The organism is Bacillus sp. ISO11 (assembly GCF_003458115.1).
GTDB lineage: Bacteria > Bacillota > Bacilli > Bacillales > Bacillaceae_G > Bacillus_A > Bacillus_A cereus.
This window is the reverse complement of record NZ_QXCO01000004.1, coordinates 57672-173014: the sequence shown is the minus strand read 5'-3', so window position 1 is coordinate 173014 and position 115343 is coordinate 57672. Positions and strand designations below refer to the sequence as shown.

The window sequence follows — 115343 nt, the reverse complement described above, 5'->3', positions numbered from 1 at the left end:
AATAAAAGAAGATATTGCAAATAAAATCAATAATATTAAGGAAGACCAAACAATATTAGTCTACTACGCTTTATTGAATGCACGGTATAAACTGCTAATTCGGGATATGGATAGTACAAAAGATATTCTGGACAAAATCGAGCCTTTACCAGAGTCTACAGAAACATTTTTAGAGTACTATCATCATTTATTTAAAGCAATTTACGCTATTAATAAAGCAAACCATAGTGAAGCAAGAATGCAATTTGAAAAAGCTGAAACGTTTTTAGAGTACATGCATGATGAAATTGAAAAAGCTGAATTTAATTATTGGCTTGCAGTCCATTACTATCACGTATTAAAACCAATCCTAGCAGTTCAATTTGCTACAAAGGCGAATGAAGTATTTTCAATTAGTCCAGGGTATGAATTAAAAACTGCAGCATGCTTAAATACTTTAGGAATGGCACACATTCGACTAAATGAATTCGAAAGTGCAGAGGAATATTTACTTTCAGCACTAGGTACCTTCCAAAAATCTAATGATGAACTTCTTATTAAACGAGTTAAGCATAATTTAGGACTTTTATACGCAAGTCAAAACATGCCAGAGTTAGCAATTAAACACTTAGAGGATTCATTAGAAAATAACGCTAAAACTATGTTTCTTTTAGCAAGAGAACATTTTAAGTTAGGTTATAGTCATATCGCTAATGAATATATTGAGAATGGCTATAAGATTAGCGACTTATGTTATCGTCATCATTTCCGAATTTTAAAAGCAGTACATAACTATGTACCGCAAGAAGAATTAGAAAATGTGGTTATAGAAGGTATTTCGTATTTTGAAAAAGAAGAATTATATGATTGGGTAAAAGAATATGCTTCTCTTTTAGGTGAAAGATTCTATGGTTCAGAAAATCACAGAAAAGCAAGCAAGTATTTGCACATCGCTTTAGATGCAGACAAAAAGAGCATAGAAAGAAGGGCGCTAAAATGAAAAAAGCAATCTTATTAATGATGATGTTATCCGCTGTTTTTACTTTTGGTCTTACTAATGTAAAAGACATACCACAAAACGAAGCAATTGAAGTGTTTATGGATCACGGAGAACATATTTAAAACCTAAGGAAGAGGGCGCTTATAGTGTCCTCTTTTTAATATCTATTATTTATATGATGAGGTTGCAGGTACGTCTTTTGGTTATTGTTTGATAAACGTAAGATGTTTCTAAAAATGTGTATACAAAGGTGTAATTTTGTACTGTATATGTTCACGTACTATATAAAAAAGTATGAAAATCTATAAAAATAATTATTTCAATAAAATTTGTTTTAGATATTAAAAAGTGCCAAAACCCTTGTGGTATAAGGGGGTTGGCACTTTTGTGTTTTTATATTTTATCAAATAAACAACCCTAAAACTGCTCATTCTTCTCCCAAGATTCAACGATATAATGTGCAATCGTCGGATTGAAGCCTTTACCAACTAAAAACATAATCGCAGCAACTTCTGTTAATGCGTGTTCATGTGATGTATGTTTTGCTTCATTTAAACCGTAATCTACCCATGGTTTTACGAAATCTAGTACGGGTTTCTTGAAAGGTAAAAACTGTGTACCGACAACTTGTTGAATTTGTTGTTGTGTTGGTTCAGTAATTGGTCCAGGTGGTAAGATTTGTGGTTGTGTAATGTCTAGTGTTGGTCCAGGTGGTAAGATTTGTGGTTGAGTTGGATCTATTGTTGGTGGTTTAGGTGGTGAGACACGTGCGTCGTAGTTTGGTTGATACATTTGTTGTTGGTATTGCGGTTGTTGTGGTTGAGTTGTGTATGGATTTTGAGGATATTGTTGTTCTTGGTTTTGTGGTGCTACATATGGATTTTGAGGATATTGTTGTTCTTGGTTTTGTGGTGCTGCATATGGATTTTGTTGATATTGTTGTTCTTGGTTTTGTGGTATTACATATGGATTTTGAGGATATCGCTGTTCTTGATTTTGTAGTGCTGCATATGGATTTTGAGGATATTCATAATTTGGACGTGTGTCATATGGATTTTGTTGAAATTCAGTTTCTTGGTTTTGCGTTGTTGCATATGGGTTTTCTTCATATTGTGGCTCTTGCTGTTGTAACTCTTGTTCTTCGTATTGTTCTGTGTATCTCTGTTCTTGTTGTTGAGGATACAATGGTTGCCTTGGATAAGGCGGTTGATTATTATAGAACATGTTTATTCCTCCTTCATGATGATGCCTACCACCTAGTGTATGGGCGGACAAGAAAATATGTGATGAAAAAATGCGGGCGTGTTACAATAAGTAACTGGGTGAAGATAAAATGACAAAACAAGAAAAAATTCAAAAAACAATTACTTTTGTAAAACATATTTTAGAAAAAGATGCGAGTGGGCATGATTGGTATCATATTGAACGTGTACATAAAATGGCGATTTCTTTATCTGAGCAAGAAGGTGGAAATCGTTTTATAATTGAAATGGCAGCATTACTTCACGATGTGGCAGATGAAAAGCTAAATGAAAGTGAAGAAGCAGGAATGAAAAAAGTTTCTGATTGGTTAGAAGAGCTACGGGTTGAAGAAGAGGAAAGTAAACATATTCTTCATATCATCGCCAATATGTCTTATAAAGGTGGCCATGGCGGCACAGTAGAGTCACTTGAAGGGAAAATTGTTCAAGATGCGGATCGTTTAGATGCTCTTGGTGCAATAGGAATTGCTCGTACATTTGCATATGGTGGGGCGAAAGGGAGATTAATGTATGACCCAACTATTCCGCCGCGTGAAGAAATGACGAAAGAAGAATATAGAAAAAATAATGATCCATCTTTAAATCATTTTTATGAAAAACTTTTGAAATTAAAAGATTTAATGAATACGAATGCAGCAAAACAAGAGGCTGAAATTCGTCATCGTTATATGGAACAGTTTATTGAACAATTTATGAAAGAGTGGAATGCACAAATATGAAAATGTTAACTGTGGAGAACTTATCAAAATCATATGGGGAAAAGCCGTTATTTGATGGATTATCATGTAGTATTACAGAAGGACAACGTGTCGGAATTATTGGTGTAAACGGAACTGGTAAATCGACATTATTAAAAATTATTGCAGGATTAGAAACTCCTGATACAGGTGATATGACGCATTCACGTGGGTATACAATTAGTTATTTATCACAGCAACCAGAGTTTGATGAAAAACTGACAGTATTAGAGCAAGTGTTCCATGGTGATACACCTTTAATTCGTCTTCTTCGTGATTATGAAAAAGCACTATTAAATATTGAAAAAGATCCAAGTAATGAAAAAGTACAGGAACAATTATTTGCAGTGCAGCAACGTATGGATGCAATGAGTGCATGGGAAGCAAATGCAAATGCGAAATCTCTTTTAACGAAATTAGGAATTACGGACTTCACTGCAATTGTTGGGAACTTATCTGGTGGACAGAAAAAACGTATCGCAATGGCACAATGTTTTATTGAAACACCTGATTTATTAATTTTAGACGAGCCTACGAACCATCTTGACCATGAGACAGTTGAATGGTTAGAAGAATATTTAGCGAGATATACAGGTTCGGTATTACTTGTAACCCATGATCGTTATTTCTTAGATCGTGTGACGAATCGTATTTTTGAATTAGATAATGGTAAATTATATAGCTACGAAGGAAACTATAGTACATTTTTAGAAGCGAAAGCACTTCGTGAAGAGCAAGAATTGGCACAAGAATCGAAACGCCAAAATTTATATCGTCGTGAACTTGCTTGGATTCGTCGTGGTGCAAAAGCCCGTTCTACGAAACAAAAGGCGCGTATTCAGCGTTTTGATGAGCTAAAGGCACAAGAAGGACCAGCTGCAAAACAGTCAGTTGATATTGCACTAAGCGGAAGTCGTCTAGGAAAGAAAGTACTTGAGTTAAAAGATGTAACGAAAAAATTTGGCGATAAGACGGTATTACATAATTTTAATCATATTGTGAAACCGGGTGATCGTATCGGAATTATTGGGGCGAATGGAAGCGGGAAATCTTCCCTATTAAATATGCTTGCAGGTAAGTTATCTCCTGATAGTGGTGAAGTGGAAGTAGGACAAACTGTAAAAGTTGCTTATTATACGCAAGAAAATGAAGAGATGAATTTAAATCAGCGTATGATTGAATACATTAAAGAGATTGCAGAAGTTATTCATACGACAGATGGAAAAGTAATTGGTGCATCTCAAATGTTAGAACGTTTCTTATTCCCGACGCATTCACATGGTACACCACTTGGTAAACTATCTGGTGGTGAAAGAAGACGTTTATATTTATTACGTATTTTAATGGGAGAACCAAACGTACTTTTACTTGATGAACCTACGAATGATCTAGATACACAAACATTAACAGTACTAGAAGATTATTTAGAGGATTTCCCAGGTGTCGTTTTAACTGTATCGCATGACCGTTACTTCTTAGATAAAGTAGTAGATGAACTGTTCATCTTTACTGGCGGAGGCGAAGTGCGTGAGTTTCTAGGTAGTTATACAGATTATTTAGAAATGGAAAAAACGAGAGAACTTATGGAGAAAGCGGAAGTTCAAAAAGAGAAAAAAGTAGTAGAAGAAGCTCCAAAACAACAACGTAAACGTAAACTTTCATACAATGAGCAGCGTGAATGGGAAACGATTGAAGATACAATTGCCGAACTTGAAGAAAAAATTGAGTCAATTGGAGAAGAACTTGCGAAAGTTGGATCTGACTTCACAAAGGCACAAGAATTATCTGAAGCACAGCAGAAAACAGAAGAAGAGCTAGAAAAAAAGATGGAAAGATGGAGTGAACTATCAGACATCGTTGAAGGATTAAAATAAAAACAAGCTGCATATATTGAAAAGTAAAGAGAAAAACTTTACACTATTGGTAGAACCTATTTTAGGAGGGAAAAAATGAGAACATCTAATCCAATGTTGAAAAAAGAGGCATTCCGTAAAGAGGGAGCAAGCGCTTCTGCGATGACGATTGGCGGAACAGTAGGCAAAACGTTTATTATGCTTATCTTGCTACTTGCAACGTCTGTCTATTCATACATACAGATGATGCAGGGGACGATGAAGATGCCAGTATTAATTGGTGCTTTAATCGTTGCGGCAATCATCGCATTCGCGTCTATGTTCTTCCCGCGTATTTCACCTTTTGGTGCACCAATCTATGCAGCGGTAGAAGGGGTTGTGTTAGGAAGTATTTCAGCAGTTTATACAATGAAATTTGGCGATTCTATCGTTTTAAATGCTGTATTACTAACAATCTCAATTCTATTTGCAATGTTAGTGTTATATGCAACACGCGTAGTAAAAGTAACGGATAAATTCCGTACAGGCGTTATGGCAGCAACACTTGGAATTATGGTTATGTATTTAGTCGTATTCCTACTAAATATGTTTGGTGTAACTGTTCCATACATTCACCAAGGTGGTACAATCGGTATTATTATTAGTGCAGTTGTTATTGTAGTTGCTGCATTAAACTTATTACTAGATTTCGATTTAATCGAAAATGGTGTACGTAGTCAAGCTCCGAAATATATGGAGTGGTACACTGCGATGGGACTAATGCTTACATTAGTATGGTTATACTTAGAAATTCTTCGTTTCGTTTCTTACTTTACGAAAAATGACTAATAAAAAAATCCTGCATGAGAAATGCAGGATTTTTTTATTTTTAAAGATAAATTGATTTTATGGTATAATATGGATATTTGTAACTTGAGTTAAGGGGGGATGGAATATGATGAAAGAGAAGAAAGTGATTATGAAAAAGCTATTTTCTAAAAGTTTTTTCATAGAACTAGATGATGCTTTAACGTATCCATCATCAAAAGTCATTACTTCAGCAATAGAGAGATATGCGGCTGAATGCAATGAAAGACTAAAATTTGAGAGTAAAGTTAAACCGATTACTTTCTACTTAGAAAATGTAATGTACCGTGCTGAAATAAAGATGGCTCGCGGAGGATATTACATATCTTGTACTGAAGTGTAATAAATTTTGAAACTATACATGTTTGAACTATGTATGGTTTCTTTTTTTGTTTTGTAAGGTCCAAAATAATACTTTCTACTTACGGATATATCATTTTGTGCTTTTTACCATTCAAATATTTCTCCTTACAATGAAGAAAAACATGTGAGGTGGTATAACTTATGATGAATCGAGTTGTATTAATCGGTAGATTGACAAAGGAGCCAGAATTATACTACACAAAACAAGGCGTCGCTTATGCACGAATATGTGTTGCGGTGAATAGAGGATTTCGAAATAGTTTAGGTGAACAACAAGTCGATTTTATTAATTGTGTCGTTTGGCGCAAATCGGCTGAGAATGTAGCTGAATATTGTAAGAAGGGGTCGCTCGTTGGGATTACAGGGCGTATTCAGACTAGTAATTACGATGATGAACAAGGCAAGAGAATATATAGAACTGAAGTTGTGATTGAGAGTATTACCTTTTTGGAGAGAAGGCGGGAGGGGGCATCGTAATAAAAGGTGATTTTAAGTAATAGCTTCGGAAAAAATTGTGGAAAGTATTTTAATAAACTTAAAGAGGGGATACCGCCAGCTTTTTTGAAAAAACAAGTAAAGAGTATACAAAATTTTAGAACGTTTTTTGGCTAATCCAGTAACAAACGAGAATCGTAAAACCCATCACAGGATAGGAATGTATAAAAAGATGAATCGAGTGATAGAAAATAAAAAAAGGGATTCCTTCTGAGCGTAAGGAATCCTCCTTTTTGTTGCTACCGATAATAGGACGTTATGTTAACTTTACATGAATATGTTATACAATAGATAAAAAAGAGATGGGGAGAACAATGAGTATAAACTATCCATTTAAACCAAAATCAAATCGTTATTTAGTACCAGGACAATTTTGGACTATTCCTTTAGATAACAGTAAATTTGCATGTGGTAGAGTAATTGAAACAGATCCAAATAGTAGAAGGTGATTTTTAGCAGGTTTGATGGACTGGATCGGAGATAGCCCACCTATGGCTGAGAATTTAAAAGGTTGTAAAACGTTAATACAAATAGATGTTCATATTAAAACCATTCATGAAACAGCATTGGATGGTTTTATAAGTGGCTATCGTTCATTAGAATTAGATGGAATTGAAACAGAGTATTTCACTTCACAAATGGTTCATGATGAGAATTGTATGTTAATGAAAGGATATTCAGTACTTAGACAGGCGACCAAAGAAGAAGCAGATACGTATGATCAGTTCGGTTACGCAGGTTACATGATGATTAAATGTTACGCAGAAGATTTATTAGCAAATAAATAACTTCCAATAACGAAAATTATGTAAATAAGCTATCCATATGGATAGCTTATTATATTTTTTTGCTTAGCGTGTTTTTTTCAAAAATAATGGCGATGCCTCAAGAAATGGATAAAAAATAAAAATCATCGGAAACGAAAGCTTTTAAAATCCCGTTCCTAATTTAAAATGTAAAAAGAATGAAATAGTATGGTAGCGGGAAGAAAGTAGTAAAATTAAGCATCCGAGTAGGAGTATAGAGTGATAACATGTTACAATACAGCTAAGAACATGCAATAAAGGAGAGTTTTTTACGTGAAGATTAAAGCAATTGAACCGACGCCAAGTCCAAACACAATGAAAGTTATTTTGAATGAAGTATTACCATCAGGAGCACGTAATAATTATACTAATGAAAATAAAGAACAAGCACCAATGCAAGTGCAAGAAATTTTGAAAATTGAAGGCATTAAAGGTGTGTATCATGTAGCCGACTTTTTAGCAGTGGAGCGAAATGCGAAGTATGACTGGAAAGTTTTATTACAACAAGTTCGTGCTGTTTTCGGCGAAGAAGTATTGGAAGAAAGTGAAGAACAACAACTTGCTCATTTTGGAGAAGTGAAAGTGTTTGTTCAAATGTTCTTTACAATTCCAATGCAAGTAAAGTTAACAGATGGAACGACGGAAGAACGTGTTGGTTTACCAGATCGTTTTAAAGAATCAATTATGAAAGTGCAAATGTCTGCACCAAACGTTGTAAAAGAGCGTAAATGGGTAGAACAAAGTACACGTTACGGTAATTTTGAAGAAATTGGGAAAGAAGTAGTGGAAGAGATTGTTGCTGCTTATTCAGAAGAACGTGTAAATGAAACGGTTAAAGAATTATTAAATCAAGCAGGTGCTGTTGAAGTAACGATTCAAAAGCGTGAGCCATATAAAGTAACAGAAGAGATGATGAAAGATTCTGACTGGAAAAACCGTTTTGCAGCATTAGAACAAATGGATCCTACTGAAGAAGATATTCCAGTGTTGAAGATGGCGTTAGATGATGAAAAAGTTTCAATACGCCGCTTAGCAACAGCGTATTTAGGTATGGTAAAAGGTGATGAAGTATTACCGTTATTATATAAAGCGTTGTTAGATCGCTCTGTAAGTGTTCGCCGTACTGCAGGAGATTGTTTATCAGATGTAGGTGATCCGGCAGCGATGTTCGTTATGATTAAATCTCTGAAAGACCCAAGTAAATTAGTACGCTGGCGTGCAGCGATGTTCTTATTTGAACTTGGAGATGAAAGTGCGATTCCAGCATTAAAAGCAGCGCAAGATGATCCAGAGTTTGAAGTAGCGATGCAAGCACGTCTAGCATTAGAGCGTATTGAAGGCGGAGAAGAAGCAAAAGGTTCTGTATGGAAACAAATGACGGAGTCACGTAAAGGGGAATAATGCATGATTGTTTTCTATGATAGTTGGTGTCCGATGTGTACGGCCGTTGCAGAACGTACGAAAAAATTAGATAAAAAGGGTAAGATGAAATTTGTTTCATTTCGAAATGAAGATGTAGTTGAGAAGTATGAGCTTTCTCAAGAACTACAAAGTAAGATGGAACAAAGACTGTATATTTTAAAAAATAATAAGTGGTATGACGGTATTCAGAGCATAGATGTATTAGCAAAGGCCGTTCCATCTTATTGGTTTGCAGTTCCTTTTATAAAGTTATCTATCGTACTTGGTTTTGGAAGTAAAGTATACGATTATATCGCTAATAATAGAAAACTTGTTCCAGTGGGACATTGCCGCGGTGGGGTTTGTGAAATCCCTACAAAAAAATGAAATCATCGTTATCTTTCTTTTGCACCTATTAATAGAGCGTGATATGATGAATTTGGAATGAAAGTTGAAGGAGAGATTACAAGATGTCAAATGCTTATGAAGAATACATGCGCCAAATGGTAATCCCAATGCGCCAAGAGTTAGTGCGTTCTGGGTTTGAAGAGTTAACTACAGAAGAAGCTGTAACAGAATTTATGGAAAATACATCAGGTACAACTTTAGTAGTTGTAAACTCTGTTTGTGGTTGTGCAGCTGGTTTAGCACGTCCATCAGCAGGTCAAGCGGTTGTTCGTGCTGAAAAACAACCTGATCATCTTGTAACTGTATTCGCAGGTCAAGATAAAGATGCTACTGCAAAAATGCGTGAATACTTCGGAGAAATTCCTCCATCTTCACCATCTATGGCATTATTAAAAGGAAAAGAAGTTGTTCACTTCATTCACCGTCATGAAATTGAAGGTGCAACTATGGACGAAATTATTACGAACTTAGAACAAGCTTTCGAAAAGAATTGCTAAAGAAGGGGGAGAGTAAATCTCCCTCTTTTCTTTATATAGAGGTGAAACAATGATCGTAACAACAGCAGGAAGAACGAATAAAGAAATGACAGATTATGCAAAGCTGGTAGCCGCAGAATTAAATGCTTCTTTCGTTAAACGTAATGACATACCAGTACATAAGCTGCATGAGCAGTATGAACAAGATGTGCTTGTCGTAGGGAAGAACCGATTAGCTATTTATCCGAAAGGTACGGAAGAATCGTTTTTCTTTCATCCGAACTCAGCGATGTTTCGTGTGAAAAGGTTAATGCGTGGAGAACACGATCCGTTTGTACAAGCCACGCAATTAGAGAGAGGAATGACAGTGTTAGATTGTACGCTCGGGATGGCATCAGATAGTATTGTAGCTAGTTATGTTGTTGGTGAAAGCGGAAAAGTAACAGGACTTGAAGGCAATGAGTATATGGCTTATATTATGGAAAATGGTTTGAAAACATGGTCTTCATCCGTTTCTGAAATTGATGAAGCAATGCAAAGAATTCAAGTAAAGAAAACGGAGCATTTTTCATTTTTAGCGCAATGTGAAGACAATAGTTACGATGTCGTTTACCTTGATCCGATGTTTGAAGAAACTGTCATAGAATCCGACGGAATTAAAGGATTAAAACACTTCGCTTTGTATCATGATATTACTGATGAAACAATTGCGGAGGCAAAACGAGTGGCGAGAAAACGTGTCGTTTTAAAAGATCATTTTCGTAGTTCTAGATTTGAAAAACACAATTTTTATGTATACAAAAGAAAAAGTGCTAAGTTTCACTTTGGTGTAATTGACCCTTGCTAATTGTTTGAAAAGATGTATAATAAGCAATAATTAATTAAATATACTGTCTGTGATGAAGAGAGTAGTCTTTTTTAGAAGGAAAGCGAGCTAGGGATGGTGTGAGCCTAGTACGGAAGAAAAAGATGAAGCGCACTTCGGAGATGCTTCTTGAACGAATAGTAGAGAAAGCCGAGGCCCCCTGTCCTCGTTATAAACGGGAAAGTGGTTCGTAACGAACAACAAGGGTGGTACCACGGGTTAAAACTCGTCTCTTTTTTAGAGACGAGTTTTTTGTGTTTTAAAAAATAAGGAGGTTGTATCATGGATTATAAAATGCAGTTTGTGGAAAGTTTATCTAATATTTTCACGAATGAATTAACGCAAAAACAAATTTTAGATTTAATTGAAACACCGAAACAAGATGAATTTGGAGATGCAGCGTTCCCATGCTTTTCATTAGCGAAGCAATATAAAAAAGCACCAGCTCTTATTGCAAAGGAAGTTGCTGAGAAATTCAATGATCCGTTTTTTACGAAAGTAGAAGCCGTTGGTCCTTATGTAAATGTATTTTTCAATCGTGAAACTGTAAGTGATGCAGTATTAAAAACAGTTTTAGCGGAGAAAGAAGAGTTCGGTCAAAACCACTTTGGCTGTGAAAAAACAGTAGTAATTGATTATTCCTCTCCTAATATCGCGAAACCTTTTTCGATGGGACATTTACGTTCTACAATGATAGGAAATTCGCTGAAACATATCGCTGAAAAATGTGGCTATGAAGTTGTAGGGATTAATTATATAGGAGATTGGGGAACACAGTTTGGAAAGTTAATTACGGCTTATAAAAAATGGGGAAATGAAGCAGTAGTTAAAGAAGATCCAATACGTGAGCTATTTAAGTTATATGTCCAATTCCATGAAGAGGTAAAAGACGACGAAGAACTAGAAGAAGAAGGACGTGCTTGGTTTAAGAAATTAGAAGAAGGTGATGAAGAAGCGGTAGAGCTTTGGAATTGGTTCCGTCATGAGTCCCTTAAAGAATTTGCTCGCATTTATGAACTTCTCGGCGTAGAATTTACTAATTTTCAGGGAGAAGCATTTTATAATAATTTAATGGAAGATTTTATTGGGATTTTAGAAGAACATGAGTTGCTTGAAGAATCAGAAGGTGCATTAGTCGTTAATTTAGAAGAAGAAGGAATGCCGCCTTGTTTAATTAGAAAATCAGATGGTGCGACGATTTATGCAACGCGTGACTTAACGGCAGCTTTATATCGTCAAAACACTTATGGGTTTGATAAAGCGCTATATGTTGTTGGTCCAGAACAAAGCTTACATTTCAATCAATTTTTCACCGTATTAAAAAAACTTGGCTATACTTGGGTTGATGGTATGGAACACGTACCATTTGGCTTCATTTTAAAAGATGGTAAGAAAATGTCGACACGTAAAGGAAGAGTTATTTTACTTGAAGAAGTACTCGAAGAAGCAATCGAACTTGCAAAACAAAATATTGAAGAGAAAAATCCAAACTTAAAACAAAAAGAAGTAGTAGCAAAGCAAGTCGGTGTTGGTGCAGTCATCTTCCACGATTTAAAAAATGAGCGTATGCATAATATCGAATTCTCATTAGAAAATATGCTGAAATTTGAAGGAGAAACAGGACCTTACGTACAGTACACACATGCACGTGCTTGTTCTATTTTAAGAAAAGAAAGTGTAGAATTTGAAACATGTACATTTGCTTTAAAAGACGATCATAGCTGGAGTGTCGTAAAATTACTTAATAAATTCCCTCAAGTAATTGAAGCGGCTTTCAATAAAAATGAGCCATCTATTATTTCGAAATATATATTAGATGTAGCACAATCATTCAATAAATATTACGGTAATGTTCGTATATTAGAAGAGAGCAAAGAAAAAGACAGCAGACTCGCATTGGTTTATGCTGTGACGGTTGTATTAAAAGAAGGATTACGTTTACTTGGGGTGGAGGCACCTGAGGAAATGTAACATAGTAGTAAACTGACAAACTGGGTCTAGTATAAACCTGGTTTGTTTTTTTATTGGATATATATTTTTTTTGCAAAATCAATTAAAATCTTTTTAGAGAGGGTGATTCATATTGATTCGAACTTTTATTTTACAAATTCCTTGTCATAGAAGATTAGATAGGAGTTTTTTTAAACTACAAAAGTACATACCTTTATGTGCGCGTTGTACAGGCATGCTTATTGGTATTTTAATGTTTCCAATTTATTTTTATATGACACCTTCATTTCTTTTGGCAATCATACTATCATTTTTCGCTCAAATTCCGTTACTTATCGATGGGTTCACCCAAAAGTGGAAATGGAGAAGTAGCTCAAATTTGCTAAGAATAACTACTGGTGTATTAAGCGGTAATGGTATGGGATTATTCATTTCCTCTAGTGTTATATGGATATTATCTTAAGATATATAGTAATGGAGGTATTTACATAGATGTTCTGGATTTATTTAATTCTAATTTTTATTTCAGGCGGAAGTGGAATTGGTTTTATGACTCAAAATAAGTATACAGAAGCAATAATAGCTTTTGTTATTTGTATACTATTGTTTGGGCTACTGTATTATTATCTTAAAAGAAACAAAAGAAAGAGAAAAGCAGATTGTGACGATTTAGACTGTACGGATTGTTTTGATTGTGATTGTACTTGTTAAATTTTTCTTCCAAATAAAAAGCTAGTGTATTTTTAATAATACACTAGCTTTTTGCTTTGAAATTTTAAGAAAAGTGTAGGAATACGGCTATTATATAGAGAACTTTAGTTTTGTATATAAAAGGAGGCGGGAAAATAATCTGTTTTGAACCACATTGGATTTCTAATATGGCTTCTTATTTACTAGATGGGGAGAAACAATCGGAATTTATTCAGCTAGGTGTTTTGCAGAAATTATTTGAAAGTGATACGCAAAGAAATGGTAAAGATGGCAATATAGGCATGAAAATACCGATATATTTAAGTGAATTAGGTGTGAAAAATATTGAATGTAGAGTAAGCGATAAAGTGAACTTTTTAGATTCAAATATGCATCACAATGATAAAAACGATTTGTATCAATCATTAAAAGAAGAGGGGATTGCAGGTGATCCGGGTGATAAGCAACAATTTGTAGAACGTTTAATAGCCAGAGGATTAACATATGATAATGCGCTAGCTCAATATGAAGCTGAACTACGATTTTTTAAAATATTTCATGTGTATTCTTCTTTTGTATACGCTCCCAATATGAAAATTACATTTGGTGACATAGTTTGTTAAAAGGTATGATGTATAAGGATTGTCGTTTAATGTCGATAAGTCGATATTCGACATATAATCGCTGATAAATGTTAAGAATCGGTCGATATAATTTGAAAATCGCCGATAAAATGAAAGAATCGCTGATATATTTGAATTATCGCCGATATAATTTTATGTACTAATTTCAGCTTCTACAAGATTAAAACCGCATGTTACGTTATTCCATATAATTAAACAAAATACGGAGAAAAACAATCATTTTTACTATATTTTGTTATAAATTTGAATAATATTAATTAATACCATCCACTATAAGAGATTTTAGTTGAATACATACTATATGGTGTGTAAAATCTAAGCAAGTAGCAGTTTAAATATAAATTCGAGGTGAATGCATGCTAGATTTTAAGCAGTTAGAAACTTGTTTAAAAGACAAGAGATTTGTAGATGGATTACAGGAAATAAATAATGAAATTGCATATATAAAAGAAACGAATACTTTATCCTATGTGAAGAATTGGCTTGCCAATATTCCTTCGCATAAGGAGTTCGATATATTAATTCGCCTTACTGATGAAGGGCTTATGCACCAATACAGTTCATTCCTCATTCGTTACGCTTATAAAAAATTCCCAAATATGAGAACGCTCTCTTTATATTGTGATGAGTTAATTGATGAGCGGAAAATTCTTGAAGCAGAGCAGTTGTTAAAATCTTCTTTAGAAGAGTTAAGTAAAGAAGAAATAGATGCAGATTTTTTAGCGAAAACATATTTTACGTTAGTACGATGTCTTTTAGAAATGAAACGAAACGAAGAAGCGTTAATGTATATGCAAAAAGCAGAGGAGTACAGTGCGCGCGCAGTGTTTGATAAATGGGGCTACGTTTATATGCATACAGGTGAATGGGAGAAAGCGGAAAAACAATTTATTGCTGGCATGCAGCATGAAGATTGTGAAGAGTTATCTACCTATTTATTATCACAATTGTATGCGAATAAAGGAGAACAAAAACGCGCGATACAGTTAATCGATGATGCGATTGTAAAATTCCCACAAGTACCATATTTTCATTTTGAGAAGATAAAGTATTTATTAGATTTAGAGCAATATGAAGAGATGTTAGCGGTAATAGATAATATAAATACTCAGCTGCCATATCATGCCTATAATACTTACTTTGTACATTTACGTGCAGAAGCGCTGTACAAAATGAATAAATTTGCAGATTTACAAAAACTATTAAAAGAAGAAAAGAGTTTAAAAGAATCTTTATATCATAATTTAGAAAAAAATCCGGATGGAAAAAAGGTTCACTTGCCGATAGTTCCTATTGTACAAAAGGATAATTATTGTGTTCCGACAAGCTTAGAGATGATGTTGCGTATATGGGGAGAGAAACGTACACAAGATGAAATAGCAGAGTTTATTTTTGATATGACAGGATCGAAGTTTTCAGATACTGTTTCTTATTTAGAAGAATTAGGTTATGAATATCGTTATTTTAAAGGAAATGAAGAGAATTATAAGAGACTGATTGACGAAGGAATTCCTGTTTTATTAAGTATAGATATTGAGCATGCTTCACACGTACAAGTTCTATCTGGATATGATGATACATTGCAAGCTTTCTATGTTCAAGATCCAAACTTTATAGAGCCAGTTCTTGTGGAATATAGTAAAGTACAAGAAAAATATCGTTATACAGGCTGTTTAGCAATCACGTTTGTTCCGAAAGAAAAGAAGGAGCAACTAGCGTTTCTAAGTGAAGAAGAAAATCGTTACTTTAAATCTATTTTTTCTCTTACGGATCATTTAGATGAACATGACAAAGAGGGAATTAGTAACTTAGTACAATTTTTAAAAGAAACGAGTGATAATCCAAATACGTGGTTATATACGATAAAGCACTTAGATGTTGAAGTAGATAAAGAATTTATTTTATATTGTATCGATAAGTTAATGGAAAAGTTTCCGAACTCGGACTTTGTTAAATTGCATGGTGCACAGTGTTTTATTCGTCTTCAAGAAGTAGAGAAAGCGGAGCAAATGCTGACAAGCGTTGAGAAGAAAAATAATCGTGCTTTATATCATTTAATAAACGGAAGATATGCGTTTGAACAGGAAAGTTATCTAGAAGCGATTTCAAGCTTTCGTTCATCGTTACAATTAGACGCAGATCAGCCTATTGCTTGGAGTTTTCTCGCTTTATCCTATATGTATATTGATCAATCTGAAAAAGCATTGCAATACTCTCAAGTTGCGTTAGAGCGTAGTCCTGAAAGGTTCACTTTAACAAATCACGGTTTAATATTAATAGATTTAGAAAGATATGAAGAAGCATATGAAATCTTTAATGACTTGTTAAAAGAGTATAAATATGAAGCGCATGTATGGTATGAACGAGCGAGATGTGCACATCAACTAGGGAAATTATATTTAGCAATAAAAGGGCTTAAAGTAGCGATTCATTTGGATAGTAATGCACCTTACATTTATACGAAACTTTCGGAAATATACGAATCTGATTTGAAGGATGAGGAAAGTGCGAAAGAAATTTTATTAAACGGTATTGAGAATTGTGATGATAAAGCACCTCTTTACGTAAAATTAGGTGACTATCATTTTCAAAATGATAGCTTGGAAGAAGCAGAAGTATTGTATAAGCGTGCTTTAGAAGAAAATGATGAGGATGTTTATTCTCACTTCGGACTTACACAAGTTTATATGGCAAGAGAACAATATAAGGAAGCAAAAGAATATATTCTTGGTCTTGAGAAGCAAATTGAAAAGAGCCAAGATTTCCTCATGAATGCAGGAATGGTTTTATGGGATGCTGAAATAGAACTTGGTGGAAATGAAGAAGGATTTAAAGTAGCGCTATCTAAGTTAGAAAATGGTATAAAGAAAAGTGATTATAATGTAGCAAGTGCGTTAGATGAATATGTGAATCGAATTAAAGGAACGGAATTTGTACAACGAGGTATAGCATTTTTAAGAACGTTACACAAAGAAAGAAATGAAGTAAGTGAGTACGGTTGTTATGCAGGTATTTTATATGAATCTATTGGACAGTACGGCCAAGCGATGAAAAGATATAATAAGGCGATAGAACAAATGGAAACGGCATTACCGTATTACCGAATTGGCGAAACACTTATGGCATTAGGGCAATTGACGGAAGCAAAGCAGGCGTATGAAACATGTTTAGAGTTTAATGGGAATTTCGTAGGTGTACATTTACAGCTTGCGGAAATATACGAAAAAGAAGAAAACCGTTCTAAAGAACAAAGTCATATGGTTCAGGCGATGAAAGAAGAGCCGTTGCATATTAATATGGAATATTTGGCACAGCTTTCAGTAGAAATGAACCTTCAGGAAGAATTGCTGATTGAACTAGAACAATTAGTGGACGAAGTACCTGAAATATGGCGTTTAGATGCGATTGCATATGTGTACGGAGCGATGAATGAAACAGATAAAGAACAAGCACAGATTGAATACGCGCTACAATTAGATGGTGAGCATATAGAAGTACTATATCATTATGCAAAAGTATTAGTGAAAAAAAGAAATGTAAAAGCAATTGAAGTTGCAATGAAAGTAATACAAAAAGATTTTGATAATGAACGTATATTTGATGTTTATGTAAAAGCAGTAGAGCAACATAAAAAATTGTCTAACATACGAGATTTTCTTCATACATTAAAGGTGAAAAAAGCAGAAAGAAGTACAGCATTCATGTATGCTGCAGCTGCGGTTACGGAAATATGGATTGAACGCCAGCTGCATGAACAGCCGAAACGATCTATCATTACGAGAGCTTTTTATCGTATGAAAAATCGTGCGAAAGAAATTTCAATGGTTACTATGATAATTGATTTATATGAAATCTCTTTAAAGTTAAATCCGAAAAATAGTATGGCAGCACAGCGATTTGCGCTATTTTATGAGAATGTAGAGATGAATAAAGAAGCAATAGAGATTCTGCACACGTCACTAGAAAATAAATGGGATTATGACGTAGCGAAGCAACTTGTAAATCTTTTCGTTGAGTGCGAGGAAGAAGATATGTTAAGAGATGCTTTGGAATTAACGAAACAAATGGTTCGAGAACTACCAGATGATTATGATACTCTTCTTCTGCAAGCACAAGTATTCTTTAAAGCAGGGGAAGAAAGAAAAGCAGAAAAGATTATCTTACAATTAACAGAGCAAACACCGTTTGTAAGTAGAGCATTTCTTGCTTTAGGAGAAATATATCAAAGTCAAGAAAGGTTTGAAGAGGCAATTCATGTATTAGAAAATGCTTCTGTACATCATCCAAATGAAACAGCAATTCTTCTTTCTTTAGCATCTTCATATCATGGTGTCGGCCAAACGATAAAGGCAGAAAAAATAACAAATGAAGTATTAATAATTGACGCGAGTGATTTGTTAGCAAGATATGATCGTGCTTGTTATTTAGCGCAGTTAAATAGAAATGAAGAGGCGAAGGAAGAGCTTGAATTTGTCCTTCGTGAGGATGAATCGGGATTTTTTGCTGAACTTATTGAGGATGATGAAAATTTAGCAGCATTGCGAGAATTTGAAAAGTAATTGTATAAGAATAGGGGAAAAAGATAAGGGTATATTTTGAATTAGTTGACAATTAGTTGCTAAATGGCATAAAATAACTTTTAACAAAGTATACAAATCTGAAGACGAGAAAGAGTAAAATAGTGAGCTGTTCTCCAGAGAGCCGGTATATTGCTGAAAGCCGGTGTGCAGACATTATTTGAAAATCATCTCCGAGGAGCCGAGGCTGAAAGTAAGTAAGCCCGGACGGATGTCTACCGTTACAAAGAACACGTATGATAGTACGTTGCTAAGTGCTATTAGTGAAAAAGCTAATAGAATTAGGGTGGTATCGCGGGTAAACCCGTCCCTACTTTATAGGGACGGGTTTTTTGTGTGCTTTAAAATATTCAAAGGAGTGATTGTATATGGAAAAAGTAGATATAAAAGAATCAGCTGTAGGAAGAGAAATGCGAATTCGCAAACAGTGGAACGAACAAAATATTTTCGAACAATCAATTCAGAATCGAGAAGGCGCACAGTCTTTCGTATTTTATGAAGGACCACCAACGGCGAACGGACTACCGCATGTAGGTCATGCACTTGGACGAACAATTAAAGACTTAGTAGCAAGATATAAAACGATGGCTGGTTATAAAGTGTTAAGAAAAGCGGGATGGGATACACATGGTTTACCTGTAGAATTAGGCGTTGAGAAGCAACTTGGTATTTCTGGTAAACATGAGATCGAAGAATATGGCATTGAACCATTTATTCAAAAGTGTAAAGAGAGTGTTTTCACATATGAGAAGCAGTGGCGTGAATTCACTGAAAGTATTGGTTATTGGGTAAATATGGATGATCCATATGTAACTTTAAAGAATCCATATATCGAAAGTGTATGGCATATTTTGGGGACAATCCATGAAAAAGGATTGTTATATAAAGGACATAGAGTTTCACCATACTGCCCAAGCTGCCAAACCTCATTGAGCTCACATGAGGTTGCACAAGGGTATAAAACAGTAAAAGATTTAAGTGCAACTGTGAAGTTTAAAGTGAAAGATAGTGAAAATGAGTATTTCTTAGGTTGGACCACAACACCTTGGACACTTCCAGCAAACGTTGCGCTTGCTGTCCATCCAAATATGGAATACGTTAAAGCAAAACAAGAAAGTCATGTATACATTGTTGCGAAAGAACGTGTACAAGAAGTATTAAAAGAGAACTATGAAGTATTATCTGTTCATAAAGGCGAAGAATTATTAAACACATCTTATACAGCGCCATTTCCGATGAAAGAAGTTACAAATGGTTACCGCGTTATTGCAGCAGATTTTGTAACGGGAGATAGTGGTACAGGACTTGTTCATATTGCTCCAGCATATGGAGAGGACGATTATAGAGTCGTTCAAAGTGAAGGATTGTCATTTTTGCACGTTGTAGATGAAAAAGGTGAGTATACAGAAGCAGTACCATTTTTGAAAGGGAAATTTGTAAAAGATTGTGACGTGGATATCGTTCGTTATTTAGCGAAGGAAGGTTTACTGTATCATAAAGAAAAATATGAACATAGCTATCCGCATTGCTGGCGTTGTGATTCACCACTACTTTATTATGCAGGAGAAAGTTGGTTAATCCGAACAACTGCAATTAAAGATACATTTTTACAAAATAATGATTCTGTTACTTGGTATCCGGATCATATGAAACATGGACGTTTTGGTAAGTTTTTAGAAAATATGGTGGACTGGAATATTAGCCGAAATAGATATTGGGGAACACCATTAAACGTGTGGGAATGTGAAAGTTGTAATCATCAGTTCGCACCGAAGAGCATTGCCGAATTAAGAAAGCATAGTACGAAAGAAACACCGGAAGATTTGGAATTGCATAAGCCGTATGTAGATGAAGTGCAAGTCTGCTGCGAGAAATGCGGAGGAACAATGAATCGTACACCAGAAGTAATTGATGTTTGGTTTGATAGTGGTTCTATGCCATTTGCACAATATCATTACCCATTTGAAAATAAAGAGTTATTTGAAGAGCAGTTTCCAGCGGATGTTATTGCAGAAGGAATTGATCAAACACGCGGCTGGTTTTATAGTTTATTAGCAGTCTCAGCACTATATACAGGAAAAGTACCGTATAAACGAGTGTTATCATTAGGGCATGTCTTAGATGAAGAAGGCCAGAAAATGTCTAAAAGTAAAGGGAATGCACTAGACCCAGTTGATTTAGTAGATAAGTTTGGTGCAGATGCGCTAAGATGGGCTTTACTTGTTGATAGTGCCCCGTGGAATGCGAAGCGTTTTTCTGAAAGAACAGTACTGGAAGCGAAATCTAAATTTGTAGATACATTAGTCAATGTGTATAGCTTCTACGTTTTATATGCAAATTTAGATGAGTATAATCCGAAAGAAAAGTATGATGTAAAGCTTACAAAATTAGACGAATGGGTATTATCAAGGTTGCATAGTACAACGAAAAAAGTGAGAACTGGACTTGATGATTATCAATTTACGAATGCAGCTCGTGAAATTGCAGCACTTGTAGATGAAGTGAGTAACTGGTATGTAAGACGCTCACGTAATCGTTTCTGGGAATCCGGTATGAACGCTGAGAAAGCAGCTGCGTATGAGACACTTCATGAAGTGCTTGTAACAATTAGTAAATTAATTGCACCATTTACACCGTTTGTCGCGGAAGACATTCATCTAAATTTAGAAGGAAGCAGCGTTCATTTAGCCGATTATCCAGTTGTAAATGAATCACTACTTCAACCGAAATTAGAAGCGGAAATGGATGCTGTTTTACAAGTTGTTGAACTTGGAAGAAGTAACCGTAATCAGCATTCTTTAAAAGTAAAACAGCCGCTAGCAGAACTTGTATTACTTGAGCATAACGAGAATGATATGGATTGGGAATCTTATCGTGATATCGTTATGGATGAGTTAAATGTAAAAGCGTTCCATGTTGAACTCGATGAAACAAAATACACATCATATCAATTGAAGCTTAATTTTAAAACAGCGGGGCCGAAGTTCGGTAAAAATGTGAATGCAGTGAATGGTTGGCTAAAACAATTATCACAAGAAGAAGTGCAAAACTTTGTATCAACAGGAAGAGCAGTTTACGAAGCAATACCAGGAGAAGAAGTAGTTGTAACTGCTGAAGATGTGTTAGTTGAGAAAGTTGCAAAATCAGGATTCTCTAATACGACTAACGGACAATATACAGTTATGTTAGATACGAATGTAACGGAAGAATTGTTACAAGAAGGAGTAGCGCGTGAATTCATTCGTGCGGTTCAAGAATATCGTAAACAGTTGAATTTACCAGTTAATTTACGAGTCGATATTATTCTTGATACAGAAGAAGAACTACAGCGAACGTTAACGAACCATAAAGATTTATTGGAAGAAAACTTACTCGTTAAACAATTTACATTTGGTCACTTAACGAACGAAGACGATGAACTTTCTTTAGGTGAAACAAAACTTAGAATTAAATTAAGTGCAGCTAATTAAAGAAAAAAGGAAGTTGGAATGATTCCAACTTCCTTTTTTGTATGATTAGAATTTATTTGACTATACATTCAGTAGGACCACTAGCAATTGTCTTTTTTCATAGCGTACCGAACACAATACTGTAGAAATATATTTCTACAGTATTGTGTTCGGTTTATACATAAATATTGAGAAAATTTCACTTACCCTAAATGAAAAGGTAATAGAAGTGTTCATAGAGAATTACTCGTAGATTCAATTTTTATCCATCCGTTTTGCGGGGAATGATTGCCTAGTGGTAATGGGATAAGGTTGAGCTACTTTATTAGGGGGAGTGGTTCTATGTTTAATAAAAAAATGGTGGCAATGGCAATGACTGTGCCGTTAGTAATGGGGACAATTACTACGGTTTCGGCATTGGAAAAACAACAGCAAGTAAAGTTAGAAGCTTATTCGCCACAGAAAAAAGCAACTGAATATTTAAAAGAAAATGCTGCGCAGTATGGATTGAAAACAGATCTTTCAGACTTGCAATATATTTCTACAACAGAAACGTCAGTAGCTTCATATGTTAGGTTCCAACAAGTTGTTAATGGTGCACCTGTATTTTCAAAACAAATAACAGTTACGCTTAACGGAGAGGGAAAGGGAGTACTCGCTGTTTCTGATTATCAGCCTGTTACAGGTGTGAAGGAAGTAACGACAAAAATTAGTGAAAAAGATGCAATACAAAAATCAATGGCGTATGTTGGAGAAGCAAGTGAGCAAAATTTATGGGCTCCTACAGATAAAGAGTTCGGATATATTGTTGAAGAAGGAATTGCTCGTCCAGTATATAAAGTTGTAGTCCATTCTAATAATCCATTTGGTGCATGGGAAACATTTATTGATGCAGAAAATGGAAAGTTAATTAAAAAGGTTGATATAAACCGAAAAGCTGAAGGGTCAGGAAAAGTATTTTTACCTAACCCAGTCGTATCTAGCGGTAGTAAAGTAGGCTTAAAAGATAATAACGATGCAGATTCAACAGCTCTAACGAACCAACTGAAAACTGTTACGTTAAAAGGTTTAGATGGAACAGGATTTTTAATTGGAGAATATGTAACGATTTCTTCAAAAGCGAAAACAAAATCTACAAACTTACAATTCAACTATACACGTGCAAATGATAGCTTTGAAGATGTTATGTCGTACTATCATATCGACACATTGCAACGTTACATTCAAAGTCTAGGGTTTAAAAATATTAATAATCGTTCGATTAAAGTGAATGTGAATGGAACAACTGATGATAACTCATTCTATTCTCCATCAACAAAAGCTTTAACTTTCGGTACTGGCGGTGTTGATGATGCAGAAGATGCTGGTATTATCGCACATGAATATGGGCATTCGATTCAAGATAACCAAGTTCCTGGCTTTGGTAGTTCAGCAGAAGGTGGAGCGATGGGAGAAGGATTTGGCGACTTCTTAGGTGCTACGTATGAAGATGCAGTATCGACGACAGGGTACGGAAAAGCATGTGTTGGAGAATGGGATGCGACTGCTTATTCTAGTTCAGATCCGACGTGCTTACGCCGATTAGATACGAATAAAGTGTATCCGAAAGATATAACGAATGAAGTGCATGATGATGGTGAAATTTGGGCTCAAGGTCAATACGAAATGGCACAAGCTTTTGGCCGTGATGTAGCAACGAAAATTATTTTACAATCGCACTGGTCATTAACACCAAACTCTAAATTCAGTGATGGAGCGAAAGCGATTAAGCAAGCGGATGCTCTTTTATATGGCGGACAACATGCTGCTGATATCGATCGCATTTGGGCAGCGAGAGGCATTAGTACGAATTAATATAAAAAGTCGTGGCATTTATAAGCCACGACTTTTTAATTTGCTTACGAACTGGTACTAGTAAATAAAGCTATATCAATGATAGTGTGAATATATCCGTATCCCATTTACTTTTTAGCTTCTTTAAAAACAAAATGCTCTTTAAATTTTCTAGATTCAACTTTTTGACCATTTCGCATCGATCGGAATGGGTGTTCTTGCCATGTAATAATAACATCAACTTCATCTGCTTTTGTAGCAACGGGTAAATTAGCGTGTTCAAATCCAGTTTTTCCACTTGCCAAACGACTTTCCTTTAGGGAAAAGAGTTCATATTTCGTTTTCTTATTTGGTTCGTTGCGGAATACTTCGACGTTTACATTATATACTTCACTATTCCCGACATTCTTTACTGAAAAATGATATGTTTGAAATTCATCTTTTTTAGCTTGAAGCATATTCTTGTTTGTTTTTTTCGGTTTATCAATATTCACTTGCCATTGATCAGAGTTTTGAGAGATTGGTAAAGATTTTGGTGAATAGGCATACGTTTCGTTTACTACAATTAAGCAAAACAAAAGGAGAAAGAAACTAATTGCTTTTTGCATATACACACCTCGCTTTAAAATTTTTATTAATATGCGTAAATGAATTAGTTTTTATGTAAAAATTGGAAAATATTAAAGGTGTAATTTTGGATGTAATACATAAGAATATGTATTACAAAATTAACTTTTCACACTTTAGAAGAAGTTAGGAGTTATAAAACCAGAATGTTTCAAAAAAAGCTTGCGTTTTATAAGGTGAGGAGTTAGAATACTCTGTAAATATAAAAAGTGATGATCAGGAAAAGTACATGGTGCAAAGGTCTACAGAGAGCAGCCAGTTGCTGGGAAGGTTGCGATACCGCATGATGGAAAGACACCTGTGAGTGTTGCTTTGAACGTGATTATTAGTAAAAGCAAACGGTACCTACCGTTATCAGGGCTAAGATGGTCAGTATGACAATTTGGGTGGTACCGCGGAAAAAATCCGTCCCTATTTATAGGGGCGGATTTTTGTATTCTTTGAAAGGGGGTGAGTGACCGTGGATGATGACGATGACAACAATAACGTAAATAAATATAAAATTACTGGAGGGAAAAATAATGGATTCAATAATGAAGCGTTCACTCACAAAAGAATGTACAAAGCAAAGTGGAAAGGTTGTATTACTTCAAGGATGGGTAAAAAAGATTCGACATCTTGGAAATGTTAGTTTTTTATTATTACGAGACAGAACAGGAGTAATTCAATGTGTATTAGAAAATGAATTGGCTGGATATAAAGTTGATGTAGAAAGTGTCGTCCACGTAATTGGTGAAATAGTCGAGACATCGAAAACAGAATTGGGTGTTGAAGTACTTGCTCATGAAGTGAAAGTAATAAACGGTGCAGAGCCACTTCCATTTGAAATAAATAAAAAGAAGTTACAAGTTGGCTTAGATCAACTACTTAATGAGCGAGTAATATCATTAAGGCATGAGCGAAACGCAGCAATTTTTAAAGTGAAATCTACACTCGTTCAAAGCTTTAGTGAATTTCTTATAGAGAACGATTTCACACGAATATTTACGCCGAAAATTGTTTCGCAAGGGGCAGAAGGAGGAGCAAATGTTTTTAAGCTTCCATACTTCCAAAAAGAAGCTTATTTAGCACAATCACCACAGTTCTATAAGCAAATGATGGTGGCAGGTGGGTTAGAACGAGTTTTTGAAATTGCACCTGTATATAGAGCGGAACATCATAATTCTTCCCGTCATTTGAATGAATATATATCGTTAGACGTAGAGCTTGGTTTTATTCATGATTTTTATGAAGTGATGCAACTAGAAACGGATGTTTTACGATATATGTTTCAACAAGTAGCGAAAAAATGTGAAATAGAACTACAACTATTACAAATAGAAGTACCTGTTATTACTGAAATACCTAAAATTACATTGTTAGAAGCACAAGAAATTTTGAAAAGTAAGTATCGTAAAGAATCTCCTGTAGGGGATTTAGATACAGAAGGTGAAAAGTTACTAGGGAAATATGTGAAGGAAATATATAATAGTGAATTTGTTTTTATTACGCATTATCCGAAAAAAGCGAGACCGATGTATACGATGCTGAATAAAGAGAATCCATCTATTACTGATTCATTCGACTTATTATATAAAGGATTAGAAATAACGTCAGGGGCACAGCGAATTCATAATTATGAAATGTTACTCGCTTCGTTTAAAGAAAAAGGATTACACCCAGATAAATTTCAATCTTATTTAAATACATTTCGATATGGTTGTCCACCACATGGAGGTTTCGGAATTGGGTTAGAAAGGGTTGTATATAAACTTTTAGAATTAACAAATGTACGAGAGGCGAGTGCTTTTCCGAGAGATTGTACTCGTCTCATACCGTAAAAAGAATCTTCGCGATTATCGCGAAGATTCTTTTTTTATAGTTCGTTTAAAAAGGTGAAAATATAGACTCTTTCTTTTTCTAATAAGCTTAGTAAAAGTCAGTTGAAATATGAACCATTTCGACAAAAAAATCAATATACCCTTGACAGTTACAAATATAACAGATATACTTCATATTAATTTCAAAAGAAAATATATTCTAAATATTAAAATGTGTTGAATAGGAGTAGTAAGGTCATGTATTTGTACAGAGAGCTATGGGTTGGTGTGACATAGTCAAATGACATCCTGAACTCGCCTAGGAGCAGTAAGGTGGAACGGAATTACATTCTTAGTAAATCTTAACGGTTAACCTTCGATATTAGGTTTGTAATCAAACGATTACTACTAAGGTGGATTCATAATGGAATCAATAAGGGTGGTACCGCGTTAAGTAAATGGCTTAGCGTCTCTTTATATAGAGATGCTAGGCCATTTTTCTATTATATGGAAGAAGAAATGGAGGGTTTATTTGAATAGGTTTATAAAATTTATTTATTTATATAAAAAGATTTAATTAGGAGGAAAATGAGATGAAACAGACGGAGCAATGGACTTCGAAATTAGGTTTTATAATGGCGGCAGCCGGATCAGCAATTGGACTTGGTGCGATATGGAAGTTCCCTTATATCGCTGGGAAGAGTGGGGGAGGAGCGTTCTTTTTAATATTTATATTATTTACTGTTTTAATTGGACTACCGCTACTTATAGCTGAATTTATGATTGGACGCAGTACGCAGAAACAAGCAGTTGGAGCATTTAAAAGCATCGCACCAAATACAGGATGGCATTGGATTGGACGCCTTGGTGTTGGAACTTGTTTTATACTACTTTCGTTTTATAGTGTTGTAGGTGGATGGGTACTAATTTATTTATTCAGAGGAATAACTGGACAACTGATTATTCCAGGACAAAATTACGGTACATTATTTACTGAAACAATTGGGAATCCTGCTTGGGCTATTATGGGACATTTCGCTTTTATGTTCATTACGATATGGGTTGTATCAAAGGGTGTACAAAACGGAATTGAAAAAGCAAGTAAATATATGTTGCCAGCATTGTTCGTTTTATTTGTCGCTCTTATTATTCGTTCGTTAACACTTGATGATGCAATGAAAGGTGTGAAGTTTTTCTTACAACCAGATTTCTCAAAGATTACTTCGGAAAGTATTTTGTTCGCAATGGGGCAATCATTCTTTGCAATTAGTATCGGGATTTCAATTATGGTTACGTATAGTTCCTATTTAAATAAAAAAGAAAGTTTACCAAAATCAGCAATAACAATTGTTGGATTAAATTTATTTGTTTCATTATTTGCAGGTCTTGCTATTTTTCCAGCTGTATTTTCATTAGGAATGGAGCCAACAGAAGGACCTGGATTACTGTTTATCGTATTACCATCTGTATTTAGTCAAATCCCATTCGGTGGATTTTTCTTAACAGTATTTCTTGCACTATTTACATTTGCGACATTAACATCGGCATTTTCTTTACTAGAGACTGTTGTTTCAGCATTAGCAAATGGTGAACAAGAAAGAAGAACGAAATTATCATGGATGATCGGCTTCTGCATTTTCTTAGTAGGTATACCATCTGCGTTATCATTTGGAGTATGGAGTGATATTACGATTTTTGGAAAGAATATTTTTGATGCAGTAGACTTTTTATCTAGTAATATATTAATGCCACTTGGAGCACTATTTATTAGTATTTTCGTTTCATTCAAAATGGAGAAGAAGGTACTAGAAGCAGAGTTTTTTGTAGGTGGAAATTATGGAAAGAAAGTATTTACTTGTTGGGTATTTTTACTTCGATTTGTAGCACCACTTGCAATAATTATCGTCTTCTTAAATGTGATAGGGATTATTTAATATTAAATGTTATAATATTCAGTAAAAAAAGGGGTGATGATCATAAAGAAAAATTTGATAGAAGCAGGGAAATATATGAATATTAGAGGGAAAAAGCTATACGTTGAAACACATGGAAATCCTAAAAATAAGCCAGTCTTATACTTGCATGGTGGACCAGGAGAAAGTTGTTATGATTTTTCATTTCATCAAGCGGAACGTTTAAAAGATTCTCTATATGTAATTATGATAGATCAAAGAGGTGTTTGTCGCTCAGAAGAAATTACTGAAGACGAAGCTTTTGGATTAAATGATTTGATTGAAGACTGTGAGGAATTAAAAAAAGTATTACAAATGGAGAAGTGGTCTATAATTGGACACTCTTTCGGTGGATATGTAGCATTGCTTTATGCGTCGATATATCCAAGTTCAATAGAGAAAATAATATTTGAAGGACCAACTTTTAATTTTGCATTAACAAGTAGGGCTTTGTTACAAAAGACAGGGCATTTATTAAAAAAGTATGGAAAAGAAGAAATAGCAAAAGAATGCTTTGCTTATTCATCTAGCGATGCTAGTTCAGAAGAGTTGTTAGAAGCTTATATAAGATTAAGCGCTGAATTAGAAGAAAAAAGAATGGAGATTTACAATAATAAGGAAGATAGGACAGATGAGAGTTTATACAGTGATGAAGAGTGGGAAATATTTTCAAATCGCTCCAAAATTCACTTTGATAGATTAAAATTAGAGGGAGCATGTCATACATCATTATTATCAAAAATAAAAGATGTACAAAATCTAATGTTATTAATAGTAGGAAAACATGATGTAGTAACGTGTGAAGAACAAATTAAAACATTTAATAAAGATGCCCGAAACGGCAAGTATATCGTATTTGAAGAGAGCGGTCATTCACCTCATTATGAGGAAGCAGATAGATTTGCAGAAACAGTCATACATTTTTTGAAATGAAGAAAAGGGTGCTTCTATAAATGAGAGGCACCCTTTCTAAATTTCTGGATATGTGATTGTGATGTTAGGCCACTTACTTTGCCAATTCTTTTTTATAACTCTGTTTTTGTACATATGTAATCGTTCTTTCGATTCAAGAAAATGAGCTGTTGGTTTCACTTGTAAGGAAAGGACATCTTCAATACCCCATGGGGCTGTTAAGATAACGTTGTTTAGTTCATCAAGTGTAACTCCTAAAGCCGTTGCTGTTTCAGGGAATTTAGAAATAGCATTAACAGAAGAAGAATATGGTGGCATATTATTCACTACATGCATACGAGCTTGATTTTTTACAGACCAAGGGATAGTAGCATCAATATTCATTAATTTCGTTTCTAATGATTGTTCGTATATCTCATCTTGATGTAGACTATCATAATAAATCACATCAACATCAGGCATAGCCGTTTTCGCTTCATAGTCATGTAAAGTATCCCAAATTTTAGAACGAACAAATCCGGCACAAATCCACCAATCAGGTAGCTCTAGTGATTTTGCCATTTGTAATACATTCATCATCCATTCGTCGTTTTCTATTAAGCGAATTATATCTTTCTCTGTTTTGATCTTCATTGATAAATTCACCTTTCTAGTAAATTAATGCATCAGTTCAATAATCCATAAAATCCAGTAAGCACCTGGTACAAATAGCAGTTGTGCTAATAATGTGCCGAGAAGTCTAGAAATCATTAGCCAACCATACATTTTACTCATAGATTCAGCACCGCTTTCTGATTGTAGAGCACGTTCTGTTAAAAGAGCAATGCGTGGATCGAGTAATACAGTTAATAAAATAGTGGCGAAACCATTTACAAGGCCAGAAGCTGTACTTGCATTTGTTGCATAATCTGGATTTAAAAAAGAAGCGTAAAGGGCTGAAAGTACCCCTGCTGTATAAATAGCAGTAGCAAACATGTTAATAAGCATAATACGCTTTGGAATACCACCGATACGCAGTCTATGAATCATTTCTAACTTTGGAAAACGGACATATTTTTTTGTGTACTTTAATTTTTGAATGTTATTCGTTTTCATCATTCGAATGAAAGAACCGTCTGTTTCAAAGTTTTGAATGACATATCCAAATAATTTTGTCAAAGTTGGATAAAGAATGATCGCGATTAATGTACCGATAGAAGCCGATAATAGTACGAGTCGTATAATATGCTCTAAATTAATAGAAGAATCAAGTTTTGCTTCATCGACAATACCACCGATTAAAAAGGCTTGTAGTAAGTTTGATGTTCTTGAAATAAGTAACACCATTCCTACAACAGACAAGGCAACCGCAATCTTCTTTAAACGTACTCCAGCTAATCGAATACTATAAGAGCTTGTTTCAACTGCGTGAATCACAATTGTGAAAGCCATTATAAAAATTAACGTAATTGACATTTGTTTCACCAGTTTCTATTAAAATAATTGTAACTTTTTTACTGTATCATATCTATCGTATTTTGTAACTGAAAGTATGTGACATATGGAAATTGATTTTTCGAAAAAATAGATAATAATAGTATAATAGGGAGAAGTGGAAGAGATGTTAGCACTTATTTATACAGCAAATTAAGTGGAGGAATGAAGCATGTATAAAACATTTCTATTTGATTTAGATGGAACTTTAACGGATCCGAAAGAAGGAATTGTAAACTCGGTTTTATATGCATTAAAAAAAGTAGGAATTGAAGAAGTACATATAAGTGAGTTAGATTCATTTATAGGTCCTCCTATTCAGCAATCATTCATAGAGAGATATAATATGAGTGAAGGAGAGGTTGAACGTGCTGTTTTTTACTTCCGTGAGTATTTAAAGCAGCGTGGATTGTTTGAAAATAATGTATACGAGGGGATTCTGAAGCTCTTGCAACAATTAAAAAGTTCAGGGAATCGCATATTCGTAGCAACTTCAAAGCCCACTGTATTTGCGAAACAAGTTATAGAGCATTTTCAATTAACGAATTATTTCGAAGACATCATTGGAAGTAATTTAGATGGTACGAGAATAAAAAAAGAAGAAATAATTGCTCATATTTTACAAACACATGAAGAACTAAATAAAGAAGAAATGATAATGATTGGTGATAGAAAGCACGATATAATAGGTGCGAATCAGAATGGAATTGCTTCAATTGGTGTTTTATATGGCTATGGCTGTGAAAAAGAACTGACTGAAGTTAGTGCGACCTACATAGTGAAAGATGTTGAAGAACTGTATCATTTTTGTGTAGAGAAAAATTTAATACAGCAGTAAATATAGATTCTAGCAATCCCTTTATAACGTATGACGATGAATTCGTTTCTGTTTAAAGGGATTTTTCATATGTAATCGAATAATTATAATTAGACATTTTTAGCATAAAAATTTGTATGAATAAGAGGAGGGATGTCAGAATTAAAAGTTTAGTAGAAATTTATCAATAAAATTTAGAATATTCTGTTTAACGGAGGGGTAAAATTGGAGTTAGTTATTATATTATTAGCACTAAGTTTACTTATGTTCGTAGCATACAGAGGTTTTTCTGTTATTTTATTCGCGCCGATATTTGCATTATTTGCAGTATTTTTGACAGAACCTAGTTATGTATTACCTTTCTTTTCTAATATCTTTATGGAGAAAATGGTTGGATTTATAAAATTATATTTTCCTGTGTTTTTATTAGGAGCAATATTTGGAAAAGTAGTGGAAATGTCAGGAATTGCAGATTCTATCGCAAAAACAATTATTGAGTTAGTTGGTGAAAAACGTACTATATTAGCGATTGTATTAATGGGGGCTATTTTAACGTATAGTGGTGTTAGTGTGTATGTAGTAGTGTTTGCTGTTTATCCGTTCGCAGCTAAGTTGTTTCGACAAGCTAATATTCCAAAGCGTTTAATCCCTGGAACGATTGTTCTTGGAGCAGTAACGTTTACAATGGATGCGCTACCTGGATCACCACAAATTCAAAATGTAATACCTACAACATTTTTTAAAACGGATATTTATGCTGCACCGATACTTGGGATTGTAGGAGCAATTTTTGTTCTTACATTAGGTTTACTATATTTAGAGAGTAGACGTAAGAAGGCAAAAGCAGCAGGTGAAGGATATTTTGGTTTTAATGATGGAAATACTGAAATGGCAGCATCTTTGCAAGTAGAACAAAAAAATATGCCATTAATTAATAACATTGAAATCACAAGAGCACAACAACTTATTGCATTTATACCACTTATTTTAGTAGGTGTAATGAATAAAGTGTTTACTATTATGATACCAAAGTGGTATCCAAGCGGTTTTGATTTTTCTGCAATTGGTATGAAAGCATTTGGAAAAGTAGAATTAAGTGCAGTGGTAGGAATTTGGTCTGTAGAATTGGCACTTATTATAGGGATCTTAACAACGTTATTATTATATTGGAAGCGAGTAGTAACAGGTTTCCAAGCTGGATTGAATACAAGTATTGGTGGAGCGCTACTTGCAACGATGAATACAGGAGCTGAGTTTGGATTCGGTGGTGTCATTGCAGCACTTCCAGGCTTCGCAATTATGAGAGATGGCATCTCTGCTACTTTCACAAATCCGTTAGTGAATGGTGCAGTAACGACGAATATTTTAGCTGGAATTACAGGCTCGGCATCAGGAGGAATGGGAATAGTATTAAGCGCAATGGGAGATAAATTTATTGCAGCGGCCAATCAATTTGATATTCCATTAGAAGTTATGCACCGTATCGTATCAATGGCATCAGGAGGAATGGATACACTACCACATAACGGGGCTATTATTACTATTCTTACAGTAACAGGATTAACACATAAACAGTCATATAAAGATATATTTGCTATTACAATTTTGAAAACGGTTGCTGTATTTTTAGTTATCGCATTCTATACTTTAACAGGACTCTATTAAAAAATTTGAATCGTAAAGATTCATCAAATCGATAATTTATATTATAAAATATTAATTAGGATAAGAAGGGGTGGGGGACTTGCAAGAGGTTTCTGAGTTTCGTATGCCAAAGTCGGTATTATATGGAAGAAATTCGCTTGAAAAACTGGGAGAACAATCAAAAAAGTTAGGGAAAAAAGCTTTTATAGTTACTGATACAATTATGGAGAAATTAGGATATGTTGAAAAGTGTATGCAACAACTAAATAAGAAAGGTATTACTGTTAGCACATATAATAAAGTGGATGCTGAGCCTACAAATATACACGTATTAGAAGCGTTATCTCTTTGTAAAGAGGAAAAGTGCGATTTTATTATCGGTATTGGTGGTGGAAGTTGTATTGATGCTGCGAAAGCGGTAGCGGTTTTATATACAAATGGTGGAGAAGTTGAGGATTATGTCCAAAAGGATATTGAAATAGAAAACAATCCACTACCACTTATTGCAATTCCAACAACTTCTGGTACTGGTTCGGAAGTTACAAGTGTAGCAGTAATTACGAATAAAAAAACAGATGTAAAAATGATGATGAAGCATCCTAGTTTTATACCGAAAGTAGCAATTATAGATCCAGTTTTGACAAGTTCGTTACCACCACAAATTACGGCAGCAACAGGAATAGATGCGTTATGTCATGCGATTGAAGCTTATATTTCTAAATTTTCACAACCACTTACAGATGTACTTGCTCTTTCAGCTATTGAAAGTATTATGAAATATTTACGTATAGCATATGAAGATGGACATAATATGGAGGCAAGAGAAGCGATGATGATTGCTTCCTTACAAGCTGGAATTGCATTTTCGAATGCATCAGTTACATTAGTTCATGGAATGTCAAGGCCAGTGGGAGCATTATTTCATGTACCGCATGGAATATCAAATGCCATACTATTACCTACAGTGTTAGAGTTTACAAAAACAAGTGCAGTGAAAAGGTTAGCAAAAATTGGACGTAACTTAAATAAGGATTTGTATTCGAATTCTGATGAGGAAGTAGCAGACTATACGATTGGGGAAATAAAAAAGCTTTGCTATGATCTTCGTATTCCAAATTTAAAAGAATACGGTATCGATGAAATTGAATTTGAAAATGCTATCTCTAAAATGGCATCAGATGCAATTGAAAGTGGTAGCCCAGCTAATAACCCACGTGTTCCATCATATGATGAAATCAAAGAGTTGTATCGAGAGTGTTTTAATTATAAGTATAAAGAATTTATAAAAATATCAGATTATTAATTTCAGAATATTCTATAAAAATTTCCTTGGAAATGAAAGTACAATTATTCTATATTATTACGTTAAAACAAGACTTTATATTCCAAACTTAAAGTCTTGTTTTATTGTGTATAATATACATAATAAAATGTTGTTATTAGTTTTATAAAAAAAGTTTAGGTAGGTGTTTGTTTATATGAAAACGATAGGTCTTATAGGTGGTATGAGTTGGGAATCAACTTCTGAATATTATCGAATTATTAATGAAGAAATAAAAGAGAGATTAGGAGGGCTACATTCAGCAAAATGTTTGATTAATAGTGTGGATTTTGAAGAGATTGAACGATGTCAGTCTAGCGGAGATTGGGATGGTGCTGGAGAAATTCTAGGGAATGCGGCATATTCATTACAAAAGGGAGGAGCAGACTTTATAATCATTTGTACAAATACAATGCATAAGGTAGTTGGAAAAATAAAGGCGAAAATTGATATTCCAGTCTTACATATTGCTGATGCAACTGCAAAAGAAATTAAAAGAAAAGACATTCAAAAGGTTGGTCTGCTTGGAACTAAATATACAATGGAGCAAGATTTCTATAAGTCACGTATAGAAGAAAATAATATAAAAGTAATAGTACCATCAGAAAAAAATAGAAAAGAAATAAATAAAGTAATATATACAGAATTATGTTTAGGAAAAATAGTATCTCAATCTAGAGAATATTATAAAAGAGTCATCGAAGAGTTAGTGCAAAAAGGAGCACAGGGAATCATATTAGGTTGTACAGAAATAGGGTTATTAATAAAGCAAGAAAACGTATCTGTCCCGATATTTGATACAACTCATATACATGCAATTGAAGCAGTCAAGGTAGCTCTAGATAGAGTATAATTATATTATGTAAACTTCATTCGTATATCTGGAAAACATTCAGAAAATATTTTATAATGTAAGTGGTTACATTTAAGGGGGAATGCGTATGTTTTCAGTTCAACCAATCGCATTTGTACATAATGAAAGAAAGGAAATAAAAGATGATGAGTGGGGAGAAGTAAGATCTCGTATAACTTTAACTGAAATGTATGCAGAAGAGAGTATACAAGGGGTTGAAGATTTTTCTCATATTGAAGTTGTTTTTTATTTTCATAAAGTAACTGACGAGCAAATTCAGTATTTTGCTAGACATCCTAGAAATAATAAGGATTATCCTGAAGTAGGTATTTTTGCACAGCGCGGGAAAAATCGCCCAAATCGCATAGCTGTAACAATTGTAAAGGTGATCAAAAGAGAAGGTAAATCAATTATTGTTGAGGGATTAGATGCTATTGATGGCACTCCTATATTGGATATAAAACCAATAATGAAAGAGTTTATGCCGACAGAAGAAATACACCAGCCTAAATGGGCAACGGATATAATGAGACAGTATTGGAAGGGGAATGGAGTAAAATGAGAATATATGAGGCAACAATTGCAGATTTAGATGGACTAGCATCAGTTTTTAATAACTATCGCATGTTTTATAGGCAAGATTCTGATTTAGAAGGGGCAAAAGTATTTTTACGAAATAGAATTGAGAAAAAAGAGTCTGTTATTTTCGTAGCAGTTGAAGACGGCGAATATATTGGGTTCACGCAACTATATCCATCATTTTCTTCTATTTCAATGAAAGAATTATGGATTTTAAATGATTTATTTGTACAAGCGGCGAAGCGTGGAGCCGGAACAGGTAAAAAATTATTAGAAGCTGCTAAAGAATACGCATTAGAAAATGGAGCAAAAGGTGTAAAGCTGCAAACGGAGATTGATAATTTATCAGCACAACGATTATACGCTGAAAATGGTTATTTGAGAGATAATCGTTATTTCCATTACGAATTAACGTTTTAAAAAATTAAGTTGAAAGAGACATTTTCAAGAAAAAGAATTTCTTTGTAATGAGAAATTCTTTTTTATTTTGCCTAAATTAAAAAACATGACAAAAATAAAACGATATTTATTTATTGTTAAACAATAAATGTTGTGATAAAATTATGTTGCCATTAAATAAGTGAGGTATTGTAAATGAATCTTAAACGAAGTTCAACAACGTTCTTAAAAGTAATTATTTTTCTTGCTGGAATTTCAGTACTTGCTTTATGCATATTTTTAGTGCCGGAAATGGCGAATTTCGCAGCAAATTTGTATCCTAATATTGCTCCGATGAAATATCTTGTTTTCATTGTGATGTATGGAGCAGCTGTGCCTTTTTACGTTGCTCTTTATCAGGCTTTCAATCTTTTACAGTACATTGATGAGAACACAGCGTTCTCGGAATTATCAGTAAAGGCGTTAAAGAATATAAAGCGCTGTGCAATTACAATCAGTGGTTTGTATGTATTAAGTTTGCCACTTTTTCATTTTATAGCGAAAAAAATGGACCCTCCTATTGGGCTAGTGGGACTCATTATCGTTTTTGCTTCGCTCGTTATCGCCGTTTTTGCTGCTATCCTCCAACGACTTCTACAAGAGGCAATTAACATAAAATCAGAAAATGATTTGACGGTCTGAGGTGGCGGATATGACAATCATTATTAATATTGACGTCATGTTAGCAAAACGAAAAATGAGTGTAACGGAGCTTTCGGAGAAGGTTGGAATTACGATGGCGAATCTTTCTATTTTGAAAAATGGGAAAGCAAAAGCGGTTCGTTTTTCAACATTAGAAGCGATATGTAAAGCTTTAGAGTGTCAGCCAGGGGATGTTTTGGAGTATAAAAACGATGAGAATACTCAATAAAAACAGATAACAAATGTAAATAATAGAAGTCAATAAAGAAGGGATAGCCACTAAGCTATTCCTTCTTTACGTTAATTGCTGTTACTAATAAAAAATATAATTTGAATTGCAATGTTTGCGTATCAAAAGGGAACTTGCTACCTTTTGAGGTGATCCGTTTTGTGGAAGACAATTATTTGCCAAAAAGGCTATTTAAACTATGTTTTAAATTATTTCGAGTGAATCAAAAACTTCATTTGTATTATAGTTGATTTAAAACCCAGTTCGTTGCATCTTCAAAGTTATCTGCAATGTAGTTTGGTTCAATATGTGCCCATTTGTCTCGGTACGTATGTAAAGCATCGTATCCAGCGCCTGTGCGCACCAATATCGTTATCGCATGTACTGTTGCTCCTGCAACGATATCGGTCCAGCGATCACCAATTACAGCGCATTTTGTTAAATCAAGCCCGTGTTTTTCAGCTGCTTGTAGCAGCATACCTGTACTTGGTTTACGACATTCACAACCATCACCGTGTTTGTGAGGACATACGTATATATCATCAAAGCCGAAACCTTTTAATTCTTGTGCGAAATCAGTAACAGTTGCTATCCCGTCTGCGATACCAGGTTGATTTGTGAAAGAGAAAATTTTTATATTTTGAGCTTTTAGTTTTTGCAAAGCTGCTTTTGTAAACGGAAATAATGTAAAAGATCCCGGATAATGTATTGTAGTGTCACCACCAATTGTACCGTCACGATCAATGAAAATTGCTTTAATGTTTGTCATAGTTATAGTCCCTTCACTTTATAAAGTAGTTTAAAAATATTTTACAAATCGGTAGCCATTTACTTCATAACCTAATTTTTTGTAAAAAGGATGAGCTGCTACTCTTTTTGTTCCACTAACTAGCCATGTGCCAATGCAATTATGTTTCTTTGCTAATTGCTCAGCATAATCCATCAACACTTGTCCAATGCCTTTCCGTCGTATGTTAGAATCAACGCTAATAATTGAAATCTCTCCATAACGTGTTACATCTTCTAAATTTTCACGTATACGAAATCCAAGTAATCCAAATATAGCTTCTTCTTCCTCGTAAACATATAAAAAATCAAACGGACTCATTTGTACGAATTGTAGGCGGTTGTTCATATCTTCATAGGAAATAGAGGAACCTTTTAATTCTTTCGTTAAAGAACAAAGTGCGTCTATATCATCTATCGTTGCTTCACGAATTTGAAAAGACATATTATCAACTCCAATAAAATGTAATCAAACATTTTATATTCTGTTAAAAAATGTTTTTTCCTGCTATGAAAATAAATATCTTATAATGATATATAGATAATTATATGTTATTCTTTTCCTTGATTGTAATAGTTATACTTTCTCGGTTTTATTTATTGCCAGCTGTGATTGGTGGCATTGTTTTTATTTTATTGATTGTATGGATTGTATTTCTACCATTAAAAAAGAGCCATTGATGGCTCTTTTTCTAGTCTGTAACACATTGATAAATAAAATATACTAAAACGAGTATGCTTGCGGCGGAATACATGACGTCTAAAGTCATTCAAGTGCCTCCTCAATATCGTGGTATTAATATTGTATGAAATCTTACAATTTCATATTCAAGTGAAAAATATGTGAACGTTAACAAAATTGTAAAGTGCAAAAATTATAATCATTTTGTATAATAGAATAAACCACCGTTATATAAAAAATAATGAGTGAAAGGGGAGGGAACATAAATGCCAAATTGGTTTAGAAAAACCTTAGTCGCATTAATTACCGTATTTACATTTGGTTTAGTGACGCCTCCTTCCATATTGCTTGATAATGCCAAAGCTGCGGACAAGCCTACGAGCACAGCTGGGCAACAAAGTTTGGAGAGTACGTCCTATACATATGAAGAAACGAATGACAGGTTAACCACCGATACTTTTATTACTTATGCGATGCAAGAAGCAGAGAAGCAGTCGATGCAAAAGTTTGGTACTAAAATTGGTCCAGTAATTGAAGATGAATTTAAAGATGTAATATTACCAAAGATTGAAGAGGCAATTGCTGAGCTTGCTAGTGATGTACCAGAAGATTCACTACAATCATTAGCGATTTCTCAAAAACCAGCTGGTGGGAATAATGAAAAGATTTTTCATGTCTACGATACGAAATCAGGAAATGATTTATTGCGTTTCCATGTAAGAAGAGATCATCCACCGCAAGATGGTTATTATTTTAATTTCCATTATCATCGTTTTGATGATGGATACTCAGGACATCATGAGTTAGGAAATATTTATTGGAATACGAATGTACCGCCGAAATGGCTTTCTTAAAAAGAACAAGAGAAAATCTTGTTCTTTTTTATTTTTATAGAAGGGACAGACAACCATGTTGTTGAATAACATAGGTTTAGAAAAAAGAAGCAAAGGGAGTATGGGAATGCAAAAATATATTGTTTTTGACTTTGATGGCACATTAGTAGATTCACAAAATATATTTGTACCAATTTATAATCAAATTGCTGAAAAGCACGGATATAAAACGGTAAGAGAAGAAGAAATTGAGTATTTACGCAAGTTAACGATGGCGGAGAGATGTAAACAACTCGATGTACCACTGTATAAACTACCGATATTAGCGCTGGAGTTTTATAAATTGTATCAACCTGCTATAAAAGATCTTATTTTGTTCCATGGGATGAAGGAAGTATTAGATGAACTACATAAAAAAGGCTACGGAATTGCAGTCATATCATCGAACTCAGAAGAGCATATTCGGGCGTTTTTACAAAAGAATGATATAGAAAATATACAAGAAGTGCATTGTTCTAAAAATTTGTTCGGTAAAGACAAGATGATAAAAAGATTTTTAAAATCGAAAAAGATAACAGAGAAAGATATGTTATATGTCGGTGATGAACAGCGAGACGTAGCAGCGTGTAAAAAGGCTGGAGTGAACGTAATTTGGGTATCTTGGGGATATGATGTTATTGAAACAGTGAAAAAAGATGCACCAGATTACATGGTTCATAAGCCGATGGAAATTGTGCAAGTAGTACAAGGAGCGTATTCTTAATATGAATACACTGCGAGCAGGCATTCATCATATTGAATTTTGGGTAGCAAATTTAGAGGAGTCCATTTCTTTTTATAATAAGTTGTTTTCCATAATTGGGTGGAGAAAGTTAAATGAAGTAGCATATAGCACAGGAGAAAATGAAATATATTTAAAGAGCCGCCCGAATCGATTTCAACACGATGATTTTCATTTAGAAAATATAATTGTACGGGATGGAAAATATGTAGGTGTTGTTGATTTTAATGGCTATGACTGGGGTGACCCAATTCATGATTTCGTAAAAATTGCACTGTTTGCAAGGGATATTAGTATTCCGTATTCAATCGGACAAATAGAAGGATACTTTAATAGGAAAATACCAGAGGAGTTCTGGAAATTATACACGGTGTATGTTGGCATGACAGTTTTCTCCTCAGTTGTCTGGACATTACGAGCAGCGCCGCATATGTTAGATGATATGTTAGAGCGTCTTACTATAGTTTTAGAGGATCATAATAACTTTGAGTTATCGAAGCCAATTTGGTTTCAACCAGATAAGATTGATATGAAATAGAAAAGGTAGGTGTGATTCGCACCTACCTTTATTTTTTACCATCAAGATACTTATTTAATTTTCTTAAATGTAAGCGGCTGAGTACTTAATGTAGCTGGTACATGTAACTGAAGGGATGGGAATTCACCACTTACATTCATTTCATAAGCGAATAATAAGCTCATTTTCATTTGGAATAAGTCAACTTTTGTGGAGAAGATGTCGTAATGATGATGCCCTAATTGAATATCCATTTCCATAAATTGTACATATAACGAATCATCTCGTTTGTATACTTGTAATGTTCCGTATGCAGGATGTTCAAAAGTACCAGTATAATCCTCTAACTTGTGCGAAGGTGTAGTCCCTTTAATTTGTTCAGGGAGGGATTCAGTTGCTTCTTTCATCATTTCCTTCATTTTTTTAGTATCTTCTACAGCACGTTTATGCCAATCAATGGATTCTAATTCAAGTAGTTCGTCATAAATTTGATTAGCGAGATAAGTAGGAAGTAATGTTCCTCCAGCATTCGTTAAAATGACAAGGCCTATGTTTTCTGTTGGTATGAATGAAACAAGCGCTGAAAATCCATCGATATTACCGCCATGATGAATCACTTTTTTACCACGATAAGCGCTAATAAACCAACCAAGACCGTAACTATTTAATGGAGATTCAGGGAGTGATAAAACCGGTTGGTCTGGAATTGAATTGTGTGGTGTATACATTTGTTGTAATAATTCAGAGGAGATTAATTCATGATCTCCAAATTTTCCTTCATTTAAGTGGAGAAGTACCCAATTTGCCATATCTTCAATTGTGGAATTAATACACCCAGCAGCGCCAACTGTATCGATGTTACGGAATGGAACTGCTTTTATTTCACCGTCATTTTCAATGTAAGGTAAAGCGTAATCATCTGTAGTTTGTGAATCGTTAACAGAGAAGTTTGTATGTCTCATATTTAAAGGTTCTAAAATATGTTCTGTAGTGTATTGCTCCCACGTTTGATTTGTAATGTTTTCAACAATGTAGCTAATTGTTGCATACATTAAGTTGTTATATAGAAATGCAGTCCGGAACGGTGCATCAAGTGGTAAATGTTTTATTTTTTCAACGAGATCTTTTCGAGATAAGGAAGAACTGTACCAAAGAGCCTCATGACGACTCACTCCAGTTCGATGAGAAGCTAAATCTCGTCCTGTAACTTGTGAGCTAGCAAGTAGTTCAGATAAAGTAAAGTTAGGTATATAAGACGGGACAGGAGCATCCCAATTAAACTTTTTTTGCTGTGCTAACAAGCTTAATGAAAGTGTACCAAATGCTTTCGTTGAGGAACCGATTGCGAATCGAGTATTCGGTGTAACAGCCTCTTTTGTTTCTATATTACGATAGCCGAAACCTTCTGAAAGAATAACTTCACCGTCTTTTATAACAGCGACAGCAACACCAGGAACATTTAAATCCTTCATCATTTTTTCAACCGTGGTTTGTAAAGAAGTCATAACAGGTGTTTCAATTTTAGACATATTTCTAACCTCCAAATATAAATTTTGATCTACCGCACTATACTTTCGGTAATAGAAAATGAAAACCTTTTAAAATATGGAAAGTTAATAATTTTGTAAGAATTAGCGCAAGAAATTTTATTAATTAAGATTATTAAATTTACCATTTTTCATGTTATGATAAATTCCATATACGATTGAAAGAAGGTTTTCCTACATATGAAACATGCTGAAAATGAATACTTAAATTTATGCCGCCATGTAATGGAACATGGTACGAAGAAAGAAGATCGTACAGGGACAGGAACGGTATCTGTATTTGGATATCAAATGCGTTTTGATTTGAGCAAAGGATTTCCTTTATTAACGACAAAAAGAGTACCATTTCGCCTTGTAGCAAGTGAACTACTTTGGTTTATGAAAGGTGATACAAATATTCGCTATTTATTGCAGCATAATAATAACATTTGGAATGAATGGGCTTTTAAGAGCTGGGTAGAAAGTGATGAGTATACTGGTCCTGACATGACTGATTTTGGTCTTCGCTCACAACAAGATGAAGAATTTAAAGTACAGTACGACGAGCAAATGGAATTGTTTAAAAAGAACGTTTTAGAAGATGATGAGTTCTCAAATAAATATGGTTATTTAGGAGACGTTTACGGTAAACAGTGGCGTGCTTGGAAAACGACCGCAGGTGAGACACTTGATCAATTAAAAGATGTAATTGAAATGATTAAAAAAACACCAGACTCACGTCGTTTAATCGTTTCTGCTTGGAATCCAGAAGATGTACCAAGTATGGCCTTACCGCCTTGTCATACGCTATTCCAGTTTTATGTAGCAGATGGAAAGCTCTCTTGTCAGTTATATCAAAGAAGTGGTGACATATTCCTTGGAATTCCATTTAACATTGCAAGTTACTCACTACTAACACATTTAATTGCACATGAATGCGGACTTGAAGTGGGAGAATTTGTTCATACAATTGGTGATGCACACATTTATACAAATCATTTTGAACAAGTAGAAAAGCAATTGGCACGTGAACCACGTCCATTCCCGAAACTTACATTAAATCCAGATGTGAAATCTGTTTTCGATTTTGAAATGGAAGATTTAACGATTGAAGGATACGATCCGCATCCAGCAATTAAAGCACCGGTTGCAGTATAATTGTAGAGGAGATGAAAAAATGATTGTTTCATTTATGGTCGCTATGGACGAAAATAGAGTAATTGGTAAAGATAATAATTTACCTTGGCGTTTACCGAGTGAATTACAATACGTGAAGAAAACAACGATGGGTCACCCGCTTATTATGGGAAGAAAGAACTATGAAGCGATTGGTAGACCACTGCCTGGAAGACGTAATATTATTGTAACTCGTAATGAAGGGTATCATGTTGAAGGTTGTGAAGTTGTTCATTCTGTAGAAGAAGTGTTTGAACTATGTAAAAATGAAGAAGAGATTTTTATTTTTGGCGGAGCGCAAATTTACGATCTCTTTTTACCTTATGTAGACAAGTTATATATAACAAAAATCCATTATGCATTTGAAGGAGATACATTCTTCCCAGAAATGGATATGACAAATTGGAAAGAGATTTTTGTAGAAAAAGGTTTAACGGATGAAAAAAACCCGTATACGTATTATTACCATGTATATGAGAAGCAACAATAATAAAAAAGATTGATGTGAGAATTCACATCAATCTTTTTATTTGTATTCACCAATATAAGTTTATAGATGAGATTCGATAGTGCTATAATGATAGGTAGCATGTCAAAATGCTGAAATTTTCAAAAGTACTAATATAGAAAGAGGAGGAGAATCGATTGAGAAAGATATGGGGGATTCTTTTTCTTTGCTTAACATTCATGTTAGTTGGATGTGGTAAAGAAGAAAAACCACAAGAAGCGTTTGATACATATGTAAAAGCGTGGAATAAACAAAAATTTGCAGATATGTATGATCAACTATCAAAAAATGCAAAAAAAGATATTTCAAAGAAAGAGTTTACTGAGAAATATGAAAAAATTTATTCTGGTATCGAAGTGAAAGACTTAAAGGTAGAAACAGGGGAAGTAAAAGAAGATAAAAAAGATGAAGGTCCTGTTCCTTTTAAAGTAAGCATGGATACAGTTGGTGGTAAAATCACATTTGGTCATGAAGCAAAAATGGTGAAAGAAAAAGATGGAGATAAAGAATCTTGGAAAATAGATTGGACTCCTGATTTTATTTTCCCTGGCATGACGAAAGATAGTAAAGTGCGTATGCAGACAACACAGCCAAAACGTGGTGAAATATACGATCGTAATGGAAAAGGTCTTGCAACGAATGGGAAAGCTTCTGAAATCGGATTGATTCCTGAAAAGTTAGGCGATACTGCTCCGCAAACGAAAGAAACAGTAGCGAAGTTATTAAATATGTCTGTAGAAGAAATTGATCAAAAATTAGCTGCTAAATGGGTAAAACCAGGGTATCTCGTACCAATTGGAATTTTGCCTGAAGGGGCAACACAAAATACGTACATTGATTTACCAGGTGTTTCAACAAAACCTGTAAATGTTCGTACATATCCGTTAGGGGAAGCGGCAGCTCATCTGACTGGTTATATTGGAAAGGTAAATGCTGAAGATTTAAAAACGCTACAAAAGAAAGGCTATCAAGCTGATGACCCAGTTGGTAAAGCTGGCTTAGAGCAAGTATTAGAGGAAAAGCTACGCGGTAAAAAAGGTGGCCGTGTCTTTGTAGAAGATGCGCAAGGAAAAGAAATTAAAAATTTAGCAAAAACAGATGCTGTTGATGGAGAAAATGTAACTTTAACTATTGATAGTGTTGTTCAAGAAAAAACGTATAATGAAATGAAGGGCGAAGCTGGTTCAAGTGCAGCAATTAATCCGAAAAGTGGAGAAACAATTGCACTAGTAAGTAGTCCAGCATATGATCCTAATATAATTGCACGAGGGACATCGAAGGCACAACGCGAAGCTTGGAATAATGATCCGAAAAAACCAATGACAAATCGCTTTACACAATTGTCGGTACCAGGTTCTGTATTTAAACCTATTACAGCTGCAATTGGTCTTGAAACGAAAACGATTGATCCAAAAGAAGAGTTGAAAATTGAAGGATTAAAATGGACAAAAGATTCTTCTTGGGGTAATTACTATGTAACGCGTGTGAAAGATGCAAATCCGATTGATTTTGATAAGGCGATGAAATACTCGGATAATATTTACTTCGCACAAGAAGCTTTAAAAATCGGAAAAGACAAGTTTATGAGTGGAGCGAAAAAATTCGGATTCGATGAGAAACTACCAATTGAATATGGATTCCCTGCTTCTAAAATTGCAAATGACGGCATTAAAAATGATATTCAAATGGCAGATACGGGATATGGACAAGGACAAGTATTAATGACTCCTCTTCATTTAGCTTTAACGTATGCGCCGATTGTAAATGATGGAACGATTCCGTCACCGTATATTATTAAAACAGATAAACAACCAAAAGCTTGGAAAGAAAATGTAATTTCTAAAGGAAATCAGGATATATTAAAAACTGCAATGACGAAAGTAATTAATGATCCAGATGGTACAGGGAAAATTGCTAAAATTGATGGCATGACTCTTGCTGGAAAAACAGGTACAGCGGAATTAAAAGTATCAAAAGAGGCCGAAGGAAAAGAACTAGGTTGGTTCGCTGCATTTGATTTAAATTCACCAGATATGGTCATTACAATGATGATTGAAGATGTAAAAGGTAGAGGCGGGAGTAATATTCCAGCTGAAAAAGTAAAACATGTATTTCAAAAATAATATGTAATAGAAGGCTATCTCTATAAGTTGTAGAGGTAGCCTTTTTATACGAAAGAATTCTTAATATCTGTATACTAAATTTTAAGGAAACAAAGTAAATCATTAACTTACGAAAAAAAAGTAGCTATTTTTTATTGACATTGATTAAAACTTTTTGTATTATACTTACATAAGGTAAGTTATTAACTTTTAAAAAACAAATCTTGAATTAAAGATAAAGAGAAAAAAGGGAGAGAATACAATGACAAAAGTACTATTTATCACAGCAAATCCAAATTCAGCAGAAGGTTCTTTCGGAATGGCAGTAGGGGAGGCTTTCATCGAAGCTTATAAAAACGAACATCCACAAGACGAAGTTGTAACAATTGATTTATTCAACACTACAGTACCAGCAATTGATGCAGATGTATTTGCTGCTTGGGGTAAATTTGCAGCAGGTGAAGGCTTTGAAGCTTTAACTGAAGTTCAACAACAAAAAGTAGCAGCAATGAACACAAACTTAGAAACATTTATGAATGCAGATCGTTATGTATTCGTAACTCCAATGTGGAACTTTAGCTATCCACCAGTAGTAAAAGCATACTTAGATAACGTAGCAATCGCAGGTAAAACATTCAAATATACTGAAAATGGTCCAGTCGGCTTATTAGAAGGTAAAAAAGCACTTCACATTCAAGCAACAGGTGGCGTATATTCTGAAGGAGCATACGCAGCTGTAGACTTCGGTCGCAATCACTTAAAGACTGTATTAGGATTTGTCGGTGTGAATGATACTGAATATATTGCAGTTGAAGGCATGAATGCAAACCCTGAAAAAGCACAAGAAATTAAAGAAGCAGCAATTGCTAATGCTCGTGAATTAGCAAAACGTTTCTAATATAGAATGCTTAAAAAGTCCGAACACTTGCTGTTTGGACTTTTTTTCTTCTTTTTCCTTCGTTTGTCTAGTATAATGAAGGTCGGAATGATAATAGGTGGGGGTTCTGTATGATTCAAACGTTTTTTAAAATCTTTTATTTAATTTTAATCGTAATTGCGATTACACCGAGAATGTGGCGTCTTAAAAGACAAGTAAATACGATGGCGCCAAAAGAAAAAGACAATGCTGTGTATAAAACGACAAATTGGTTTGGTAAGAAAATGGTACGTGTAGCTGGAGGGGCAGTAGAAGTGAAAGGACTTGAAAATGTTCCGAAAGATAAGCCAGTACTAGTTGTAAGTAATCACCAAAGTAATATGGATATCCCTGTTTTACTAGGTTACTTAAATAAACCAATTGGATTCGTTTCAAAGGCAGAGATTAAAAAGTTCCCAGTCGTACCAACTTGGATGGAACTTATGAATTGCGTATTTATGGATCGTAGCGATCGTCGTCAATCTCTTCAAGCGATTAAAGATGGAATTGAACTATTAAAGAATGGACATTCTATCGTAATTTTCCCTGAAGGAACGAGAAGTAAGGGCGGCGAAGTTGGAGAGTTTAAGGCTGGTAGTTTTCATCTTGCAGTAAAGTCAGGTGTAGCAATTTTACCTGTAACGTTAGATGGTACATATAAGATGTTTGAAGCGAATGGAAATCGTATGAAGCCAGCTCATGCAACAGTAACAATTTCTAAGCCGATTACACCTGAAGATTATGCGAATATGGATATTAAAGAATTAACGAAGCATACACAGGAAGTTATCGCATCACAATTACATAAGTAATAAAAAAGGATTCAGCTTATAGTAAGCTGAATCCTTTTTTATTATGCTGTAGGTAAGACATAAAAGAGTACACAGAAGAACATCATCGCACTACCACCTAAAACGAACAGGTGCCATATGGCATGGTTGAAAGGTAGCTTTTCCCAAAGGAAGAATATAGCTCCGACAGAATATAAAATTCCACCTGCTAAAAGTAGTGAAAAACCATGTCCAGTTAGATTTTCATAAAGTGGTTTAATGGCAACGATTATGAGCCAACCCATAATGATGTAACATAAAGTTGAAGCCTTTATAAAGCGACGTACAAAGAAAATTTTGAAGACGATACCTCCGATTGCTAGTGTCCATATTATAGCAAGCAACGTCCATCCTAATGGGCCACGAAGTGTAATAAGTAGAAAAGGAGTATACGTGCCAGCAATCAATAAGTAAATGGCTGAATGATCTAAAATAGTAAATATTTTTTCTACTTTAGGATGATGAATGCTATGTAGCAATGTTGAAAACAAGTACAGTAAGAACATGCTTACACCATAAACAGTAAATGCAACTACAGCTGATGCGGTACCGTGCTTAGAAGCATGAATAATCAATATGATTAAGGCAGGGATGCTTAAAATGGCACCGATACCATGTGTAATTGCATTTGCAATTTCTTCTTTTACAAATTGGGTCATTCGTGTCATTTTTTCAGTCATAATGCAAATCCTTTCTACTATCATAAAATAATATGTCATTTCCCTTACCATATCATACACAAGAACAATAGAAAATGAAATTTGTATAATTGATTATATTTTTGAATTTTTTTGACAAAAGACAATGGATTTGTTGACGTTTTCAAACTTTTTTGACAAAATAAAATTATGTAATAGTAGGACAAGGAAACTACTAATAAAGGGGATGGGGAAATGTTTTCAAATATTGGCTTTCCAGGGTTAATTTTAATTTTAGTAGCAGTACTCATTTTATTTGGACCTAAAAAATTGCCGGAAATCGGGAAGGCTTTAGGGGAAACGTTAAAAGAGTTTAAAAAATCAACGAAAGAATTGACAGATGACGCATTTCAAGAAAAGGAAAAGAAAGAAAAAATGTAGTGTATTTTCCTTGTAATGGATAAATAAAGTGTGGTGAACGAGATGGAAGATCGGGAAATGAGCGTAGTAGAACATATTGTTGAGCTTCGAAAAAGAGTAATATATACGGTGTTATCCTTTGTACTATTTTTAATTATTGGATTTACTTTTACAAAGGATATTTATTTTTGGCTTGTAAAAGATTTACCAATGAAATTAACTGTTCTCGGTCCAAGTGATGTATTGTGGATTTTTTTCTCGATTGCTACAGTATTTGCTATCGTTTGTACAATTCCTTTTGCTGCTATACAAATTTGGTTATTTGTAAAACCGGGTTTACATCCAAATGAACAAAAGATGACAATAATGTATATACCGGTATTGTCTATATTATTTCTCGCAGGTTTATGTTTTGGATATTTCATTGTAATGCCGTTTCTATTTCACTTTTTAACTACGATAGGTAATGAAATGTTTAATACGATGTTTACGACAGAAAAGTATTTTCATTTTGTACTTAATTTAACAGTTCCATTTGCTGTGATTTTTGAATTGCCAGTCGTTGTAATGTTTTTAACTAGTATTGGAATACTTACGGCGGAATTTTTAATAAAAATAAGAAGGTATGCTTACGTAGCATTAATTATCATTGCATCTTGTATATCACCGCCAGACTTTTTATCTCATAGTTTAGTTGCAGTGCCGCTTATTTGTATTTATGAAGTAAGTATTGCGTTATCAAAGGTTGTTAGTAAGAGGAAAAAGAAAAGAGAAGAAATGCAGTCGAAAAGTGCCTCGTTATAAAGGCACTTTTTTATTTATTTGTTATACTATAGCTATAAACGTATACAATATATAGAAGAAAAAAATTATAGAATCTCCAAAATTTAGACAAACTTTGCGCTTTTATAAGCTTATACTAAATGTATTAAACAATTGATGGATAATGAGATTCCCGTCTCAGAGATATTTAGGACGGGAAGGTGAATTAGGTGGAGATGAATAGAGTATAAATCTTCTAGCCATAAGGACTACAGAAATCATATAAGTCTGATTTTACTCCACTTTAAACAACGTGTTACAGCGCAAAGTAGAGGAAGTTCAAAAATCCAATGAAAAAGAGGATTGATATTGTGATTACGAAAAGTTTTTATTTCACTCATTCAACAGGGGATTGCATTAAAATATTCGAAATCCCTGTCCTACAGGCACAGCATCCATTATCGTTTCTAATTCAGTCTCGTCTTCAATTATTTATTGCAAAAATTCAAAAACAAAAACACCCAAGATTTTCGTATTCTTTCCGTGAATATTTACAAAATTGTTTGAAGTGGAATGATTATTTAAATGTATATAAAACAAATACCCTTGAAAAAAATGCATGATACGAAGTACGGACAGGGTTAGTAAACTCTGTCTTTTTCATTTTAGATATGAAAATATAATTAATTTGATGAAATTTCGTTCCAAATTGTTGAAAGCAATGGGAATACTAGTATAATAACAAGGAGAGCGTATTGGAAAGGGAAGAAGTATAGTATGCAAAAAATTAAAATTGTAACAGATTCAACGGCAGATTTATCACAAGACGTAATCGAAAAGTATGACATTCATGTTTTACCATTATCAATCTCTGTAAATGGACAAACATATTTAGATCGCGTTGATTTACAACCTGACGAATTTATTGAAGAAATGATTAAATCAGAGGAATTACCAAAAACATCACAACCAGCTATGGGTACATTTGTAGAAATGTATGACAAGCTAGGGGAAGATGGAAGCGAAGTCCTTTCTATCCATATGACAAGTGGAATGAGCGGTACTGTAGCAACTGCAAATAGCGCTGCATCAATGACTGATACAAAAGTAACAGTTGTTGATTCTCAATTTATTACACATGCTTTAGCATATCAAGTAATTGAAGCTGCCAAAATGGCAAATGACGGACGCTCACTAGAAGAAATTTTAAAACGTGTAGATGAAGTAAGAAAGAATACTCGTTTATATGTAGTAGTGGATACATTAGAAAACTTAGTGAAGGGTGGACGTATCGGTAAAGGAAAAGCGTTTATCGGTTCGCTACTTAATATAAAGCCGATTGCTAGTCTTGAAGACGGTGTTTATAATCCTGTAACGAAAGTTCGTAGCCAAGGCCAAATTGTAAAAACATTAGCTAAGTTATTTGAGCAAGATACGGCTGGAAAAGTCGTAAAAGCTGTTGCAATTCCGCATGCGAAAGCAATTCCTTTAGCTGAAAGTATGAAAGCGGCGGTTGAAAAAGTGAGTGGATTTGCTCAATCAGAAATTTTCTATACAACGCCTATTATTAGTACTCATACAGGTCCGGGCGCAATCGGATTTATGTATTTAGCAGAGTAATAAAAAAGCTACTTGAAAATATATTTCAAGTAGCTTTTTTATGTAAATAGAAAGTAAGAAATAAGAAGAGCTACACAGGCACTACCGCTAATGATATAGCGAGTCTGTAAATATTCATTCATAGAAAACACCCTTTATCCCGCTATTTGCGGACAGTAAAACTCTCTACCTCAAATTTAGCTGGAGCAAAGAGGTTAGGTAGCGGGCTGCCCGTAAAAGCTTGATTGGTGAAGGCAAATAATCAGTGGGGATGAAGAAATCCCACTAATTAAAGTTTCACTATAGGATTTTCTATATTATATGTTGGATATAGAAAATCAGTCATTACGTTACACATGTAAAGTTTCAATTTTTTCGTTTATTTGCTTATCATTTGTTGCGTTACTATAAATAAAAGTTTGACCTAAAAAGAGTACATGCAGTTGTTCCCACGGTAACATGCGCAAATTCCAATTATTTCGAAGTCTAGTTATTGCTTCACGAGGTGTTTCATCGGCGAGTGCAAAAGCTCCGTAATGCATTGGTATAAAATGTGTAGCGTTTAAATCTAAATAAGCTTGCACGGCCTCTTCAGGTGAAACATGAGATACTTTCATAAACCATTCTGGTTCATAAGCGCCAATGGGCATAAGAGCAATATCAATTAAAAAGCGTTCACCAATTTCTTTGAAACCTTGGAAATAGCCACTGTCGCCACAAAAATATATGGTTTCCATAGTCGTTTCATTATCAATAATCCATCCGCCCCAGTGAGACGTATTCATATCAAATAAGAATCTTCTCGTCCAGTGCTGAGCAGGTACGAAGTGAAAAGAAACTTCGTTAATTATCGTACTTTCCCACCATTTATACTCTTCTACATGTTTAAATTTCTTACGAGTAAATAATTTTTTTAATCCAATAGGTACAAGATATAGAACATCATCATTCAACTGACGAAGAGTTGAAAAATCTAAATGATCATAATGACCATGTGAAATAAGGACAATATCAATTTTAGGTAGTGCTTCTATAGAGAGTCCAGGTTCTGTAAGTCTTGGAACTAGCTTTAATTTATTAGCCCATACTGGATCTGTTAATATATTAAGTCCATTCGTTTGGATAAGAAAAGTGGAATGCCCAATCCATGTGATAGTCGTTTTTTCAACATTACTTTGCAAAAATGCACTTTGTTTAACGGGTGATTGTTCTACTAAGAAAGAAAAATCTTTTTTGTTTTGCTTTCGTTCTTTACGCCAGCGTAAAAAAGAGCGAATTGATTTTTTTGTACTAACATTATCCATATTTTCATAGCGCTTTGCCATGAACATCACCTCATTTAAAATCGTTGTATTTGTATTGTACCGAAATGTTGTTAAGGAATACAGTGTAAAACATGGATTAATGTTTAAGGAATTGTTAAAAAATAGGGAGAGGTATTTACAAAAGTAACAATGAAATTAGTTTTATCACTTTTATTTAGAGAAATAATAGTAAAAAAATATATTTTGTCTAGTAATTCGCTTGAAATAAAGAAGTAACATACGTAAATTCGTACGATTTCGTGAACAAATGTAGTAAACAATTTTCTCGTAGTGTTAACTTTTGTTATTATAAACATAACCTATTTAAATTTAGGATAGAGAAAAGAGGTTTATAAATGAAGCGTTATCAAAAAATAATTGGTCTTATGGTTGTATTTTGTCTCTTTGTACTTGCTGGATGTAGTGAATCAGGTTCAAAGCTTCGTAAACCATTAAATTGGGATTTAGAAACCTTCCAATTTACAAATCAAGATGGAAAGAAATTTGGTACAAAAGATTTAAAAGGGAAAGTTTGGGTTGCAGATTTTATGTTCACAAATTGTCAGACAGTTTGTCCACCAATGACTGCAAATATGGCCAAGCTTCAAAAGATGGCAAAAGAAGAGAAATTAGACGTTCAGTTTGTTTCATTTAGTGTAGATCCAGACCTTGATAAGCCAGGAAATCTGAAAGCTTTTATTCAAAAGTTTACAGAGGATACTAGTAACTGGAATTTATTAACGGGGTATTCGTTAGAAGATATTACAAAGTTTTCAAAAGATAATTTCCAATCACTTGTAGATAAGCCGGAGAACGGTCAGGTCATGCATGGTACATCATTTTATTTAATTGATCAAAACGGAAAAGTAATGAAAAAGTATAGTGGCATTAGTAATACGCCATACGAAGACATTATACGTGATATGAAGCGATTAGTGGGTTAAAAATAAGGGTGCATAGCACCCTTATTTTTTTTGTATTAGTCTATCGATAAAATGTCATGTTGCTGGGGAAGTTTCGGCGCACGAATTTCTAATACGCCGTTTTGATAAGAAGCTTTTGCCGCTTTTTTATTAATTGAATACGGCAATTTAATCAATCTTGATGCTTCTGAAATGGAACGTTCTCGGCGATAATAGTTATGGGATGTTTGTTCTTCTTCCTCTTCAAGTATCTCTTCTTTTACAGAGACTTTTAAGTATTCACTTTGTATTTCAATTTGGATTTGTTCTTTTTGTATACCTGGTAGTTCAGCTGTAACAACGAGTTCTTCACCAACTTCATATAAATCTACAGGGAATGTTAATAAACGGTTTCCTTTTTGGAAAAAATGATTTAAATCAGCGATTACATTGCGAAGAGGTGTTTGCTCGAAGAAATCATCAATTTGCTTTAAGTAATTACGAACCGGTGGGCGAGAAGAATCTTTTTTTTCTTCACTCATGGTATTCCCTCCTAGAAATCAATTTGCAATATCATATGACAAAAGCGGAGAAAGGTGAGTGCCTAGTTTTCATGTTTTCATAAAAAATTGTTAAAAATGTGAAATGGAGTGATTTTTTTATAGTTTTTGGTCGCCATATTCAGTTGATTATGCTAGTATAAATAGGGTTGATATAGTAGTATAGAGACAGAATGAAAACTGAAAGAGGGTAAGAAGTATGTGTGGTTTTGTAGGATGTTTATGTGAAAACCCTAGAGAGTTTTCAGAAACAGAAAAACATCAATTTGAAAATATGAACACGATGATTTTCCACCGTGGTCCAGATGACGAAGGATATTTTCGTGATGAACATGTACAATTTGGCTTCCGCCGTTTAAGCATCATTGACTTAGAGGCAGGACATCAGCCGCTAACTTATGAAAATGATCGATATGTAATTATTTTTAATGGTGAAATTTACAACTATGTAGAATTACGTGAAATGTTACTTGAAAAAGGTGCAACGTTTGCAACGCAATCTGATACAGAAGTTATCATTGCATTGTATGCACATATGAAAGAAAAATGTGTAGACTACCTTCGTGGTATGTTTGCATTTATGATTTGGGATCGTGAGGAAAAGAAACTTTTCGGTGCACGTGACCACTTCGGTATTAAACCTTTATACATTGCACAACAAGGTGATACTACATTCTTCGCATCTGAGAAGAAAAGTATTATGCATGTGATGGAAGATAAAGGCGTTAATCCAACGTCACTACAACATTATTTTACGTACCAATATGGTCCAGAGCCAGAAACGTTAACAATTGATGTTAATAAAATCGAGCCTGGTCATTATTTCGTAAAAGAAATCGGTAAAGAGATGGAAATCCATCGCTACTGGAAACCTTATTTCAACGCTTCAAGTGCAACGAAAGAGGAGCATATCCAAGCAATTCGTGATGTGTTATATGATTCAGTAAAAGTGCATATGCGTAGTGATGTACCAGTAGGTTCATTCTTATCTGGTGGTATCGATTCATCTATCATCGCTTCTATCGCAAGAGAAATGAATCCAAATCTTTTAACATTCTCTGTTGGTTTTGAGCAACGTGGTTTCAGTGAAGTTGATGTTGCGAAAGAAACTGCTGAGAAATTAGGCGTTAAAAACCATAACGTATTCATTTCAGCGAAAGAATTTATGGATGAGTTTCCAAAAATCATTTGGCATATGGATGATCCTTTAGCTGATCCAGCAGCTGTGCCATTGTACTTCGTTGCGAAAGAAGCACGTAAACATGTAACAGTTGTTCTTTCTGGTGAAGGCGCAGACGAGCTATTTGGTGGTTATAACATTTACCGTGAGCCAAACTCACTAAAAATGTTCTCTTACATTCCTAGCCCAGGTAAGAGCGTTCTAAAAGCATTAAGTGGTGCTCTTAAAGAAGGATTTAAAGGTAAGAGCTTCCTAGAGCGTGGATGTACACCAATTGAAGAGCGTTACTATGGAAATGCTAAAATCTTCCGTGAAGAAGAAAAAGCTGAATTAATGAAGTATTACAATGAAAGTGTTAACTATATGGATATCACGAAACCATTGTATAACGAGATTAAAGATTATGATGATGTAAGTAAAATGCAGTACATTGACATGTTCACATGGCTACGCGGTGACATTTTATTAAAAGCTGATAAAATGACAATGGCAAACTCATTAGAACTTCGTGTACCGTTCTTAGATAAAGAAGTATTCGATGTTGCATCTAAAATTCCAACTGAATTTAAGATTGCTAACGGAACTACGAAAGCTATTTTACGTGAAGCAGCACGCGGAATCGTTCCAGATCACGTATTAGATCGTAAAAAACTTGGATTCCCAGTACCAATTCGTCACTGGTTAAAAGACGAAATGCATGATTGGGCTATAAATATTATAAACGAAAGTAAGACAGAGCATTTAATCGACAAACAGTATGTATTAAACTTACTGGAAGCACATTGTGCAGATAAAGGCGATTATAGCCGTAAAATTTGGACTGTACTTGCGTTTATGGTATGGCACCAAATTTATGTTGAGCATAAATACGATACGAATAAGTTCCATGAAGAAACAAAACGTGCGTATAGCTTAGTTTAATTAGAAAAACCTTAAGATCGCATACGGTCTTAAGGTTTTTTTCATAAATAGGAAGTATTATTGATACAATAATAGTAAAAGGATGGACAACATATGATTACGTTTGAGAAAGTTACTGTAGAAAATGAAAGCGTTGTTAAAGAAATGTTTAAATCGCATAGTTTAGGTGAGAAAAAGGTACAGTACTGTGTGAAAGTTGATGATACATATATTGGTGTAATAGATTATAGTGTACAAGAGGAACGGGCTGTTTTATCACAGCTAATTATTCATTTTGATTACCAAGGTTACGGTTATGGTACAAATACGTATTTTACATTTGAAGAAATGATGAAACAAAGAAATGTGAAAGAAATAACAGTGCTACAAGAGAAATTAACAGAAAAGGCGAAGTCTTTCATAGAGAGTTTTGGTTTTGCTTCAGAAGATGAAGAGTATGTAAAGAAAATATAACGATGATTATTTATGCGATACAATAAATATAAGGCAGGTGGATGTATGACGATGACTTCTGGTCTTGTATTAATTGGAGGGTGCTTTATAGTAGCAGAATTATGTCATATAATCATTCGGAAAAGAATGAGTAAGAAAAAAAAGCCGTATGAATTACAATACATCCCTGTCTTTTTCATTATGTTTTGTATGCTTAGTACATTACAAAATTTAATGAACTTTCCACCACTTGTAAATGTTTTTTTAAAGTTTGGTTTACTTTATAGTGGTGTTGGAATAGCACTTTTATTTATTTTATTTTGCATACGTTATGTTCACTATCAATCGTATATATTTATTTTAAATTGGTTAAAGCAAGATGATAGAAACCGCCTTACATAAGGCGGTTTTTTTATTTGCAATTGTAACAGAACCTGTACATTTCACATAAAATAGGACGAGTAGAAATGCAAACATATTACAAGAAAGGGGCGGGGCAATAAAATGAAACTTGTTATAGACGCAGGGCACGGTGGATATGATTCTGGTGCTGTTGGTAATGGTTTAGTAGAAAAAAACTTAACACTTCAAATTGCTAGACGCGTTCGAGACATTTTAACGGTAAATTACCCAATTACAATTAAAATGACACGTGATAGTGATGTGTTTGTTTCTTTATCGGAACGTGCTAATATTGCTAATGCTTTCAGTGCGGATTATTTCATTTCATTTCATATTAATAGCGGCGGGGGTACAGGTTTTGAAAGTTATATTTATAATGCGTTATCCAATAGCAGCACTGCATATGCAAAGCAACAAAAAATGCATACAGCTGTCAATCCTGTATTAACAAAATATGGTCTTCGTGATCGAGGAGCAAAAAAAGAAAATTATGCGGTATTAAGAGAAACCGCAATGGATGCAATTTTAACTGAGACTGCTTTTATTGATACAGCGTTTGATGCAAATTTATTAAAAAATCCACAATTTATTGAAGATCTAAGTCAAGCGTATGCAAATGGAATAGCAGCTATTTTTGGAGTAGCTCCAAATCCACAACCTCCTAACCCACAACCGACACCTCAAACGAAGGGAATCGCTTATATTCTTGGGAAAAATGTAAATTTAAGAAATGGTCCATCAACTTCTTCCTCAGTTATTCGTCAATTAAATTCTCCAGAATCTTACGTTGTATATCAGGAAAGTAACGGATGGCTAGATTTGGGGAATGGACAATGGGTGTATAATGATCCTTCGTACATTAATTTTGTAAAGACAAGCAATAGTGATGGAAGCCCGATTGGGGTTGCATATATACAAGGGATGAATGTAAATTTAAGAAGTGGTCCATCAACTACATCTGCAGTTATCCGCCAATTAAATTCTCCAGAATCTTATTTAGTATATATAAATGAAAATGGTTGGTTAAACCTTGGTGGAAATCAGTGGGTATATAATGACCCAGCGTATATTAAATATACTCAATATTAGGAATTGAAATGATAATGCAATATGGATGCGTATCCTTGTTATGTATAACAAGGATGCGCATTTTAATAACAACATTTATTTTCATACTTATGCACTATATTTTAAAAAGAAACATTAGAAAAGCGGATAGAATCTAAAAAGTGTATATTAAAAAAGTTTTCTTATATACATTGACAATGTATGTAAGATACATTAATCTTTAAATGTTAATGATAATCGATTTCATCTAGGGAGGACATATGATACATACTAAAAAACTAATTATGTTCTGCATTATGATACTCATGGTTGTAATTGCAGGATGTAGTAAAGAAGAGAAAAAAGAAAATAATATATCGGCGAAAGCAAAAGATTCATATACGGTAAAGCATGCAATGGGTGAAACGACAGTAAATGGTACACCTAAAAAAGTTGTTGTTTTAACAAATGAAGGCGCAGAGGCTCTCCTAGCTGTGGGCGTAACGCCAGTGGGGACTACGAAACCACGTGCTGGTGATGAATGGTATCCTCATTTAGCGAAAGAGTTAAAAAACACGGAAGTTGTAGGAACTGAACGTGATATTAATTTAGAGGCTGTAATGAAGCTTAAGCCAGATTTAATTATCGGAAATAAAATGCGTCATGAAAAAATATATGATCAGCTAAAAGAAATCGCACCAACTGTTTATGCAGAAACATTACGCGGTGATTGGAAAGAAAACTTTACACTTTATACAAAAGCTGTAAATAAAGAAAAAGAAGGGCAAAAAGCTCTTGATGATTATAAAAAACGCATTGAAGGAATGAAAGAGAAGTTAGGCGATAAATTGAATTCTAAAGTTTCTATTATTCGTTTCGTGCCAGGTGATGTTCGCATTTATCAAAAAAACTCATTCTCGGGCGTTGTTTTAAATGATATTGGATTTAAACGACCACCATTACAAGATAAAGATGATTTTGCGATAAAAGGAATTACAAAAGAGCAGATTCCAAATATGGACGGAGACTACTTATTCTATTTCACGTCTGATAAAGATGCAGATAAGAATAATGAAGGAAATTCGTTAGCAAAGGAATGGACAGAAGATCCACTCTTTAAGCAACTACAGGCTTCTAAAAATAACAAAGTATTCCAAGTAGATGAGGTAATCTGGAATACAGCAGGCGGTATTAAAGCTGCGAACCTTATGTTAGATGATATTGAAAAATATTTCCTTAAATAAATGATAAAATACATCACTTTTACGAAGTGATGTATTTTTTGTTTGTGAAAATACAGAAAATTCCTTCTTTCAGGGTGTCATAAGTTGTACAATAAAATCAATCATGTGATAAAGGAGTGGGGAAGAATGAAAGCTACTCATAAAGATTGGATCTTGTTTAATGGGAGAATGATTAATACGAAGGAAGAACAGCCGATGGTCGCATTAGAAGAGCGAGGCTTCCAATTTGGTGATGGGATTTATGAAGTATTTAGACTATACGATGGCAAGCCTCATTTATTAGATTTACATTTGGAACGATTCTTTAACTCTATGGCGGAAATAAAACTAATTCCACCATTTACGAAGGAAGAATTAGTAGAAGAGTTATATCAAATGATTAAAAAAAATCAATTTCAAGAAGATGGGAATGTATATTTACAAATATCAAGAGGGGCACAACCGCGCAATCATGTATATGAATCAGATTTACAACCGACATATTTTGCAAATCTTGTTTCGTTCCCAAGACCAGTTGCTTCAATGGAGGCAGGGATTAAGGTGACAGTAGAAGAGGATATCAGGTGGAAGTTTTGCCATATAAAATCTTTAAATCTGCTTCCTAATATCATGATCAAAAACAAAATAAATGAACAAGGGTATCAAGAAGCAATATTAGTACGAGATGGTATTGTGACTGAAGGGTGTCATTCCAATTTCTTTATCGTGAAGAATAATAAGTTGATTACACATCCAGCGGATCATTTCATTTTACATGGTATTACACGTCACTACGTAATTACATTAGCGAAAGAGTTACATATCGATGTAGAGGAACGAGAGTTTTCATTACAAGAAGTATATGACGCTGAGGAGTGTTTCTTTACAGCGACGCCGCTTGAAATATTCCCAGTCGTTCAAATTGGTGATGAACAGTTCGGGGCTGGTGAAAGAGGACCAATTACGAAAAAACTACAAGCTGCATACGAAGAGAGTATTCGTTTATTTAAAGTGATAAATTAATTATGAAGAAAAAAGCTGGTATTCTTCCGGCTTTTTTTCATGATATAATTCAAGCATAGGACAAGTTTTGAAAACGCTGTAAAAAGGGGATTTAATATATGAATTATGAAGATTTTAAAGAAGTAATTCACGGAAGACGAAGTGTTAGAAAGTTTACAGATCAAGAAGTATCTACTAATGATATAAAAGAAATAATTGATTGTGCTCGTTACGCACCGAGTGATACGAATTCACAAACGTGGGAATTCGTAGTTATCATGAATCGAGAGAAGATTAAAGAAATTGAACAAATGACATGGGATGCATTACATAAACTTGCGACAAAAGCAGCAGAAAATGGAGAAGAGAAAGCAGGGAAATTACTTACACGTTCTTTCGGACCATATGCAACAGCTTTCTCGGAGGCACCAGTATTAATCGTATGTTTGGCAACACCATATGAATCAAAGTTCCGTGAAAAGATATTTGATCCAATTGCTTTTGTTCCAGATTCAGTTTGGGAAGAAGAAGGCATTAAGAGTAGCTGTTTAGCGGCACAAAACTTAATGTTAGCTGCACATGCAAAGGGACTTGGTACTTGTCCAATGACAGGGCCAGTATTGCTAGCTCAAGATGAACTGCGCCAATATTTACAAATTGAGCCTGAAAAACAAATAAATATGGTTATTTCACTCGGATTTCCGAAAGATAAACCGAAGAAACTTCCAAGAAAAGAAGTAGATGAGATTACAACGTTTGTTTTTTAATTGCTGTATAGAAAAGACATTGAACTAACAATGTCTTTTTATTTTTGAGGGTATGTAATTCATATGTTGGGCTAAAATGATAGATAAGAGGAAATTACTATTTATTTCATAAAAAAAATTAATGTTCTATTAAGGAAAGTATGATACATTAATCGTGAGCAAGATTCTATTTGTTCATGAAAGTGTTGAAAGTAGTCTCAAAATTTAAAAGTTATTTTTGTATAATAAATTATAATGAAGTTACAGGGGGGATGAATTTTGAAAAAATTCATAATCACTGGATTGTCTGTATTGTTATTAGTTGGTTGCGGTGCTCCACAGGAAAAAGAGGACGCGCAATCAAAACAGGAAGAACAAGTTGTAAACGCAAGTGATGAGAATATGGTTGTATTTCCTGAAGGAGCAATGTCAATTGGAGAAGGGAAAGTAAAAGTTATTACTCCAGATGGTACTTCTGAAAACGGCAATATACCGACTGTATTCATCAAAAAGGATACGTTAATTCAGCAAGTTGAATTAGAGCTTTCTAATTTTCAAAGTGATAAAGAAACATTCGTATTTGTAGATCAAATGTATACGGATAAACATCAAGTAACTAGTACAACGCAGACAACAGTGCAGTTAAAAGAAAAAACGCTGGAAACAGGTAGTCATACAATTACTGCAGTTCAGTATGAAAACAATGACCCGAAAGGAAAGGTTATTAGTTTTAATCAAGCAACATTTGAGACAAAACCAGCGTCTTAATATGAATAAAAAGTACATTACTCAAAAAGTAGTGTGCTTTTTTGTTTGGACTAGAGTGTGCAAGAGTGAATAACTTATTTCATTTTCTAATACGATTAAATAGGAAGTAATCACTTGTTACTACTATGACAGAGAAAGAGGTTGAAGATGTGAATCGGTGTATTCGTATCATTTTGATTAGCCTAATGATGGCAGTAATTTGGTTTACGATACAAGAGTTTATGCAAATAACGCTCAATTATCAAATTCATGACTTGTTAATAGGAGCTATTTGTTTTACCATTGTTTATCTATTATATGATAAACTCGGGCTAAGGTAAGTTTCAGAAGAAAAATGTAGGTATTTCATTTGAAATGTCGAATAGTACATACGATGTCGTAATAACAAATTTTCTATTGTTTACTGTGAAACAGAAGAAGGAGAGATAGTAATGAAACGAGCTCTTATAAATATTGATTATACATATGATTTTGTAGCTGAGAAAGGCGCTTTAACATGCGGGAAACCAGGACAGGAAATTGAGAAGGAAATTGTACATATAACGAAGCAATATATTGAAAATGGAGATTACGTTGTCTTTGCTATTGATAAACATGAAGAAAATGATGTATATCATCCAGAATCAAAGTTATTCCCGTCTCATAATATAGCTGGTACAAGTGGAAGAGATTTGTTTGGTGAATTACAAGATGTGTACGAAACATATAAAAATGCAGAGAATGTATATTACATGGATAAAACACGGTATAGTGCATTTGCTGGAACGGATTTAGAGATGAAGCTAAGAGAAAGAGGAATTGAAGAGGTTCATCTTGTAGGGGTATGTACTGATATTTGTGTTCTTCATACAGCAGTAGATGCGTATAATAAAGGGTTTAAAATTGTTGTTTATGAAAAGGCAGTTGCATCTTTTAATGCGCAAGGACATGAATTTGCACTTGGACATTTTAAGTCATGCTTACATGCAGAAGTGAAGTGAAAAAAGAGGCCTTTAAAAAAGGTCTCTTTTATTTGTCCTTGTTTATTGAAAACAGCTACCGCAACGCCTAATAAATTGAGTGGTCTTGATCCGACAACTTTTCTAAGTTCTTCAATATATCCCATTGTATGTAACCTCCGTAAGAAAAAATAAGAGCAAATAAACTATTCGTTATTATGTAAATATATTCCTCTTTATAAGGGGAGAGAAGACATATAACTTATTTGTGTTATTTGGTAAAATATACATCAAAAAAGGTCAAACAAAACCTTTGACCTTTTTTGACCAAATGTTATAATAAAGGCAGAAAGAGATAATCTTTCATTCATAAATAATAAGGAGGAAAAAATATGCGTAATTTATTTCCAGAGATAACAAAACGTCAAAATGGTATTTTTGATTTTGGGCCTTCTTTATTAGAAGGGATGACAGATGCTTTCTTTAAGCCACTGAACATGGATACTTTTAAAGTAGATGTTCATGAGCAATCTGATAAATATACTGTGAAAGCAGATTTACCAGGTTTTCAAAAAGAAAACATTCAAGTTGATTTTGAACAAGATGTATTAACGATTCAAGCAACTAACCATAATGAAGTAGAAGAAAAAAATGAGAATGGCACATATATTCGTAAAGAACGTTCTATAGGTTCTGTAACTCGACGCTTTAGTTTTAAACAAGTTGAGGAAGAAAATGTTAGAGCAAATTATAAAGATGGCGTACTGACAATAGAATTACCAAAACTGAAAGAAGAAAAAAACAGTAAGACAACAATTAACATCGAATAAAAGAGCTGATGATTTCAGCTCTTTTTTGTACTTAGTTAATAAATTAATTGAAATCGTAATGAGTAGAATAAAGTTGTAATATTAAAAAATCACTATTAGCTCCCTTTAGATTATTAAAAAGGGTATATTTAAAGGGACAGGAAAAAGAACAGCTAGACATACTGTTTAAAGTGAATTAGTAATAGAGTCAAAATACATAGTAAGGGTAGTGGCATTTAAGATTAGGATAATAGATTTTTCTGGAACAAACTTAGGCGATTATGAATTTTTTAATTAGTAAGGAAGTGGTTAAATGAGCTTATTAACGTATACGGAAGAATTTTTTAATTATGTACGAGAGTTTTTACTTTTAAGATTTTTACTATTTGCTTTAGTTTTAATCATTATTTCTTTTGTAATAAACCGTATTATTGATTGGTTTTTTAGGAAATCAAGCTTTTTTGATGAAGAGGTAGAGCAGACAATTCAAAGTGTAATTCGATCTATTTTTAGATATATCATTATCATCAGTCTTATCATATATTTAATTAGCCAATTTGTAGATATAAAAAGTATTATTGCAGGTGCAGGGATAGCTGGAGTTGTCATCGGTTTTGCTGCACAACAGATGCTAAAAGATGTTATATTAGGCTTTGCAAGATTAGCGGACAAAGAGTTTCGGGTTGGTGATTTTGTAACTTTTAACGGAACAAATTCAGGAACTATTGAAGAGATTAGTATTCGTTTTATGCAAATTCGTGAATGGTCAGGAAAACTACTTACCATCCCGCACGGAGAGATTAGAACGATACAAAATTTTAATAAAGGATGGATGCGTGTAATTGAACGCATCACGGTAAGTTATCAGGAAGATCCAACAAGAGTGAAGGAATTGTTAGAAGAAGTATGTGTTATATGCAATGAAAAATTGAATCAAACTCTTTATAGAGTAGAGGATGAGGCTGTTGAACCATTTAAATACGTCGGTGTTACAGACTTAAATCCTAACTTGAAATATGTTGGCTATGAATTTTGTATTACAGGTTTAATAAAGCCAGAAGATTATTTTGAAACTTCTAGACAAGTAAGATTTGAATTAATGTCTATGTTCCATAAAAATCAAGTGCAAATGCCAGCAGCGAATATGGTTGTTACTACTGAAGGTTTACAGCATATCCATGGTGGACAATCTTTATCGGACAGCTAAAGTAGAATCGTTTGTTAACAAAAATTCTGCTTCCAACATTGGATAGAATAACAATAATAAAATGATTGATATAAAGAAAGGGCTGAAGGAATTCGGTTCTTTTTTTATTTATAGAATTTAGAAATTTCTTAATGTTATAATTGTAGTTGGTGATGAGAATGAACTTTGAAGAAAAAGAGATGCGTCGTTTAGAAGCATTAAAAGAAATTGCTGAATTATTAAATGAAGCAACAAACTTACAGGATATGTTAGAAAAAGTGTTGCATACATTGTTACAAGTAATGAATTTACAAACAGGGTGGATATTCTTTATTGATGAAAGTGGAAAGCACAGTATGCTTGTAGACGAAAATTTACCAGAGGCTCTTACGTGGCAAAAGAAGAAGCCGATGTGTGAAGGAAACTGTTGGTGTGTAGAACGTTTTGTGAATGGGAGATTGGAAAAAGCGACTAATATTATTGAATGTAAGCGAATAGAAGATGCAATTGAATGTAATTGGGGAGAGACAGAAGATGTTACACATCATGCGACAATTCCGCTTAGGTCTGGATCAGAAAAATTTGGTCTACTAAATGTGGCTGCACCTCATAAGACTCATTTTTCTGAGGAAGAGTTAGCATTATTAGAATCAATTGCATTTCAAATTGGAACGACAATACAACGTATTCAATTAGTTGAGAAAGAACGTAAATATGTAGTGGTAGCGGAAAGAAATCGACTTGCACGTGATTTACATGATTCAGTAAAACAATTGTTATTTTCTATTATGCTAACAGCGAAAGGTACTCTGAATATGACGCAAGATAGAGAATTGCAAGAGATGTTAAGTTATATTGGGGAATTATCACAAGAAGCATTACAAGAAATGACGCTATTAATTTGGCAATTAAGACCTGAAGGATTGGAGAAAGGATTAGCAGAAGCAATTCAAAATTACGGGAAGTTATTAGGAGTTCAAGTGGAAGTTCGAATTGATGGGATGGTTTCAATTGGGGATGAAATAGAAGAAGTTTTATGGCGTATTAGCCAAGAGGCGCTACATAATTGTAAAAAGCATGCTTCGTGTGAAAAGGTACATATTCTTTTGAAAATAGAAAATAACCAGTTACATTTTTACATAGAAGACAATGGAATAGGATTTATACAAGAACAAGTAAGGGAATCAGCACTTGGCCTGAAAAGTATGAAGGAACGTATTCAGTTAATGAAGGGATCGTTTCAAATTATAACAGAGCTGAAAAAGGGTACAAAAATAGAAATTCAATTGCCGATTTGAAGGGGAGAATAAGGTTGAAGATTAAACTGCTACTAGTTGAGGATCATCATATCGTTCGAAGAGGACTTGTATTCTTTTTGAAAACGAGAGAAGAATTTGAAATTATTGGGGAAGCGGAAAATGGCGAAGAGGCATTACATTTCGTGCAAAAAGAAAGACCAGATGTCGTACTAATGGATGTATCGATGCCGAAAATGGATGGAATTGAGGCAACAAAACGTCTAAAGCAATATGATGAGACAATAAAGGTACTTATATTAAGTAGTTTTTCAGAGCAAGATTATGTTATACCAGCACTTGAAGCTGGAGCAGATGGTTATCAATTAAAAGAAGTACAACCTGAGCAACTTGTCGCTTCTATTATTGCAGTACATCAAGGAAATGCGAATTTTCACCCGAAAGTAACACCTGCATTAATGGGGCGTTCTGCAGTAAAGAAGGAAGTAGAAAATCCTTTTTCAATGTTAACGAAAAGAGAGCAAGAGGTACTTCGCGAAATTGCGAAAGGAAGAAGCAACAAGGAGATTGCAGCAGAACTTCATATTACAGAACAAACTGTGAAAACACACGTTTCAAACGTTTTAGCTAAATTGGAAGTGGATGATCGTACGCAAGCCGCATTATACGCAGTGAAACATGGAGAGAATTATTCATAAGCATGAATAATTCTGTTATATCGTATGACAGAATACATAGGAGCAATTAAAAATTATAGTAATCCCTAATATAGGTTTTTCTTCTTTCGATAATTAGGTACAATAAAGTGAAACTCTAATCAGTGGAGGACCATCCCCACTGATGATTAGTTCAACTAATCGGTTTTTACAGGATAAAGCTACGATGGAAGGGGAGGATATGCTATGCCTGGTACAAGAAGTGGGATTGGAAAGATTCAGGCTTCGTTAAATGGTTTATCACCGAAATTGCGAAGTATTGCCGAACATATTTTGAAACATCCACAAGATGTTGTACATAAATCTATTACAGAATTAGCTGAAGTTACGAATAGTTCCGAAGCTACGATATTCCGCTTATGTAAAAACCTTGGTTTGCAAGGTTTTCAAGATTTAAAGATTACATTAGCTCGTGAAATTGTACATACACCGATGCAAAATATCCATGAAGAGGTATCAGCAGAAGATAGTATGGTAACTGTTGCTAAAAAAGTTTTTCATTCGCATATTACAGGACTGCAAGATACTTTACATTTGCTTAATGAAACGGCACTTGAGCAGGCTGTACGAGCCTTACAAGAAGCAAGTCGAATTGAGTTTTATGGAAATGGTGGCTCTGGTATTATTGCAATGGATGCGTATCATAAGTTTATGAGAACGGGTATTTCTTGTATCGCTCATACTGATTCGCATTTTCAAATTATGGGGGCAGGTTTACTCTCGGAAAATTCAGTTGTTATTGGTATTTCTCATTCTGGTAGCAATAAAGGATTACTTGAAGCGTTAGAAGTAGCGAAAGCAAGAGGAGCCAAAATTATTGCGATTACGAGCTATAAGAAATCAGCATTAAGTCAACTTGCTGATATAACGTTATATACATCAACACGTGAGACTGAATTCCGCACAGAAGCAAGTTCATCACGATTAGCACAGTTAAGCTTATTAGATACTTTGTATGTAGGGTTGTCGTTGCAGCGACAAGAGGAAACTCTAAAAAATTTACAAAGTATACGTGAAACGATTTCGATGAAGCGAATATAAAAAAAGCTCTTCAAATGAAGAGCTTTCAGACTGTAGACAAACTATTTTTGGAGAGTTCAAATGCTAAAAATAGTTTGTTTCTTATTTTAGGGATAATTTATCCAATGGAATTTATATGTAGTGCTTTCTATACTATAATTTACTATAAGTGAGGAAGGTGTCTTATGAAAATATCTGTTTATGTTGCAAGTGCATTTAGCAAGGATCATAAAGGCGGAAATAAAGCAGGAGTGGTATTTATTGAGAATATATTGACCACTACTCAAAAAATGGAAATAGCCAAACAACTGGGCTATGCGGAAACCGCATTTATATCAGAATCTGAAATTGCTGATTATAAATTTGAGTATTTTACACCAAAAGAAGAAGTTGATTTATGTGGTCATGCCACAATTGGCTCTTTCGCGATACTGATGCATTTAAATAAACTTTTCAGGAATCGCTATACGATTGAAACGAACAGCGGTGTTCTTACTATTACTATAAAAGATGACATCATATTCATGGAACAAAATAAACCGATATTCTATGATGTTGTATCTCCAAACGAGTTCATCGACTGTTTTGATAGTAAAGATATAGAAAATAAATACCCAATTCAAATTGTCTCCACGGGCTTAAAAGATATTTTAATTCCTATAAAAAGCGAAACACAATTACATGCACTGCAACCTAATTTTGAAAAAATTAAAGAAATCAGCAAGTATTATAATGTTGTCGGGATGCATCTATATACTTTTAATGACAATCGAATTATATGCAGAAATTTTGCTCCGCTATACGACATCAATGAAGAAGCAGCGACTGGAACTTCGAACGGTGCATTAGCTTGCTACCTTTATGAACAGGACTACTTGAAAAAAGAAGTCTATGTATTTGAACAAGGTTATTCTTTACACTCGCCTTCTGAAATATTAGTTAAATTAGCAACCAATAGCAAAAATAAAATAGAAAAAGTTTATGTTGGTGGCAAAGGATATTACTGTGAAACTAAGTGTTTACATGTAGAAAATATTGAGTGAAGAGCTTTTTTATCGGTGAGAAGTTTGTTAATTTATTTTGTTTTAGAAATATGTGACTTACTTATAGTCAATGATAAACTCTCATTTTTAAAAATTTAAAATAAAGACCGATTTGTGTAATAATTCAAATATTGTTCATAATTTCACAAGTTGTTTATGAAATGTCATGTTATGATGAAGATGTAATGATGATTGAACACTTAAATTTGGTAGAATAACTAGCCAAAGTAGTGAAGAAAGTAGTTGTGAGATAAACTCATTAAAATGCTAAAACACTAAAGGGGAGATCACATATGAAAGCAGTAGTGGTTAATAAAAACAGCAAAGCAAACATCGAAGTGATTGACAAAGAATTACGTCCGTTACACTCAGGTGAAGCGTTAGTAGATGTAGAGTATTGTGGAGTTTGCCACACTGATTTACACGTTGCGAATCATGATTTTGGTAACACTGATGGCCGTATTCTTGGCCATGAGGGTGTAGGTATTGTTACGAAAATAGCTGATGATGTTACTTCACTAAAGATAGGTGACCGTGTAAGTATTGCATGGATGTTCCAATCTTGTGGACGTTGTGAATATTGCGTAACTGGTAGAGAAACATTTTGCCGTGAAGTTAAAAACGCTGGTTATTCAGTGGATGGTGGTATGGCTGAACAATGTATCGTTACAGCTGATTATGCGGTAAAAGTACCAGAAGGATTAGATCCTGCTCAAGCATCATCAATTACTTGTGCTGGTGTAACTACATATAAAGCTATTAAAGTATCAGATATTAAACCTAGTCAACCTATTGTAATCTATGGCTGCGGTGGATTAGGTAACTTAGCTATCCAATATGCTAAAAATGTATTTGGTGCAAAGGTAATCGCAGTAGATATTAATGACGACAAATTAGCCTTAGCGAAAGAAGTTGGTGCTGATATGACTATCAATCCAATTTCTCAAGGTCCTGCTGATAAAATTGTGCAAGAGGAGTTTGGTGGCGCTTATGCTGCGGTAGTAACAGCAGTCTCTAAAGTAGCCTTTAACTCAGCAGTTGATGCAGTACGTGCTTGCGGTAAAGTAGTTGCAGTAGGGCTACCAGTAGAAACAATGGACTTAAACATCCCACGACTTGTACTGGATGGAATTGAAGTAGTTGGTTCTCTAGTTGGTACTCGTAAAGATTTGGAAGAGGCGTTTATGTTCGGGGCAGAAGGAAAAGTAGTGCCAGTTGTTCAAACTTGTTCTCTAGATAAAGTACAAAATGTATTCGAAGAAATGGAACAAGGTAGAATTCAAGGGCGTATGGTAATTGATTTTAAAAAACATAATTGTGATTGCAAATAATTCACTTTAAATATAAAAAGCATGAGTCTAGCAAAGGACATGTAAAAAAGTTAGACAGTATAAGAAGATGATCCCTGTATTTAATAGGGTTCATCTTCTTTATTTTTTACTAATATCAATGCCAATTAATACTTGATTAATGAGAAATGATTAAAGGTTTACTTTATTTGCAAACGAAAAGGAATCTTTATGTTTAACAATTTTTTTATGATCTGGAACGTTTTGAATTGCTACAATTTGCGAATCTCTTACTTTCAGTGCATCTTGAATCCCGATGGTCATAAGCTTAATAAATAGAATCGTAATAAAGAATGAAGCGAGAGTATAAAAAATAATCCACCATGAAAGATTCATTTCATTACGATTTAATCCAATAAGACCTGCCCAATCATTAGATAGAGAAACAGGTTTGAGCACTCCGTCATAGAGTTCACGCATTTGTATGCCACCAATTACAATGTTAAGCAACGCTAAATGGATAACGAGTATGAGTGTTTGGACGATATGTTCCATAAATAATACAAATAAGCGGTCAAGTAATAAGACTCGTAAGTGTTTTTTAATAATATGAAAACGACTAGCCCCCAGTAATTGTGAACTTAAGATGTAATCTTGTTTCATAAATTCATCAACCTCTGAGGATATGTATAAAGAAAGTGTAGGCAGAGCGACGAAAATAAGTACGAGTACTTGATAAAACGTAAATGAAATATTTGGATCTACCCCATCAGCATTTGATGTGATTATAATATTAACGGGCGTGATGAGTATGAATGCGATAAATAGAGTTGGAATATAATAAAAAACTTCTGAGCATGACTGGAAAAATCTCTTGAGTTTTGGAGCAAATAAACTTAAGAGGATTCCTATACATGTTCCGCATAAAATTCGAAAGAAGCTAATTGCCACGGCTAATAAAATAGTGAATTTTGCTCCTTCTACAATTTGTAAGAAAACAGACTCTCCAAAACGATCAGATCCAAAAGGTGGAATTAACGATGGCGGAAAGGGGGCCTTTCCAAGTAATTCGTTATTTTCATTGTAAAGTAACTGAGGAGGTTTTGGGATGTTATCTTTAAAGAACCAACTATAAATAAAACTAGCTGAAATAAGTATGAATAGATAAGCAAAGCCGATTAAAAAGCGTTTTGATTTCCAAATAGATTTCATAATGATACTCCTTTCAATTGCTTTTTCCATCTATTCATCATGAATGAGACTATTTGGAAAATGGCGTAAAATGGTAAAACAATCATAACAAGTATGATAAATGCAGCTGGAGGTGAAACAAACGCCTTATTAAATAAAAATTGAATAATGCCTTCCATATTAAAAACAAATTCTAAAATGAATAAATTAGAAAGTAAGAAAACAAAAATCGTTTTTAAATGGTGGAAGAAGTGGATAGATATATTTTTGAATAAATGAATGCATAGTATATAACTTGATGAAAGGCCTTTTCCATATGCAACCTCTACGTAATGTTTTCCTTGCTCTTCTTTTATGTATAACACCATCATCCGAAACATTTGTAATGTAGGTAAGACAGCTAATGATAAAATAGGGAGTAAATAAGCTCGATTTTCATTAAAAGAAATAATAGTGACAGGAGATTCCCCAAATTTCTGAAGTACCCATATGAAAAATATTTGCAAACAAATCATCATCATCATATCAGGGACAGCTTCTAATATGAACACAATTCGGTTTATCCATTTTTTTATATAATCTTTTGCTAAAAAATAAAAAAATGCCATGCTAGATGATAAAAAGAGAGCAAGAAAAAAGGCTAAAAATAATATAGTAAATGAATATAGGTAAGGTTCTAAAACAGTTGGAAATAATGGTGTTTTTTTGAAATGGCCAAACTTCGGGTCTGATCCTATAATCACTAATGATTCAGGGGAAAAAACCTGTTTTAACATAGTAACGGTCTGATTAAAAAAATAAATTGGTTGAAAGGTAAATCCTTGTTGAGTGATAAATAAATAAGGTAAATTTAATAATAGTAAGAGTGATAAAAGAATTGATGAAAGCTTAATTGTGAATTGAGATATTTTATTTAACATTAAATCCCTCCGACATCTTTTTACAACATTATACAATAAATTTCATGTTATTGTTTTTATTTTTCTGAAAAATAAAAATACTTTTCGGTTTTATAGTATGCAAGATATATTTACAAGATAAAAAAGTGATAGTAGGGGGCCGCGCTCTATGTTTATCAAGATAAAAGGACTAGTGAACCTAAAACAATAAATAAGAGCAAAATGCACAGAATTCTCATTCTGCGGTTAGTTACTTTTCTTGGCTTGATGGTGATGTTACGTGAACCCTAAAAATGAATATTGCGTTTCAACTCTTTCTTCATGCAAATAAGTAGAACGTATGGAGGAGTATGTATGTGTTGTTAATGGGAGGAAAGAGTGTATTGCGTAACGAATATAACGTAAGTTTACCGCATGGAAAAGCTAAATGTAGTATATAAGTGAAATGGAATGAGGGGATTTATTTTTTTTGGTATGAAAAAAATTTTCTTTGTATAACTTGATAAATGAAAAAATATTTTATATACTAATTCATGTAAACGGTTTACTAAATCGTATTTTGCTAGAAATGAAGGGAAGATTCGCATGGAAACAAGGGGGAGAGTAATCGGGATTGATATCGGTACCACAAGTACAAAAACGGTTGTGTTCACAGAAAAAGGAAAAGTTATTGCATCACATGCAATCGATTACCCAATTATTCAACCGAATGTAGGATGGGCTGAGCAAGATCCTGATGTAATATGTGCCGCTGTATACAAAAGTGTAAGCGTTGCCATTGGAAAAGGTAATGTATTACCAGAAGATATTTCTTCAATCGGTATTAGTACAGCTATGCACGCATTAATTGCAGTAGATGAAAATGGTGCGCCATTAACGCGTTCTATCATTTGGGCAGATAATCGAAGTACGAAGCAATCAGAAAAATTATTACAACAAATGAATGGGCATGAAATTTATAGACGTACAGGTACACCGATTCATCCGATGTCACCACTTTCTAAATTGTTATGGATGAAAGAAGAGGAACCAGAGTTATATACAAGTGCCTATAAATTCATTTCCATTAAAGAGTATGTGATTTACCAATTATTTTCACGCTACGTAGTTGATTATTCGATTGCTTCTGCTACAGGGTTATTTAATTTAGAAACATTAAACTGGGATGAAGATGTTTTAACTATGTTACATATGTCACCAGAACAATTATCAACCCCTGTACCAACTACATATATTTTATCAGGTATGAAGCCAGAATTAGCACAGAAGATGGGGATAAGTGCAGAAACACCAATTGTCATCGGAGCAAGTGATGGGGTTCTTGCAAATGTAGGAGTTGGTGCGATATCACCGGGTGCGGCTGCAATTACGATTGGAACGAGTGGTGCGGTTCGAACAATCTCATCAAATATAAATACAGATGAGAAAGGGAGAACGTTTTGTTACGCATTAACAGATGAGCACTGGGTAATCGGTGGTCCAACGAATAACGGCGGAATATTACTGAGATGGTTACGTGATGAATTTGGTAGTCCAGAGCAAGAAGTAGCAAGAAAGCTCGGCATTGATCCTTATGATTTATTAATTAAATATGCAGAAAGCGTACCAGCTGGAGCGGATGGGCTATTGTTCTTACCTTTCTTATCTGGAGAACGCGCACCTTACTGGAATGCCAATGCTCGTGGTACATTCTTTGGAATCAATCTTCAACATAAGCGAGAACATTTTATACGTGCAGTGATGGAAGGTGTTTGTATGAGTGTATATTCAGTAGCACTCGCAATCAGGGATTGTACAGGTCCACTTACTGAAATACGAGTTTCAGGAGGGTTTGCAAAATCTGCATTTTGGAGACAAATGTTGTCCGATATGATGGGAAAAGAATTGTTTGTACCTGAAAGTCATGAAGCATCTGCGCTTGGGGCAGCGGCAGTTGCTTTATATGCTGTAGGAAAAATTGATTCTCTTGAAGAGGTAAAGGATTGGATTGATATTGTCCATCATCATGTACCGAATAAAGAAAATACGGCTATATATTTAGAAATGTTTTATATGTATGAACGACTTTACAATCGCTTGAAAGAAGAATTTGATTGTATAGCTGCTTTCCAACGTAAAAAATAGGGGGATTGGGAGAAATGGTAGTTGGGATCGTACTAGCGGCAGTTGTCATACTACTTTTACTTATTACGGTAGTAAAATGGCATCCATTTGTCGCATTAATTTTAACAGCAATTGGTGTAGGATTAGCAATGGGAATGCCTTTAATTGGAACTTCACCAAAAGATCCAGGGATTATTGATTCTATTAAACTAGGGCTTGGTAATACGTTAGGATTTTTAGCGATAGTTTTAGCACTAGGAACGATGCTTGGAAAAATGATGGCCGAATCTGGTGGTGCTGAACGAATTGCTAACACATTAATTAATCGTTTTGGGAAGAAACGAGTTCACTGGGCGATGATGTTCGTTGCATTTTTAGTCGGGATTCCGGTATTTTTCCAAGTTGGATTTGTACTATTAATTCCGTTAGTATTTACAATTGCATTAGAAACTGGGGTATCACTTATTACAATTGGTATTCCGCTAGTAGCAGGACTGTCAGTCGTACACGGACTTGTTCCACCGCATCCAGCGGCAATGGCGGCAGTTGGTATTTTTAAAGCAGATGTAGGGAAGACAATTTTATATGCGTTAATTGTCGGACTTCCAACTGCAATTATTTCAGGTCCACTTTACGGGAAATGGATTGGTGCTCGTATACATAAGGAAGTACCATTAGATATAGCGGAGCAATTTGTTGAAAAAGATAATAAAAAAGAGCTTCCTAGCTTTTGGAATACATTGTTTACAATTTTACTTCCAGTATTTCTTATGCTTGGTGCATCAATAGCAGAAGTTGCATTAAATAAAACGAGTCAACTAGCACAAGTATTACACTTTATTGGAGATCCGATTGTGGCTTTATTAATTGCAACCATTTACTCTTTCTTTAGTCTTGGATATGCAAAAGGTTTCTCAAAAGATAAAGTGTTACAATTTACAAATGATTGTCTTGGACCTATTGCAAACATATTGTTAGTGATTGGTGCAGGCGGCGCATTTAATAAAGTATTATTAGATTCTGGAATTGGAACGACAATTGCAGATATGGCGAAAGAATCACATATTTCACCGATATTATTAGGGTGGGGAATTGCGGCACTAATCCGAATTGCAACTGGATCAGCTACTGTTTCTATGATGACAGCGGCTGGAATTGTTGCACCGATTGCAGCAAGCACACCAGGTGTAAATGTTGAATTATTAGCACTTGCAACTGGTGCAGGGTCATTAATTTTATCACACGTGAATGATTCAGGATTTTGGATGATTAAAGAGTATTTCGGAATGACTGTGAAAGAAACATTATTAACATGGACTGCAATGGAGACTATATTATCTGTAGTAGCACTTGGGCTAATTTCAATATTAAATATATTTGTATAGAATAGGAGATTGATTAATATGAAACTAGGTTTAATTGGATTAGGAAAAATGGGATTCCCATTAGCTGAACACTTATATGAAGACAAGCATGAATTAGTAGTATACGATGTAAATAAAGAGCTTGTTGAAAAGGCAGGAAAACTAGGAATTACTGCACGTCATACATTAAAAGAAATGATTGCTGAACTAGAAGCTCCTCGTACAATTTGGGTAATGGTGCCTGCAGGAGAAGTTGTAGAGTCAGTACTAAAAGATCTATATTCGTTATTAGATGAAGGTGATATCGTTATTGAAGGCGGAAATTCATTCTATAAAGATACGTTACGCCGTGCTGAAGAAGCAAAAAGCTTCGGATTACATTATGTAGATATCGGTACATCAGGCGGTGTAGAAGGAGCTAGATACGGTGCTTGCTTAATGGTTGGTGGAGAAAAAGAAATTTACGACCAATTAGAACCTTTATTTAAAGATTTAGCAGTAGAAAATGGCTATTCTTATGCTGGCCGTGTTGGTAGTGGTCATTTCTTAAAAATGGTTCATAACGGTATTGAGTACGGCATGATGCAAGCAATCGCTGAAGGATTTGAAGTACTAGATAAGAGTGACTTTGATTTCAATTATGAAGATGTTGCAAAAGTATGGGCGAACGGATCAGTTATCCGTGGTTGGTTAATGGACTTAACTGAAAAAGCATTTGCAGAAGATCCGAAACTAGATGGCATTAAAGGTGTAATGAACTCTTCAGGAGAAGGAAAATGGACTGTTGAAACTGCACTTGAACTTCAAGCTGCAGCACCAGTAATCGCTATGTCATTATTTATGCGCTATCGTTCTCAGGAAGATGATACATTCCATGGAAAAGTAGTTTCAGCACTACGTAATCAGTTCGGTGGACATGAAGTTGTGAAAAAATAAGGATGTTTTTGAAAAGAAACTTGTGTATAAGCGCAAGTTTCTTTTTTATAGTTTAAGAAACTACTAATTTAAAAATACCAATCAATCATTGTTTTTTTGTCACAAATGACAGCTTCAACGTTCATTGAATGAACAATATATTCTATATTTTCTTCTTTAGCTAATAATAAGGTTGTAAAGGAATCAAATATACTCATAAACGCATACTCATTATCTTCGCCAGTAATAATTAACTCATTATTGCTAATGTCCCAAATATCTAATGGAGTAGTATTATCTACCGCTAATAATCCGTTTGTATCAAGAATTGGTTCAGAGAAATATAAATTTTTTGCACCTTTAGAACCGAGGAGTTTAAGTAATTTATGTAATAAAAATATAGACGTATAATCTTCTGTTGGATAATAAAGATCTTTTTTTAAGTTTGAATATAGCTTTTCAGCTAAATCCTCTCTTTTATATTCTTCTGTAAAAGCACCAATGGAAGTCAACATGGCCATTGCTAATTCTGCGTATGAATGTAATCCACTATAAGACATCATTTCCTTCCAAGAAACGGATTTCCCATTATGAATGATTTCTTCAGCGCTAGGATAGATGTGCTCATATGGTCTTTTTCTCACAGACTTTTCCCATCCTAAAGGCATTTGGACAAAAGGGTGTAGCAATATAGCTGCAGATTTAAAGGTGTTTGGTAGTTGTTCTAAAATTGGTGATTTGTCATCTAGCCAAATGTAATCCAACAAAATATAACCTCCTCTTAGACTTTGCAATGTACGGATTCCCGCAATATGTTTTTTGTATTGATTGTATCAAATATAAAGCGCTGCATGAAATATGTCCCAACATAAAAGTAAGAATAAATAAAATGAAGTTTTCATAAATAGTAAAAGGGTGCTTATGTCATCAGTATAGCTAAGAAATGTTGTTACATATGAGAAGAGCGTGTTAATAAAATATGAGGTGGTTAAATGGGAAATGAGCAAGTGAAGTCTGTAAAGGAAGAAAAAAAGTTATGTCTTTGTATGATCGTCAAAAATGAGTCTAGAATTATGGAAAGATGTTTAAATGCAACAAAATCAATTGTAGACTTTGTTTCTATTTGTGATACTGGATCGACGGATAATACGCCTGAAATTATTGAAAATTGGTGTAAGGAAAATGAGATACCTGGGACGGTTCATCATGAGCCGTTTAAAAACTTTGGTTATAACAGAAGCTTAGCTGTTTCGTTAGCGCAAAAAACATACCCAGAAGCAGATTATTTATTAATATTAGATGCGGATATGATTTTAGAGGTTGATCCGAATTTCGATAAAACGAGCTTAACGGAAGATCATTATCTTACATTACAATATGATGTTCATATTAAATATTGGCTTACGCGTCTTTTAAAAGCTTCTTTACCATGGAAATCTGTCGGTGTTACTCATGAGTATTGGGATATAGATCGTTCAAAAGTTGGAGCGAATTACAATACGAGGGTAGCTCGGTTAGAGACTCTTGTCGTGAATGATCCCGGAGATGGCGGGAGCAAAGCTGATAAATTTGAAAGAGATGAGAGGTTGTTGTTACAAGGAATAAACGACCCAGAAACAACGCCAGATTTGCATATAAGATATTTATTTTATTTAGCTCAGACTTATTTTCATTTAAGTCAATTTGAGAATTCAATTAAATGGTATAAAAAACGAGTGGAAGCAGGAGGATGGGTTGAAGAGGTATTCTATTCGTTATTGCGAATAGGATTTTGTTATGAGCAGTTAGCAAATCGTTCAGCAAATAAACAAAATGAAGTGACAGATGCTGATGAAAAAGAAACTGTTAAAGGGCAAGAAGAGCAATATTTAGCATTAGCTGTTTTTTATTTTCAAAAAGCTTGGGAATATAGACCAACCCGGGCTGAACCATTATACCAACTTGCAAGGTTGTATCGATTACGATCTCAAAACAATATTGCTTTGATGTACGCTCTGCAAGGGAAGGAAATTCCTTTTCCAAAGGATGATCTTCTATTTGTAGATTATCATGTGTATGATTACTTATTTGACTATGAAATTTCTATTAGTGCTTTCTATATACCTCATAAAAAACATTTAGGGGCGGTATCGCAAAAGTATTTGGAATCGATAAAAGAAAAGATTCCATTTCATATAGCAAATATAGTAGAGAATAATGCGAAATTTTATTAAATACATTTTCGGTTAAAGGAGTAGTGGAGTAATCATGGAATTAATGAGATGGGCGATTGAACTAGGAGAATCGGTGCATGGAAATACGTATGAAGAATTGATGCCACTACTAGACTATTATTATGATCGTGATCATTTAAAAGCGTATTGTATCGCAAATCTTCTTTTAAACATGGATGTATTAGATGAGGACCGGGAAAGAATCGAATTAAGAAGATGCATCGCTGCTTATTATGCTGGATTATATAAAGTAGCAAGAAAACATGCAAATGAGTTGGTACTTAAACATCCAGATGTAGATTTATATAAAAATAATTTAAGATTAATGGAAGTTTATTTGAATAAAGAATATGATTATTGTCTTTTTATATGCCCAAAGACATACGGTAGTTTCATAGATGTTGCGCGAGCTTTAAAGTGGCGGTTGGAGCAGGAGGGTAATACAGTAATTATATCAGAAACAATACTGGAAAATGCAAAGAATACAGTTGTTTTTGGAGCACATACATACGCATATAACCCGAATCTTCTTCCGAAAGATGCAATTATTTATAATTTAGAACAGCTATACGAAGGAAGTCCATATGCGCATCCCCTTTATTTAATATTATTAAAAGATAGAGTGATTTGGGATTATAGTAAACAAAATATAGAATGGCTTCAACAAAAAGGGGTAGGAAAAGAAATAAAACATGTAGAAATGAACTATGCTCCAACTTTGGAAATAAAAAAAGATGCGTTTGAAGATGAGATTATTGAAGATATTGATATTCTGTTTATAGGTGCTCTTAATCCGAGGCGACAAGCTATTTTTGATCATCTAAAAGCGATTGCCCCGAATTTAAATATAGTTTTTAAAAATAATGCGTGGGGAATTGTTAGAAATGAATTGATTGCTAGAGCTAAAATTATATTAAATATTCATTTTTACTTATCAGGAATTCTTGAAACACCTCGCGTGTCTTATGCAGTTGCGAATAAGAAATTTATTATTTCCGAAAATAGTAATCCAGAAGATGAGGTAGAGTGGCCAGGAATTGTATTTACTCCGTACGAAAAAATAATTGAAAACGTAATGAAATATATAGAATTACCAGAAGAACGGAAAAGATTAGCGGAAAAGGCATATAATCATTTTGAAGCAAATGAAAGTTTAGGTACATTGAGCATGAGAGATGAAACAAAGTAATTGTACGAAACTCATACGAAAGTATGAGTTCTTTTTTGTTTATCATACTATTTTATGAAACAAGTTAACTCTTTATATTGTATTTTGTATAGAAATTTCTGATAATATATAAGTAGAACTTGAAAACAAAGGGGAGAAATAATCATGAAACTAGTCGTTATTAACGGTACACCAAGAAAATTTGGTAGAACTCGCGTGGTGGCAAAATATATTGCGGATCAATTTGAAGGGGAATTATATGATTTAGCAATTGAGGAGTTACCTTTATACAATGGAGAAGAGTCACAACGTGATTTAGAGGCAGTGAAAAAATTAAAAACGTTAGTGAAAGCTGCGGATGGGGTTGTATTATGTACACCAGAATATCATAATGCGATGAGTGGTGCGCTGAAAAACTCTTTAGATTACTTAAGTAGTAGTGAATTTATTCATAAACCAGTTGCGTTGTTAGCGGTTGCTGGTGGCGGTAAAGGTGGAATAAATGCATTAAACAGCATGCGAACTGTCGCTAGAGGTGTTTATGCAAATGCAATCCCAAAACAAGTTGTGCTTGATGGATTACATGTGCAAGATGGTGAACTTGGGGAAGATGCAAAACCATTAATTCATGATGTAGTTAAAGAATTGAAAGCATATATGAGCGTATATAAAGAGGTGAAAAAACAACTAGGAGTGGAGTGATATGTCCTCACTTTATCATGATTCTCGCTTGTATTACATTCTAGGAGCCAATAGTCTATCTGCTATTGGTTCCGGAATTGTTATGATAACGATTCCTTGGCTGTTAATTAAAGAGAGTGGAGGAGAGACAACATTTGGTTATGTTTCTATCATTGCAACCCTCATTATGTTTTTATTAACACCATTCATTGGGCAAAGTATTGATCGTTTTTCAAGAAAATCTTTATTGCTATGTAACGAAGGAATCGGAATAGCCGTAATCGGAATAATGGTTATATGGGGATTTGCTGGGCAATCTTATCATTCTATTCACTATATTCTTATTTATATAGCCGGATCATTCTACTATTTATTATTTTATCCTACAATATTTGCGTTCAACCAAGAGATATTTCAAGCAGAACATTATAAAAGTTTAAGTGGAACGATGGAAATACAAGGACAGTTAACACAAGTTATTTCTGGAGCGGCCGCGAGCTTCTTAATTGAAATTGTATCTTTGAAGTGGATTTTGTTAGTAGACATGTTAACTTTTGCTGGAGCATTTTTTCTTTTCTTATGTATACCGTACGTAAAGAAAAAAGAAGTGAAAAGAAAAATAACATTTAAGAAGCAATTGTTTGAAGGAATTCACTTTATGAAAAAACGTCCTAAGCTCTTTTGGTTCTTACTGGCCACTTATATGCCGTTTATAGGTGTTATGATGGCAAATTATTTAATACCAGTTTATATTTCGGATATACTTAAAGCCAATGCCTCTGTATACGCAATAGAGGGGATGATGTACGGTGTCGGAGCGGTTGTTGCAGGAATCTGTATTCCACTCATAATGAAATATGTAAAAACAGAAGTTTCAATCGTTATGACGATGTTCATTTATGTAATTTCAATTACCGCAATGATTATTGAACCTTCCGTAATTTTCTTATATGGACTTGCAATTTTTCAAGCAGTTGGAAATGCGGGTACAAGAGTGGCGAGAAATGTATTGATGATGGAGGAAATTCCAAACGAAGTAATGGGACGTGTAGACAGCTTATTTCGCTTAATTGGTACTGGAATACGAATTGTATTATTAATGCTGTTTACAGCGGGTGTATCTAAAGCCGGAGTAATGCTTCCATTTTACGTATTAAGCTGCATATTGATCTTCTCATTAGGAATCGCTATTTATTATGTACTATCACAACGTAAAGTAGCGGCGAATGTTTCTAATAAATCAATCGTTTAAAAAACACTTCTGCCGCCCTTTCTTTTTCTGTATAATAAAAAGAAAGGGAGTGCAAACTTATTTATGAACAAATGGATCTTTCTTATCATTTTATTATTACCGCCACTATATATCATTTATATGACGTTTAGAATGAACAAAGTTGCTCGTGAAAAGTTGAGCTATCACTCTCCGTACGTTCTTATACTGGGTGCAAAGTTATTTGGAGATAGACCGTCTTTATCTCTTCAAAATCGTTTGGATGTAGCGTTGGAGTATTTATTTTCCCATCCTGAAGCGAAAGTAATTGTTTCAGGTGGTCAAGGAGAAGATGAAGATATACCGGAAGCTCACAGCATGAGAAACTATTTAATGGTACACGGTATAGATGAGAGTCGTATTTTAATAGAAGATCAATCTACAAATACGTATGAAAACTTAAAGTTTAGTATGAATTTATATAATGTGAAACATGCGGTAGTTGTAAGTAATACGTATCATTTATATCGAACGAAAATAATTGCAAAGCGTTTAGGCATGAAGATGGAGGCACTAGCTGCTGAAACACCAATTCGTTCTAAGAGAAAAATGTATGTTCGCGAATATGCTGCTATTATGAAAACAATATTGTTCGACCGTTAGAGCTCAAATGTGAGCTCTTTTTTAATTTAAAAGCGTATCATTTGAAATGAATGCCATATTCCATCAAAATAAAGGAAACAACAGTAAAGGAGTTGTATTTGTGATTCAATTTAATCATGTGTCAAAATCGTATGAAGATGGCACGAAAGCAGTGGATTCATTGCATTTAGAAATTAAAAAGGGAGAATTTTTTGTTCTCATCGGTCCGAGTGGTTGCGGGAAAACAACGACAATGAAGATGATTAATCGTTTAATCGAAACGACTGAAGGATCGATTTTAATCGATGGAAAAGATATTCAACAATATAATATAAACGAATTACGTTGGGATATAGGATACGTGTTGCAACAGATTGCTTTGTTTCCTCATATGACAATTGCTGAAAATATTGCAGTTGTTCCTGAAATGAGGCAATGGAGCAAAAAAGAAATTAAAGCACGCGTCGATGACTTGTTACATATGGTTGGATTAGATCCGGATATTTATCGAAATCGTATGCCTGATGAATTGTCAGGAGGACAAAAACAACGTGTCGGTGTCGTGCGAGCATTAGCTGCAAACCCGAAAATCATTCTTATGGATGAACCATTTAGCGCGTTAGATCCATTAAGTAGGGAACAGCTTCAGAAGGATATTGTACAGTTGCAAAAAAAGATTCAAAAAACAATCGTATTCGTAACACATGATATGCAAGAAGCATTATCACTTGGAGATCGCATTTGTATTATGAAAGAAGGAAAAGTTGTTCAACTAGATACACCAGAAGGAATTATACATAATCCGAAAAATGAATTTGTAGAGGAATTCATTGGAAATCGTGGGCGAACTTGGTATCAGGGGAAAAGTATAGCAGATGTATTGCCACTTGATCAAAGTGTGCAATTAGAAGGGCAGGCGCTATCATTACATTCTTCTTTACAAGAAGCGTTAGTTCGTGTGCGTGATGAGGAGGTCGTTCCAGTTGAAAAAAACGGTCAATATATTGGAGCGTTAACAAGTCGTCACATTGTCAATTACATTGTTGAACAAATGAAGGAAAGAGGCTAAACAGTGACTAATTTTATACAAACGTTCCAAGAACGAAAAATAGAATTACTAACTGCATTAAGTGAGCATTTACAAATATCGCTTATTTCATTATTTTTTGCAGTAATTATAGCGGTGCCACTTGGCATCTTATTAACAAGAAAAGAACGAATGGCTGAATTTATAATAGGAACTTCTGCAGTAATGCAGACAGTGCCATCACTTGCATTACTCGGACTATTAATTCCATTAGTAGGAATCGGAAAACTTCCAGCGATTATCGCATTAGTTGTGTATGCACTATTACCTATTTTACGAAATACATATACAGGAATAAGGGAATTAGATGAATCTTTAATAGAAGCCGCGAAAGCTATGGGGATGAATAGTTGGAGAAGATTGTGGAAGGTAGAACTTCCTCTTGCATTGCCTATCATTATGGCTGGTATTCGTACAGCGATGGTATTAATTGTTGGAACGGCTACATTAGCAGCTCTCATTGGTGCAGGTGGGCTCGGTAAGCTTATACTATTAGGTATAGATCGAAATGATCATGCGCTTATCATTTTAGGGGCCGTACCAGCCGCGTTACTCGCTTTATTCTTTGATATAGTACTTCGCATACTTGAACGACCGAAACGCTCTTCTAAGCGTGTTATATTGACGATATGTATTGTTTGTATAATGATTGCTTCTCCATTTCTTTGGAGTACAGAAAAGAAAGATATTGTTATTGCGGGCAAACTTGGATCAGAACCTGAAATTTTAATTCAAATGTATAAGCAGCTTATTGAACAAGATACAGATTTACACGTACAATTAAAACCAGGTCTTGGGAAAACAGCATTTGTATTTGAAGCGTTGAAATCAGGAGAAGTAGATATATACCCAGAATTTTCAGGAACAGCTTTATCTACTTTCGTGAAAGAAGAACCAAAGAGTACAAATCGTGATGAAGTATATGAGCAGGCTCGCATTGGAATGGAAAAGAAATATAATATGATTATGTTGAAGCCAATGGAGTATAACAATACATATGCACTAGCTATGCCGAAAAAAATAGCAGATCAAAAGAATATAAATACAATTTCTGATTTAGGGAATGTTGCGCAGGAAGCCAAAGTAGGATTTACATTGGAATTTGCTGATCGTGAAGATGGTTATAAAGGAATGCAAAAATTATATAACTATAAGTTCTCGAATGTTAAAACGATGGAGCCGAAGCTGCGTTATAGCGCAATTGAATCTGGAGATGTTAACGTAATTGATGCATATTCAACAGATAGTGAATTGGAGCAATACGGACTGAAAGTGCTAAAAGATGATAAAGGGTTATTCCCACCTTATCAAGGAGCACCATTATTAAGAAAAGAAACGTTACAGAAATATCCTGAACTTGAAAAGGTATTAAATAAATTATCTGGAAAGATTACAGATGAAGAAATGCGAAAAATGAATTATGAAGTTAACGTAAATGGTAAAAGTAGTGAAGAAGTCGCAAAACAATTTTTACAAAAAGAGAAGTTACTTCGTTAAATTTACAAGAAATATACAAATTTATATGTTTGAAATGGCCGTTCATTACAAAATGAGCGGTTTTTTTGTGCATACTTATACATTTTTTCAAAAAAGTATTCCATTTTTGCTCATTTTCTTTTAGAATAAGTAATGTTTTCCTGAAAAAATATAAGAGAAACGTCTATTAGAGAAAAAGGTGACTTTAATAGTTGAACGAACATAACACCTAGAATGACAGATGGGGTGGTACAAATAGAAAAGAAGTTAGGATTTTTTCCATTAATCGCATTAGTAGTTGGAACAATGGTTGGTGGCGGTGTTTTTAGTTTACCGCATGATTTAGCAGTAGGAGCAAACAGTGGTGCAATAATAATTGGCTGGTGTATTACAGCGATGGGAATGATTCCACTTGCGCTCGTATATCAAACGTTAGCAAGACAAAAACCGGAACTTGAAGGTGGAATTTATAGTTATGCACGTGCTGGTTTCGGTGAATATATTGGATTTAATAGTGCTTGGGGATATTGGCTAGCAGGAATCTTAGGTAATGTCGCAACAATTATGTTACTGTTTAGTACATTAGGTTATTTCTTTCCAATTTTCAAAGGAGGAAATAATGTTGCGTCTATCGTTGGGGCATCACTTTTATTATGGACACTTCATTTTTTAATTTTATTTGGAATTCGTGAAGCTTCTATTATGAATGTGATCGCAACAATAGGGAAGTTAGTTCCAATCGTTTTATTTATTGTTGTAATGGTAACAGCCTTTCGCTGGGACACATTTACACATGATTTTTGGGGAGAAGGAACGATCTCACTTTCCGCTATACTTGGTCAAGTGAAAAATACAATGCTTGTAACACTTTGGGTTTTCATTGGAGTTGAAGGAGCAGTTGTATTATCTGGAAGAGCGAAGAATAGTCGAGATGTTGGAAAGGCAACAGTATTGGGACTTATTTTAGTAATGTCCATTTATATTTTAATTTCTGTCCTGTCAATGGGAGCTATGACAAGAGGCGAACTTTCTGTGTTAGAAACCCCTTCAATGGGGCATGTATTAGAGCACGTTGTTGGTCCATGGGGTGCAGTTGCGATTAACATCGGATTAGTTGCTTCACTTGTCGGTACATTAATTGGTTGGTTTTTACTTGTTTCTGAAATTTCTCATGTGGCAGGAAAAGATGGCGTATTTCCGAAAGTCTTTACGAAAACAAATAAAAAGCAAACACCGCACATGGCATTATGGATTTCAAATGGTGTTGCCCAAACTATATTTATCATCGTTTTGTTTTCGGAATCAACATATCAAATTATGTATTTCATTGCCTCAACATCAATTTTATTACCATATTTATTATCAGCGTTATTCCAATTTAAATTAGTCATTACAAACGAGCTAAAAGACGCTAAATTAAAAAACGGAGCGTTAGCTTTAATTGCTTCTATTTACTCTGTATGGCTTCTTTATGCAGCTGGTTTAAAGAATTTACTACTCGTTTCAATTGTGTATGGAATTGGAATTATTGTTTACACATTTGCAAGAAAAGAACAAGGGAACCGTTGCTTTGTAGGTGCAGAGAAGTATGTGATGTGGGCAATTATTGTTGCGGCTATCACATCCATATATATGTTATTAACTGGAAATATAAAAATGTAAAAAGTCCTTTTCATTTAAAGGGCTTTTTTCTTTGTTTAGAGAATATTTACTACATAAGATATTCAGGAGGGATGAGAATGGAAGAAAAAGAACAGTTGTCTAGAATAATTGATTTAGCTAGTGAGTTAAGGAAAGTATTAGTGCAAGAATCTTTTTTTAATCATCATCCTGAACTAAGAGGAGTCATTGAAAATTTAGCAAGTTCTGTTGAAAATTTGGCGGAATTACAAATAAGTAAAGATGAAAACGCTGAAGATCGATTACGTTACGTACTTGCGAAAATGAAAATTGCTCATAATGCAATTTTACAGGAGAAAAAAGCATTTCCTTCTCATTAATATAAGTTTTTATTTTGAACCTGGCGGATAACGTCAGGTTTTTTATTTCTAGTTTTTCGTTTCTTTCATACACTAAGAATAGTATGAAAAAAGAAGGTGACTAAGGTGAAATTACATAAAGCTCTTCAGCCAAGTTTTATAAAACGAATGTACTATATGAGATTTTTAGGGAAATTTACAAAAGCTGAGAAAGAGAAGAGTGGAGAGAATTTCTTTGTACAATGCTTATCGCCAATACCATTCACTTTACAGGAACAATTTACAAATGAACCATATGTATTTGAAGGGTTATGTAGCAATAAAAAGAATGAAAAAATCTTTTCGGAATTAAAGAAGAGGAAATTAGAAAAGCAACTAGTAATGTTTCGTCTTTATTATGAAAGAGGAAATGTATACGTGGAGTTAATATGTACAGAAGAACCGAAAGAAATAGCAAGCAGCTATAAAATGATTCCGGCACCTAAAGTTACAAATAATAAAAAAAGAGAATCTTTAGAACGAAAACTTAGCAACGGTTATTTATCATTTCTTATGCCAAAATTTCCGAAAGACTTTGAGCCTCCCGAATTATTGTGGCACGATGGAAGACTTTACGGAAACATATCCCTAAAGTCATCAATTAGCTCAATCGCCTATTTTGAACAGAAACGTGAGTGTAAATATATAAACTGCAGTGACTGGACGAAGTATGTAGAAATAGCGGTAGAAGATCAATTATATTTTGTAAGTGATTATGTGTATGAGCAATTAAAAAAACGAATGCATGAAGAAGGTAAGCTAGTTGAAGTAGAGGATATAAAAGTACAAAAAGATGAATGGGAATGGGATGAGCGTGAATCGTCTTTTTTACAGTATGTACAAAGTATGGTGCATAATAAAGGGTTATATTTGGATGAAACGGATATTTATAATTTCCATATAAGTGTAAAAACAAATATGTTAACGATTCTTGGTGGTATACCGGGCGTTGGGAAATCACGGTTTGTGCAAACTTATGCAGAAGCATTAGGGTTACAGTATGGGGAAGAGTTGGTTTGGATTCCGATTTCGCCATCGTATCAAGAACCACATGATTTACTTGGTTACCTTCATCCAAATGGTACTTTTATTGAAAGTGAAACGAAGTTAGTTAGGACGTTAATGAAGGCGAAAGAAAATCCAAATCAACTGTATATAATCGTTTTTGATGAAATGAACATGTCTCATATTGAGCATTGGTTTACTCCGTTTCTATCTGTTCTTGAACTTGAAACAAAAAATCGTATTTTAAACTTGTATGAGGGTGTACAGGACATAGAGAATTCAATTCCATCAACAATTGAAATTGGAGAAAATATTATATTTGTAGGTACTGTGAATTTTGATGAAATAACAAAAGAGCTCTCTGATCGATTATTAGATCGAACGAACCTAATAACGTTACAGAAAATTCCGTTTTGTGAGATGGGCATGGAACAGGCGAAAGTCGTATTACATCCACCTTTGAAAGTAACAGCGGGAGAATTTCGGATAAATTGGATGAGAAATAAAGCGATGATTGAAGTGTTTTCTGAAGAAGAATTAGAGCTATTAGATAAGTTGCATGTCGTATTGTCATCACATGACGCGTCTAAGGGAATTTCTTTCCGATGTGCAAATGCAATTGCGACTTATTTGCAAAACATACCGTTCCAAAATAATCATACCTATATGATCAGTAGAGAAGAGGGGTTTGATTTACAAATAAAGCAGCGTGTATTGACGAAAATCAGAGGGACCGAAATGATGGTTGGGCCTTTACTTTCTGAAGAAGCAAAAAGGGGGGCGACCTTAGTACCTCTTTTGCAATCTGCACTTGCAAACAGAGTATCTACATTTGAACACTCTTTAGCATATATACGAGAAAAACGTAGAGAACTGGAGCTGTATGGATATGCAAAATGAAGGGCGTTACGAAACAAAAATCGTTGATACGAATGAAACGCTCCCTTTTGTATTAAAGTTAATCATTGGAAATGAGGGGAAAGGAGATTATATTTTATTAAATCGTCTTTGTACATCTACTACAGCATTAGTTCAATGTATTTATAAAGTACAAGAATTAAAACCAATAAGATTGCAGTACAATTATGAAATTCCAATGAATATTACTTTTATATGGAATAAAGTATATGAGGGACAGAAAAATATAAAAGAGGCTCAATATGAAATAAATGAAAAAAAACAAAGAGTATTAATATATGAACATGGGAAAACAGAATTCTTTTATCCATGGCGCTGTGGTTTATACCATTTTGAAGTGCGTATAGAAGATACAACGTATTATGGCGCATTTCAAATCGTACCGAAAAACTTTTTTGATGATCAATTTGAAATGATTCAAGACTATGTGAAGTCAATTTTAAATGAGTTGATTTTGGATAGAGGTTACTATAAAAAGACCTTCTCTGCACTTAGCGATATTGAGGATTCTTCTTATTTAGTGTTACTTAGAAAGTTACCCCAAAAAATGAAAATGATAAAGCAAATCTTTAAGAAAATAGAATCAAGCTCAAAATTTATAAATGAATATAAATGGGAAGGAAAAGAGCGAAGGCCAACAAGAAAAGGAACTATAGTGGCAGAACGAAAACCTTATGCCAAACATTATAATCGTAAGTTTATGGAACAAAAAAATAGTAAGGAAAATGCATTTCTTAAATATAAAGCGATGCAATTTTATCATTATTTAATTGAAGCAAAAAGTTTTTTACGTCAAACAATTGAAATCTTAGAAAGAGAAAAAAAGAAAAAATCAGAAGAGTTTCAAGCCGTAAAAACGATTATACAAACAATTGAGCGTAATGGATCGGTAACTGATAGAGAGAAGCAAAAATATAAAAATATACATTTACTAAAAGAAGCCGATTTACGAAAGAGCTCAATGAAAATACAAGAATATAAAATATTGGCGCATATTGTGCGTGAAAATGTACAATACTTTCAAATGTTAATGCATTCTTCGTTTTGGAGGGAAGTTACTGAAACAAGTAACATGAACTTACATGATTTACCGATACCACATCAACAATTACTACATCATTTAGAAGTACTCCCGCAATATACGGATCAATCTCCATCGTTATTATTTGTTTATAAGCCAACGTTTTTAGTGTATGAATATTACGCTTTTTTTATCGTTATTTCAATTTTAGAGCAAATTGGTTTTGAAGCTAGAAACTCTATCCGTGAACAAATACAAGAACATTTTTATGTAGATGGATTACAAGATGGAACGACAGTAGTTTTAGAACGAGATGATATAAAGGTGCATGTTGCATTTAATGACTTAATTGAAACACATCCTCTTATTGCATTAAGTAAAGGTAGTAATTTTTACAATGGTGAGGATACGAAGAAGCCAGATATTCGCTTAGACTGTTATGTAAAAGAAGATGGGAAATACGTATATAAATCTTCTATTATTATTGAAGTGAAGTATAGTCCAATGTACAATATTTTTCAGCACGTCGGAAATACGAAAGCAACTGAGCAAATGTATAAGTACTGGTCTATAAAGTATGTAGAAGAACAGGATGGAAAGCGAGTCTATTATCGAAGGTCAATTTATGAAGTCATTTGTGTATATCCAGGAAGCCATATGCATAGTAAAAAAATTGAGTCTGGATGCGGTGTTTTCTTGCAGTTATATCCATATAAGACGAAACAAGGGGAAGAGAAATTAGCTGGAAAACATGGGATGGTACAAATTTTTGAAAAATGGTTAAAAAGCATTAAGAAGTAAAAGAAATCCTTTTTCATAAAGGATTTCTTTAGATTAAGAAGAATTATATGCTGTATGGAAAGAAACATAATGTAATTTAGATTTGAAAAGTGCTACAAATGTGTTATTAAAAGGAATTTGAGCGCGGGATAAAAGTCGATTAAATTGGAATCTAATTCATTTTGCAGAATATAATAAGTCATAAATATTTTTAGTTGCATACGAAGATTTGTTCTTATATGATAGATAGTGAAAGCGTTATCAAAAAACAGAGCGGCGATGGGAAAGGCGGTTAAATATGTTCCAGCGTGTTCAAACAAAGGAAGAACATTTTGGGTTCGAGCAACTATGGGGAGATTTTTGTGAGGAAAGAAACTTAATGTTCGTAGAACGTAATTTAAATCCATCACGATTTTTATTAATAGAAGATGAACATCCTATTGGTACAGTGGAATGTATTAAGTATACGGTACCTGAACAATCAAATTCTGAGTTTTTCTATCCGTTTTCTAAAAATGATTTAGTAAAAGATTTGAAGAATGTATATGAAATAGGCAAGTTAAGTATTTCGAAAACGTCTCGTGGGAGAGGACATTTCAAAAGGCTAACAGCTATTTTATTTATACATGCGTTAGAAACAAAAGCTGAATGGTACATTGCAGCAGTAACAAAAAGAATGTATATGTATTTACTTACACTTGGTTTTCCAATTGAGCCAATAGATAATCCATTTCAGTTTCATGATACTTTACAAGGTGTACCAGTAAGAATTCATGCTCGAAAAGGGGTTACGCATTTGTATTCTTTAAAAGAATTTCGTGATGTGATTCAAGGGAATGCTCATGCACAGGCATTAATTGCAGAATACAGTAAAAATATTATGTTAACGAAATAAAGCGAAGTGAATATGTATAATAAAGAGAATAATATTTGTATAGGATATAACTCTTCATTAAAAAAGACCCTTATTATTTTAATAAGGGTCTAAAAATTATAATCCAAATATACTAAAAATCATTTTGCGGCGCTTCGGTTTCTTTTCTCGTTCATATGTTGGTTTTGAATCAGGAGTAATATAAATGGGTTCTTCTTTCGTTAGGGCAGCTTCTAACTTTTGAATTCGCTCTAACATTTCCTCCATTTCACGACGGTGTTGTAAAAGTTGGTACGTGACGACATCATTTGCCTTATCTTGCATTTGTTCTTCCATTCGATCAAGTCTTCTCGTAATAGTATTTAATTGATCAGCTAATTGCTCAAAATCATTGGGTAATATGTTTTGAACAATTGTATTAACTTGAGTTTTTAATTCCTCAACTTCCTCAACTTCATTTGAGGAAGCCTTTTGAGTAGATTGAGAATTTTGAGATTGCTCTATTTGAAATCGATGGTGTTCTAACATTTGATCGACATCCTCTTGTGTGAAAATAAAGTGGCCATATTTGTTTTTCTCTATCGTAAGATTTAATTGTTGTGCGATCCGGACAACAGCCTTTGGGCTAACACCTAATTTCTTTGCGATAAATGGTGTTTTATATTCCAAAATAATCCCTCCTATATATATCCTGTTGAATGATTTCGAGCTATGAAGTAAGTTCCCTTCTAGTGCGACAAAAGAAGTGTGGAATCGGCAAAGAAAGTGTTTTTTCACGAAATTGAGTTGAGAAGAATAGTTCGTTTAAATAAAAATGTTTTATCGTAACATTTAGAATAATTTGACGAGTGTAAATGAATTAGATTATCATAATGATAAATATCTTTTTTATGTATGCATATAATATATAAAAAGGTGGTTGCTAATGTAGAATTTTGTTAGAGTATTAGAATGCTTACTTCACTTGAATAAAATTAAGTAGGAGGTGGCTTCCTTGCTTACAAAGTAAGTAAGGAAAAGTATTTGGACATATATAGTATAAGTATAGTGATTGTTTTAATTGCTTTAACGGCATTTTTCGTTGCAGCAGAATTTGCAATTGTTAAAGTGAGAAGTTCACGAATTGACTATTTAATTGCAGAAGGAAATAATCGTGCAACATCGGTCAAAACAGTCATTACAAACTTAGACGAATATTTATCTGCTTGTCAGCTGGGAATTACTGTTACAGCTTTAGGAATTGGGTGGTTTGGTAAACCTGCGTTAAAGCAAATGTTTGATACGCTTTTTGCAAATTGGAATATTTCTACTCAACTAGCAGACATTTTTGCTGTAATTTTAGTGTTTTTGTTAATTACTTTTTTACATGTTGTAATAGGTGAATTGGCCCCAAAAACATTTGCAATTCAAAAATCTGAACAAGTGAGTTTACTTGTTTCTAAGCCGTTAATTTTCTTTTATCGTATTGCATTCCCATTCATTTGGCTATTAAATGGTTCAGCTCGAATCATTACGAAGCTGCTAGGGCTGAAACCGCCGAAGGGACATGATGAGGTTCATTCAGAAGAAGAATTACGGTTGTTAGTTTCAGAAAGTTATAAAAATGGTGAGATTAATCAATCTGAATATAAATATGTGAATAAAATTTTTGAATTTGATGATCGCATTGCAAAAGAAATAATGGTACCTCGAACTGAAATGAATATTATAAGTAAAGAGATGCCTGCTGAAGAAGCTTTGCAAAAAATGTCTCGTGAAAAATATACAAGGTATCCAGTTGTTGATGGCGACAAAGACCACGTAATAGGTTTTGTGAATTTTAAAGATATTTTTACTGAATTTGTACAACATAAAGCTGTTAATAAGAAGACAGTAGAGCAATATATGAGACCAATTATTTTAGTTATCGATTCTATTCCAATTCATGATTTGTTTTTAAAAATGCAAAAAGAAAGAACGCATATTGCTATATTGATAGATGAATATGGTGGAACATCTGGACTTGTTACTGTTGAAGATATTCTGGAAGAAATTGTTGGAGATATTCAGGATGAGTTTGATACGGATGAGCAGCCAGAAATTCAAAAGGTTAGTGAAACGAAGACGATACTAGAGGGAAAAGTACTTGTTAGTGAAGTGAATATGTTATTTGGTTTAGGGATTGATGATGATGGTGTTGATACAATCGGTGGTTGGATTTTAACGAAGAATATAGAGATTGCTGAAGAGGATTCCATTGAAATTGAAAATTATAAGTTTTGTGTGAAAGAATTAGATGGACATTATATAAAAAGATTAGAAGTTACAAAGATAGTAGAATCGATTGTTATTTTAGAAGATGAAAAACAAATTTCGTTACAAGAGCAAATTAGCTCGTAAACTCTGCTATATAGCAGAGTTTTTTTGAGCATAATGTTTTTTGAGGGATAAGGGCTATGATACAATGACATAAGTCAAACCTTTCACTAGGTGAAGTATTGTTGTATACATATATTTGGAAGGAGAAGAAGTATGAAAAAGCATTTATATATAAATGGAGATTGGAAATCTGTAAACACGTATAAACCATTATATGCACCATATTCTGAAGAAACATTAGCGGAAATTGCACAAGGCACGGAAGAAGATGTAAAAGAGGCTGTTACCGCTGCAAAAAATGCAATGACAAAAATGAATACATTATCTGCATATGATCGTGCGACTATTTTAGAGAAAGTTGCACAAAAAATGGATGAAAGAAGAGAAGAATTTGCAGAGATTATTGCAAAAGAAGCTGCAAAACCAATACGTGCTGCAAGGGGAGAAGTAGATCGTACTGTTCAAACATACAAATTTGCAGCTGAAGAAGCGAAGCGTATATATGGTGAGACATTGCCATTAGACGCCGCACCTGGTGCAGATGGGCGTATTGCATATACAATCCGAAAGCCGATTGGGGTTATAGGGGCTATTACACCATTTAATTTCCCATTAAATTTAGTAGCGCATAAAGTTGGACCAGCAATCGCTGCCGGAAATACAGTTGTATTAAAGCCAGCTGATCAAACGCCATTATCATCTTATGCATTAGTTGAGTTATTTGAAGAGGCAGGATTGCCAAATGGAGCTTTAAATATCATTTCTGGTCCTGGCTCCACGGTTGGTGAGGCAATCGTCAAAAATGATTACGTTGCTTCTATTACTTTTACCGGAAGTCCAAAAGTTGGAATCGGAATAAAACAAAAGGCTGGGCTAAAACGAGTTACGTTAGAACTAGGCTCAAATGCTGCTGTTATCATTGATGAAGATGTAGAGTTAACAGATGAAATAATTGAACGTGTAAAATGGGGAGCATTTGTTAATAATGGGCAAGTTTGTATTTCAGTACAACGTGTTTTTGTACATGAAACGAAAATGCATGAATTTCTTTCGAAGCTAAAGAAAGCGATGGAATCAGTTGTTGTTGGTGATCCACTGCTTGAGGAAACGGATGTATCAGCTTTAATTTCAAAAAGAGATGTAGAGCGAATTGATATGTGGGTTCAAGAAGCAATTAAGGAAGGAGCAACTGTTTTATGCGGTGGTAAGAAGCGGGATGCACGAATTTTTGAACCGACTGTATTAAAAAATGTTCCAAATCATGTATCTGTGCAGTGCCAAGAAGTATTCGGTCCACTCATGACAGTAAATACATTTAAAGAATTTGATGAAGCGATTGAGCAAGTAAATAATTCGCGTTACGGCTTACAGGCAGGAGTATTTACAAATAATTTATTTAAAGCAATGCGTGCAATTGATGAGCTAGAGGTTGGTGGTGTCATGATTAATGATATTCCAACGTTCAGAGTAGATCATATGCCTTATGGTGGCGTGAAAGAAAGTGGCACGGGGCGTGAAGGAATTAAATATGCAATAGAAGAAATGACAGAAATGAAATTAGTATGTATTAAAAAATAAAGTAGAAAAACTTAAAACTTGCACTAAAAAACGAGTAGGAAATGTTTACGATTCCATACTCGTTTTTTACGCTTCTAGTAACTATTTAATTAAGTGTAACTTTTACTTCATTTCTTGTTTGAAAATAGTATCTTCTACATAAATTTGTTCTTTATCTACAGCAGTAGCATGAGTTAATACTAAACCGATTGGTGTTTTTGTATCTTTATTTTGAACAATTGTAAAAGGAACATTTTTTTCGTTTGCTAATTTAATGTATTTTGATAAATGTGGGTAAGCAATGCCACCATTTAGGAGGAGTTGTAATGATTGAGAAGGGCGCATGCTACCCGCCACTTCAGAGTATACATTACTTTGCATTACTTGACCGATCGTTAAAGCGATTTCCACACGCTCACGTAATGTAGTTAAATACATATTACGTTCTTCTGGTTTGTTTTGCTTTTGGCCGTAAATGCCTTCTTGGAGATAATCTTCCACATTTTTATTTACCATATTTTTCACACCTTTCATTTTCTATTGTACGCAAGAATTAAAAATGATGCAAAAAAAGTCGTTTTGACTACGGAAATAATGAAAATATGTGAAGGAAAAAGGGGATTTGCATACAATTAGTTAAATAAGAAAGAAAAAATAATTTTATCAACAGAAATTAACAAAATGTGACAAAAATCTATTAACGAATCGTATTTTTTGTGTTAATATTCAAAATATAAAGGGTATTCGTCGTATGGAAATGGAGGGAATGGAGGTTTTTCCAATCGATAAGGATATTAAAGAAATATTTTGTTCACACTTGAAAAACAATAGGCACCAATTCGTAGAGAACTGGAAAAACAAAATGATAATTTCCGAAAAAGATCCATTTAAACTAGAAGTAGTTCAAAATGGAGAGGATTTACTAGAGTTAATTATCGAACTTACTATGGAAGATAAAGATATAAATTATCTTCAACCGTTATGTGAGAAAATTGCTATTGAACGTGCTGGAGCAGATGCGAATATTGGAGATTTTGTTTATAACGCAAACGTGGGAAGAAATGAACTTTTCGAAGCGATGTGTGAATTAGATGTTAGCGCTCGTGAATTGAAACCAATTATGGCAAAAATACATACTTGTTTTGACAAATTAATTTATTATACCGTTTTAAAATACTCGGAAATTATATCGAAGAATTTAGAGGAAAAACAGCAATATATTAACGAAACACATAAAGAAAGACTGACGATTTTAGGACAAATGTCAGCTAGTTTTGTACATGAATTTCGTAATCCGCTTACTTCCATTATGGGGTTTGTCAAATTATTAAAGGCAGATCATCCGAGTTTATCGTATTTAGATATTATTTCGCATGAATTAGATCAATTAAATTTTCGTATTTCGCAATTTTTACTCGTATCAAAAAAAGAAATGTGGAATGAATCGGAACGGTTTTGGCTTAATGACTTGTTTCAAGACATTATACAATTCTTATATCCGAGTTTGGTCAATGCGAATGTTTTGATTGAAAAGAATTTACCGTATCCAATTCCGCTTGTTGGTTATCGGAGTGAAGTGAGACAAGTATTTTTAAACATATTAATGAATTCAATTGATGCTCTTGAATCAATGAAAGAAGAACGAAAAATTATCATTGATGTATTTGAAGAAGATCAAGCTATTCGAATTGTGATAAAAAATAATGGACCAATGATTCCAGCTGAAAATGTAGAAACGATTTTTGAACCATTTGTAACTACTAAAAAGTTAGGAACTGGTATTGGATTATTTGTATGTAAACAAATTGTGGAAAAACATAATGGATCCATTATGTGTCGATCAGATAACGATTGGACAGAATTTCAAATTGCATTTCAAAAATAAACAGTCTACACCAAATGAATGGTGTAGACTGTTTTAATTTGTGAGTATAACGGCTTCTAATTTAGGATCTTTAGTTGAATAACCTACTATTGAAATTGTATAAATAACATTTGGTTCAACATTGAATTTCGGTATAGTCAATAAAACGTTTTTATTATCTGCGAGTGAAATTTCAATATCTGCTGTACCAGGGCTAACTTGCAAAAAATCGGTTATTTGTTTAAAGAGTACATTTTCAAATAAATGATCTCCATCTTTTAAATCTACATTTACAACAGGGGTATCTGGAGAGAAATGTGCAAAGCGTATTTTTGCTTGACCAGCTGGTAAATGTGTATTATCAAGTATAGGTTGTAATTGTAGGTGATTATCACTATTTATTGCAGCAAGAGTATAAGTATGATTTCCCATTATTGGTACCAACGCTGAAAAGATTGGAGTTTCATTTCCGACAGGAACAATATCTATACGGTATTTACCTTGCACTAATGATAAATAAGGGCTGAATTGCTTAAATGAAATATTTTTAATAACCTTTTGTCCGTTTACTAAAATGTCAACCGCCGGTATATTTGGATCGGCATGAAAAATTCTTATATGTGATGGTAAAGCAGCTTCTTGTGAGTCTCTTGTTTCATACGCCTGTACAAGTTTTGATAGTGCATCGTAATATTTCATATATAATTCTATATATTTTTTAGGGTTACGAAACTGATAGTAACGTGCGAGCTGTTCGTATTGCGTAACTTCTTGTCCATATTTTTCGATTTCAGATTGAGACATGAACATTCCTCCTTTGTCATCATTAAAACTATATGCGAAGCAAGAAAGCGGTTATGCAAAAAAAAATGATTTTATAAAGGGAAAATTAAAAAGTGACAACAAATATGTTTTCATAAAGAGGTGCTGGTGCTTACGAGAATTTCACAGAGTAAAGCAGTACATATGACTGTACGAAAGTAAAATAAATGCCAAATTGAAAGTGCATTTCAATTAACATATTGAATACATGTCCAAAAATCGCTAGAAAACTAGGGATTTTTTTAATTATAGGCAAATACACATACAAAGTGATAATTGTCCTACATAAATTATAAAGGAAAGATACTTTGAATCTGAGGAAAGGAGTGCCACTTCGGGATAGGGATATCCCGATAGTAATTGTGAATGAAGTTATGAAAAGGTTTTGTGTTATAGACTGTAGGATGAATTTGTAAACTTCATTTTTCTATTTATTTTAGCAATTGACAGTATTAACCCATAAGAGAGCGTCATGACGAACTGATTAGTGTGGTTAATCGGTTCTTTTTTTATAGTTTAAAAATGAAAAGTTTACATAATGAATAGGAATCTGAATTGATTAGTAAGGTGGGTGTCGAAATTTGTTTTAAAATATGCAATTTAAAGTAGGATAATAGGAAGGAGTTTAACGGGAGTTCCGTCGAAGTGTACAGAATGTCGGTATTTAAGGACAGTTGGCATTATGCTATAAAAACATTTGGTGATGCAGTCATTTCATATAAAAAGGAGGGTCATTTGGGCGTATAGAAAAGGGTTGGTCTTCGGTTTTTTAGTTCTGAATTTTCTGTTTTGTAAAATTTTTTAAGCACTCATTTGTATATTTTATAATAGTTTTTTGATAAATTCACTGCTTTTGCAGAGGATTCTTTTTTATGAAAGAAACGTCAATTTTCTTCATATATATATACAAATTGGAGAAATGGGGGAGCGCTATGCGAGATTACTTAATTAAACCACTTGTTGGTCAGCCGTATCCAATGATTTCACATGGAAAAGGTGTTTATTTGTATGATCAAAATGGCAATAAATATTTTGATGGTTCGTCAGGAGCAATTACGGCAGGTATTGGGCATGGCGTAAAGGAGATTGCAGACGTTATTAAAAAGCAAGCTGAGGAGATTGCTTTCGTTTATAGATCACAGTTTACGAGTGAACCAGCTGAAAAATTAGCGAAGAAGTTAAGTGATTTAAGTGTAGGAGATTTGAACTGGAGTTTTTTTGTAAATAGTGGTACGGAAGCGAATGAAACAGCTATGAAAATTGCAATTCAGCATTTTCAAGAGCGAGGTATTCAAGGGAAACATAAAATTTTATCAAGATGGATGAGTTATCACGGTATTACGATGGGTGCTTTATCAATGTCTGGGCATCCACTACGTAGACAACGTTTCGTATCTATTTTGGAAGATTATCCGACTATACCAGCTCCATATTGTTTCAGATGTCCTGTTCAAAAGGTATATCCAACTTGTCAGCTGGCATGTGCGACTGAACTAGAAAGATCAATTGAAAGAATTGGTGCAGAGCATATTGCTGCTTTTATTGCTGAGCCGATTATCGGAGCAGCTGGAGGCGCGGTTGTTCCGCCGAAAGACTATTATAAAGTCATTAAAGATATTTGTAATCATTACGATATTTTATTTATTGCGGATGAAGTAATGACTGGGCTTGGTCGTACTGGAGCATGGTTTGCGATGGAGCATTGGGGCGTAGAACCGGATATTATGACACTTGGTAAAGGGTTAGGAGCGGGATATACACCGATGGCAGCGACAGTTGTAAGTGATCGTGTTATGGAACCAATATTACGTGGATCACGTTCAGTAATGAGCGGTCATACGTTAAGTGCAAATCCATTGTCTGCAGCAACGGCTTTAGCTGTTATTGAATATATGGAGAAACATAATCTTCCTGAGAAAACAGCAGAAAAGGGAGAGTATTTAATAAAAGGCTTACAGAAAGTTCAACAACAATCGACAATCATTGCTGATGTGCGCGGAAAAGGGTTGCTAATCGGAGTAGAATTGCAACCGTTTACAAAAGCGTCGGAGCTTATTTCAGTTGCAGCTAAAAACGGCCTGCTTTTATATCAAGCAGTTTCAGGGCAAGCAGGAAAAGAAGATAGTGCGCTGCTTGTAGCACCGCCAATGACAACTACATATTCCGAGTTAGATGAATTACTTTCAATTTTCTCTAAAAGTGTGGAAGAGATGATGCAAAAAGGAGGGCATAGTATCGCATGACAACTATTACAAATACATTCGGTAAATTAAAAGAAATTGAGGAAGTAATTTCTTTGTTCCATGATGATATGACATTAATGTTTGGGGGATTTGGAGGGATTGGATCCCCTCCATCTTTAATACAGGCAATTTTAGAAAAAGGCGTTACAAATTTAAATTTGATTGGAAATGACACTGGATTTCCTGATGTAGGTATCGGTCGTCTTGTTACAAATGAAAGAGTTAAATCAATAATTACTTCTCACATTGGCTCCAATCCAAATGCAGGAAGGCAACTAAACGAGGGAAGATTACAAATTGAGTTTTCTCCGCAGGGAACATTAGCAGAGCGTATTCGCGCTGGTGGCGTTGGTCTTGGTGGTGTTTTAGTTGATGTTGGTGTTGATACGATTGTGGAAGAGGGAAAACGAACAGTTGAAATGAATGGTAAGACCTACTTAGTTGAAACAGCATTAACTACTGAAGTTTCAATTGTATATGCAAAAAAGGCAGATCCGTTTGGTAACCTTGTATTTGACAAAAGTGCACGAAATATGAATCCTCACGTAGCGATGGCTGGGGATATAACAATTGTAGAAGCGGAAGAAATAGTCCCGCTTGGAAGTTTAGATCCAGAGGAAATTGTCGTTCCAGGTGTTTTCGTAAATTATATTGTACCGTCGGAAGGAGTGAACTGGAAATGGGTATGGGCGTAGAAGTGAGGGATAAGATTGCTAGGCGTGCGGCGAAAGAAATACAAAATGGTATGATTGTAAATTTAGGTATTGGCATACCATCGCTTGTACCAAATCATTTGCCTGACGATATAAATGTTATGTTTCATGCGGAAAATGGAATCGTGGGTATGGGACCAACGCCAAGTAAAGGGAATGAAGACGAAAATTTGTGTAATGCAGCAGGTTTACCAACTTCTCTTATAACAGGAGCGAGTTATTTCGATAGCTGCACAGCGTTTGGGATGATTCGAAAAGGTTTGCTAGACATAACGATTCTTGGTTCATTACAAGTAAGTGAAAAAGGCGATTTAGCAAACTGGATTGTACCTGGAAAACGTGTTCCAGGTATTGGTGGAGCAATGGATTTAGCACAAAAAGCGAAGCGGGTCGTTGTTGTGATGAATCATGTTGATAAGTACGGAAATGCAAAAATTGTTTCAGAGTGTACATTGCCATTAACTTCAAAGAAATGTGTAGATTTAATTATTACTGATATGGCAGTCATGGAGGTAACTCCGAGTGGACTTATATTACAAGAATTAATGAGCCCATACACAGTAGAAGATGTAAAACGACATACAGAAGCTGATTTTCAAATTAGTTCTAACTTACTAGTAATTGAATGAAGGGAGATGTAATATATGGAGCAATTAAAAAAGCAAGTTTGTGATTATATTGAGAGCCATGAAGAGGAAAGTGTGAAATTTTTAAAACGATTAATTCAAGAAAAGAGCGTATCTGGTGATGAAAGCGGTGCGCAGGCAATTGTGATTGAAAAATTACGTGAATTAGGTTTAGATCTCGATATATGGGAGCCCTCCTTTTCTAAAATGAAAGATCATCCTTATTTTGTATCACCCCGTACAAGTTTTTCAGATAGCCCAAATATTGTAGCAACTTTAAAAGGAAGTGGCGACGGGAAATCTATGATATTAAATGGGCATATTGATGTAGTTCCAGAAGGGGATGTGAATCAGTGGGAACATCACCCTTATAGCGGTGAGAAAATAGGGAATCGTATATATGGCCGTGGAACGACGGATATGAAGGGCGGAAATGTCGCACTTATGCTTGCGATGGAAGCGATCATTGAATCTAGTATTGAATTAAAAGGAGACATCTATTTTCAAAGTGTAATAGAAGAGGAAAGTGGCGGAGCAGGGACATTAGCAACTATATTACGAGGATATAAAGCAGATGGTGTCATTATTCCAGAGCCTACTAATATGAAATTTTTCCCGAAACAACAAGGTTCCATGTGGTTTCGTCTACGTGTAAAAGGGAAAGCTGCACACGGTGGAACGCGCTATGAAGGGGTTAGTGCAATTGAAAAAAGCATGTTTGTTATAGAACATGTAAGAAAGCTAGAGGAGAAAAGAAATAGTCGAATTACAGATCCGTTATTTAAAGGAATTCCAATTCCAATTCCAATTAACATTGGCAAAATTGAAGGAGGGAGTTGGCCAAGTTCTGTTCCCGATGAATTAATTTTAGAAGGAAGATGCGGTGTTGCGCCGAATGAGACTATAGAGGCGGCAAAAGAAGAGTTTGAGAATTGGATTGTTGAATTAAATGATGTGGACAATTGGTTTGTTGAAAATCCGGTAGAAGTAGAATGGTTTGGAGCGAGATGGGTTCCTGGTGAATTAGAAGAAAATCATGAACTCATTACAACACTTCATCATAACTTTGTTGAAATCGAAGGGAACGAACCAATTATTGAAGCATCTCCGTGGGGGACTGATGGAGGTTTATTTACACAAATTGCAAACGTACCAACAATAGTATTTGGTCCAGGAGAGACGAAAGTAGCACACTATCCAAACGAATATATAGAAGTTGATAAAATGATAGCTGCCGCAAAAATTATTGCATGTACATTACTAGATTGGTGTGAGGTGAAAAAATGAAATACTATGAATCTTTTAGAGAACAGACGAATTGTTATACAGTAGAAGGCGTTTTAGATTATTTTAATAAACGTATCCGGGTAGATCACTATACAGGAAATGTTGAAAGTATTATACAGACAATTGACGAACTAGCAGAGAAACATTCTTTCACTAAATGTATTATTAAAGGAAAGGGAGAGCATGTTTTAACATGGCTCTCTTTCGGTTTTTTGTTGGAAGCAACGATACCTCATTATTTTCAAGGACACGATGCATACTTTTTTGTGAAATATAATAATGATGAAAGACGAAATAGTATGCATTGGACTGAGGAAGATACTATATTAAGCGGTGTAAAAGGAAAAGAAATAAAAGAAAAAGTAGTTCCAGAGAAATTTTTGCTGAGAAAAGCGACTGAAGAAGATGCAGAAGAATTAGCAACTGTCTTTGGAAAAGTATTTGAAGTGTATCCGACACCTTTAAATGAAGCGAGTTATGTATTACAGACGATGAAAGAAGACGATACAATTTACTACGTGTATGAATTTGAGGGGAAAATTATTAGTACAGCATCTGCAGAAATGAACATAAAGGAAGGGAATGCAGAATTAACGAATTGTGCTACTTTACCTGAATATCGTAAACATGGATTTATGAAAAGTTTACTAATTAAATTAGAGGAAGAGCTTCGAGAAAGATCTATTTTCTGCTCCTATACAATTGCTCGATCGCTTTCTTTCGGAATGAATGCTGCCTTTCATCAATTAGGCTATACGTATACAGGAAGACTGGCGAATAATTGCTACATTTTCGATAAGTTGGAAGATATGAATATATGGGTGAAAGATCTATCTAGTTATTCGAAAGCAGTAAAACTTCCGTCTCAAAATTTGGTTGTAAAGCAAAACAGTTAGGTGGAGCTGGGTGTTCGAAAAGCTGTACTAATTAGAGTTTCGAGTTATCTAATTAAAATATAAAATTGGTCAAAATTATAGAACGGAATCGTCATGCTTACAATCGCACATAGGTGTGCCGAAAATCCGGCATGTAATTGCCGGATTTTCGGCAAGAGGGGGGATGACATTGCTAGCAGTTTCGACACAAGAAGTCATTGAAGCGATTTTGGGCAGTATTGATGAGGCTATACACGCTGTAGATGAAAATGGAATTACAATATTTTATAATTCTGTAGCTGCAAAACACGATGGATCCAAGATTGAAAAAGTGTTAGGGAAACATCTGTTAGAAGCGTTCCCGTCTTTATCAAGGGAAACGAGTACATTGATGAAAGTACTAGATACAAAAAAACCTATCGTACATCAGGTACAACATTATCAAAATTTAAATGGTGAAGATGTTTGTACAGTAAATACGACGTTACCTATTTTTATAGATGGGAATATTGCTGGGGCTGTTGAAATTGCAAAGGATTACTCTACAATTCAAAAACTTACTGACACAATTGTTGACTTACAGTCGAAAATAAAGCGATCATCTAGAAAAAAAGTGATTAAAAAGCACGCTGCATTTGAGACGATAGTGACAAATGATACGCGGTTTAAACAGACGAAAGAGTTAGCACAAAAAGTAGCACCAACAGACGCGAATGTTTTAATATATGGTGAAACAGGAACAGGAAAAGAACTGTTCGTACAAGCAATTCATGAGGCTTCTAAAAGAAAAAACAAGCCATTTATTGCACAAAACTGTGCAGCTTTACCAGAGTCGCTATTAGAAAGTTTATTGTTTGGAACGACAAAAGGAAGCTATACGGGAGCGATTGAAAGAGCTGGGCTATTTGAACTTGTTGATGGTGGTACATTATTTTTAGATGAACTGAATTCAATGCCTCTTGATTTGCAGGCAAAAATGTTACGAGTGTTAGAAGATGGAGTCATTAGAAGAATTGGTGATAATAAGACGAGAAAAGTAGATGTTCGTGTTATTACCGCAATGAACCAGCCTCCAGAAATATGTTTACGAGAGAATAAAATTCGCACTGATTTATATTATCGCTTAAACGTATTTTCATTATATATCCCACCGCTTCGTGAAAGAACTGAGGATGTACTATTATTAGCATCTTATTTTTTGAAAGAATATAATAAAAGTTATAAAAAAGGTGTACTTCAAATTGATGAGGAAGCGAAAGATAGACTGCAAGCTTATCAGTGGCCTGGAAATGTCCGGGAGTTAAAACATACGGTTGAACATGCTGTTATTATTGCAGAAGGGAATACATTAACAGCCAATTGTTTACCACGTACATTTCGGAAAGAGAAGTTTTCGAAGAAGAAGGGTATAATGCCACTTAGAGAAGCACTTCATCAAACAGAAAAAGAATTAATAGATCAAGCGTTGATTGAAACGGAAGGGAATATATTACAAGCCGCAAAAATGTTGGGTATCCCTCGTCAAACGCTTCAATATAAACTGAGCAAGTACGACAAAACCGCCGAATAATCGGCGGTTTTTGTGTGTTTGCACGAATAAAAGAGCGTTTACATATATAAAAAGTAATGAATATGATGTTAAGTATTGATTTCATACAACGCTTAAAAATATTTTTTCGCTTATGTAATAGGGTTCTCCGCACATTTACTTATCAACAATGTAAAGTTGGCATAACTATTGCTTATATAAAGGATGAGCGTATAAAAAGGGGGAATAGCAATGTTACATGATGTATACAAACCAAATCGTCACTGGAAGGATATCGAATTATGGAAAGATGTTACTGAAGAGCAATGGAATGATTGGGTTTGGCAATTAACGAATACGATCAAAACGTTAGATGACTTAAGAAAAGTGATTAACTTAACACCTGAAGAAGAAGAGGGCGTTAAAATTTCAACGAAAACGATCCCGTTAAACATTACACCGTACTATGCTTGGCTAATGAATCCTGATGATCCACGCTGTCCGATTCGGATGCAATCAGTACCGATTTCGGAAGAGTTATATAAAACAAAATATGATTTAGAAGACCCACTTCACGAAGACGAAGATTCACCAGTTCCAGGGCTAACACATCGTTATCCGGACCGTGTACTATTCTTAGTAACAAATCAATGTTCTATGTATTGTCGTTACTGTACACGTCGTCGTTTTAGTGGACAAATTGGAATGGGTGTACCGAAGAAACAATTAGATGATGCAATTGCGTATATTCGTGAAACGCCACAAGTACGAGATGTATTAATCTCCGGTGGTGACGGACTTCTAATTAACGATAAAATTTTAGAATATGTATTAAAAAATTTACGAGAGATTCCGCATGTTGAGATTATTCGTATCGGAACGAGAGCACCAGTAGTATTCCCACAACGTATTACAGAAAACTTATGTAATATTATTAAAAAATACCATCCAGTATGGTTAAATACACATTTCAATACATCTATTGAAATTACTGAAGAATCGAAAAAGGCATGTGAAATGTTAGCGAATGCTGGTGTTCCAGTCGGAAACCAAGCAGTAATTTTAGCTGGTATTAACGACAGTGTTCCAATTATGAAAAAACTTATGCATGACTTAGTAAAAATCCGTGTACGTCCATACTACATTTATCAATGTGACTTATCTGAAGGTATCGGTCACTTCCGTGCACCAGTATCTAAAGGTCTTGAAATTATTGAAGGTTTACGTGGACACACATCTGGTTATGCTGTTCCGACATTCGTTGTTGATGCGCCAGGTGGAGGCGGTAAAATTGCACTTCAACCAAACTATTTAATCTCACAAAGTGCAGATAAAGTTGTACTTCGTAACTTTGAAGGTGTTATTACGACGTATCCAGAGCCAGAGAGCTATATTCCAGGAAGAGCGGAAGGATACTTTAAAGAGATTTATCCGAACTACGAAGAAAAACGTTCAGATGTTGGTATCGCAGGTCTTATGAGCGATAAGAAATTTAACCTCGTTCCAGACGACTTACAGCGTATGAACCGTCGTAAAGACTACGAAGATAATGATACTCACGCATCTTTAAAAGATAAACGTGATAAGCGCGATCAATTAAAAGATAAAAAATATCAAGCACAAATGGCTAAATTAGAAGAAAACGACAAAAAAACTGAGGGTGATGCAGTATGAATTGTATGTGGTGTGACAGTACAGAAGCGAAAGAAAGCTTGAATACTGTATATTGGGAATTACCAGATGGTACGAAAGCCATTGAAATCCAAGAGACACCATGTATTTCTTGTTCCTCGTGCGGGATGGACTATCAATCAGACCATACAGTAAAAGAAATTGAAGATCAATTATTCTTAATTTACACGAAAGATTTACCAAAACAACTAACATATGAAGAATTAATGGGCAGACCGCGTCTATTAAAAAGAAATTATTTCGACTTTTAACCAGCTTTTATGCTGGTTTTTTTCTTTTTTGCCTTGTATAATGTACCCAAGTTAGAAAGGTAGGGAATATTTTTGAAAAAAACATTTTACCATTATATGATGAAGCATCGTGCAGCTTTATTTAGAAACGAAATTTCAGATTTAGCAGAGGCGATGTATGATGATTTAAGTTTTCCGAAGCAATCTGAAGACTATGATGAAATTAGTTCATACTTAGAGTTGAGCGGAATGCTAGAAAGTATGTCTATATTTGATGAAGCCTGGGATTTATACATACAAGATAGATAAAAACTATTTGAAAACATACAGAATACATTACTTTATTTAAAGTGAAGTATTCTGTATGTTTTTTTATTATGAAATTTGTTGATTTGAAGCTAGTCTAGTTACTAGTTTTTGTTTGAGTGTAATGTAAATTTTATAAGATTATATTTTTTATTGAAAAAATTTATGAATATAAGCTTCTGTGATAAGCGTTTTTATGTAGGTTGCATATACTGATATCAAAATCACGACGTCAAAAAAAGGAGAGATAGAGATGGCAAGAAAAAAACAACCTAAATACAACGTAGGGGACATAGTCGTGATTACGCTATATGGAACCGTTGGGAAAATCACAAATATGAAGGTTTTAGATGGAGTTTATGTATACGAAGTCAATAATCACGATGGATTTTACGTAGAGCAAACATTGCAGCACGTTACAGAGCAAGATATGAAAAAGGGCGATACGGAGTGGATTGAATTAAATTATAATTTCACGTTTGGTGATCTTGTGCAAGTAACTGGATATGATAAAGATGTTTTCCGTATTGTTGGTTTTCGTACAGAAGTATGGAGATATAAGAATGACGCATGGGAAGATACAATTTATGAATTGTCACGGATTACGGATGGTGAATGGTTAGAAGCGGATGAATCAGATTTAACGTTACTAGCCAATGCTCAAACGGCAAATGCAATTTTGAAGAAAATGAAACAAGATAAAGCAGGTATGAATAAATTGGATTTAGGAAAGTTAAAGTCAATTAACAACTCGAAAAAAGTGAGTGTTAAGACGAATCGTCAAGAAATCATTGATGGGTTACTTGACATTTATAACGATTATCAATTATTGTTCGATACATTTAAAGATGAAGAATATAAAATTGTAATGGATGTTGTTCATAATTATTTAGTTAAATTGACAGAGAAAAAATAGTTAACTAGAAAGAGAGAATAAATTGAACAACAACATATGCAGTATAAGGTATGCCTACAACTATTAAAAAAATAAAAAGCCACTTTATAAGAGAGTCTGCCCATTGATCTTCATGCATGAACTCTTCTTTTGTTTGTCCTACTTCATATTGATTTTCCATTATTATTTCCCCCTTTGAATAGCTTGTACTACAATCGTATGCATCTCGTCCAAAGCTTATGACCTATAAAAAAATAAAATCTATTTTTCTAATCTCATATACATAATTTTGAGATTTTTTCATAAAACAGAAATAAAGGAGTGATGCTCATGAAGGAAATTGAAGTCGTGATTGATACGGAAGAGATTGCGGAGTTTTTTTATGAGCAACTAATTGAAAGAGGGTACGTCCCAAAACGAGAAGAAATTGAAGATCTCGCAGATATTACATTTGAGTATTTATTAGAGAAATGCATGATTGATGAAGTTTTTGATGAAGAGGATGAATGAAAGTAACGACGGGCATAACTCGTCGTTTTTTACTCTTTACAAACCTGTCACAAATATAGTCAATAATTATTGATATAATGAAAAGGAAATTTTACTCAAGAGGTGAAGGAATGTTCAAAAAAATTATTGATTCTTTATTAGGAAAGAAAAAATATCGTTCGTATTCAAGTAGTGATTATCGTCGTAGAGGGCGCTCGTATTCAAGTAGCGATTATAAACGACGTTCATCTGATTATGGACATCAACATTATAAAAGAAAACGTAAAAGCCGTAGCTTCTTTTCAAGTAGCTGATGAAATGGCGTCGTGTACTAGCATTATTTGATAGACCACTGCGAAAAAATACAATTGTTGCAGAGCGTTATAAAATTGAATCAGTAATTGGAATGGGCAGTTATGGGGTTACATATGTCGTTAATGATTTACAAATAAATAGATATAAAGTCTTAAAACAATTAAGACAAAGTAAACAAAGATATGAGTCTGGTAGAAAATCATTTGAACAAGAGAAAATGATTTTACAAACATTAAATCATCATGCAATTCCTAGTCTATATGATCATTTCATATGGGAGAAAAAGAGCTTCTTTGTGATGGAGTACATGTCTGGTAAAAATTTTGAAGATTATATTTTCATAGATGGGTATGTATATACAGAACGTGAAGTTTTTGAGATTTTATATGAAATATTAGAAATTGTATCGGTGTTTCATAGTGAAGGCATTATTCACCGAGATTTACGCATTCCAAACATATTAATGAAAGAAAATCAAATTAGTATTATTGATTTTGGATTAGCTAAATGGAAAGGTGAGGATGATGAGCGAGCTACAACTTACGAAGGTGAACAAGCTTTGATGCGAGAAGTTCAATTTCGTAGCGACTTTTATGCGCTCGGTCATTTCTCATTATTTTTATTATATGCAGGATATGAATCTAATGAAAAACAGGAAAAACCATGGTACGAAGAATTAACTTTGGAAAATTATAATCGCGAAATGCTTATGCGAATGTTACAAATAAAAACGCCGTACTATGAGAATGTACAAGATTTAAAACAAGATGTAGCTTCTGCTTTAGAAAGGATGGAGACTCCATGTTTCAAAAGTTTTTAGCAAGCGTTGGTATTGGAAGTGCAAAGGTAGATACTGTTCTTGAAAAAGATGAGTATATTGTTGGGGAAGAAATAGTTGGAAAGGTTCATATAACTGGAGGTTCAGTTAGCCAACAAATTGAAAGCATTTACTTAACATTATCGACGTCGTATGTACGAGAAGTGGATGATAAAAAAGTAACAGCAACATATGATTTAGAGCGAGTACGCTTAACCGAACCTTTTTCTGTAGAACCAAATGAAACAGTTGACATTCCATTTTCTTTTCCAATGCCAATTGAAGCACCACTTACACTTGGTATGAAAACGGTTTGGATTCATACAGGTCTTGATATTAAAAGTAGTATAGACCCAAGTGACCGCGACTACGTTCAAGTGTTACCTAATGCATTATTAAGTAGTGTTTTAGATAGTGTAAATGAATTAGGGTTTAAAGCACGTCATATAGAATGTGAAGAATTACCGCATCGATTACGTAAACAAGTTCCATTCGCACAAGAATTTGAGTTTATTCCGGTTTCTGGAGAGTACTACGGCAGATTAGATGAATTAGAATTATTAATTTTGCCACGTGCATACGACCGATTAGAAATAATTATGGAAGTAGATAGAAAATCACGTGGATTAGCTGGTTTATTCGCTGAGGCACTTGATCTTGATGAGAAGGTTATTCGCTTCACTGTAACAAGAGAAGATATCCCTGAGATGAAGCAAAAAATTAATAATTATATTTTTTAATAAACTATGCATAAAAAAGAAATGGAGAGGAAAACTAAAACAACCGCTCCATTTTTTTGCATAGTGAGGTTATGTATGTGAAACGATATCGACATTTATACTTGCTAAGTTTTACGTTACTCATTTGTTTTGTCGTATTATCACTTTCGTATCATACCGCTTGTATTGAGAACTTTGACAATATAGTCGCACATTTTATTCAAAGCTTTCGAAACGATTATTTGACGACCTATTTTACTTGGGTGTCTTTTATCGGTTCCAAAAGAATATATTTTCCATTACTCATTATTCTTGTAATGTATTTTCTCGTTAGAAAAAAGTTGCTTAGTGCGTTACTTCTAACAATTAATTACTACGGATCTCGTTATTTAAACAGTATGCTTAAACTATGGTACGAACGAGCAAGACCTGATGTCACGCAGCTTGTTACTGCAACTGGATATAGTTTTCCGAGCGGTCATACGATGAATGCTACTGCTTTTTTAGGATTTATTGCATACGTCACAATTACTGAAGAGCGTATTTCGTTGCATAAAAAATTGTTAATTATTCTTATAGCAAGCTTTGTTGTATTATCTATTTCAGTTAGCCGAATATATCTTGGCGTGCACTATCCATCTGACATATTAGCAGGATGGGCAGCTGGTGGTAGCTGGCTCGTTTTATGTGTTATATTCCATAAAACGTTCATAAAAAAAGAACCTATGTCATAATAGGTTCTTTTTTCATTGGCTCAACATGAATGTGTGCATGGTAAATTCCAAACTTTTTGCGAAGCATAGCTTCGATGTTGTCGGTAATACAGTGACTTTCTCCAACATCCATGCGAGCATCTACTTCAATTGTAATATCAACGTACGTTTGATTCCCATACATACGTGCTCTAATATCTACAATGTTTTCCACACCGCCAATATGCTCAATAGCATCAGCGTATTCTTCCATTTTATCAGGATCAATTCCATCTGTAAGCATATGAGAAGATTCTACGAAAATCTCCCATGCAGTTTTACAAATAATAAGACCGACAATTAAAGCGGCAATAGGGTCTAAAATAGGCATTTGGAACTGAGAACCGACAATACCTACTACGGTACCAATACTTACGAGTGCATCTGATAAATTATCCTTTGCAGCGGCTTCTAATGATTTACTTTTTGTTCGTGCTGCAATTTTTTTCGTATACAAATACACGCAGTACATAACGACAGCAGAAAATAAAGCAACCCATGCAGCGAGTATATTAGGCGCTGCTTGTTTCGGATTTAAGAAAGATTGAATGGCACTAATAACAACTTCTAATCCGACTGTTGCCATAATGAAGGACGCAACAAGTGATGCGATTTGTTCGGCCCGCGAATGCCCATACGGATGATCTGGGTCACGAGGTTTACGAGATATTTTTAGACCAATTAATATCGCTAAAGAAGCACCGATATCCGTTAAGTTATTTAAACCGTCAGCACGTAATGCGCTAGAGAGGGTAATATAACTGATGATGATTTTCATAGAGGATAAAAATATGTAGGCCATAATGCTGACAATAGCGCCTTTATCAGCTTCTTTATGAGAAAGAGTATCCATTTTAATCACTCACCTTTCTTTAAAGGAATTTCTTTCTATAAATAGAGTATCAAACGAAAGTCGTGTGGGTCTATACAAACATTGTTGACGTTTTATAGCTTTTTAAGAAGGGGATAACAAAGTTTCGTGAAGGAAAAATATGTTGAAAAGTACAAAGTCAGGGTGTAAACCTAATTAGAGTCTATTTACTAAAGAGATAGGAGGGGAGATGGATCAAGAAACGAATACTTTTCTTACTACATATTATTCTTATCATGACAAGGTGTAATTCATTAAACGAGGAAAAACGTCAAAAGATAATTATGAAAACAGATGAAAGCCCTCTGGAAAATATTTTCCAGAGGGCTTTCATCTTAGTATGCTTCTAAAAACTCAGTAACTTGCTCTTCTGTTTTTGCGTTAGCACTATGTAAGTGGCCTAGCTTCTCACCGTTTTGGTATACAAGTAAACTTGGAATACCCATTACTTGATACTCTTCAGCGATACTTGGAAACTCATCTTTATTAATAGAATACCATTCAAATTTATTGAACTCTTCCATTACATCTCCGATAAAGTTGTCCATACGTACGCAATCTGGGCACCATGTAGTAAAGAACTTAACAACTACTGGCTCCTCGCTTGCGATGATGTCTTTGAATTCTTGTTCTGTTTTAATTTCTTTCATAAGTAAAACTCCTTTCAATATCACACGAATTTATATGCAAAATTCGCATTTGCAAACATGTTGCAAACTTATTATTTGTTTTTTAGTTTTGTAGTTCGTTCACACTTATAAAATTGTATGTAACATGACTGCGCTACTAAGTGTGAAAATAACGGAACCTCACTTTTCTTTATAAGCTTTTTCCAGGATTGTGTCAAACTTTTGAATTTTATACAGAAATTAAAGAAGCCCAAACTTTGATTGAGTATGGGCAGAGTGACTAAAATTAATTGCTTATTAATTTCGAATAAATATTTAAATCGATAAGCTTTCCAGCTGATTTTTCGCTTTTTCTCAGAGTACCTTCAAAAGTAAAGTTTAATTTTTCTAATACTTTTACGGAATTTACATTTGCTGGTTCAACTTTTACAAAAATTGAATCAGGTTAGAAATTATATGGTTGTAATGGGAATTGAGGGATATGAATAAAAAAATTGTATCCCGCATTAACGGGCAGTAAGACCTCCACTGATTAAAGTTTCACTTTATTAGGGATTTGCCTTAAACATTTATTACAGTCAAGAATATTTATAATAATATGAACTAAAAAAGGTCCAATTTTTGTAATGTTGGAGGGGAGTATTGTGGACATAACTCAAAGCGTGGCAAGAATAGTGGTTAATGGGAAAGACCTTTCTTTCACTTCAGTTCAAACCTCTGCATGGAATCATGGACCTGTAAATGATTTAATCGTTACGACGAATCAGAGAGTGAATGAGCTTTATCAATTCATGTGGTCACAAGTACCGGTTACGATGTCGGTATATTTTCTTCAAGGGGCGGATTTACTTAGGTTCGTTAGGGTTGCTGGAATCGATGAGCGTGTAACCGGAGAATATGTATATCATTTCATTTGGTAATAAGAAGAATTCAAAGTAGTCTAGCAGCTACTGTTTTATTTTGTCATTTGAATATAAGCGAGCGGACTAGCTTATAGTACCTACTGAAATAAAGAATCATAATATAATTTGTAATAAATTATACGGAAGTGAGTTGAAGATCATGTTTTATTCATATTTTAATTCTGAAGCTGGCATACGACCAGCGTATGGTACGTCTATAACGTATAGTGGAGCACAAAGTACAGTCCAAGCTATTCAACAAGCATTGCAAATGCAACAACAAATGCAGCAGCAAGGAGTACAACCATATTACTCATCCGTAGAGTATTTTTACCCAGTACATCATGTTACACCGTACGGAAGTTCTTTTCTTACTATTCCATATGGAACTATATACAACTTATAGCTAGTAAGGAATGAAGTTGTTTATATAAATAAGGGTGCAGATTAATAGCGCCCTTATGAATAAGAAAAATAGCTAGTCCAAACCTTATAAATCAATCTTACATAATATGTAGTAATAAGTTTGAAAGGGGAATTAGTATGTCTTGTTATTACTACTGTAAGTATTGTAAGGAGTATAAAAAGAAGCATCATGATTGTTGTAAGAACACTAGTAAGTGTCATGATAATAAGGACAATCTTGTTAGAGCATCGGCATTTAGAGCTAGAAATACTGTGAATCAAAATGTTCCTGCTAATACTTTTGTGAAAGTGTTATTTCAAAATGAACAATTTGATTTAGCGAATGAGTATAATCCAGCAACATCTATTTTTACGCCGAAGACTAAAGGAGTATATTCTATTATTGGAACGATTGGTTTCTTTCCAAACGATCCAACTTTAAATTATAGAGCGCGTGTAGAAATTCGTGTGAATGGAAACGCAGCGATAGCTATAGATAATGACTTTTTTGGTCCAATAAGTTTTGGAAATGTCGTAAGTGTTTCGACGATTGTTCAATTGAATGCAGGGGATGAAGTTGAGATTTATGCACAAAGTAGTATAGATGGGGTTTTAAGTCCTTTAGAAGATGGGGCACATTTTGAAGCAGCAAGATTTCCTTCTCCAATTAAATAAAACAGATCATTAAATGTTTTTTAGTAGGTTTAGTTAATCCCCTTACCAAATGGTGGGGGAATATTATTGTTTTTCTAAAATATATAAGTAAATAGGTAAAGTGTAGTTTAATTTGTAGAGGTTTCAATCTTCTTCAGATAATAAACAGAATAATAAGTAACATGCTTGTGAAAACTCATTGTTAGTAAGTTTGCTAGTTTTCTTATAGAACAAGAAAGACGGAATACATAAAAGATCGTATCATTACGTTTTTTCTTTACTATATAGAAATTATATATTGAACATAGATTTGTGTAGGGAATCCTAATACACTGAAAAGAATAACATAAAGGCGATTACACTATATAAAAACAAAATCAATCCTAAGATGAGTAGTATTGGATGCAACTTGAACATATTTGACCTCCTTGAGTATATAAAGAATTTTAATATATTGTTGGTCAATTTAGAAGGGGGACGGTTACATAA

At 34.2% G+C, this 115343-nt stretch carries 113 protein-coding genes, 5 pseudogenes and 4 other annotated features (1 of these 122 only partly in view); of the genes and pseudogenes, 98 read left to right on the top strand and 20 right to left on the bottom strand.

Annotated elements, in window-relative coordinates; genetic code table 11:
- Positions 1-979: the 3' portion of a response regulator aspartate phosphatase gene (locus tag D1166_RS06045; RefSeq protein ID WP_000109862.1), read on the top strand. Its footprint begins 95 nt before the window's first position; 979 of the gene's 1074 nt are visible here — the last part of the coding sequence; the start codon falls outside the window, past its left edge; it ends in the stop codon at positions 977-979.
- Entirely contained in the window at positions 976-1101 is a 126-nt protein-coding gene (locus tag D1166_RS06040) for a hypothetical protein (RefSeq protein ID WP_000709202.1), read from the top strand. Before D1166_RS06045 ends, D1166_RS06040 begins: the two co-directional genes overlap by 4 nt.
- 295 nt (positions 1102-1396) lie before the next feature.
- Here D1166_RS06040 and D1166_RS06035 read toward each other — a convergent pair whose 3' ends face one another.
- Entirely contained in the window at positions 1397-2203 is an 807-nt protein-coding gene (locus D1166_RS06035; protein WP_097855896.1) for a hypothetical protein, read from the bottom strand.
- Between the two features lie 109 nt (positions 2204-2312).
- On the opposite strand from D1166_RS06035, the gene D1166_RS06030 reads away from it, so the two are divergent.
- The 18 genes and pseudogenes from D1166_RS06030 (at position 2313) to D1166_RS05950 (ending at position 23655) form a co-directional block, all read left to right on the top strand.
- Entirely contained in the window at positions 2313-2960 is a 648-nt protein-coding gene (locus D1166_RS06030) for an HD domain-containing protein (protein WP_000165966.1), read from the top strand.
- A complete protein-coding gene (locus D1166_RS06025; protein WP_000783169.1) occupies positions 2957-4852 on the top strand; it encodes an ABC-F family ATP-binding cassette domain-containing protein in 1896 nt (631 codons plus the stop codon). The genes D1166_RS06030 and D1166_RS06025 overlap by 4 nt, the downstream gene beginning before the upstream one ends.
- A gap of 75 nt (positions 4853-4927) precedes the next feature.
- Positions 4928-5659 (top strand): Bax inhibitor-1/YccA family protein, encoded by a 732-nt coding sequence (locus D1166_RS06020; RefSeq protein ID WP_001260655.1) that lies wholly within the window; start codon positions 4928-4930, stop codon positions 5657-5659.
- A 106-nt stretch (positions 5660-5765) separates the two neighbouring features.
- On the top strand, positions 5766-6020 hold the full coding sequence (locus D1166_RS06015) for a DUF4318 domain-containing protein (protein WP_000975158.1): 255 nt from the start codon (positions 5766-5768) through the stop codon (positions 6018-6020).
- 161 nt (positions 6021-6181) lie between these two features.
- Entirely contained in the window at positions 6182-6517 is a 336-nt protein-coding gene (locus tag D1166_RS06010; RefSeq protein ID WP_000982014.1) for a single-stranded DNA-binding protein, read from the top strand.
- Between the two features lie 332 nt (positions 6518-6849).
- Complete coding sequence (locus D1166_RS31725; protein ID WP_000026685.1) at positions 6850-6984, top strand: Imm26 family immunity protein; 135 nt, start codon at positions 6850-6852, stop codon at positions 6982-6984.
- 15 nt (positions 6985-6999) lie between these two features.
- Positions 7000-7323 (top strand): hypothetical protein, encoded by a 324-nt coding sequence (locus D1166_RS06005; RefSeq protein WP_000383793.1) that lies wholly within the window; start codon positions 7000-7002, stop codon positions 7321-7323.
- 291 nt (positions 7324-7614) lie between these two features.
- Entirely contained in the window at positions 7615-8742 is a 1128-nt protein-coding gene (locus tag D1166_RS06000) for a conserved virulence factor C family protein (protein ID WP_000692564.1), read from the top strand.
- 3 nt (positions 8743-8745) lie between these two features.
- On the top strand, positions 8746-9129 hold the full coding sequence (locus tag D1166_RS05995; RefSeq protein WP_000634887.1) for a thiol-disulfide oxidoreductase DCC family protein: 384 nt from the start codon (positions 8746-8748) through the stop codon (positions 9127-9129).
- An 83-nt stretch (positions 9130-9212) separates the two neighbouring features.
- Complete coding sequence (locus D1166_RS05990) at positions 9213-9647, top strand: BrxA/BrxB family bacilliredoxin (protein ID WP_000063706.1); 435 nt, start codon at positions 9213-9215, stop codon at positions 9645-9647.
- Positions 9648-9696: 49 nt separating this feature from the next.
- Positions 9697-10473 carry a class I SAM-dependent methyltransferase gene (locus tag D1166_RS05985; protein WP_097855895.1) on the top strand — a complete coding sequence of 259 codons (777 nt, stop codon included), beginning with the start codon at positions 9697-9699 and terminating at the stop codon, positions 10471-10473.
- A gap of 40 nt (positions 10474-10513) precedes the next feature.
- Positions 10514-10728 (top strand) — a binding site (T-box leader).
- Positions 10729-10773: 45 nt separating this feature from the next.
- The gene (gene argS / locus D1166_RS05980) at positions 10774-12462 is read left to right on the top strand and encodes an arginine--tRNA ligase (RefSeq protein WP_097855894.1); all 1689 of its coding nucleotides are present in this window, start codon (positions 10774-10776) and stop codon (positions 12460-12462) included.
- 112 nt (positions 12463-12574) lie between these two features.
- Positions 12575-12904: a DUF2085 domain-containing protein gene (locus tag D1166_RS05975; protein WP_000621475.1), complete on the top strand. Its 330-nt coding sequence runs from the start codon at positions 12575-12577 to the stop codon at positions 12902-12904.
- 29 nt (positions 12905-12933) lie between these two features.
- Positions 12934-13152: a hypothetical protein gene (locus D1166_RS05970; RefSeq protein WP_000498604.1), complete on the top strand. Its 219-nt coding sequence runs from the start codon at positions 12934-12936 to the stop codon at positions 13150-13152.
- A 116-nt stretch (positions 13153-13268) separates the two neighbouring features.
- Positions 13269-13754: pseudogene (locus D1166_RS05965) on the top strand (class I SAM-dependent methyltransferase); the annotation flags it as partial.
- 377 nt (positions 13755-14131) lie between these two features.
- A complete protein-coding gene (locus D1166_RS05960) occupies positions 14132-18334 on the top strand; it encodes a bacteriocin-processing peptidase family protein (protein WP_097855893.1) in 4203 nt (1400 codons plus the stop codon).
- A gap of 92 nt (positions 18335-18426) precedes the next feature.
- Positions 18427-18667 (top strand) — a binding site (T-box leader).
- Between the two features lie 53 nt (positions 18668-18720).
- A complete protein-coding gene (ileS, locus tag D1166_RS05955; protein WP_097855892.1) occupies positions 18721-21822 on the top strand; it encodes an isoleucine--tRNA ligase in 3102 nt (1033 codons plus the stop codon).
- A gap of 321 nt (positions 21823-22143) precedes the next feature.
- Complete coding sequence (locus tag D1166_RS05950) at positions 22144-23655, top strand: M36 family metallopeptidase (RefSeq protein WP_016117723.1); 1512 nt, start codon at positions 22144-22146, stop codon at positions 23653-23655.
- A gap of 107 nt (positions 23656-23762) precedes the next feature.
- Here D1166_RS05950 and D1166_RS05945 read toward each other — a convergent pair whose 3' ends face one another.
- A complete protein-coding gene (locus D1166_RS05945) occupies positions 23763-24242 on the bottom strand; it encodes a hypothetical protein (RefSeq protein ID WP_001167912.1) in 480 nt (159 codons plus the stop codon).
- A gap of 222 nt (positions 24243-24464) precedes the next feature.
- Positions 24465-24677 (top strand) — a binding site (T-box leader).
- 105 nt (positions 24678-24782) lie between these two features.
- Between D1166_RS05945 and aspS the strand changes: the two genes are divergently transcribed.
- The 3 genes from aspS (at position 24783) to D1166_RS05925 (ending at position 28945) form a co-directional block, all read left to right on the top strand.
- Positions 24783-26081, top strand: a complete 1299-nt coding sequence (aspS, locus tag D1166_RS05935) for an aspartate--tRNA(Asn) ligase (protein WP_097855891.1) — start codon at positions 24783-24785, stop codon at positions 26079-26081.
- Positions 26082-26288: 207 nt separating this feature from the next.
- Positions 26289-26537 (top strand) — a binding site (T-box leader).
- Positions 26538-26653: 116 nt separating this feature from the next.
- On the top strand, positions 26654-27994 hold the full coding sequence (locus tag D1166_RS05930) for a sodium-dependent transporter (protein WP_000814530.1): 1341 nt from the start codon (positions 26654-26656) through the stop codon (positions 27992-27994).
- Between the two features lie 75 nt (positions 27995-28069).
- A complete protein-coding gene (locus tag D1166_RS05925; protein WP_001987560.1) occupies positions 28070-28945 on the top strand; it encodes an alpha/beta fold hydrolase in 876 nt (291 codons plus the stop codon).
- A gap of 36 nt (positions 28946-28981) precedes the next feature.
- Here the strand turns inward: D1166_RS05925 and D1166_RS05920 are convergent, their stop codons facing one another.
- Both D1166_RS05920 and D1166_RS05915 read right to left on the bottom strand, forming a co-directional pair.
- The gene (locus D1166_RS05920) at positions 28982-29557 is read right to left on the bottom strand and encodes a nucleotidyltransferase family protein (protein ID WP_000695359.1); all 576 of its coding nucleotides are present in this window, start codon (positions 29555-29557) and stop codon (positions 28982-28984) included.
- Positions 29558-29581: 24 nt separating this feature from the next.
- On the bottom strand, positions 29582-30379 hold the full coding sequence (locus D1166_RS05915) for a lipid II flippase Amj family protein (protein WP_000028915.1): 798 nt from the start codon (positions 30377-30379) through the stop codon (positions 29582-29584).
- A 190-nt stretch (positions 30380-30569) separates the two neighbouring features.
- On the opposite strand from D1166_RS05915, the gene D1166_RS05910 reads away from it, so the two are divergent.
- The 8 genes from D1166_RS05910 to D1166_RS05875 all read left to right on the top strand — a co-directional run bounded on the left by D1166_RS05910 (position 30570) and on the right by D1166_RS05875 (position 36920).
- Positions 30570-31235, top strand: coding sequence for an HAD family hydrolase (locus D1166_RS05910; protein ID WP_000278478.1), 666 nt, complete (start codon positions 30570-30572; stop codon positions 31233-31235).
- 204 nt (positions 31236-31439) lie between these two features.
- A complete protein-coding gene (locus D1166_RS05905) occupies positions 31440-32879 on the top strand; it encodes a GntP family permease (protein WP_000424327.1) in 1440 nt (479 codons plus the stop codon).
- 79 nt (positions 32880-32958) lie between these two features.
- Positions 32959-34161, top strand: a complete 1203-nt coding sequence (locus D1166_RS05900) for an iron-containing alcohol dehydrogenase (protein ID WP_001158663.1) — start codon at positions 32959-32961, stop codon at positions 34159-34161.
- Between the two features lie 175 nt (positions 34162-34336).
- Positions 34337-35032 (top strand): aspartate/glutamate racemase family protein, encoded by a 696-nt coding sequence (locus D1166_RS05895; protein WP_000848571.1) that lies wholly within the window; start codon positions 34337-34339, stop codon positions 35030-35032.
- A gap of 88 nt (positions 35033-35120) precedes the next feature.
- Positions 35121-35594, top strand: coding sequence for an SAM-dependent methyltransferase (locus tag D1166_RS05890; RefSeq protein ID WP_000493253.1), 474 nt, complete (start codon positions 35121-35123; stop codon positions 35592-35594).
- Positions 35591-36031 carry a GNAT family N-acetyltransferase gene (locus D1166_RS05885; protein ID WP_001223866.1) on the top strand — a complete coding sequence of 147 codons (441 nt, stop codon included), beginning with the start codon at positions 35591-35593 and terminating at the stop codon, positions 36029-36031. Before D1166_RS05890 ends, D1166_RS05885 begins: the two co-directional genes overlap by 4 nt.
- 174 nt (positions 36032-36205) lie before the next feature.
- Positions 36206-36691, top strand: a complete 486-nt coding sequence (locus D1166_RS05880; RefSeq protein WP_001050149.1) for a DUF2975 domain-containing protein — start codon at positions 36206-36208, stop codon at positions 36689-36691.
- Positions 36692-36701: 10 nt separating this feature from the next.
- Complete coding sequence (locus tag D1166_RS05875) at positions 36702-36920, top strand: helix-turn-helix domain-containing protein (RefSeq protein ID WP_000152535.1); 219 nt, start codon at positions 36702-36704, stop codon at positions 36918-36920.
- A gap of 241 nt (positions 36921-37161) precedes the next feature.
- Here D1166_RS05875 and D1166_RS05870 read toward each other — a convergent pair whose 3' ends face one another.
- Positions 37162-37689 carry an HAD-IIIA family hydrolase gene (locus D1166_RS05870; RefSeq protein ID WP_000181778.1) on the bottom strand — a complete coding sequence of 176 codons (528 nt, stop codon included), beginning with the start codon at positions 37687-37689 and terminating at the stop codon, positions 37162-37164.
- A gap of 30 nt (positions 37690-37719) precedes the next feature.
- Positions 37720-38151: a GNAT family N-acetyltransferase gene (locus D1166_RS05865; RefSeq protein WP_000009774.1), complete on the bottom strand. Its 432-nt coding sequence runs from the start codon at positions 38149-38151 to the stop codon at positions 37720-37722.
- 125 nt (positions 38152-38276) lie between these two features.
- Between D1166_RS05865 and D1166_RS31720 the strand changes: the two are divergent.
- The 4 genes and pseudogenes from D1166_RS31720 to D1166_RS05845 form a co-directional block, all read left to right on the top strand.
- Positions 38277-38387 (top strand): annotated as a pseudogene (locus D1166_RS31720) (ABC transporter permease); the annotation flags it as partial.
- A 267-nt stretch (positions 38388-38654) separates the two neighbouring features.
- Complete coding sequence (locus D1166_RS05855) at positions 38655-39242, top strand: YpjP family protein (RefSeq protein WP_001134421.1); 588 nt, start codon at positions 38655-38657, stop codon at positions 39240-39242.
- 106 nt (positions 39243-39348) lie between these two features.
- Complete coding sequence (locus D1166_RS05850; protein ID WP_118043262.1) at positions 39349-39984, top strand: HAD family hydrolase; 636 nt, start codon at positions 39349-39351, stop codon at positions 39982-39984.
- A 136-nt stretch (positions 39985-40120) separates the two neighbouring features.
- A pseudogene (locus D1166_RS05845) lies at positions 40121-40540 on the top strand (aminoglycoside phosphotransferase family protein); the annotation flags it as partial.
- 50 nt (positions 40541-40590) lie between these two features.
- On the opposite strand, the gene D1166_RS05840 reads toward D1166_RS05845, so the two are convergent.
- Entirely contained in the window at positions 40591-42048 is a 1458-nt protein-coding gene (locus tag D1166_RS05840; RefSeq protein WP_000034348.1) for a serine hydrolase, read from the bottom strand.
- A 198-nt stretch (positions 42049-42246) separates the two neighbouring features.
- Here D1166_RS05840 and D1166_RS05835 point away from each other — a divergent pair, with 198 nt between their 5' ends.
- The 5 genes from D1166_RS05835 (at position 42247) to D1166_RS05815 (ending at position 47559) form a co-directional block, all read left to right on the top strand.
- Complete coding sequence (locus D1166_RS05835) at positions 42247-43203, top strand: thymidylate synthase (RefSeq protein WP_000679609.1); 957 nt, start codon at positions 42247-42249, stop codon at positions 43201-43203.
- Positions 43204-43222: 19 nt separating this feature from the next.
- Entirely contained in the window at positions 43223-43711 is a 489-nt protein-coding gene (locus tag D1166_RS05830) for a dihydrofolate reductase (RefSeq protein WP_000637207.1), read from the top strand.
- 155 nt (positions 43712-43866) lie between these two features.
- Positions 43867-45852 carry a penicillin-binding protein 3 gene (gene pbpC / locus D1166_RS05825; protein ID WP_070757418.1) on the top strand — a complete coding sequence of 662 codons (1986 nt, stop codon included), beginning with the start codon at positions 43867-43869 and terminating at the stop codon, positions 45850-45852.
- Positions 45853-46093: 241 nt separating this feature from the next.
- On the top strand, positions 46094-46729 hold the full coding sequence (locus D1166_RS05820) for an FMN-dependent NADH-azoreductase (protein ID WP_000170025.1): 636 nt from the start codon (positions 46094-46096) through the stop codon (positions 46727-46729).
- Positions 46730-46839: 110 nt separating this feature from the next.
- Positions 46840-47559: a lysophospholipid acyltransferase family protein gene (locus tag D1166_RS05815; protein ID WP_000616577.1), complete on the top strand. Its 720-nt coding sequence runs from the start codon at positions 46840-46842 to the stop codon at positions 47557-47559.
- A 41-nt stretch (positions 47560-47600) separates the two neighbouring features.
- Here the strand turns inward: D1166_RS05815 and trhA are convergent, their stop codons facing one another.
- On the bottom strand, positions 47601-48257 hold the full coding sequence (gene trhA, locus D1166_RS05810; RefSeq protein ID WP_000136889.1) for a PAQR family membrane homeostasis protein TrhA: 657 nt from the start codon (positions 48255-48257) through the stop codon (positions 47601-47603).
- Between the two features lie 213 nt (positions 48258-48470).
- Here trhA and D1166_RS05805 point away from each other — a divergent pair, with 213 nt between their 5' ends.
- The 4 genes from D1166_RS05805 to D1166_RS05790 all read left to right on the top strand — a co-directional run bounded on the left by D1166_RS05805 (position 48471) and on the right by D1166_RS05790 (position 51017).
- On the top strand, positions 48471-48656 hold the full coding sequence (locus D1166_RS05805; protein WP_000492443.1) for a twin-arginine translocase TatA/TatE family subunit: 186 nt from the start codon (positions 48471-48473) through the stop codon (positions 48654-48656).
- Between the two features lie 42 nt (positions 48657-48698).
- Entirely contained in the window at positions 48699-49439 is a 741-nt protein-coding gene (tatC, locus tag D1166_RS05800; RefSeq protein ID WP_000390120.1) for a twin-arginine translocase subunit TatC, read from the top strand.
- Positions 49440-49768: 329 nt separating this feature from the next.
- Positions 49769-50020, top strand: a complete 252-nt coding sequence (locus D1166_RS05795) for a DUF2535 family protein (RefSeq protein ID WP_000629012.1) — start codon at positions 49769-49771, stop codon at positions 50018-50020.
- Between the two features lie 154 nt (positions 50021-50174).
- Positions 50175-51017, top strand: a complete 843-nt coding sequence (locus D1166_RS05790) for a DegV family protein (protein WP_001169470.1) — start codon at positions 50175-50177, stop codon at positions 51015-51017.
- A 329-nt stretch (positions 51018-51346) separates the two neighbouring features.
- Here the strand turns inward: D1166_RS05790 and D1166_RS05785 are convergent, their stop codons facing one another.
- Positions 51347-52321, bottom strand: coding sequence for an MBL fold metallo-hydrolase (locus D1166_RS05785; RefSeq protein ID WP_001129628.1), 975 nt, complete (start codon positions 52319-52321; stop codon positions 51347-51349).
- Between the two features lie 335 nt (positions 52322-52656).
- On the opposite strand from D1166_RS05785, the gene D1166_RS05780 reads away from it, so the two are divergent.
- Positions 52657-53244, top strand: coding sequence for an SCO family protein (locus D1166_RS05780; RefSeq protein WP_097856185.1), 588 nt, complete (start codon positions 52657-52659; stop codon positions 53242-53244).
- 35 nt (positions 53245-53279) lie between these two features.
- Here D1166_RS05780 and D1166_RS05775 read toward each other — a convergent pair whose 3' ends face one another.
- Positions 53280-53744 (bottom strand): Hsp20/alpha crystallin family protein, encoded by a 465-nt coding sequence (locus D1166_RS05775; protein ID WP_001288085.1) that lies wholly within the window; start codon positions 53742-53744, stop codon positions 53280-53282.
- Between the two features lie 217 nt (positions 53745-53961).
- Between D1166_RS05775 and asnB the strand changes: the two genes are divergently transcribed.
- From asnB to adhP, 17 genes are all read left to right on the top strand, one after another.
- Positions 53962-55863: an asparagine synthase (glutamine-hydrolyzing) gene (gene asnB, locus D1166_RS05770; RefSeq protein ID WP_000333816.1), complete on the top strand. Its 1902-nt coding sequence runs from the start codon at positions 53962-53964 to the stop codon at positions 55861-55863.
- Positions 55864-55956: 93 nt separating this feature from the next.
- The gene (locus tag D1166_RS05765; RefSeq protein WP_000627525.1) at positions 55957-56316 is read left to right on the top strand and encodes a GNAT family N-acetyltransferase; all 360 of its coding nucleotides are present in this window, start codon (positions 55957-55959) and stop codon (positions 56314-56316) included.
- 51 nt (positions 56317-56367) lie between these two features.
- Positions 56368-56697, top strand: a complete 330-nt coding sequence (locus tag D1166_RS05760) for a hypothetical protein (protein ID WP_000200459.1) — start codon at positions 56368-56370, stop codon at positions 56695-56697.
- 102 nt (positions 56698-56799) lie between these two features.
- The gene (locus tag D1166_RS05755; protein WP_030025528.1) at positions 56800-57786 is read left to right on the top strand and encodes an N-acetylmuramoyl-L-alanine amidase; all 987 of its coding nucleotides are present in this window, start codon (positions 56800-56802) and stop codon (positions 57784-57786) included.
- 239 nt (positions 57787-58025) lie between these two features.
- Positions 58026-58988, top strand: a complete 963-nt coding sequence (locus tag D1166_RS05750; protein ID WP_000581989.1) for an ABC transporter substrate-binding protein — start codon at positions 58026-58028, stop codon at positions 58986-58988.
- 126 nt (positions 58989-59114) lie between these two features.
- Positions 59115-59990, top strand: a complete 876-nt coding sequence (gene dat, locus D1166_RS05745) for a D-amino-acid transaminase (RefSeq protein ID WP_097856184.1) — start codon at positions 59115-59117, stop codon at positions 59988-59990.
- A gap of 98 nt (positions 59991-60088) precedes the next feature.
- Positions 60089-60736 (top strand): nitroreductase family protein, encoded by a 648-nt coding sequence (locus tag D1166_RS05740; RefSeq protein ID WP_001105291.1) that lies wholly within the window; start codon positions 60089-60091, stop codon positions 60734-60736.
- 258 nt (positions 60737-60994) lie between these two features.
- Positions 60995-61483, top strand: coding sequence for a putative periplasmic lipoprotein (locus D1166_RS05735; protein ID WP_000713496.1), 489 nt, complete (start codon positions 60995-60997; stop codon positions 61481-61483).
- Between the two features lie 125 nt (positions 61484-61608).
- Positions 61609-61803 carry a hypothetical protein gene (locus tag D1166_RS32125; protein WP_000136531.1) on the top strand — a complete coding sequence of 65 codons (195 nt, stop codon included), beginning with the start codon at positions 61609-61611 and terminating at the stop codon, positions 61801-61803.
- Positions 61804-61914: 111 nt separating this feature from the next.
- The gene (locus tag D1166_RS05725) at positions 61915-62463 is read left to right on the top strand and encodes a cysteine hydrolase family protein (protein ID WP_000816767.1); all 549 of its coding nucleotides are present in this window, start codon (positions 61915-61917) and stop codon (positions 62461-62463) included.
- A 350-nt stretch (positions 62464-62813) separates the two neighbouring features.
- Positions 62814-63251, top strand: a complete 438-nt coding sequence (locus D1166_RS05715; RefSeq protein ID WP_001245052.1) for an Hsp20/alpha crystallin family protein — start codon at positions 62814-62816, stop codon at positions 63249-63251.
- Positions 63252-63543: 292 nt separating this feature from the next.
- Positions 63544-64437: a mechanosensitive ion channel family protein gene (locus D1166_RS05710; protein WP_000055434.1), complete on the top strand. Its 894-nt coding sequence runs from the start codon at positions 63544-63546 to the stop codon at positions 64435-64437.
- A gap of 158 nt (positions 64438-64595) precedes the next feature.
- Complete coding sequence (casK, locus tag D1166_RS05705) at positions 64596-65714, top strand: two-component system sensor histidine kinase CasK (protein ID WP_001008465.1); 1119 nt, start codon at positions 64596-64598, stop codon at positions 65712-65714.
- 14 nt (positions 65715-65728) lie between these two features.
- The gene (gene casR / locus D1166_RS05700) at positions 65729-66370 is read left to right on the top strand and encodes a two-component system response regulator CasR (RefSeq protein WP_000694629.1); all 642 of its coding nucleotides are present in this window, start codon (positions 65729-65731) and stop codon (positions 66368-66370) included.
- Between the two features lie 204 nt (positions 66371-66574).
- Entirely contained in the window at positions 66575-67429 is an 855-nt protein-coding gene (locus D1166_RS05695) for a MurR/RpiR family transcriptional regulator (RefSeq protein WP_001119646.1), read from the top strand.
- Between the two features lie 164 nt (positions 67430-67593).
- On the top strand, positions 67594-68451 hold the full coding sequence (locus D1166_RS05690; protein ID WP_097856181.1) for a PhzF family phenazine biosynthesis protein: 858 nt from the start codon (positions 67594-67596) through the stop codon (positions 68449-68451).
- 293 nt (positions 68452-68744) lie between these two features.
- Positions 68745-69782 (top strand): alcohol dehydrogenase AdhP, encoded by a 1038-nt coding sequence (adhP, locus tag D1166_RS05685; RefSeq protein WP_000649109.1) that lies wholly within the window; start codon positions 68745-68747, stop codon positions 69780-69782.
- Between the two features lie 150 nt (positions 69783-69932).
- Here the strand turns inward: adhP and D1166_RS05680 are convergent, their stop codons facing one another.
- Both D1166_RS05680 and D1166_RS05675 read right to left on the bottom strand, forming a co-directional pair.
- Positions 69933-70952 (bottom strand): ABC transporter permease, encoded by a 1020-nt coding sequence (locus tag D1166_RS05680; protein WP_118043257.1) that lies wholly within the window; start codon positions 70950-70952, stop codon positions 69933-69935.
- Positions 70949-71851, bottom strand: a complete 903-nt coding sequence (locus D1166_RS05675; RefSeq protein WP_000932684.1) for an ABC transporter permease subunit — start codon at positions 71849-71851, stop codon at positions 70949-70951. The genes D1166_RS05680 and D1166_RS05675 overlap by 4 nt, the downstream gene beginning before the upstream one ends.
- Before the next feature lie 564 nt (positions 71852-72415).
- Between D1166_RS05675 and gntK the strand changes: the two genes are divergently transcribed.
- Genes gntK through gnd form a run of 3 tightly spaced genes read left to right on the top strand, consistent with a single transcriptional unit; the run spans position 72416 to position 76233 of the window.
- The gene (gntK, locus tag D1166_RS05670) at positions 72416-73954 is read left to right on the top strand and encodes a gluconokinase (RefSeq protein WP_044796274.1); all 1539 of its coding nucleotides are present in this window, start codon (positions 72416-72418) and stop codon (positions 73952-73954) included.
- A gap of 14 nt (positions 73955-73968) precedes the next feature.
- Complete coding sequence (locus tag D1166_RS05665; RefSeq protein WP_000260208.1) at positions 73969-75318, top strand: GntP family permease; 1350 nt, start codon at positions 73969-73971, stop codon at positions 75316-75318.
- Between the two features lie 18 nt (positions 75319-75336).
- A complete protein-coding gene (gnd, locus tag D1166_RS05660; RefSeq protein WP_097856179.1) occupies positions 75337-76233 on the top strand; it encodes a phosphogluconate dehydrogenase (NAD(+)-dependent, decarboxylating) in 897 nt (298 codons plus the stop codon).
- Between the two features lie 68 nt (positions 76234-76301).
- Here the strand turns inward: gnd and D1166_RS05655 are convergent.
- Positions 76302-77065, bottom strand: a pseudogene (locus D1166_RS05655) (DUF2711 family protein).
- Positions 77066-77204: 139 nt separating this feature from the next.
- Here D1166_RS05655 and D1166_RS05650 point away from each other — a divergent pair.
- From D1166_RS05650 to D1166_RS05600, 12 genes are all read left to right on the top strand, one after another.
- On the top strand, positions 77205-78425 hold the full coding sequence (locus D1166_RS05650; RefSeq protein ID WP_000526219.1) for a glycosyltransferase: 1221 nt from the start codon (positions 77205-77207) through the stop codon (positions 78423-78425).
- A 34-nt stretch (positions 78426-78459) separates the two neighbouring features.
- Complete coding sequence (locus tag D1166_RS05645; RefSeq protein ID WP_000422325.1) at positions 78460-79614, top strand: CgeB family protein; 1155 nt, start codon at positions 78460-78462, stop codon at positions 79612-79614.
- A 144-nt stretch (positions 79615-79758) separates the two neighbouring features.
- The gene (locus D1166_RS05640; RefSeq protein ID WP_000780355.1) at positions 79759-80295 is read left to right on the top strand and encodes an NADPH-dependent FMN reductase; all 537 of its coding nucleotides are present in this window, start codon (positions 79759-79761) and stop codon (positions 80293-80295) included.
- A 1-nt stretch (position 80296) separates the two neighbouring features.
- Positions 80297-81526 carry an MFS transporter gene (locus tag D1166_RS05635; RefSeq protein ID WP_000097173.1) on the top strand — a complete coding sequence of 410 codons (1230 nt, stop codon included), beginning with the start codon at positions 80297-80299 and terminating at the stop codon, positions 81524-81526.
- Between the two features lie 63 nt (positions 81527-81589).
- Positions 81590-82147, top strand: coding sequence for a YdcF family protein (locus D1166_RS31550; RefSeq protein WP_003312004.1), 558 nt, complete (start codon positions 81590-81592; stop codon positions 82145-82147).
- A 100-nt stretch (positions 82148-82247) separates the two neighbouring features.
- On the top strand, positions 82248-83195 hold the full coding sequence (locus D1166_RS05630; RefSeq protein ID WP_000614078.1) for an ABC transporter ATP-binding protein: 948 nt from the start codon (positions 82248-82250) through the stop codon (positions 83193-83195).
- Positions 83196-83198: 3 nt separating this feature from the next.
- Complete coding sequence (locus D1166_RS05625; RefSeq protein ID WP_000181014.1) at positions 83199-84710, top strand: ABC transporter permease/substrate-binding protein; 1512 nt, start codon at positions 83199-83201, stop codon at positions 84708-84710.
- A gap of 213 nt (positions 84711-84923) precedes the next feature.
- On the top strand, positions 84924-86351 hold the full coding sequence (locus D1166_RS05620) for a basic amino acid/polyamine antiporter (protein ID WP_000129448.1): 1428 nt from the start codon (positions 84924-84926) through the stop codon (positions 86349-86351).
- Between the two features lie 77 nt (positions 86352-86428).
- On the top strand, positions 86429-86689 hold the full coding sequence (locus D1166_RS05615; RefSeq protein WP_000391445.1) for a hypothetical protein: 261 nt from the start codon (positions 86429-86431) through the stop codon (positions 86687-86689).
- Positions 86690-86794: 105 nt separating this feature from the next.
- Positions 86795-88612 (top strand): AAA family ATPase, encoded by a 1818-nt coding sequence (locus D1166_RS05610; protein WP_118043256.1) that lies wholly within the window; start codon positions 86795-86797, stop codon positions 88610-88612.
- A complete protein-coding gene (locus D1166_RS05605) occupies positions 88602-90452 on the top strand; it encodes a hypothetical protein (RefSeq protein ID WP_001178734.1) in 1851 nt (616 codons plus the stop codon). Before D1166_RS05610 ends, D1166_RS05605 begins: the two co-directional genes overlap by 11 nt.
- 277 nt (positions 90453-90729) lie before the next feature.
- Positions 90730-91326, top strand: a complete 597-nt coding sequence (locus D1166_RS05600) for a hypothetical protein (RefSeq protein ID WP_000487795.1) — start codon at positions 90730-90732, stop codon at positions 91324-91326.
- Positions 91327-91422: 96 nt separating this feature from the next.
- On the opposite strand, the gene racA is transcribed toward D1166_RS05600, so the two are convergent.
- Positions 91423-91974 carry a chromosome-anchoring protein RacA gene (gene racA, locus D1166_RS05595; protein WP_098221015.1) on the bottom strand — a complete coding sequence of 184 codons (552 nt, stop codon included), beginning with the start codon at positions 91972-91974 and terminating at the stop codon, positions 91423-91425.
- A gap of 354 nt (positions 91975-92328) precedes the next feature.
- Between racA and D1166_RS05590 the strand changes: the two genes are divergently transcribed.
- Both D1166_RS05590 and D1166_RS05585 read left to right on the top strand, forming a co-directional pair.
- Positions 92329-93684: a hemolysin family protein gene (locus D1166_RS05590; RefSeq protein WP_001987328.1), complete on the top strand. Its 1356-nt coding sequence runs from the start codon at positions 92329-92331 to the stop codon at positions 93682-93684.
- A 132-nt stretch (positions 93685-93816) separates the two neighbouring features.
- Entirely contained in the window at positions 93817-95241 is a 1425-nt protein-coding gene (locus D1166_RS05585) for an aldehyde dehydrogenase family protein (protein ID WP_000716458.1), read from the top strand.
- A 102-nt stretch (positions 95242-95343) separates the two neighbouring features.
- On the opposite strand, the gene D1166_RS05580 is transcribed toward D1166_RS05585, so the two are convergent.
- A complete protein-coding gene (locus D1166_RS05580; RefSeq protein ID WP_000247557.1) occupies positions 95344-95736 on the bottom strand; it encodes a YueI family protein in 393 nt (130 codons plus the stop codon).
- Between the two features lie 235 nt (positions 95737-95971).
- On the opposite strand from D1166_RS05580, the gene D1166_RS05575 reads away from it, so the two are divergent.
- Entirely contained in the window at positions 95972-97105 is a 1134-nt protein-coding gene (locus tag D1166_RS05575; protein ID WP_000425086.1) for a BA2291 family sporulation histidine kinase, read from the top strand.
- A gap of 33 nt (positions 97106-97138) precedes the next feature.
- On the opposite strand, the gene D1166_RS05570 is transcribed toward D1166_RS05575, so the two are convergent.
- Complete coding sequence (locus D1166_RS05570; protein ID WP_000083284.1) at positions 97139-97888, bottom strand: DUF4397 domain-containing protein; 750 nt, start codon at positions 97886-97888, stop codon at positions 97139-97141.
- A gap of 950 nt (positions 97889-98838) precedes the next feature.
- Here D1166_RS05570 and D1166_RS05565 point away from each other — a divergent pair.
- The 10 genes from D1166_RS05565 to D1166_RS05520 all read left to right on the top strand — a co-directional run bounded on the left by D1166_RS05565 (position 98839) and on the right by D1166_RS05520 (position 108322).
- Positions 98839-100149: an aspartate aminotransferase family protein gene (locus D1166_RS05565; RefSeq protein ID WP_001205879.1), complete on the top strand. Its 1311-nt coding sequence runs from the start codon at positions 98839-98841 to the stop codon at positions 100147-100149.
- On the top strand, positions 100146-100844 hold the full coding sequence (gene atoD, locus D1166_RS05560; protein WP_098221016.1) for an acetate CoA-transferase subunit alpha: 699 nt from the start codon (positions 100146-100148) through the stop codon (positions 100842-100844). The genes D1166_RS05565 and atoD overlap by 4 nt, the downstream gene beginning before the upstream one ends.
- Positions 100829-101491 (top strand): CoA transferase subunit B, encoded by a 663-nt coding sequence (locus D1166_RS05555; protein WP_061655256.1) that lies wholly within the window; start codon positions 100829-100831, stop codon positions 101489-101491. The genes atoD and D1166_RS05555 overlap by 16 nt, the downstream gene beginning before the upstream one ends.
- Before the next feature lie 15 nt (positions 101492-101506).
- Complete coding sequence (locus D1166_RS05550; RefSeq protein WP_000436691.1) at positions 101507-102775, top strand: peptidase; 1269 nt, start codon at positions 101507-101509, stop codon at positions 102773-102775.
- The gene (gene ablB, locus D1166_RS05545) at positions 102772-103671 is read left to right on the top strand and encodes a putative beta-lysine N-acetyltransferase (protein WP_097796407.1); all 900 of its coding nucleotides are present in this window, start codon (positions 102772-102774) and stop codon (positions 103669-103671) included. The genes D1166_RS05550 and ablB overlap by 4 nt, the downstream gene beginning before the upstream one ends.
- Positions 103672-103834: 163 nt before the next feature.
- Positions 103835-105220, top strand: coding sequence for an arginine utilization transcriptional regulator RocR (rocR, locus tag D1166_RS05540; protein ID WP_074643110.1), 1386 nt, complete (start codon positions 103835-103837; stop codon positions 105218-105220).
- A gap of 210 nt (positions 105221-105430) precedes the next feature.
- Complete coding sequence (gene kamA, locus D1166_RS05535; RefSeq protein WP_000902142.1) at positions 105431-106852, top strand: lysine 2,3-aminomutase; 1422 nt, start codon at positions 105431-105433, stop codon at positions 106850-106852.
- Positions 106849-107121, top strand: a complete 273-nt coding sequence (locus D1166_RS05530; protein WP_000995763.1) for a YokU family protein — start codon at positions 106849-106851, stop codon at positions 107119-107121. The genes kamA and D1166_RS05530 overlap by 4 nt, the downstream gene beginning before the upstream one ends.
- A 72-nt stretch (positions 107122-107193) precedes the next feature.
- Complete coding sequence (locus tag D1166_RS05525) at positions 107194-107409, top strand: YozE family protein (RefSeq protein ID WP_000750717.1); 216 nt, start codon at positions 107194-107196, stop codon at positions 107407-107409.
- A 250-nt stretch (positions 107410-107659) separates the two neighbouring features.
- Positions 107660-108322, top strand: a complete 663-nt coding sequence (locus D1166_RS05520; protein WP_000101499.1) for a hypothetical protein — start codon at positions 107660-107662, stop codon at positions 108320-108322.
- Between the two features lie 4 nt (positions 108323-108326).
- On the opposite strand, the gene D1166_RS05515 is transcribed toward D1166_RS05520, so the two are convergent.
- Entirely contained in the window at positions 108327-108482 is a 156-nt protein-coding gene (locus tag D1166_RS05515; RefSeq protein WP_000431486.1) for a DUF3930 family protein, read from the bottom strand.
- 149 nt (positions 108483-108631) lie between these two features.
- On the opposite strand from D1166_RS05515, the gene D1166_RS05510 reads away from it, so the two are divergent.
- The 5 genes from D1166_RS05510 to D1166_RS05490 all read left to right on the top strand — a co-directional run bounded on the left by D1166_RS05510 (position 108632) and on the right by D1166_RS05490 (position 111375).
- The gene (locus tag D1166_RS05510) at positions 108632-108811 is read left to right on the top strand and encodes a YozD family protein (protein ID WP_000658451.1); all 180 of its coding nucleotides are present in this window, start codon (positions 108632-108634) and stop codon (positions 108809-108811) included.
- 110 nt (positions 108812-108921) lie between these two features.
- The gene (locus D1166_RS05505; protein ID WP_002119095.1) at positions 108922-109104 is read left to right on the top strand and encodes a hypothetical protein; all 183 of its coding nucleotides are present in this window, start codon (positions 108922-108924) and stop codon (positions 109102-109104) included.
- A complete protein-coding gene (locus tag D1166_RS05500; protein ID WP_097861809.1) occupies positions 109104-109925 on the top strand; it encodes a serine/threonine protein kinase in 822 nt (273 codons plus the stop codon). The genes D1166_RS05505 and D1166_RS05500 overlap by 1 nt, the downstream gene beginning before the upstream one ends.
- Positions 109907-110662, top strand: coding sequence for a sporulation protein (locus D1166_RS05495; protein ID WP_098221018.1), 756 nt, complete (start codon positions 109907-109909; stop codon positions 110660-110662). Before D1166_RS05500 ends, D1166_RS05495 begins: the two co-directional genes overlap by 19 nt.
- Before the next feature lie 77 nt (positions 110663-110739).
- Positions 110740-111375: a phosphatase PAP2 family protein gene (locus D1166_RS05490; RefSeq protein ID WP_000833370.1), complete on the top strand. Its 636-nt coding sequence runs from the start codon at positions 110740-110742 to the stop codon at positions 111373-111375.
- Here D1166_RS05490 and D1166_RS05485 read toward each other — a convergent pair.
- The 3 genes and pseudogenes from D1166_RS05485 to D1166_RS05475 form a co-directional block, all read right to left on the bottom strand.
- Complete coding sequence (locus tag D1166_RS05485) at positions 111365-112246, bottom strand: cation diffusion facilitator family transporter (protein WP_000380380.1); 882 nt, start codon at positions 112244-112246, stop codon at positions 111365-111367. The genes D1166_RS05490 and D1166_RS05485 overlap by 11 nt on opposite strands.
- 353 nt (positions 112247-112599) lie before the next feature.
- Positions 112600-112914 carry a thioredoxin family protein gene (locus D1166_RS05480; protein WP_000658787.1) on the bottom strand — a complete coding sequence of 105 codons (315 nt, stop codon included), beginning with the start codon at positions 112912-112914 and terminating at the stop codon, positions 112600-112602.
- A gap of 265 nt (positions 112915-113179) precedes the next feature.
- Positions 113180-113329 (bottom strand): annotated as a pseudogene (locus tag D1166_RS05475) (GNAT family N-acetyltransferase); the annotation flags it as partial.
- Between the two features lie 208 nt (positions 113330-113537).
- Here D1166_RS05475 and D1166_RS05470 point away from each other — a divergent pair.
- The 3 genes from D1166_RS05470 to D1166_RS05460 all read left to right on the top strand — a co-directional run bounded on the left by D1166_RS05470 (position 113538) and on the right by D1166_RS05460 (position 114875).
- Positions 113538-113813: a hypothetical protein gene (locus D1166_RS05470; protein ID WP_016109915.1), complete on the top strand. Its 276-nt coding sequence runs from the start codon at positions 113538-113540 to the stop codon at positions 113811-113813.
- A gap of 142 nt (positions 113814-113955) precedes the next feature.
- Positions 113956-114201 (top strand): DUF3947 family protein, encoded by a 246-nt coding sequence (locus tag D1166_RS05465; RefSeq protein ID WP_097861807.1) that lies wholly within the window; start codon positions 113956-113958, stop codon positions 114199-114201.
- Positions 114202-114338: 137 nt separating this feature from the next.
- Positions 114339-114875 (top strand): C1q-like domain-containing protein, encoded by a 537-nt coding sequence (locus tag D1166_RS05460; RefSeq protein ID WP_002100961.1) that lies wholly within the window; start codon positions 114339-114341, stop codon positions 114873-114875.
- Positions 114876-115343 lie beyond the last annotated feature (468 nt).

Coding starts and splice junctions, on each gene's coding strand:
- D1166_RS06030 (WP_000165966.1), top strand. CDS start 2,313: ATGACAAAACAAGAAAAAATTCAAAAAACAATTACTTTTGTAAAACAT.
- D1166_RS05515 (WP_000431486.1), bottom strand. CDS start 108,482: ATGGAAAATCAATATGAAGTAGGACAAACAAAAGAAGAGTTCATGCAT.
- D1166_RS05780 (WP_097856185.1), top strand. CDS start 52,657: ATGAAGCGTTATCAAAAAATAATTGGTCTTATGGTTGTATTTTGTCTC.
- D1166_RS05880 (WP_001050149.1), top strand. CDS start 36,206: ATGAATCTTAAACGAAGTTCAACAACGTTCTTAAAAGTAATTATTTTT.
- D1166_RS06040 (WP_000709202.1), top strand. CDS start 976: ATGAAAAAAGCAATCTTATTAATGATGATGTTATCCGCTGTTTTTACT.
- D1166_RS05850 (WP_118043262.1), top strand. CDS start 39,349: ATGCAAAAATATATTGTTTTTGACTTTGATGGCACATTAGTAGATTCA.
- adhP (WP_000649109.1), top strand. CDS start 68,745: ATGAAAGCAGTAGTGGTTAATAAAAACAGCAAAGCAAACATCGAAGTG.
- D1166_RS05750 (WP_000581989.1), top strand. CDS start 58,026: ATGATACATACTAAAAAACTAATTATGTTCTGCATTATGATACTCATG.
- D1166_RS05615 (WP_000391445.1), top strand. CDS start 86,429: ATGGAAGAAAAAGAACAGTTGTCTAGAATAATTGATTTAGCTAGTGAG.
- tatC (WP_000390120.1), top strand. CDS start 48,699: ATGGAAGATCGGGAAATGAGCGTAGTAGAACATATTGTTGAGCTTCGA.
- dat (WP_097856184.1), top strand. CDS start 59,115: ATGAAAGCTACTCATAAAGATTGGATCTTGTTTAATGGGAGAATGATT.
- D1166_RS05665 (WP_000260208.1), top strand. CDS start 73,969: ATGGTAGTTGGGATCGTACTAGCGGCAGTTGTCATACTACTTTTACTT.
- D1166_RS05505 (WP_002119095.1), top strand. CDS start 108,922: ATGTTCAAAAAAATTATTGATTCTTTATTAGGAAAGAAAAAATATCGT.
- D1166_RS05840 (WP_000034348.1), bottom strand. CDS start 42,048: ATGTCTAAAATTGAAACACCTGTTATGACTTCTTTACAAACCACGGTT.
- D1166_RS05605 (WP_001178734.1), top strand. CDS start 88,602: ATGCAAAATGAAGGGCGTTACGAAACAAAAATCGTTGATACGAATGAA.
- D1166_RS05950 (WP_016117723.1), top strand. CDS start 22,144: ATGTTTAATAAAAAAATGGTGGCAATGGCAATGACTGTGCCGTTAGTA.
- D1166_RS06025 (WP_000783169.1), top strand. CDS start 2,957: ATGAAAATGTTAACTGTGGAGAACTTATCAAAATCATATGGGGAAAAG.
- D1166_RS05835 (WP_000679609.1), top strand. CDS start 42,247: ATGAAACATGCTGAAAATGAATACTTAAATTTATGCCGCCATGTAATG.
- D1166_RS05520 (WP_000101499.1), top strand. CDS start 107,660: ATGGCAAGAAAAAAACAACCTAAATACAACGTAGGGGACATAGTCGTG.
- D1166_RS05710 (WP_000055434.1), top strand. CDS start 63,544: ATGAGCTTATTAACGTATACGGAAGAATTTTTTAATTATGTACGAGAG.
- D1166_RS05495 (WP_098221018.1), top strand. CDS start 109,907: ATGTTTCAAAAGTTTTTAGCAAGCGTTGGTATTGGAAGTGCAAAGGTA.
- D1166_RS05920 (WP_000695359.1), bottom strand. CDS start 29,557: ATGAAGATCAAAACAGAGAAAGATATAATTCGCTTAATAGAAAACGAC.
- atoD (WP_098221016.1), top strand. CDS start 100,146: ATGACAACTATTACAAATACATTCGGTAAATTAAAAGAAATTGAGGAA.
- D1166_RS05570 (WP_000083284.1), bottom strand. CDS start 97,888: ATGTCTCAATCTGAAATCGAAAAATATGGACAAGAAGTTACGCAATAC.
- D1166_RS05970 (WP_000498604.1), top strand. CDS start 12,934: ATGTTCTGGATTTATTTAATTCTAATTTTTATTTCAGGCGGAAGTGGA.
- D1166_RS05580 (WP_000247557.1), bottom strand. CDS start 95,736: ATGGTAAATAAAAATGTGGAAGATTATCTCCAAGAAGGCATTTACGGC.
- kamA (WP_000902142.1), top strand. CDS start 105,431: ATGTTACATGATGTATACAAACCAAATCGTCACTGGAAGGATATCGAA.
- D1166_RS05675 (WP_000932684.1), bottom strand. CDS start 71,851: ATGTTAAATAAAATATCTCAATTCACAATTAAGCTTTCATCAATTCTT.
- gnd (WP_097856179.1), top strand. CDS start 75,337: ATGAAACTAGGTTTAATTGGATTAGGAAAAATGGGATTCCCATTAGCT.
- aspS (WP_097855891.1), top strand. CDS start 24,783: ATGGATTCAATAATGAAGCGTTCACTCACAAAAGAATGTACAAAGCAA.
- D1166_RS05555 (WP_061655256.1), top strand. CDS start 100,829: ATGGGTATGGGCGTAGAAGTGAGGGATAAGATTGCTAGGCGTGCGGCG.
- D1166_RS06035 (WP_097855896.1), bottom strand. CDS start 2,203: ATGTTCTATAATAATCAACCGCCTTATCCAAGGCAACCATTGTATCCT.
- D1166_RS06020 (WP_001260655.1), top strand. CDS start 4,928: ATGAGAACATCTAATCCAATGTTGAAAAAAGAGGCATTCCGTAAAGAG.
- D1166_RS06005 (WP_000383793.1), top strand. CDS start 7,000: ATGGACTGGATCGGAGATAGCCCACCTATGGCTGAGAATTTAAAAGGT.
- D1166_RS05870 (WP_000181778.1), bottom strand. CDS start 37,689: ATGACAAACATTAAAGCAATTTTCATTGATCGTGACGGTACAATTGGT.
- ileS (WP_097855892.1), top strand. CDS start 18,721: ATGGAAAAAGTAGATATAAAAGAATCAGCTGTAGGAAGAGAAATGCGA.
- D1166_RS05890 (WP_000493253.1), top strand. CDS start 35,121: ATGTTTTCAGTTCAACCAATCGCATTTGTACATAATGAAAGAAAGGAA.
- D1166_RS05565 (WP_001205879.1), top strand. CDS start 98,839: ATGCGAGATTACTTAATTAAACCACTTGTTGGTCAGCCGTATCCAATG.
- D1166_RS05500 (WP_097861809.1), top strand. CDS start 109,104: ATGAAATGGCGTCGTGTACTAGCATTATTTGATAGACCACTGCGAAAA.
- D1166_RS05785 (WP_001129628.1), bottom strand. CDS start 52,321: ATGGCAAAGCGCTATGAAAATATGGATAATGTTAGTACAAAAAAATCA.
- D1166_RS05650 (WP_000526219.1), top strand. CDS start 77,205: ATGGGAAATGAGCAAGTGAAGTCTGTAAAGGAAGAAAAAAAGTTATGT.
- D1166_RS31725 (WP_000026685.1), top strand. CDS start 6,850: ATGAGTATAAACTATCCATTTAAACCAAAATCAAATCGTTATTTAGTA.
- D1166_RS05910 (WP_000278478.1), top strand. CDS start 30,570: ATGTATAAAACATTTCTATTTGATTTAGATGGAACTTTAACGGATCCG.
- D1166_RS05930 (WP_000814530.1), top strand. CDS start 26,654: ATGAAACAGACGGAGCAATGGACTTCGAAATTAGGTTTTATAATGGCG.
- D1166_RS05530 (WP_000995763.1), top strand. CDS start 106,849: ATGAATTGTATGTGGTGTGACAGTACAGAAGCGAAAGAAAGCTTGAAT.
- D1166_RS05960 (WP_097855893.1), top strand. CDS start 14,132: ATGCTAGATTTTAAGCAGTTAGAAACTTGTTTAAAAGACAAGAGATTT.
- D1166_RS05760 (WP_000200459.1), top strand. CDS start 56,368: ATGACTTCTGGTCTTGTATTAATTGGAGGGTGCTTTATAGTAGCAGAA.
- D1166_RS05995 (WP_000634887.1), top strand. CDS start 8,746: ATGATTGTTTTCTATGATAGTTGGTGTCCGATGTGTACGGCCGTTGCA.
- D1166_RS05830 (WP_000637207.1), top strand. CDS start 43,223: ATGATTGTTTCATTTATGGTCGCTATGGACGAAAATAGAGTAATTGGT.
- D1166_RS05695 (WP_001119646.1), top strand. CDS start 66,575: ATGCCTGGTACAAGAAGTGGGATTGGAAAGATTCAGGCTTCGTTAAAT.
- D1166_RS05945 (WP_001167912.1), bottom strand. CDS start 24,242: ATGCAAAAAGCAATTAGTTTCTTTCTCCTTTTGTTTTGCTTAATTGTA.
- D1166_RS05915 (WP_000028915.1), bottom strand. CDS start 30,379: ATGTCAATTACGTTAATTTTTATAATGGCTTTCACAATTGTGATTCAC.
- D1166_RS05480 (WP_000658787.1), bottom strand. CDS start 112,914: ATGAAAGAAATTAAAACAGAACAAGAATTCAAAGACATCATCGCAAGC.
- D1166_RS05740 (WP_001105291.1), top strand. CDS start 60,089: ATGAATTATGAAGATTTTAAAGAAGTAATTCACGGAAGACGAAGTGTT.
- D1166_RS05885 (WP_001223866.1), top strand. CDS start 35,591: ATGAGAATATATGAGGCAACAATTGCAGATTTAGATGGACTAGCATCA.
- D1166_RS05820 (WP_000170025.1), top strand. CDS start 46,094: ATGACAAAAGTACTATTTATCACAGCAAATCCAAATTCAGCAGAAGGT.
- D1166_RS31550 (WP_003312004.1), top strand. CDS start 81,590: ATGAACAAATGGATCTTTCTTATCATTTTATTATTACCGCCACTATAT.
- D1166_RS05460 (WP_002100961.1), top strand. CDS start 114,339: ATGTCTTGTTATTACTACTGTAAGTATTGTAAGGAGTATAAAAAGAAG.
- D1166_RS32125 (WP_000136531.1), top strand. CDS start 61,609: ATGACAGAGAAAGAGGTTGAAGATGTGAATCGGTGTATTCGTATCATT.
- D1166_RS05990 (WP_000063706.1), top strand. CDS start 9,213: ATGTCAAATGCTTATGAAGAATACATGCGCCAAATGGTAATCCCAATG.
- D1166_RS06015 (WP_000975158.1), top strand. CDS start 5,766: ATGATGAAAGAGAAGAAAGTGATTATGAAAAAGCTATTTTCTAAAAGT.
- D1166_RS05635 (WP_000097173.1), top strand. CDS start 80,297: ATGTCCTCACTTTATCATGATTCTCGCTTGTATTACATTCTAGGAGCC.
- D1166_RS05690 (WP_097856181.1), top strand. CDS start 67,594: ATGAAAATATCTGTTTATGTTGCAAGTGCATTTAGCAAGGATCATAAA.
- D1166_RS05645 (WP_000422325.1), top strand. CDS start 78,460: ATGGAATTAATGAGATGGGCGATTGAACTAGGAGAATCGGTGCATGGA.
- gntK (WP_044796274.1), top strand. CDS start 72,416: ATGGAAACAAGGGGGAGAGTAATCGGGATTGATATCGGTACCACAAGT.
- D1166_RS05510 (WP_000658451.1), top strand. CDS start 108,632: ATGAAGGAAATTGAAGTCGTGATTGATACGGAAGAGATTGCGGAGTTT.
- rocR (WP_074643110.1), top strand. CDS start 103,835: ATGACATTGCTAGCAGTTTCGACACAAGAAGTCATTGAAGCGATTTTG.
- D1166_RS05815 (WP_000616577.1), top strand. CDS start 46,840: ATGATTCAAACGTTTTTTAAAATCTTTTATTTAATTTTAATCGTAATT.
- D1166_RS05550 (WP_000436691.1), top strand. CDS start 101,507: ATGGAGCAATTAAAAAAGCAAGTTTGTGATTATATTGAGAGCCATGAA.
- argS (WP_097855894.1), top strand. CDS start 10,774: ATGGATTATAAAATGCAGTTTGTGGAAAGTTTATCTAATATTTTCACG.
- D1166_RS05600 (WP_000487795.1), top strand. CDS start 90,730: ATGTTCCAGCGTGTTCAAACAAAGGAAGAACATTTTGGGTTCGAGCAA.
- D1166_RS06010 (WP_000982014.1), top strand. CDS start 6,182: ATGATGAATCGAGTTGTATTAATCGGTAGATTGACAAAGGAGCCAGAA.
- D1166_RS05775 (WP_001288085.1), bottom strand. CDS start 53,744: ATGAGTGAAGAAAAAAAAGATTCTTCTCGCCCACCGGTTCGTAATTAC.
- D1166_RS05855 (WP_001134421.1), top strand. CDS start 38,655: ATGCCAAATTGGTTTAGAAAAACCTTAGTCGCATTAATTACCGTATTT.
- D1166_RS05465 (WP_097861807.1), top strand. CDS start 113,956: ATGTTTTATTCATATTTTAATTCTGAAGCTGGCATACGACCAGCGTAT.
- D1166_RS05725 (WP_000816767.1), top strand. CDS start 61,915: ATGAAACGAGCTCTTATAAATATTGATTATACATATGATTTTGTAGCT.
- D1166_RS05865 (WP_000009774.1), bottom strand. CDS start 38,151: ATGTCTTTTCAAATTCGTGAAGCAACGATAGATGATATAGACGCACTT.
- asnB (WP_000333816.1), top strand. CDS start 53,962: ATGTGTGGTTTTGTAGGATGTTTATGTGAAAACCCTAGAGAGTTTTCA.
- D1166_RS05925 (WP_001987560.1), top strand. CDS start 28,070: ATGAATATTAGAGGGAAAAAGCTATACGTTGAAACACATGGAAATCCT.
- trhA (WP_000136889.1), bottom strand. CDS start 48,257: ATGACTGAAAAAATGACACGAATGACCCAATTTGTAAAAGAAGAAATT.
- D1166_RS05895 (WP_000848571.1), top strand. CDS start 34,337: ATGAAAACGATAGGTCTTATAGGTGGTATGAGTTGGGAATCAACTTCT.
- D1166_RS05985 (WP_097855895.1), top strand. CDS start 9,697: ATGATCGTAACAACAGCAGGAAGAACGAATAAAGAAATGACAGATTAT.
- D1166_RS05790 (WP_001169470.1), top strand. CDS start 50,175: ATGCAAAAAATTAAAATTGTAACAGATTCAACGGCAGATTTATCACAA.
- D1166_RS05805 (WP_000492443.1), top strand. CDS start 48,471: ATGTTTTCAAATATTGGCTTTCCAGGGTTAATTTTAATTTTAGTAGCA.
- D1166_RS05485 (WP_000380380.1), bottom strand. CDS start 112,246: ATGGATACTCTTTCTCATAAAGAAGCTGATAAAGGCGCTATTGTCAGC.
- casK (WP_001008465.1), top strand. CDS start 64,596: ATGAACTTTGAAGAAAAAGAGATGCGTCGTTTAGAAGCATTAAAAGAA.
- D1166_RS05755 (WP_030025528.1), top strand. CDS start 56,800: ATGAAACTTGTTATAGACGCAGGGCACGGTGGATATGATTCTGGTGCT.
- D1166_RS05585 (WP_000716458.1), top strand. CDS start 93,817: ATGAAAAAGCATTTATATATAAATGGAGATTGGAAATCTGTAAACACG.
- D1166_RS05620 (WP_000129448.1), top strand. CDS start 84,924: ATGACAGATGGGGTGGTACAAATAGAAAAGAAGTTAGGATTTTTTCCA.
- D1166_RS05715 (WP_001245052.1), top strand. CDS start 62,814: ATGCGTAATTTATTTCCAGAGATAACAAAACGTCAAAATGGTATTTTT.
- ablB (WP_097796407.1), top strand. CDS start 102,772: ATGAAATACTATGAATCTTTTAGAGAACAGACGAATTGTTATACAGTA.
- D1166_RS05765 (WP_000627525.1), top strand. CDS start 55,957: ATGATTACGTTTGAGAAAGTTACTGTAGAAAATGAAAGCGTTGTTAAA.
- D1166_RS05640 (WP_000780355.1), top strand. CDS start 79,759: ATGAAACTAGTCGTTATTAACGGTACACCAAGAAAATTTGGTAGAACT.
- D1166_RS05680 (WP_118043257.1), bottom strand. CDS start 70,952: ATGAAATCTATTTGGAAATCAAAACGCTTTTTAATCGGCTTTGCTTAT.
- D1166_RS05575 (WP_000425086.1), top strand. CDS start 95,972: ATGGAAATGGAGGGAATGGAGGTTTTTCCAATCGATAAGGATATTAAA.
- D1166_RS05875 (WP_000152535.1), top strand. CDS start 36,702: ATGACAATCATTATTAATATTGACGTCATGTTAGCAAAACGAAAAATG.